This window comes from Pseudomonas mucoides (genome assembly GCF_015461845.1).
Classification (GTDB): domain Bacteria; phylum Pseudomonadota; class Gammaproteobacteria; order Pseudomonadales; family Pseudomonadaceae; genus Aquipseudomonas; species Aquipseudomonas mucoides.
The window spans coordinates 172,141-281,884 of record NZ_JACOPW010000001.1 but is presented as its reverse complement, the minus strand read 5'-3'; the positions used below and the strand labels follow the sequence as shown (position 1 = coordinate 281,884).

At 59.1% G+C, this 109,744-nt stretch carries 112 protein-coding genes and 1 pseudogene (2 of these 113 running past the window's edge); 44 read left to right on the top strand and 69 right to left on the bottom strand.

Going from position 1 to position 109,744, the window contains the following annotated elements:
- The 8 genes from H8F22_RS01335 to H8F22_RS01300 all read right to left on the bottom strand — a co-directional run.
- Positions 1 to 1,231: the 5' portion of a purine-cytosine permease family protein gene (locus H8F22_RS01335; protein WP_194939667.1), read on the bottom strand. The gene continues 185 nt to the left of window position 1, outside the view; only the first 1,231 of its 1,416 coding nucleotides appear in the window; its start codon is at positions 1,229 to 1,231; the stop codon falls past the left edge of the window.
- Positions 1,232 to 1,552: 321 nt separating this feature from the next.
- The gene (gene argE, locus H8F22_RS01330) at positions 1,553 to 2,701 is read right to left on the bottom strand and encodes an acetylornithine deacetylase (RefSeq protein WP_194939666.1); all 1,149 of its coding nucleotides are present in this window, start codon (positions 2,699 to 2,701) and stop codon (positions 1,553 to 1,555) included.
- A complete protein-coding gene (locus H8F22_RS01325) occupies positions 2,698 to 3,375 on the bottom strand; it encodes a DUF1028 domain-containing protein (protein ID WP_027925289.1) in 678 nt (225 codons plus the stop codon). The genes argE and H8F22_RS01325 overlap by 4 nt, the downstream gene beginning before the upstream one ends.
- 162 nt (positions 3,376 to 3,537) lie before the next feature.
- Complete coding sequence (locus H8F22_RS01320; RefSeq protein ID WP_027925290.1) at positions 3,538 to 3,954, bottom strand: RidA family protein; 417 nt, start codon at positions 3,952 to 3,954, stop codon at positions 3,538 to 3,540.
- A gap of 21 nt (positions 3,955 to 3,975) precedes the next feature.
- Positions 3,976 to 5,322 (bottom strand): flavin-containing monooxygenase, encoded by a 1,347-nt coding sequence (locus H8F22_RS01315; protein ID WP_407692646.1) that lies wholly within the window; start codon positions 5,320 to 5,322, stop codon positions 3,976 to 3,978.
- Between the two features lie 143 nt (positions 5,323 to 5,465).
- Positions 5,466 to 5,891 (bottom strand): hypothetical protein, encoded by a 426-nt coding sequence (locus H8F22_RS01310; RefSeq protein WP_027925292.1) that lies wholly within the window; start codon positions 5,889 to 5,891, stop codon positions 5,466 to 5,468.
- 122 nt (positions 5,892 to 6,013) lie between these two features.
- On the bottom strand, positions 6,014 to 6,487 hold the full coding sequence (locus H8F22_RS01305) for a copper chaperone PCu(A)C (RefSeq protein WP_059181057.1): 474 nt from the start codon (positions 6,485 to 6,487) through the stop codon (positions 6,014 to 6,016).
- Positions 6,487 to 7,092 carry an SCO family protein gene (locus H8F22_RS01300; RefSeq protein WP_027925294.1) on the bottom strand — a complete coding sequence of 202 codons (606 nt, stop codon included), beginning with the start codon at positions 7,090 to 7,092 and terminating at the stop codon, positions 6,487 to 6,489. The genes H8F22_RS01305 and H8F22_RS01300 overlap by 1 nt, the downstream gene beginning before the upstream one ends.
- A gap of 390 nt (positions 7,093 to 7,482) precedes the next feature.
- Here H8F22_RS01300 and H8F22_RS01295 point away from each other — a divergent pair, with 390 nt between their 5' ends.
- A complete protein-coding gene (locus tag H8F22_RS01295) occupies positions 7,483 to 8,286 on the top strand; it encodes a membrane protein (RefSeq protein WP_027925295.1) in 804 nt (267 codons plus the stop codon).
- A gap of 39 nt (positions 8,287 to 8,325) precedes the next feature.
- Here H8F22_RS01295 and H8F22_RS01290 read toward each other — a convergent pair whose 3' ends face one another.
- The 3 genes from H8F22_RS01290 to H8F22_RS01280 form a co-directional block, all read right to left on the bottom strand.
- Complete coding sequence (locus H8F22_RS01290) at positions 8,326 to 9,066, bottom strand: hypothetical protein (RefSeq protein ID WP_194939664.1); 741 nt, start codon at positions 9,064 to 9,066, stop codon at positions 8,326 to 8,328.
- Positions 9,067 to 9,287: 221 nt separating this feature from the next.
- Complete coding sequence (locus H8F22_RS01285; protein WP_027925297.1) at positions 9,288 to 9,536, bottom strand: hypothetical protein; 249 nt, start codon at positions 9,534 to 9,536, stop codon at positions 9,288 to 9,290.
- A 170-nt stretch (positions 9,537 to 9,706) separates the two neighbouring features.
- Entirely contained in the window at positions 9,707 to 10,174 is a 468-nt protein-coding gene (locus H8F22_RS01280) for a hypothetical protein (protein WP_155953744.1), read from the bottom strand.
- Positions 10,175 to 10,352: 178 nt separating this feature from the next.
- On the opposite strand from H8F22_RS01280, the gene H8F22_RS01275 reads away from it, so the two are divergent.
- Positions 10,353 to 11,021, top strand: a complete 669-nt coding sequence (locus tag H8F22_RS01275; protein ID WP_194939663.1) for an ATPase — start codon at positions 10,353 to 10,355, stop codon at positions 11,019 to 11,021.
- A 14-nt stretch (positions 11,022 to 11,035) separates the two neighbouring features.
- Here the strand turns inward: H8F22_RS01275 and H8F22_RS01270 are convergent, their stop codons facing one another.
- From H8F22_RS01270 to H8F22_RS01255, 4 genes are all read right to left on the bottom strand, one after another.
- On the bottom strand, positions 11,036 to 11,917 hold the full coding sequence (locus H8F22_RS01270) for a glycoside hydrolase domain-containing protein (RefSeq protein WP_059181055.1): 882 nt from the start codon (positions 11,915 to 11,917) through the stop codon (positions 11,036 to 11,038).
- Positions 11,918 to 12,207: 290 nt separating this feature from the next.
- Entirely contained in the window at positions 12,208 to 12,399 is a 192-nt protein-coding gene (locus H8F22_RS01265; protein ID WP_027925300.1) for a hypothetical protein, read from the bottom strand.
- Entirely contained in the window at positions 12,396 to 13,205 is an 810-nt protein-coding gene (locus tag H8F22_RS01260; RefSeq protein WP_194939662.1) for a DUF2092 domain-containing protein, read from the bottom strand. Before H8F22_RS01260 ends, H8F22_RS01265 begins: the two co-directional genes overlap by 4 nt.
- Positions 13,206 to 13,331: 126 nt before the next feature.
- Entirely contained in the window at positions 13,332 to 14,213 is an 882-nt protein-coding gene (locus tag H8F22_RS01255) for a serine hydrolase domain-containing protein (RefSeq protein WP_194939661.1), read from the bottom strand.
- 136 nt (positions 14,214 to 14,349) lie between these two features.
- On the opposite strand from H8F22_RS01255, the gene H8F22_RS01250 reads away from it, so the two are divergent.
- Positions 14,350 to 15,138 carry a DeoR/GlpR family DNA-binding transcription regulator gene (locus tag H8F22_RS01250; protein ID WP_059181053.1) on the top strand — a complete coding sequence of 263 codons (789 nt, stop codon included), beginning with the start codon at positions 14,350 to 14,352 and terminating at the stop codon, positions 15,136 to 15,138.
- A 171-nt stretch (positions 15,139 to 15,309) separates the two neighbouring features.
- On the opposite strand, the gene yghX is transcribed toward H8F22_RS01250, so the two are convergent.
- Positions 15,310 to 16,197 (bottom strand): YghX family hydrolase, encoded by an 888-nt coding sequence (gene yghX / locus H8F22_RS01245; RefSeq protein WP_194939660.1) that lies wholly within the window; start codon positions 16,195 to 16,197, stop codon positions 15,310 to 15,312.
- A gap of 91 nt (positions 16,198 to 16,288) precedes the next feature.
- Positions 16,289 to 18,052 carry an L-lactate permease gene (locus tag H8F22_RS01240; RefSeq protein WP_027925305.1) on the bottom strand — a complete coding sequence of 588 codons (1,764 nt, stop codon included), beginning with the start codon at positions 18,050 to 18,052 and terminating at the stop codon, positions 16,289 to 16,291.
- A gap of 200 nt (positions 18,053 to 18,252) precedes the next feature.
- Here H8F22_RS01240 and H8F22_RS01235 point away from each other — a divergent pair, with 200 nt between their 5' ends.
- A complete protein-coding gene (locus H8F22_RS01235; protein ID WP_027925306.1) occupies positions 18,253 to 18,489 on the top strand; it encodes a hypothetical protein in 237 nt (78 codons plus the stop codon).
- Positions 18,490 to 18,520: 31 nt separating this feature from the next.
- Here H8F22_RS01235 and H8F22_RS01230 read toward each other — a convergent pair whose 3' ends face one another.
- Entirely contained in the window at positions 18,521 to 19,372 is an 852-nt protein-coding gene (locus H8F22_RS01230) for a CAP domain-containing protein (RefSeq protein ID WP_027925307.1), read from the bottom strand.
- 139 nt (positions 19,373 to 19,511) lie between these two features.
- Here H8F22_RS01230 and H8F22_RS01225 point away from each other — a divergent pair, with 139 nt between their 5' ends.
- Positions 19,512 to 20,132, top strand: a complete 621-nt coding sequence (locus H8F22_RS01225; RefSeq protein ID WP_027925308.1) for a cell wall hydrolase — start codon at positions 19,512 to 19,514, stop codon at positions 20,130 to 20,132.
- A 27-nt stretch (positions 20,133 to 20,159) separates the two neighbouring features.
- Here the strand turns inward: H8F22_RS01225 and H8F22_RS01220 are convergent, their stop codons facing one another.
- Positions 20,160 to 20,654 (bottom strand): PaaI family thioesterase, encoded by a 495-nt coding sequence (locus H8F22_RS01220; protein WP_027925309.1) that lies wholly within the window; start codon positions 20,652 to 20,654, stop codon positions 20,160 to 20,162.
- A gap of 312 nt (positions 20,655 to 20,966) precedes the next feature.
- Here H8F22_RS01220 and H8F22_RS01215 point away from each other — a divergent pair, with 312 nt between their 5' ends.
- From H8F22_RS01215 to H8F22_RS01205, 3 genes are read left to right on the top strand one after another with little or no spacing between them, the layout of a single operon-like run.
- Complete coding sequence (locus H8F22_RS01215; protein ID WP_407692644.1) at positions 20,967 to 22,016, top strand: isopenicillin N synthase family dioxygenase; 1,050 nt, start codon at positions 20,967 to 20,969, stop codon at positions 22,014 to 22,016.
- Position 22,017: 1 nt separating this feature from the next.
- Positions 22,018 to 22,965 (top strand): hypothetical protein, encoded by a 948-nt coding sequence (locus tag H8F22_RS01210; RefSeq protein WP_027925311.1) that lies wholly within the window; start codon positions 22,018 to 22,020, stop codon positions 22,963 to 22,965.
- Between the two features lie 39 nt (positions 22,966 to 23,004).
- Positions 23,005 to 24,084 carry a putative urea ABC transporter substrate-binding protein gene (locus H8F22_RS01205; RefSeq protein WP_194939659.1) on the top strand — a complete coding sequence of 360 codons (1,080 nt, stop codon included), beginning with the start codon at positions 23,005 to 23,007 and terminating at the stop codon, positions 24,082 to 24,084.
- 41 nt (positions 24,085 to 24,125) lie between these two features.
- On the opposite strand, the gene H8F22_RS01200 is transcribed toward H8F22_RS01205, so the two are convergent.
- Positions 24,126 to 27,620: a hypothetical protein gene (locus H8F22_RS01200; RefSeq protein WP_194939658.1), complete on the bottom strand. Its 3,495-nt coding sequence runs from the start codon at positions 27,618 to 27,620 to the stop codon at positions 24,126 to 24,128.
- Between the two features lie 263 nt (positions 27,621 to 27,883).
- Between H8F22_RS01200 and H8F22_RS01195 the strand changes: the two genes are divergently transcribed.
- Both H8F22_RS01195 and H8F22_RS01190 read left to right on the top strand, forming a co-directional pair.
- A complete protein-coding gene (locus H8F22_RS01195) occupies positions 27,884 to 28,822 on the top strand; it encodes a GlxA family transcriptional regulator (RefSeq protein WP_194939657.1) in 939 nt (312 codons plus the stop codon).
- An 87-nt stretch (positions 28,823 to 28,909) separates the two neighbouring features.
- Positions 28,910 to 29,878 carry a nitrilase-related carbon-nitrogen hydrolase gene (locus H8F22_RS01190; protein ID WP_194939656.1) on the top strand — a complete coding sequence of 323 codons (969 nt, stop codon included), beginning with the start codon at positions 28,910 to 28,912 and terminating at the stop codon, positions 29,876 to 29,878.
- Between the two features lie 72 nt (positions 29,879 to 29,950).
- Here H8F22_RS01190 and H8F22_RS01185 read toward each other — a convergent pair whose 3' ends face one another.
- The 3 genes from H8F22_RS01185 to H8F22_RS01175 are packed head-to-tail and all read right to left on the bottom strand — an operon-like array spanning position 29,951 to position 31,481.
- Positions 29,951 to 30,649: a dienelactone hydrolase family protein gene (locus H8F22_RS01185; RefSeq protein WP_027925316.1), complete on the bottom strand. Its 699-nt coding sequence runs from the start codon at positions 30,647 to 30,649 to the stop codon at positions 29,951 to 29,953.
- 55 nt (positions 30,650 to 30,704) lie between these two features.
- Positions 30,705 to 31,220 carry an HvfX family Cu-binding RiPP maturation protein gene (locus tag H8F22_RS01180; RefSeq protein ID WP_027925317.1) on the bottom strand — a complete coding sequence of 172 codons (516 nt, stop codon included), beginning with the start codon at positions 31,218 to 31,220 and terminating at the stop codon, positions 30,705 to 30,707.
- Positions 31,221 to 31,277: 57 nt separating this feature from the next.
- Entirely contained in the window at positions 31,278 to 31,481 is a 204-nt protein-coding gene (locus H8F22_RS01175) for an HvfA family oxazolone/thioamide-modified RiPP metallophore (protein WP_027925318.1), read from the bottom strand.
- Positions 31,482 to 31,765: 284 nt separating this feature from the next.
- Between H8F22_RS01175 and glsB the strand changes: the two genes are divergently transcribed.
- The 3 genes from glsB to H8F22_RS01160 all read left to right on the top strand — a co-directional run bounded on the left by glsB (position 31,766) and on the right by H8F22_RS01160 (position 34,667).
- Positions 31,766 to 32,674 carry a glutaminase B gene (gene glsB, locus H8F22_RS01170; protein ID WP_027925319.1) on the top strand — a complete coding sequence of 303 codons (909 nt, stop codon included), beginning with the start codon at positions 31,766 to 31,768 and terminating at the stop codon, positions 32,672 to 32,674.
- 74 nt (positions 32,675 to 32,748) lie between these two features.
- Positions 32,749 to 34,251, top strand: coding sequence for an aldehyde dehydrogenase family protein (locus H8F22_RS01165; RefSeq protein WP_194939655.1), 1,503 nt, complete (start codon positions 32,749 to 32,751; stop codon positions 34,249 to 34,251).
- Between the two features lie 74 nt (positions 34,252 to 34,325).
- On the top strand, positions 34,326 to 34,667 hold the full coding sequence (locus tag H8F22_RS01160; protein ID WP_027925321.1) for a BON domain-containing protein: 342 nt from the start codon (positions 34,326 to 34,328) through the stop codon (positions 34,665 to 34,667).
- A gap of 50 nt (positions 34,668 to 34,717) precedes the next feature.
- Here H8F22_RS01160 and H8F22_RS01155 read toward each other — a convergent pair whose 3' ends face one another.
- Positions 34,718 to 35,377 carry a carbonic anhydrase gene (locus tag H8F22_RS01155; protein ID WP_194939654.1) on the bottom strand — a complete coding sequence of 220 codons (660 nt, stop codon included), beginning with the start codon at positions 35,375 to 35,377 and terminating at the stop codon, positions 34,718 to 34,720.
- A 144-nt stretch (positions 35,378 to 35,521) separates the two neighbouring features.
- Positions 35,522 to 35,989, bottom strand: a complete 468-nt coding sequence (gene cynS / locus H8F22_RS01150; RefSeq protein WP_027925323.1) for a cyanase — start codon at positions 35,987 to 35,989, stop codon at positions 35,522 to 35,524.
- Positions 35,990 to 36,110: 121 nt separating this feature from the next.
- Between cynS and cynR the strand changes: the two genes are divergently transcribed.
- Positions 36,111 to 36,983, top strand: a complete 873-nt coding sequence (gene cynR / locus H8F22_RS01145) for a transcriptional regulator CynR (RefSeq protein WP_194939653.1) — start codon at positions 36,111 to 36,113, stop codon at positions 36,981 to 36,983.
- Positions 36,984 to 37,053: 70 nt separating this feature from the next.
- Here cynR and H8F22_RS01140 read toward each other — a convergent pair whose 3' ends face one another.
- The 4 genes from H8F22_RS01140 to H8F22_RS01125 all read right to left on the bottom strand — a co-directional run bounded on the left by H8F22_RS01140 (position 37,054) and on the right by H8F22_RS01125 (position 41,149).
- On the bottom strand, positions 37,054 to 37,383 hold the full coding sequence (locus tag H8F22_RS01140) for a hypothetical protein (RefSeq protein ID WP_194939652.1): 330 nt from the start codon (positions 37,381 to 37,383) through the stop codon (positions 37,054 to 37,056).
- Positions 37,384 to 37,907: 524 nt separating this feature from the next.
- Positions 37,908 to 38,405 carry a GNAT family N-acetyltransferase gene (locus tag H8F22_RS01135; RefSeq protein WP_059181043.1) on the bottom strand — a complete coding sequence of 166 codons (498 nt, stop codon included), beginning with the start codon at positions 38,403 to 38,405 and terminating at the stop codon, positions 37,908 to 37,910.
- 51 nt (positions 38,406 to 38,456) lie between these two features.
- Entirely contained in the window at positions 38,457 to 39,086 is a 630-nt protein-coding gene (locus tag H8F22_RS01130; RefSeq protein ID WP_027925327.1) for a glutathione S-transferase family protein, read from the bottom strand.
- A gap of 113 nt (positions 39,087 to 39,199) precedes the next feature.
- The gene (locus H8F22_RS01125; RefSeq protein WP_027925328.1) at positions 39,200 to 41,149 is read right to left on the bottom strand and encodes a DNA topoisomerase III; all 1,950 of its coding nucleotides are present in this window, start codon (positions 41,147 to 41,149) and stop codon (positions 39,200 to 39,202) included.
- Between the two features lie 265 nt (positions 41,150 to 41,414).
- On the opposite strand from H8F22_RS01125, the gene H8F22_RS01120 reads away from it, so the two are divergent.
- Positions 41,415 to 41,783, top strand: coding sequence for a DUF427 domain-containing protein (locus H8F22_RS01120; protein ID WP_059181042.1), 369 nt, complete (start codon positions 41,415 to 41,417; stop codon positions 41,781 to 41,783).
- A gap of 51 nt (positions 41,784 to 41,834) precedes the next feature.
- Here the strand turns inward: H8F22_RS01120 and H8F22_RS01115 are convergent, their stop codons facing one another.
- Positions 41,835 to 43,457 (bottom strand): MFS transporter, encoded by a 1,623-nt coding sequence (locus H8F22_RS01115; protein WP_027925330.1) that lies wholly within the window; start codon positions 43,455 to 43,457, stop codon positions 41,835 to 41,837.
- A gap of 163 nt (positions 43,458 to 43,620) precedes the next feature.
- Positions 43,621 to 45,270 carry a GMC family oxidoreductase gene (locus H8F22_RS01110; protein ID WP_194939651.1) on the bottom strand — a complete coding sequence of 550 codons (1,650 nt, stop codon included), beginning with the start codon at positions 45,268 to 45,270 and terminating at the stop codon, positions 43,621 to 43,623.
- A 121-nt stretch (positions 45,271 to 45,391) separates the two neighbouring features.
- On the opposite strand from H8F22_RS01110, the gene H8F22_RS01105 reads away from it, so the two are divergent.
- From H8F22_RS01105 to H8F22_RS01080, 6 genes and pseudogenes are all read left to right on the top strand, one after another.
- Entirely contained in the window at positions 45,392 to 46,276 is an 885-nt protein-coding gene (locus H8F22_RS01105; RefSeq protein ID WP_027925332.1) for a LysR family transcriptional regulator, read from the top strand.
- Between the two features lie 76 nt (positions 46,277 to 46,352).
- Positions 46,353 to 46,568: a DUF4287 domain-containing protein gene (locus H8F22_RS01100; RefSeq protein ID WP_027925333.1), complete on the top strand. Its 216-nt coding sequence runs from the start codon at positions 46,353 to 46,355 to the stop codon at positions 46,566 to 46,568.
- A 474-nt stretch (positions 46,569 to 47,042) separates the two neighbouring features.
- Positions 47,043 to 47,405, top strand: a complete 363-nt coding sequence (locus H8F22_RS01095; RefSeq protein ID WP_194939650.1) for a DUF6124 family protein — start codon at positions 47,043 to 47,045, stop codon at positions 47,403 to 47,405.
- 98 nt (positions 47,406 to 47,503) lie between these two features.
- Complete coding sequence (locus tag H8F22_RS01090) at positions 47,504 to 47,881, top strand: c-type cytochrome (RefSeq protein WP_081743999.1); 378 nt, start codon at positions 47,504 to 47,506, stop codon at positions 47,879 to 47,881.
- A 256-nt stretch (positions 47,882 to 48,137) separates the two neighbouring features.
- A complete protein-coding gene (gene fos / locus H8F22_RS01085; protein WP_059181040.1) occupies positions 48,138 to 48,548 on the top strand; it encodes a fosfomycin resistance glutathione transferase in 411 nt (136 codons plus the stop codon).
- A gap of 88 nt (positions 48,549 to 48,636) precedes the next feature.
- Positions 48,637 to 50,009, top strand: a pseudogene (locus H8F22_RS01080) (transposase).
- 232 nt (positions 50,010 to 50,241) lie between these two features.
- On the opposite strand, the gene H8F22_RS01075 reads toward H8F22_RS01080, so the two are convergent.
- The 3 genes from H8F22_RS01075 to H8F22_RS01065 all read right to left on the bottom strand — a co-directional run bounded on the left by H8F22_RS01075 (position 50,242) and on the right by H8F22_RS01065 (position 52,363).
- Positions 50,242 to 50,559 carry a DUF7677 family protein gene (locus H8F22_RS01075; RefSeq protein WP_009048737.1) on the bottom strand — a complete coding sequence of 106 codons (318 nt, stop codon included), beginning with the start codon at positions 50,557 to 50,559 and terminating at the stop codon, positions 50,242 to 50,244.
- Between the two features lie 181 nt (positions 50,560 to 50,740).
- Entirely contained in the window at positions 50,741 to 51,163 is a 423-nt protein-coding gene (locus H8F22_RS01070) for a hypothetical protein (RefSeq protein ID WP_059183015.1), read from the bottom strand.
- A 126-nt stretch (positions 51,164 to 51,289) separates the two neighbouring features.
- Positions 51,290 to 52,363 (bottom strand): NAD(P)/FAD-dependent oxidoreductase, encoded by a 1,074-nt coding sequence (locus H8F22_RS01065; RefSeq protein ID WP_027925343.1) that lies wholly within the window; start codon positions 52,361 to 52,363, stop codon positions 51,290 to 51,292.
- 677 nt (positions 52,364 to 53,040) lie between these two features.
- Here H8F22_RS01065 and H8F22_RS01060 point away from each other — a divergent pair.
- Positions 53,041 to 54,480, top strand: a complete 1,440-nt coding sequence (locus H8F22_RS01060; protein ID WP_194939649.1) for an IS1182 family transposase — start codon at positions 53,041 to 53,043, stop codon at positions 54,478 to 54,480.
- A gap of 250 nt (positions 54,481 to 54,730) precedes the next feature.
- On the opposite strand, the gene H8F22_RS01055 is transcribed toward H8F22_RS01060, so the two are convergent.
- The 8 genes from H8F22_RS01055 to punR all read right to left on the bottom strand — a co-directional run bounded on the left by H8F22_RS01055 (position 54,731) and on the right by punR (position 63,675).
- A complete protein-coding gene (locus H8F22_RS01055; protein ID WP_194939648.1) occupies positions 54,731 to 55,690 on the bottom strand; it encodes a LysR family transcriptional regulator in 960 nt (319 codons plus the stop codon).
- A gap of 28 nt (positions 55,691 to 55,718) precedes the next feature.
- On the bottom strand, positions 55,719 to 56,564 hold the full coding sequence (gene fghA / locus H8F22_RS01050; RefSeq protein WP_194939647.1) for an S-formylglutathione hydrolase: 846 nt from the start codon (positions 56,562 to 56,564) through the stop codon (positions 55,719 to 55,721).
- Positions 56,565 to 56,629: 65 nt separating this feature from the next.
- Complete coding sequence (locus H8F22_RS01045) at positions 56,630 to 57,736, bottom strand: S-(hydroxymethyl)glutathione dehydrogenase/class III alcohol dehydrogenase (RefSeq protein WP_194939646.1); 1,107 nt, start codon at positions 57,734 to 57,736, stop codon at positions 56,630 to 56,632.
- Positions 57,737 to 57,779: 43 nt separating this feature from the next.
- Positions 57,780 to 59,153 carry a nucleobase:cation symporter-2 family protein gene (locus tag H8F22_RS01040; protein ID WP_194939645.1) on the bottom strand — a complete coding sequence of 458 codons (1,374 nt, stop codon included), beginning with the start codon at positions 59,151 to 59,153 and terminating at the stop codon, positions 57,780 to 57,782.
- A gap of 41 nt (positions 59,154 to 59,194) precedes the next feature.
- Positions 59,195 to 59,833, bottom strand: coding sequence for a glutathione S-transferase family protein (locus tag H8F22_RS01035; protein ID WP_194939644.1), 639 nt, complete (start codon positions 59,831 to 59,833; stop codon positions 59,195 to 59,197).
- 11 nt (positions 59,834 to 59,844) lie between these two features.
- Positions 59,845 to 61,596, bottom strand: a complete 1,752-nt coding sequence (locus H8F22_RS01030) for a Rieske 2Fe-2S domain-containing protein (RefSeq protein ID WP_194939643.1) — start codon at positions 61,594 to 61,596, stop codon at positions 59,845 to 59,847.
- A gap of 29 nt (positions 61,597 to 61,625) precedes the next feature.
- Complete coding sequence (locus tag H8F22_RS01025) at positions 61,626 to 62,480, bottom strand: aromatic ring-hydroxylating oxygenase subunit alpha (protein WP_194939642.1); 855 nt, start codon at positions 62,478 to 62,480, stop codon at positions 61,626 to 61,628.
- Between the two features lie 277 nt (positions 62,481 to 62,757).
- Entirely contained in the window at positions 62,758 to 63,675 is a 918-nt protein-coding gene (gene punR / locus H8F22_RS01020; protein ID WP_194939641.1) for a DNA-binding transcriptional activator PunR, read from the bottom strand.
- A 122-nt stretch (positions 63,676 to 63,797) separates the two neighbouring features.
- Here punR and punC point away from each other — a divergent pair, with 122 nt between their 5' ends.
- Entirely contained in the window at positions 63,798 to 64,988 is a 1,191-nt protein-coding gene (gene punC, locus H8F22_RS01015; RefSeq protein ID WP_194939640.1) for a purine nucleoside transporter PunC, read from the top strand.
- 577 nt (positions 64,989 to 65,565) lie between these two features.
- Positions 65,566 to 66,537, top strand: coding sequence for a transporter substrate-binding domain-containing protein (locus H8F22_RS01010; protein WP_228758647.1), 972 nt, complete (start codon positions 65,566 to 65,568; stop codon positions 66,535 to 66,537).
- Between the two features lie 205 nt (positions 66,538 to 66,742).
- Here H8F22_RS01010 and H8F22_RS01005 read toward each other — a convergent pair whose 3' ends face one another.
- From H8F22_RS01005 to H8F22_RS00975, 7 genes are read right to left on the bottom strand one after another with little or no spacing between them, the layout of a single operon-like run.
- Positions 66,743 to 68,161: an ATP-binding protein gene (locus tag H8F22_RS01005; protein WP_194939639.1), complete on the bottom strand. Its 1,419-nt coding sequence runs from the start codon at positions 68,159 to 68,161 to the stop codon at positions 66,743 to 66,745.
- On the bottom strand, positions 68,158 to 68,820 hold the full coding sequence (locus H8F22_RS01000; RefSeq protein ID WP_027925348.1) for a response regulator: 663 nt from the start codon (positions 68,818 to 68,820) through the stop codon (positions 68,158 to 68,160). The genes H8F22_RS01005 and H8F22_RS01000 overlap by 4 nt, the downstream gene beginning before the upstream one ends.
- 11 nt (positions 68,821 to 68,831) lie before the next feature.
- Positions 68,832 to 69,476, bottom strand: a complete 645-nt coding sequence (locus H8F22_RS00995; protein ID WP_027925349.1) for a tetratricopeptide repeat protein — start codon at positions 69,474 to 69,476, stop codon at positions 68,832 to 68,834.
- Positions 69,473 to 70,282 carry an SDR family oxidoreductase gene (locus tag H8F22_RS00990; protein WP_194939638.1) on the bottom strand — a complete coding sequence of 270 codons (810 nt, stop codon included), beginning with the start codon at positions 70,280 to 70,282 and terminating at the stop codon, positions 69,473 to 69,475. Before H8F22_RS00990 ends, H8F22_RS00995 begins: the two co-directional genes overlap by 4 nt.
- Positions 70,269 to 70,943, bottom strand: coding sequence for a TenA family transcriptional regulator (locus H8F22_RS00985; RefSeq protein WP_027925351.1), 675 nt, complete (start codon positions 70,941 to 70,943; stop codon positions 70,269 to 70,271). Before H8F22_RS00985 ends, H8F22_RS00990 begins: the two co-directional genes overlap by 14 nt.
- Positions 70,940 to 72,421 carry an AMP-binding protein gene (locus H8F22_RS00980; protein WP_194939637.1) on the bottom strand — a complete coding sequence of 494 codons (1,482 nt, stop codon included), beginning with the start codon at positions 72,419 to 72,421 and terminating at the stop codon, positions 70,940 to 70,942. Before H8F22_RS00980 ends, H8F22_RS00985 begins: the two co-directional genes overlap by 4 nt.
- Complete coding sequence (locus H8F22_RS00975; RefSeq protein ID WP_027925353.1) at positions 72,411 to 73,088, bottom strand: thermostable hemolysin; 678 nt, start codon at positions 73,086 to 73,088, stop codon at positions 72,411 to 72,413. The genes H8F22_RS00980 and H8F22_RS00975 overlap by 11 nt, the downstream gene beginning before the upstream one ends.
- A gap of 205 nt (positions 73,089 to 73,293) precedes the next feature.
- Here H8F22_RS00975 and H8F22_RS00970 point away from each other — a divergent pair, with 205 nt between their 5' ends.
- A complete protein-coding gene (locus H8F22_RS00970; protein WP_027925354.1) occupies positions 73,294 to 73,866 on the top strand; it encodes a cytochrome b in 573 nt (190 codons plus the stop codon).
- Positions 73,867 to 74,168: 302 nt separating this feature from the next.
- Here the strand turns inward: H8F22_RS00970 and H8F22_RS00965 are convergent, their stop codons facing one another.
- Both H8F22_RS00965 and H8F22_RS00960 read right to left on the bottom strand, forming a co-directional pair.
- Positions 74,169 to 74,603, bottom strand: coding sequence for a DUF2721 domain-containing protein (locus tag H8F22_RS00965; protein WP_032833640.1), 435 nt, complete (start codon positions 74,601 to 74,603; stop codon positions 74,169 to 74,171).
- A gap of 243 nt (positions 74,604 to 74,846) precedes the next feature.
- Positions 74,847 to 77,372 carry an arylsulfatase gene (locus H8F22_RS00960; RefSeq protein WP_194939636.1) on the bottom strand — a complete coding sequence of 842 codons (2,526 nt, stop codon included), beginning with the start codon at positions 77,370 to 77,372 and terminating at the stop codon, positions 74,847 to 74,849.
- 191 nt (positions 77,373 to 77,563) lie between these two features.
- On the opposite strand from H8F22_RS00960, the gene H8F22_RS00955 reads away from it, so the two are divergent.
- Positions 77,564 to 78,679, top strand: coding sequence for a formylglycine-generating enzyme family protein (locus tag H8F22_RS00955; protein WP_194939635.1), 1,116 nt, complete (start codon positions 77,564 to 77,566; stop codon positions 78,677 to 78,679).
- A gap of 120 nt (positions 78,680 to 78,799) precedes the next feature.
- Here the strand turns inward: H8F22_RS00955 and H8F22_RS00950 are convergent, their stop codons facing one another.
- On the bottom strand, positions 78,800 to 79,396 hold the full coding sequence (locus H8F22_RS00950) for an eCIS core domain-containing protein (protein ID WP_194939634.1): 597 nt from the start codon (positions 79,394 to 79,396) through the stop codon (positions 78,800 to 78,802).
- Between the two features lie 174 nt (positions 79,397 to 79,570).
- On the opposite strand from H8F22_RS00950, the gene H8F22_RS00945 reads away from it, so the two are divergent.
- Entirely contained in the window at positions 79,571 to 80,047 is a 477-nt protein-coding gene (locus H8F22_RS00945) for a VOC family protein (RefSeq protein ID WP_194939633.1), read from the top strand.
- Positions 80,048 to 80,135: 88 nt separating this feature from the next.
- Here H8F22_RS00945 and H8F22_RS00940 read toward each other — a convergent pair whose 3' ends face one another.
- Positions 80,136 to 81,239 carry a DNA alkylation repair protein gene (locus H8F22_RS00940; RefSeq protein ID WP_027925358.1) on the bottom strand — a complete coding sequence of 368 codons (1,104 nt, stop codon included), beginning with the start codon at positions 81,237 to 81,239 and terminating at the stop codon, positions 80,136 to 80,138.
- 25 nt (positions 81,240 to 81,264) lie between these two features.
- On the bottom strand, positions 81,265 to 81,876 hold the full coding sequence (locus H8F22_RS00935) for a glutathione S-transferase (protein ID WP_194939632.1): 612 nt from the start codon (positions 81,874 to 81,876) through the stop codon (positions 81,265 to 81,267).
- 366 nt (positions 81,877 to 82,242) lie between these two features.
- Between H8F22_RS00935 and H8F22_RS00930 the strand changes: the two genes are divergently transcribed.
- The 3 genes from H8F22_RS00930 (at position 82,243) to H8F22_RS00920 (ending at position 84,775) form a co-directional block, all read left to right on the top strand.
- Positions 82,243 to 82,647 (top strand): TraR/DksA family transcriptional regulator, encoded by a 405-nt coding sequence (locus H8F22_RS00930; protein WP_007907888.1) that lies wholly within the window; start codon positions 82,243 to 82,245, stop codon positions 82,645 to 82,647.
- Positions 82,648 to 82,807: 160 nt separating this feature from the next.
- Positions 82,808 to 84,451: a methyl-accepting chemotaxis protein gene (locus tag H8F22_RS00925; protein WP_407692643.1), complete on the top strand. Its 1,644-nt coding sequence runs from the start codon at positions 82,808 to 82,810 to the stop codon at positions 84,449 to 84,451.
- 120 nt (positions 84,452 to 84,571) lie between these two features.
- The gene (locus tag H8F22_RS00920; RefSeq protein ID WP_059181031.1) at positions 84,572 to 84,775 is read left to right on the top strand and encodes a hypothetical protein; all 204 of its coding nucleotides are present in this window, start codon (positions 84,572 to 84,574) and stop codon (positions 84,773 to 84,775) included.
- Between the two features lie 9 nt (positions 84,776 to 84,784).
- Here the strand turns inward: H8F22_RS00920 and H8F22_RS00915 are convergent, their stop codons facing one another.
- The 3 genes from H8F22_RS00915 to H8F22_RS32500 all read right to left on the bottom strand — a co-directional run bounded on the left by H8F22_RS00915 (position 84,785) and on the right by H8F22_RS32500 (position 85,792).
- Positions 84,785 to 85,024, bottom strand: coding sequence for a DUF2789 domain-containing protein (locus H8F22_RS00915; RefSeq protein WP_027925362.1), 240 nt, complete (start codon positions 85,022 to 85,024; stop codon positions 84,785 to 84,787).
- Between the two features lie 130 nt (positions 85,025 to 85,154).
- Positions 85,155 to 85,385, bottom strand: coding sequence for a hypothetical protein (locus H8F22_RS00910; protein WP_027925363.1), 231 nt, complete (start codon positions 85,383 to 85,385; stop codon positions 85,155 to 85,157).
- Between the two features lie 158 nt (positions 85,386 to 85,543).
- On the bottom strand, positions 85,544 to 85,792 hold the full coding sequence (locus H8F22_RS32500) for a hypothetical protein (RefSeq protein ID WP_081744002.1): 249 nt from the start codon (positions 85,790 to 85,792) through the stop codon (positions 85,544 to 85,546).
- 431 nt (positions 85,793 to 86,223) lie between these two features.
- Between H8F22_RS32500 and H8F22_RS00905 the strand changes: the two genes are divergently transcribed.
- The 4 genes from H8F22_RS00905 to H8F22_RS00890 all read left to right on the top strand — a co-directional run bounded on the left by H8F22_RS00905 (position 86,224) and on the right by H8F22_RS00890 (position 88,522).
- Entirely contained in the window at positions 86,224 to 86,673 is a 450-nt protein-coding gene (locus H8F22_RS00905) for a hypothetical protein (protein WP_172825907.1), read from the top strand.
- Positions 86,673 to 86,876 (top strand): hypothetical protein, encoded by a 204-nt coding sequence (locus H8F22_RS00900; protein WP_194939630.1) that lies wholly within the window; start codon positions 86,673 to 86,675, stop codon positions 86,874 to 86,876. The genes H8F22_RS00905 and H8F22_RS00900 overlap by 1 nt, the downstream gene beginning before the upstream one ends.
- Before the next feature lie 117 nt (positions 86,877 to 86,993).
- Positions 86,994 to 88,010, top strand: coding sequence for an ABC transporter substrate-binding protein (locus H8F22_RS00895; RefSeq protein WP_194939629.1), 1,017 nt, complete (start codon positions 86,994 to 86,996; stop codon positions 88,008 to 88,010).
- Between the two features lie 74 nt (positions 88,011 to 88,084).
- Positions 88,085 to 88,522, top strand: coding sequence for a DUF3995 domain-containing protein (locus H8F22_RS00890; RefSeq protein WP_027925367.1), 438 nt, complete (start codon positions 88,085 to 88,087; stop codon positions 88,520 to 88,522).
- A 60-nt stretch (positions 88,523 to 88,582) separates the two neighbouring features.
- On the opposite strand, the gene H8F22_RS00885 is transcribed toward H8F22_RS00890, so the two are convergent.
- Both H8F22_RS00885 and H8F22_RS00880 read right to left on the bottom strand, forming a co-directional pair.
- Positions 88,583 to 89,242 (bottom strand): methyltransferase family protein, encoded by a 660-nt coding sequence (locus H8F22_RS00885; protein ID WP_194939628.1) that lies wholly within the window; start codon positions 89,240 to 89,242, stop codon positions 88,583 to 88,585.
- A gap of 52 nt (positions 89,243 to 89,294) precedes the next feature.
- Entirely contained in the window at positions 89,295 to 90,242 is a 948-nt protein-coding gene (locus H8F22_RS00880; RefSeq protein ID WP_194939627.1) for a GlxA family transcriptional regulator, read from the bottom strand.
- A 124-nt stretch (positions 90,243 to 90,366) separates the two neighbouring features.
- Between H8F22_RS00880 and H8F22_RS00875 the strand changes: the two genes are divergently transcribed.
- Both H8F22_RS00875 and H8F22_RS00870 read left to right on the top strand, forming a co-directional pair.
- Positions 90,367 to 91,158 (top strand): SDR family NAD(P)-dependent oxidoreductase, encoded by a 792-nt coding sequence (locus tag H8F22_RS00875; RefSeq protein ID WP_027925370.1) that lies wholly within the window; start codon positions 90,367 to 90,369, stop codon positions 91,156 to 91,158.
- Positions 91,159 to 91,223: 65 nt separating this feature from the next.
- Complete coding sequence (locus H8F22_RS00870; protein WP_059181026.1) at positions 91,224 to 92,153, top strand: pyridoxal-phosphate dependent enzyme; 930 nt, start codon at positions 91,224 to 91,226, stop codon at positions 92,151 to 92,153.
- 52 nt (positions 92,154 to 92,205) lie between these two features.
- Here the strand turns inward: H8F22_RS00870 and H8F22_RS00865 are convergent, their stop codons facing one another.
- The 6 genes from H8F22_RS00865 to H8F22_RS00840 form a co-directional block, all read right to left on the bottom strand.
- Positions 92,206 to 92,523 carry a DUF2388 domain-containing protein gene (locus H8F22_RS00865; protein ID WP_027925372.1) on the bottom strand — a complete coding sequence of 106 codons (318 nt, stop codon included), beginning with the start codon at positions 92,521 to 92,523 and terminating at the stop codon, positions 92,206 to 92,208.
- A 95-nt stretch (positions 92,524 to 92,618) separates the two neighbouring features.
- Entirely contained in the window at positions 92,619 to 93,392 is a 774-nt protein-coding gene (locus H8F22_RS00860) for a hypothetical protein (protein WP_027925373.1), read from the bottom strand.
- Positions 93,393 to 93,497: 105 nt separating this feature from the next.
- Positions 93,498 to 93,860 (bottom strand): DUF2493 domain-containing protein, encoded by a 363-nt coding sequence (locus tag H8F22_RS00855; protein ID WP_027925374.1) that lies wholly within the window; start codon positions 93,858 to 93,860, stop codon positions 93,498 to 93,500.
- A complete protein-coding gene (locus H8F22_RS00850) occupies positions 93,848 to 95,503 on the bottom strand; it encodes a Na/Pi cotransporter family protein (RefSeq protein WP_027925375.1) in 1,656 nt (551 codons plus the stop codon). Before H8F22_RS00850 ends, H8F22_RS00855 begins: the two co-directional genes overlap by 13 nt.
- Positions 95,504 to 95,660: 157 nt before the next feature.
- On the bottom strand, positions 95,661 to 98,381 hold the full coding sequence (gene mgtA / locus H8F22_RS00845; RefSeq protein WP_194939626.1) for a magnesium-translocating P-type ATPase: 2,721 nt from the start codon (positions 98,379 to 98,381) through the stop codon (positions 95,661 to 95,663).
- 304 nt (positions 98,382 to 98,685) lie between these two features.
- Positions 98,686 to 98,949 (bottom strand): hypothetical protein, encoded by a 264-nt coding sequence (locus tag H8F22_RS00840; protein ID WP_027925377.1) that lies wholly within the window; start codon positions 98,947 to 98,949, stop codon positions 98,686 to 98,688.
- Between the two features lie 361 nt (positions 98,950 to 99,310).
- Between H8F22_RS00840 and H8F22_RS00835 the strand changes: the two genes are divergently transcribed.
- Together H8F22_RS00835 and H8F22_RS00830 are read left to right on the top strand one after the other, a co-directional pair.
- Positions 99,311 to 100,444, top strand: coding sequence for an NAD(P)/FAD-dependent oxidoreductase (locus H8F22_RS00835; protein WP_194939625.1), 1,134 nt, complete (start codon positions 99,311 to 99,313; stop codon positions 100,442 to 100,444).
- A gap of 139 nt (positions 100,445 to 100,583) precedes the next feature.
- The gene (locus H8F22_RS00830; RefSeq protein ID WP_059181023.1) at positions 100,584 to 101,180 is read left to right on the top strand and encodes a DinB family protein; all 597 of its coding nucleotides are present in this window, start codon (positions 100,584 to 100,586) and stop codon (positions 101,178 to 101,180) included.
- Here H8F22_RS00830 and H8F22_RS00825 read toward each other — a convergent pair.
- Positions 101,092 to 102,021 carry a LysR substrate-binding domain-containing protein gene (locus H8F22_RS00825; protein ID WP_027925380.1) on the bottom strand — a complete coding sequence of 310 codons (930 nt, stop codon included), beginning with the start codon at positions 102,019 to 102,021 and terminating at the stop codon, positions 101,092 to 101,094. The two genes, H8F22_RS00830 and H8F22_RS00825, sit on opposite strands and share 89 nt — an antisense overlap.
- 420 nt (positions 102,022 to 102,441) lie before the next feature.
- On the opposite strand from H8F22_RS00825, the gene H8F22_RS00820 reads away from it, so the two are divergent.
- Positions 102,442 to 102,807: a DUF6124 family protein gene (locus H8F22_RS00820; RefSeq protein WP_194939624.1), complete on the top strand. Its 366-nt coding sequence runs from the start codon at positions 102,442 to 102,444 to the stop codon at positions 102,805 to 102,807.
- A 262-nt stretch (positions 102,808 to 103,069) separates the two neighbouring features.
- Positions 103,070 to 103,333, top strand: a complete 264-nt coding sequence (locus H8F22_RS00815; RefSeq protein WP_194939623.1) for a hypothetical protein — start codon at positions 103,070 to 103,072, stop codon at positions 103,331 to 103,333.
- Positions 103,334 to 104,020: 687 nt separating this feature from the next.
- Here the strand turns inward: H8F22_RS00815 and H8F22_RS00810 are convergent.
- Positions 104,021 to 104,917 (bottom strand): LysR substrate-binding domain-containing protein, encoded by an 897-nt coding sequence (locus H8F22_RS00810; protein WP_194939622.1) that lies wholly within the window; start codon positions 104,915 to 104,917, stop codon positions 104,021 to 104,023.
- 117 nt (positions 104,918 to 105,034) lie between these two features.
- Here H8F22_RS00810 and H8F22_RS00805 point away from each other — a divergent pair, with 117 nt between their 5' ends.
- The 3 genes from H8F22_RS00805 to H8F22_RS00795 are packed head-to-tail and all read left to right on the top strand — an operon-like array spanning position 105,035 to position 107,285.
- Positions 105,035 to 106,057: an aldo/keto reductase gene (locus tag H8F22_RS00805; protein ID WP_194939621.1), complete on the top strand. Its 1,023-nt coding sequence runs from the start codon at positions 105,035 to 105,037 to the stop codon at positions 106,055 to 106,057.
- Positions 106,054 to 106,851: an SDR family NAD(P)-dependent oxidoreductase gene (locus tag H8F22_RS00800; protein WP_027923257.1), complete on the top strand. Its 798-nt coding sequence runs from the start codon at positions 106,054 to 106,056 to the stop codon at positions 106,849 to 106,851. The genes H8F22_RS00805 and H8F22_RS00800 overlap by 4 nt, the downstream gene beginning before the upstream one ends.
- A 23-nt stretch (positions 106,852 to 106,874) precedes the next feature.
- A complete protein-coding gene (locus H8F22_RS00795) occupies positions 106,875 to 107,285 on the top strand; it encodes an SRPBCC family protein (protein ID WP_027923258.1) in 411 nt (136 codons plus the stop codon).
- 58 nt (positions 107,286 to 107,343) lie between these two features.
- Here the strand turns inward: H8F22_RS00795 and H8F22_RS00790 are convergent, their stop codons facing one another.
- Positions 107,344 to 108,741, bottom strand: coding sequence for a sensor histidine kinase (locus tag H8F22_RS00790; protein WP_194939620.1), 1,398 nt, complete (start codon positions 108,739 to 108,741; stop codon positions 107,344 to 107,346).
- Complete coding sequence (locus H8F22_RS00785) at positions 108,719 to 109,402, bottom strand: response regulator transcription factor (protein WP_027923260.1); 684 nt, start codon at positions 109,400 to 109,402, stop codon at positions 108,719 to 108,721. Before H8F22_RS00785 ends, H8F22_RS00790 begins: the two co-directional genes overlap by 23 nt.
- A gap of 278 nt (positions 109,403 to 109,680) precedes the next feature.
- On the opposite strand from H8F22_RS00785, the gene H8F22_RS00780 reads away from it, so the two are divergent.
- Positions 109,681 to 109,744: the 5' portion of a membrane protein gene (locus tag H8F22_RS00780; RefSeq protein WP_027923261.1), read on the top strand. 866 nt of this gene lie beyond the right edge of the window; the window shows 64 of its 930 coding nt (coding positions 1–64); it begins with the start codon at positions 109,681 to 109,683; its stop codon lies off the right edge, out of view.

Here is a 109,744-nt window from a genome sequence, read left to right as displayed (position 1 = left end):
CGATGCCGATCGCATACGCCAACAGCGCCTGCGGGTTGTACCGGCCGTAGATCCCGCCGTCGACTTTGAAGATCGAGTTGATGTCGTACTGACCTTTGTGAATCGCATAGAAGTCGATCAGGTTGATCGCGGTCCACGGCACCAGCACCACGAGCAGCACCAGGACCATGTCGACGAAGTGGCCGATGAAGTTGGCGGAGGCGCCAACGGCGGCGAAGCAGCACGCGGCGAGGACGATGACCGAGAGCACGGCGCGGCTTTTGGCGGTGGGGATCCAGCGGTAGGCGAAGGTTTGCACCAGGGTGATCAGCGACAGCACGGCGCCGTAGAGGTTGAGGGCGTTGTGGCTGATGACGCTGAGCAGGAACAGCACGAGCATCAGCGGGCCGATGGAGCCGGTGGCGAGTTTGACCGCGTCCATGGTGTCCATGCCGACGGGGGTGGCGAGGACGGCGACGGCGCCGAAGATGAACGAGAGGCTGGAGCCGAGGACGGTGCCCAGGTAGGTGGTCCAGAACGTGGCGGCGACCGGTACGTTGGCCGGCAGGTAGCGCGAGTAGTCGGACACGTACGGTGCGAAGGCGATTTGCCAGAGCGCGGCGAGCGAAACGGTGGCGAGCCAGCCGGACAGGTTGAAGCTGCCACGGGTGAGGAAGTCGGCGGTTTGTACGTGGGTGAATATGTAGCCGAAGCCGAGCACGATGCCGGCGCCGAGCACCCAGGTGCCGATGCGGTTGAGCACGTGGATGAAGCGGTAACCGATGATGCCGATGATGCCGGAACCGAGCGCACCGATGACAATGCCGACGGGCACCGGGACGCTGTCGACCACGCCGTGCAGGGATTTTCCGGCGAGGACGATGTTGGAGGCGAAGAAGCCGATGTACATGACGCCGGCGATCAGCACCACCAGCAGCGCACCGAGGGAGCCGAACTGGGCGCGGCTCTGGATCATTTGCGGGATGCCCATCTGCGGGCCTTGCGCCGAGTGCAGCGCCATCAGCACGCCGCCGACCAGGTGACCGACGAGAATGGCGACGATGCCCCACACCAGGTTGAGGTGGAACATTTGCACGCCGAGGGCGCCGGTGACGATCGGCAGCGGCGCGATGTTGCCGCCGAACCAGAGGGTGAACAGGTCGCGGGTTTTGCCGTGACGATCTTCGGGCGGCACGTAGCCGATGGTGTGTTTCTCGATGAGCGGGGCGGAGGTTGTTGCAGCGGTAACCATGACGAACTCCAAGGCAATGTGAGTACGTGGACGTACTTCGGTGAGCGCCGTATGGGGGCGACGCTTTTCTTGTTGGAGTTGATGATGGGCGGTGGGCGGGGAGAGATAAATTAGTAAGATTGTGGGTATAGACGTTAAAAAATGTATGCCGGTTGGTCGCTGGAAATCCTGGGCGAACAGGGGGGGGTATTACGGACGCGATACTGTGGGAGCGGGCTTGCCCGCGATGGCAGTCTGTCAGCCAACTCAATATTGACTGTCAGGCCCTCATCGCGGGCAAGCCCGCTCCCACAGGGATTTCTGGTGTGTTCGGATGCTTTGCTAGCTGATCGATTGCAGCATCCGTTGCAGCATCGCATCGCAGGCGGTGAGTTGTTGGAGGCTGACGAATTCGTCGGGTTTGTGTCCTTGGTCCATGCTGCCGGGGCCGCAGACGACGGTGGGGATGCCTGCTGCGTCGAACAGGCCGCCCTCGGTGCCGAAGGCCACGGTGCCGAATTCTCGGGAGCCGGAGAACGCGGCAATCAACTCAGCCGCTTCACTGTGCGCATCGGTCGCCAGACCGGGGTACGCCGACAACTCGCTGAAGCGGATCTCACTCTGTTCACTTACGGCACGCATGCGCGGCAACACCTGTCGCTCGGCATAGGCCTTCAGTTCCTGCGCCACATCATTGGGATCAAACGAGGGCAGGGCACGGATTTCGAAGTCGAAGCGACAATCGGCGGGGACGATGTTCAACGCTTTACCGCCAGAAATCACGCCGGTTTGCACGGTGCTGAATGGCGGATCGAACCGCGCATCGTGAAGCTCCGGTGCCTTCAGTCGATGACCCATCCGCCCCAGTTCACCCATCAGTTCAGCCGCGTATTCAATCGCGTTGACCCCCAGCGGCGCGTACGCTGAATGGCACGCTTGCCCGTGAACATCACAACGCATCGCCAGTTTGCCTTTATGCCCGAGCACCGGTTTCAGTTCGGTCGGCTCACCAATGATGCAGAGCATCGGTTTGACCGGACGCTGTTGCAGTTCCGCCAGCAGCGATCGCACGCCCAGGCAGCCAACTTCCTCATCATAAGAAAGCGCGATGTGCACCGGCACGCGCAGCGTGGCCTGCACCAGCGACGGCACCAAGGCCAGTACGCAGGCGATGTAGCCTTTCATGTCCGCCGTGCCACGACCGTAGAGTTTGCCGTCGCGTTCGGTGAGTTCGAACGGTGGAACGGTCCACGGCTGGCCGTCGACGGGCACCACGTCGGTGTGCCCCGACAGCACGATGCCCGGCACGCCCGCCGGGCCGAGGGTGGCGAACAGATTGGCCTTGCTGCGTTGCTCGTTGTAGACCAGTTCGCACGGCACGTCGAAACCCGCGAGGTAATCGCGGACGAACTCGATCAGGTGCAGGTTGGACTCGCGGCTGGTGGTGTCGAACGCCACCAGCGTCTGCAACAACTCGCGGCTGTGGCTCATCGGTCGTCTCCGGCGACGCCGTAGCCAGGGGATTTGTCCGGGGCGAGGGCGCGGTCGATGTAGTCCTGAACCTGCGGGCGATAGGCGTCCCACAATTTCTCGAGCTCACCGATAGGGTTTTCGTCGGCCCAGTCGACCCGCAGGTTGATGATCGGCCAGGTCAGTTCACCCACGACGATCATCGCCGCCGAATGCACCGGCCCGGCTTCACCGCCGGCGGCAATCGCGGCTTTCATCGCGGCGAGCAAGCGGTCGGCCAATTGACCTTCGCCATGTTCGAACGCTGCGACCATCGCTTCGATCACCGAGCGGTCCGCGAGCATGTTGCCGGCCGCCACGCAGTGTTCACCGGACACCGCGTTGTGATTGCCCAGGGTTTGCGCGCCGCTGAAATGCGCGGTGCGGCCGAGGTGGTCGATGGCGGTGATTTGCCGATATTGGCTGTAACCGTTGCGGGTCAGGACTTTGTCCAGCGCCTCGGCCGGTGCGAGGCCTTGCTCCATCAGGGCCAGGGTTTCGGGGCCAAGCGAGGGCAGGGTGATGTTTTGCGTCGAGACCGCGCCGACACCCGGCAGCAGCCAGGGGCAACGGGCGCCGACGGCGATGCTGGAGGAACTGATTGCGATGCCGAACTGACCGGTTTCGGGGCAACGTGCGGCGATGGAGAAGGTCATGGTTTTGCTCCTTGGTTAACCCTTGGCTATTGAGGTGTCTGGGGCAAGTCGAATCGTCGCACCGCCGCTCCCACAGGGATCTTCAGTGGCCACAGAATTGTGTGCGACGATAAACCTGTGGGAGCTGGCGTGCCTGCGATGGCCGCGACTCGGTGTACCTGCTTACTCAGGAATCACCGCAATCACATCAATCTCCATCAACCACTGCGGCTGCCCCAGTGCCGACACCACCAACCCGGTCGAAATCGGAAACACGCCCTTCAGCCACTTGCCCACTTCCTGATAAACCGGCTCGCGATACCGCGGATCAATCAGGTAAGTCGTGGTTTTAACGATGTGGCTCAGATCGCTGCCAGCCTCTTCCAGCAACTGCTTGACGTTGCGCATCGCCTGCTCGGCCTGCGCACGCGGGTCACCCAATCCGACCAGTTTGCCTTCGAAATCAGTGCCGACCTGGCCACGAACATAAACGGTATTACCGGCCCGCACGGCTTGGCACAAATCATTGTCCAGGCTCTGGTTCGGGTAGGTTTCCTTGGTGTTGAACATGCGAATACGGGTATGGGTTGGCGTGGCCATGTGAAGCTCCTGAAAAAAGTCTTAAGCGCTGACAGTGGTTTTATGGGCGACCGGCACGGCTTCAGCCTGACGCTGCGCCGCGTCGTGGTAGTCGAGGTACGACCGCTGGATGGCGATGTGATCGGCCACGTATTTCGCGTCGTGCCAAACGCCCCAGATGAACGAAGACCCACGACGCGACTGCCACGGCAGTCCGAGGAAATAAACCCCGGGCTCGCTCGACACACCGCGCTGATGCTGCGGCTTGCCGTTGTCGTCGAAAGCATCCACCTTGAGCCAGCTGTAATCGGTGGCAAAACCGGTGGCCCAGATGATCGAGGTCACGCCGGCCTTGACCAGGTCGAGCTCAAGAATTGGATTCGTCACGCACGCTGGATCAGGGAAGGTCATGCGCGCTTCAGGTTCTTCCGGCAGGTCCAGGCCGTTGCGCTCGATGTAGGCATCGGCAGCGTTGAGCAGCGCCAGATAGTTTTCGTCACCGCGCGCCAGGTTCTCGGCCAGGTTTGGCTGGAACGTCGCCACGCCGCCATTGAACGATTGGGTCAGGCCGACCAGGGTCATGCCGCGATGGGCGAGGCCACGGAAGTCGACAGTTTTGCCGCCATGGGCACCGCTGACCGCGATGGTCACGTGTTCCCGGCCGGGTTTCATCGCCGCCTGATCCCACTCGCCGAGCACGCCCAGCCACCAGCAGAAATCCCGGTTGCGATAAGCGCGAGGCGGGCGGTCGTGTGCACCGACCGAGAGGTAAACCTGCTTGCCCGAACGCTGCAGTTCATCGGCGATCTGCACGCCCGACGAACCGGCACCCACCACCAGCACAGCGCCTTCCGGCAGTTGCTCGGGGTTGCGGTAATCGGCCGAGTGGGTCTGAATGAACGGCTGATCTTTTGGCGCGATGGGCGGAATCACCGGTTTCTGGAACGGCCCGGTGGCCGCCACCACACGGTTGGCTTCAATCACGCCGTCGGAGGTTTCAATGGTGAAGCCTGGGCGGCCGACATTGCGCTTGACGCTCAGCACGTCCACGCCGGTGCGCACCGGGGCGTTGAATTTCTTGGCGTAGGCTTCGAAGTAATCGGCGACACGTTCTTTCGGGGCAAAGCCGTCGGGGCTCAGGTCATCGAATTCCATGCCTGGAAAGCGGTCGTGCCACGCCGGACCGTTGGCCACCAGCGAATCCCAACGCCCGGTGCGCCAGCGCTCGGCAATGCGGTTGCGCTCCAGCACCAGGTGCGGCACGCCGAGTTTGCTCAGGTGTTCACTCATGGCCACGCCAGCCTGACCGGCGCCAACGATCAGCGTGTCTGTTTTTGTTTTTTCTGTGGTCATCTCTTTACCCTTCGAAGTGGGATTCAGGTCGCTAATGGCCTGCCATCTCTTGGGGTCAAGACTAGGGATCACCCTGGTATCGGTAAAATATTATTAAGCTGGCATTTGAGTATAAATAACTGAGGCAGAGCGCCCGAACCCGCCTGGGCAGCGGGTTTGGCGGGAGGTGTGTCGAATGGCTAGTGCGCTTTCCAGTGCCCGCCGCCCGATTCACAGTCAATCTTTGCCTGACTCAGGTGTTCGGCACTGTAGTAGTACGTCGTGACCTGCGCGTTATCGGGGATATTCAGCGAGGTGCTGTTTTTGTCCTTGCTGGTGGAGTGCGGGTTGGCCAACGATTCCTGGGTCAGTGTGGCAATGCAGGTGGCCTGGTAGTGATCGGCGCACTGCTCGACCTTTTTCTTGGTGCTGGTCAGCATGTCCTTGCTTTCGTTGCTGCACGACCAGTCGATGGCGTTGACGGGCATGCCGTCGTACTCATAGCAGCTATGGGATTCAACCACCGGCACGGAAGGGCTTTGGGAGCGGGTCAGGACGTCGCAGCTTTCAGCCATGGCCAGCGTGGGGCTGAGGCAGGCGAGCAGAAGCAGAAGTCGGGTGTTCATCGGGATTTCCTCTCCAATGGCGCCTGACTTCGTCGAAGTTCGGCGCTATAGGGTTTCGAAAACGCGATGGGCCGCAGGGTTCAATTCGATTGTTGATCCGCTGCAGCCATCAGGCCGGGGCCTTAATGCATCTTGCTGTGATCCATCGTGCCGAGTGCCCGCGCTTCGGCTTGCACTTCGATGGTTTCTTGCTCGCCCTTGGCGTTTTTCACGGTCAGGGTCAGCGGGACTTTATCGCCTTCCTTCACCTGGGCGGTCAGGTCAATCAGCATCACGTGGTAGCCGTGGGGATCCAAGGTCACAGGCTTGCCGGCCGGCAGCGCGACGGATTCGACCATGCCCATCTTCATCACATCGTCTTTCATGCTCATTTGGTGAATCTGTACCGTTTTTGCCACCGGGGACTGAACGCTTACCAGGGTGCTGTCGCTGTCAGCTTGCACGGTCATGAAGGCGCCGGTCGACGGTTGGCCGGCAACGGTCGCGCGGACCCAGGCGTCGTGGACTTCGGTTTGCGCCGACGCCTGGAACGCCAGGCCTATCAGCGACAGGCCCAGAGCCAGTTGTTTGATGCGTTTGAAGGATGTGGCAGTCATTAGCAGACCTCCATGACGGTGAGCAGGTCTTCTGCGCACTCTTGGGCGGTAAGGGACGCGGACAGGCCCAGGCGCAAGTTGCCCCGGGAGTCGAAGACGTAACTGGTCGCGGTGTGGGAGAGGGTGTAGCTGTCACCGTTCGGGACTTTTTCAAAGAACACGCCGAATTCCTTGGCTGTGGCGGCGGTTTCTTCCAGCGTGCCGTGCAGCGCCTCGAACGTCGGGTCGAAGGATTTGACGTATTTGTCGAGCATCTGCGGCGTGTCGCGCTCAGGGTCGAGGGTGATGAAGATCACCTGGAGCTTTTCGCCATCGCGGCCCATCAGTTTTTTCGCTTGGGCGGCGCGGGCCAGGGTGGTCGGGCACACGGCCGGGCATTGAGTGAAACCGAAGAAAATCATCGGCATCATCCCGCGATAGCTGGTCAGCATCCGGGTTTCGCCATCGACGTCCTTGAGCTTGAAGGTCCGGCCCATGATCTTGTCGCTGAGGTCCTTGCCGTACTTGAACGACAGTTTGCTGCTGTCATCACAACCGGCCAGCAGGCCGAGGCTCAACAGGCTCATGCCGCGCAGGACAGTGCGACGGGTATACAACGTACTCATGGGGGAAAATCCTGTGTAGCGACGTGAAATCTTGGGCGGCTGATGTATCAGACGAAAAATGCGCGTGGATATTAACAAACTGTAGTGGTCCGCTGGTCATTGTCGGACCGACGCGGGTTGCGGTACAGAGACAGAACCTGCAGAAAACTACGGATCAGATACGATCCCTGTAGCCGCTGCCGAGCCTGCGTTCGGCAGTTGCTACAAGGTCGGCGTTGCAGCAGACACAATCTCCTCGCCGTTGCGTTACGGCTGCTAAGCTTCGACCTTGCAGCGTCCGAGCCTTCCCCGGCGGGAGCATTGCAGAGGTTCAAGGAGTACGACTTCAGTATCCATTCCACCTCAAAAGAGGTGGTGAGTGATTGTCGATAACCTGCACGGAGGCAGGCAATGGTAATCAAGCACGTTGGCCATTCGAGTGCCGAGGGTGTTCCCGAGCCACTTGATCGTGAAGAAATGGAGCGGGTGCTGGCGCAGTTGTTGGCCAGTCCGGTGTTTGCCAAGTCCAGGCGGATGGGCGATCTGCTGCGCTTCCTGGTCGATCATGACCTTCAACATCCGACCATTGCGCTCACTGAGCACGCCATCGGCCTGGCGGTGTTTCGCCGTGATCCGGCGATTTACTGCACCGGCGACGATCCGGTGGTGCGAGTGCAGGTGGGGCGATTGCGCCGCAAACTTGCGGCGCATTACGCCACCAGCGGTCAGCAAGACCCGGTACACCTGAGCCTTCCGGCTGGATGTTATCGCCTCGCCTATCAACGACTTCGGCCCAAGGCGATCGCGGCGCGCCACCCGGTGTTACAGATTCAGCCGTTCACCTGCATCACCCGCGACGGCGACGACTTTGCCCGGGGCTTGTGTGAAGAGCTGAGCTGCAGGCTGTTCGAATCGTTCGAGCAGACACAAAGCCATGGCAATCACGTATTGATGAAGGTGCCACGCAGCAGCGTCAAAGCCTCGGACCTGGTGCGGGCCGGGCGCGGCAATTATTCACTGGAGGGCAGTGTGCGGGTTGAGTCGACCCGGGTTCGGGCTTCGGTGCGCTTGATTGATGTCGCACAGGGGCGGATTCGCTGGTCAGAACAGTTTGATCGTAATCGACCTTACGGCATCGCCACGCAGGAGGATCTGGCGGAGTCGATTTGCCAATCGTTGACGGGGTATTTCGCCCGTGGCGGCAGTGACGCTTGAATAGACGGGGCAACCGCAAGGTTGCCCCGGTTGCAGGGCTTACACGACGGTCCAGCTGCCTCCGGAGTAGAGGCGGGTGGCATTGTTGTCGAACGTCAGGTCGATTTCGACGGATTGTGAGCGCGACGTGCTGAACATGGTGCTGGTCTGCACGTTCTGTTCGAACCACACCAATAGGGTTTCGATCGGGGTCAGCGCCGTAGAGCCGCGGACCACTGGGTTGGAGGCCACGTAGATCGGGGTGCTGACCTGCATGCCATCGATGCCGGTGGACAATTGGCTGACGCCCGGGTGGATGTTGCCGTAATTGTTGATCAGGGTGATCGACGTGTCAGGGCCGCCGCTCGTCGCCGGGCCCATCAACCCCGAATTGTCGAGTATTGACTGTTGACCCAGACCAATCGTGACGATGTTGGTCGAGACTTCCACTTGCACGTTCGCCTGGAACGTATTGGAACCGAACAGCTGATACTGCGGGGTCCAGCTAAAGGTGTTGTTGCTCAGGTATTGGACATAGGACTGCCAGACCACATTGTAGGCTTCGTTACCGACCTTCTTGGCGAAACACAACTTGTAGCCTGATTGTTTCAGCGTGGTCAGGTCGCCGGCGGCGATCTGGATTTTGACCGACTTTTGAGTGGCCGCCAGCGTCGAAGTCAGGACCTTGGCGTAGTCAGTGCTTTTCAAGGCTGTTGGAGCGGCCAGCAGCGATTTGATGGCGGCCTGCACGTTGTCATGAAGTGTTTGTTGATGCTCGCTTACTGCAATGGATTTGCTCATGGTTTCCCTATTCCTTGGTGTGGTGTGTCGGGCAATCAATGGCTCATTGAGCACATCGACGGCTTCACTGTAGGCGGGCGGAGCGGGGCGGCGAAGTGTCTTGGCGTTACAGCCGGAGAGCTCATCAACACGGTTCCAGCCCGGCAGGTAACAGCGCGTGTAACGGCGGAGTATCAAGCGATAAAACAGCGGGGAGGCCTTTCGACCACCCCGCCGTGGCCTCAGTGCGCGGCCGCACTCACCGTTGCGTCAGCAAAGGTGAAGTTCCAGCTGGTGCGTTTGCCTTTGGCGACCTCGATCAGCTTGTTCTCGAACACCGTGTGATTGACCAGGCCGGTGTAGGTCATTTTTCGGCTGGCGTTGTCGCCGGTCACGTCAACCGGCGTGCCGTCGGACTCGAACATGGCCTTTTTCAGATCGGCTTCCGACGGGACGCTGCTCTGGTTTTTTTCAACAATGACGAAACTCATGGTGTCACCTCTTCCGTGATGGGGGGATCGGCGGGCAGCCGGGCCGAACGTCCGTGCCTGCACACCGAAGGCACTACTCTATTGGCCGGCCAGGCCCCGCAGAAGTGACAACACGGTCGCTAAGGTAACAGCGTGGAGATCGTCGGAATCAGCCACGTAACAAGGGCGTATCACGGCACGCGTTTCTCCATGGTCGCCTTCAGCGCTTCCGTCACCAGCGCCGCCACAATCGGCTCTGACGTCGAACGCATCTCTCCACCGACGGTGGCTTGCTGGGCTTTGACCTTTTCCACGTATTGCGATGCGGGTCCATCGGCGACCAGCGATGACAGCTCTTCCTCGGAGAACGACTTCTCATAGGCCCGCGCCAGGTTCTCGTCCCATTCCGGCTGGTACTTGGGTAGTAACGCGGTGATTTCTTCGGAGACGATGCGGTTGGCGTCGTCAGCCCCCAGCTTCTCGGCAATCACCGACCAGGACACCGTTCCCTGCGCCGTCGACAGGGCGATGGCCGGGAGGTTGCTGCCCATGTGCGCTTTGGCGACCAAGGTGCGCGCTTCATTCAGGGCCGGGGTGTCCGCAGCGGCTGGATTTGAAAGTGTGAATAGCAGCGTTAATGCGAGGGCGGTAGTAGACATCCGATGCACGATTGGGCTCCGTGGTTGGTGAAACAGGGACATCAGAGCAGCGTAGACCAGGCCCATCGACCAACCATTGGTTTAATCAATAATCACCATCAAGGAATGCAAGTTCTGTTTTTTCGCCATGGGAGGAGGATAGCCACATACCGAATTCGCCTTTGAAGGAACCTGTGCGATGAGAATGTCTACCTTGCTGGCTTTTGTCGCCGTATTCACCGGCAGCGTCGCCGCCACCGTGCCGGCCTACGCGGCTGAGCCGGCTTGCCATTTCCCCCCTGTAGCCGACAGCACCGCCAGCCTGCAACATGCCCAATCAGTGGGCGTGCTCTACAGCGAAAACACCGTCAACACCCTTCAATACCTCGAGCAATACCATGCGGTGGCGGTGAACGGCGCGAAGAACCCGCAGCTGGATTCGCGCATCAGCCGCGCGTTCGTCAACAGCTCTGATCCGAAACTTGCGATCAACTGGCTCATGGGCTCGCTGCAAAAACAGTTCGGTTCGGTGACGGTCTACGACAACCTCGACGCACTGGTACAAGCCCACCCCGACGTGGTGGTGATGCTGGACACTTACAGCCGCCTGGTGTCCAAGCGCAATAATCAGGTCGAAGCGCGTTTCATGGCCAAGTTCTACGATGCGAACCTGCAGTACATCGGCCAGGCCGAAGGCTCACGCGCCCAACAAATGCCTTCGGTTTGGGTGCACGGCAAAGCGGCGCCGGACATTGCGGCGCAGATCGACCGGCAAACCGAATTGCAGGTAAATGCGCTGAAGCAGTTTGATGCTTCGCTGAAGGCGTTGGTGACCTCCGGCAACGTGGCGCAGGTGGCGAGTAACTAAACCTTGGCAGGTGTTCAGTTCAACTCTTTCAGGAAGGCCGACGCGGCAAACCCATCGATCAGGCCATCACCTTGAAGGTCGATACTGGACCATTCGGTGTTGGCCGGTTTGGCGATTACTTGCTGACCGGGCTTCAAGCTACTCACTACGCTGTACTCGGTTCCTGGGCCACCACGCAGCCTCAGACTGGTGCGCGCTATCACTTCGTGAGTGGCGGCAACTGGAGGTAGCGTATCGGTCGACGATTCGACCGCAAGCACGAACGCCCCGAAGTCGTCGGTGTGTTGGGGATTGATCAGGTTGAAGTCGAGGTCCAGGCCGCCCAGTTTCGCCGCCGGGGCTTTTTGCTGAATGTGATAGGCGCCATTCTTTATCGCCTCCTTCGTTCCACGAAACCCGGAAGACATCGCCAGCCAGATCAGTGAGCACAAGTTGCTTTTGGACAACGCGCTGGCGGTGGCACCCGAGCCATAGACACCGACCCGATAAGCTGGCTGGCCGCCGGAAACCTCGTTGAACGCCCGCTGCACTCCCTGGAAATACGGGACGATGTTGCTGGTGATTTCGTTGGTGCTGGCATCAAAGTCGACGGAAAAATAGATGCCTGACCCGTCAGGTTGGCCTATGTCGTTGTGGGCATAGCGGTAGGCTCTGCGTCCTGCCTCATACCCTTTGATTTCGGAAAAGTCGTCGGCGTTGTTTTGTCGCTGTTGGAACACCACGGCGATGTTCATGCCTTGTGCACAAATTGATTGCGCCTCAATCAGCGTCAAGCACTTGTCAGGGAACGTTCTCGAGTTGCTGAAGTTGTAGTAACGAATAATGGTTCGTACATTTTCTTTCGCCAGGTTGCGCAGTTTTGATGTGGTGTTGTAGGGGGTGTCGATAATGAACATGATAAGTTTCCTTTCGGCGATGGCGCACTTATACCGAGTGCGAGAGTCGATGGTTTTCGCTCAGGCATTAATAAGAGGCGCGTTTAGCGAGGCCGTCAACACACTTAAATATTTATACTTTCAAGGTGTAAGGGAATTGAATCAGCTGTTAAGTTGATGCAACAAGGTTTGATAAGTTTGTGAGAGGATTGAAGGTGTAATATGTTTTGTGCGTGTTGTTGTATTTATGCTTGCCGGGCTTTACAGCCCGGCAATGTGTTTGAAGTTATCGCGATCCGTTATAAACCCGATTAATCGCGCCGCGAACTGCGTCGCGCCACGCCGGCAACGCTGACCGGGGTGAGAGGGCGACCAACGACGGCTTCGGCCGGGGATATGACACTGTGTACGCCGGGGATCGACAGGGTCTCACCGAGTTCTAGCGCGGCGCTCAGCACCAGGCCGCCGAGCAGCAACCCGCCTGTCTTTATCAAAAGGTTCATTTGGCGGGTCCTTTCACAAAGTTCTTCGGCAAATCATCGCCATTAGGAAGGTCCTTCAAGTCGATTTTCTTCGCATTCGTCGAGTTGTTGAAGGTGAAGTCGTCAGCCGCCACTTCATTGCCGGTCTTCCAGTCACTCAATCGAATGCTGAACTGCGGCCCACCCTCCACCCGTTTTGAGGTGATGACATAGCGGCAGGGGTAGGGGCGCTCACCTTGGGCGATCCAGATCTGCCAATCCACTTCCTTGGTTCTGAACGCCAGGTGATCGCACTCGACCCCACTGATGACGCCACTGCCCAGGTCTTTTATGTCGTTCACGCCCGTCATCAAGGACGCTTGAGGGTTGGACACGAACAGATCGGCGCCGGCTAAAGGTCGGTCGTATTTTTTCCTGAGTACATCAATCAAATTATCCAGGGTGCCGGGCACTTCCACTTGCGTATACGCGTTAACGTTTTTGCCAAACAGGGTCAGGGTTTTTCCGTCAAACAGTATTTCCATGTCGACAAATCCGCTGGCGCGAGTATTGCGTATCTTGTCTGGCCGGCTGATGACGGTTGTGCCGGAAGCGGACAGTGCAAGTTTCTGCTTCTCTTTGGTGGTGACTTCGTAGTCGGTGTCGTAATTGAACGATATGTTTTTTTGCGCTGACATATAGTCGGACATGCTCTTAAGCAAGTTTTTAGCGTACGCCTCATCGGCATGGGCCGTGATCGGACTGTTCAATCCGATGATTAATGCCAGACCGGCGCCAGTGATACGCAGTGTCGCGGATTCGATTAACTGTCGGGCGATCTTTTCCATGGAAGTTCACCGCTTGGAATTGCCGGGTTGCCCGGCCTGGACTTATAACGTTAGTCCCATCACCTACGTATTGAACGACCACTCATCCGGGCTGGTGTTTGAGCGATTAGCGCTCGATTATTCGGTCTATTGAATGACGGCGTTCAGCAAGCGACTCACGGCTTCTGCCTCGACCGCTCCTTCGGCGAAACCTTCGGCAAACACCGCGCAACTCGCGGTGTGGTCACCTTCACCGCAGCGATATACCGCGATCACGCTGCCCGGTCCGCCGCCGGTGTGTCCGCTTAATACCCGCCCACCCTCGACCGCACCTTGCATCAGGCCAAGCGCGTAACCCGGCGCAAGCCACGGACGCCCGGCTATCGGCCCGCCAAGCGTGCGAGCCGTCTGCATCTCGCGCAGCAACGCCGGCGGCAGCGTCTGGCCGGCCAGTAGACGATCGAGACAAACAGCGGCTTGATCCAGCGGGCCAACCAACAGCCCGTGATAAACCCAGCCCGGGTCGTACGATGGTGCGGTGCCCATGTTCACGCCCTGCAGATCGGCTGGCGTTTTGGCGAGGCGTACACCTGACAGACCGAGGGGTGAAAAAACCAGTCGGGTCAACGCTTCTTCCAGCGCAAGACCGCTCAGGCGTTCGATGAATTTCGCCACGTACAGGTAGCCAACGTTTGAATAGCGCCAGCCGTCACCGGGCGTGTAGCGCAACCGGGGCGCGTCCAGCCGGCGCAGCATTTCCTCGGCGGGCCACGGTGTTTCGTTGCTTGCGACGGCCGCGTGGTATTCCGCCAACTCTGCGTAATCCGCCAGCCCGGCTTCATGCCGCAACACTTGGCGCAAGGTAAACGGCCCTTCCGGCAGTGTCTCGTCCAGGTCGAACAGGCCATCACGCACCAGCGACAGCGCGGCGGCGCTGAGCACGGTCTTGGTGAAACTCCACCAAGGAACGATCACCTGAGGGTCTGCAGGCATGGGCGTTGAACCGTTTGAGACAAGGGCAAAAAGCATGGGTAATGGCTGCTCTGGACGAAGGCACCGTGGGAGTTTGCCAGATACCTCATCAATCACCGCCTCGATTGTGTTTTTCCGGCGGCTTGGCTAATCTCGCATAAATACGCATAAACACGCAAAAGCAGGCATAAACATGCAAGATCAGCACGCTGCATCCGAGCTCCCTTCCGTACGCCGGCAGAAAATCCTCCTGATCCTTGAACGCGACGGCAAGGTCATGGCTTCGGAGTTGAGCGAGCATTTCGCCGTGTCCGAAGACACCATCCGCCGTGACCTGTCAGAGCTCGCCAGCGCAGGACTGGTGCAACGGGTGCATGGTGGGGCGTTGCCGCGACCGAAAGACACGGGCAAGGATTTCTTCACCCGGGTGGGTGAAACCGATGAGGTGAAAACGCGCCTGGCGCAACTCGCCGCGCGCCGGGTGCAGGATGGCCAGATTGTGCTGTTCGATTCAGGGAGCACCACGCTGCAGATCGCGCGGTCGCTGCCGGCGGACATCGCCATCACGGCGATTACCGCGTCGCCGATGATCGCCATTGCGTTGGCCGACTACAAAGGCATCAAAGTGATCCTGGCCGGCGGGCAACTCAATCCCGCGACGATGTCGGCCAGCGGGCAGGAAACCCTGCGGCTGATCGAGGGGATCAAGGCTGACTTGCTGTTCACCGGGGTCTGCGCGATTCACCCGGACGTCGGCATCAGCTCGCTGCATTTTGATGAGGTGCCGGTGAAACAGGCGATGCTCAATAGCGCGTCGCACGTGGTGGCCGTGACCATGGCGGACAAACTGGGGGCGGTGGAACCGTTCGTGGTTGCACCGTGCAATCGCCTCCACACGCTGATCACTGAGCAACAGGTGGCGTCGGGCAACGTTGAGGATTATCAGCGGTTGGGTATTGAAGTGATTCAGGTCGATGCCTGAGCTCAACCATGACCCAGCGCAATCGCAAACGACACAACGATGAAGCAGGCAAAGGCAAAATTCAGGTTCATGAGGGTGTCGTCCGACTATCCGAGATGGCGACATCTTGAATAAGCCGGGGACAAATAAAAAATTCGTCTTCGTGATGTAAATGATCGAAGGAATTGATACCTAAACCAGGTACTTGTGAAACCACGTCACGGTGCGGTCCCACGCCAGTTTCGCGGCGGCTTCGTCGTATCGCGGCGTCGAGTCGTTATGGAAACCATGGTTGCAGCCCGGATAAATGTAAGCTTCATAGGTTTTGCCGGCGGCTTTCAGCGCCGCTTCATACGCCGGCCAACCGTCATTGACGCCCTTGTCCAGTTCACCGTAATGCAGCAATAGGGGCGCCTTGATCCTGGGCACGTCTTCAGCCTTTGGCTGGCGGCCATAAAAAGGCACGGCTGCCGCCAGTTCCGGATACGCCACGGCCGCTGCGTTGGCGACACCGCCGCCATAGCAGAAGCCGGTGATGCCGACTTTGCCGGTGGTGGTGTCGTTTTTCATCAGCCACTCGATGGCGGCGAAAAAGTCGTTCATGAGTTTTTCGGGATCAACCTTCGCCTGAAGCTCACGACCCTTGTCATCGTTGCCCGGATAGCCGCCCACCGAGCTCAAGCCGTCAGGGGCGAGGGCGATGAACCCGGCCTTGGCGACGCGTCGAGCGACGTCTTCGATGTAGGGATTGAGGCCACGGTTTTCATGCACGACCACCACCGCCGGGACTTTGCCGCTGGCCTTGGCCGGGCGCACCAGGTAGCCGCGCACATTGCCGTGGCCCTTGGGTGAGGGGTAGGTGATGTACTCGGGCAGGATGTCCGGGTCGGTGAATTCCACTTGTTCGGCGAGCGCGTAACGGGGGCTCAGTGAGGCGAGCAGTGCGCTGGCGGTCAAACCGCCCAAAGCGAACAACGCCGCGCGATCGAGAAACTCGCGGCGGTTGATCTTGCCGTGGACGTAGTAGTCATAGAGTTCGAGCAGTTCGGGGGCGAAATCTTTGGCGGTGAGACGTTCCATCGGGGCGCTTCCCGTTTAATCAGAATTTGAATCAGTAAAGCAGTGTTTGGCACACCACCCGGGCAATGCGCCCGGGCATGCACAATGAGGGTTAATGCCCACCCACCACCATATGACTGAACGGTGCCACATACGCCTGCAACGTCACCAGCCCGCCGACCAGAATCGCCAGCACAATCGAGTGGAAGAACACATACCGCAGAATTTCCCCCTCATGCCCGTACCAGCGTGTTGCCGTGGACGCGACCACAATCGACTGCGCGTCGACCATTTTGCCCATGACCCCGCCAGAGCTGTTCGCCGCCGCCATCAGCACCGGGCTGATCCCGAGCTGTTCGGACGTTACCCGTTGCAAGCCGCCGAACAACACGTTGGACGCGGTGTCCGAGCCGGTCAACGCCACGCCGAGCCAGCCGAGGAGGGTGCCGAACATCGGGTAGAAAATGCCGGTCGCGGCGAAGGCCAGGCCCATGGTCGCGTCCAGTCCCGAGTAACGCGTGAGGTAACCCAAGGCCAACATCGCCGCGATGGTGATCAATGAGTAGCGCACCACCCACAGTGTTCGCAGGTATTGGCGAGCCAGTTGCGGGATCGAGTAGCCCATCAGCAGCCCGCCGAGGATGGCGGACAGCAAGATGCCGCTGCCGGTGGCGGTGAACCAGGTGAACTTGTAGATCGCCTCTTCGGTTTTCGGTGCCGGCACCACCGGTGGCACCTTCTCGACTTGCAGGTGCAGGGTGGTGAAGGTCAGGGCCGGCGAGAAGATCGGGTTGGCTTCGCGCATTGGTTTGCCCTGCGGGTCGAGCTTGACCGACTGGGTCTGCGGATCGATCGCCGGGCGGGTATCGAACATGTTTTTGAAACCCTGGGTGCCCCAGGCGAAGACGAAGATCGTGAGGATGATCCACGGCATCCAGGCGCGCATCACCGCCGGTTTTGCATCGCCGGAGAAGGTCCCGCCGACCGCCGGTGGTTGCTCATGTTCGGCATCGATTTTCGAGTTGTCGACACGCCCGGTCAGGGCGGCCGAGGTGTGGACCGTGGCCGGTTTCCAGACCTTGAGGAAACCCGTGAGGCAGGCCATGGAAATCAGCGCGGCGATCACGTCCACGAGCATCGGGCCGTGGTAGTTGGACACAAGGAATTGCGGGACCGCGAAGCTGACGCCGGCCACGAGGATCGCCGGCCAGATCTCCAGCATTTTTCGCCAACCGGCGAACGCCCAGATCAACCAGAACGGTACGAGCACCGAGAAGAACGGCAGCTGCCGACCGACCATCATCGACAGCTCCATTTCATCCAGTCCGGTGACTTTGGCCAGGGTAATGATCGGTGTGCCCAGCGCGCCGAACGCCACTGGTGCGGTATTCGCGATCAAGGCCAGGCCCGAAGCGGCCAAAGGCGAGAAGCCCAAGCCGATCAGAATCGCACCGGTCACCGCCACGGGCGTGCCGAAGCCGGCCGCGCCTTCAAAAAACGCACCGAAGCAGAAGGCGATCAGCAGCAGTTGCAGGCGTCGATCGTCGGTGATGCGCGCCAGGGAATCCTGCAGCACTTTGAACGAGCCGTTCTCGGTGGTCAGTCGGTGCAGGAAGATGATGTTGAGCACGATCCAGCCAATCGGCAGCAAGCCGTTGGCCGCCCCGAACAACGCCGCCGAGCCCGCCATGTTGGCCGGCATGCCGAAGGCAAAGATCGCGATCAGCAGGGCGGAGCCCAGTGCAAGCAGCGCCGCCATGTGCGCCTTGATGTGGAAAAACGCCAGGGAGGTCAGCATCACCACCACCGGCACGGCGGCCATGAGGGTTGAAATGACCGGGTTACCGAAGGGATCGTAGATTTGCTGCCAGACCATGTTCCACCTCTGCTTTTTATTGTGGGTAGCGCAGGCCCCGGGCGGGGTTGGTGAAATGCAGTATAGGTGGCATTACGCCGCTGTCTCGGCAGGTTCGTCGCCATTGAAACGTGCCGTGGCCGGCGATGATTCCGGGCGAACTTCTACTACGCTCAGAGGGATGACTGACCCGATCCACTCACCACGCGGGGGAGACAGCAATGACTGAACGCCACGAGGAACACAAGGAGACGCTTTCCAACGGATGCTCGATCAAAGTCACAGCCGAGATACTGAAAGACGGCTCCCTGAAAATGCTCATCGGGGTGTACCGGCCGGACGGTTCGGTGATCGAAGAAAACCACCATCCGTCCCCGCACCTGCTGGACATGGAGGCGGCGATGGACTGGGCCATCGAGCAAGCCAAGACCGTCGGCAACAGTCAGCAAACGTTGTAAGAGCGGCTCGTCACCGCTCTGTTCATCATCCTTATTGCGTACCGAACATGGCCGTCCAGTAGATGCCTGCATCGCTTTTCGGATCGTTCGCGTAAGCCGCGCCGAGCTCACGGAACTGTGGGTTCATCAGGTTGGCGCAATGACCGGGGCTGGCCAGCCAGCCGTCGACCACTTTACGCACGGTGTCTTGCCCGGCGGCAATGTTCTCGCCGATCTGCTGAAAGTTGTAACCCGCCAGTTCCGCGCGATCCCCTGGCGTGCGGCCGTCGCGGTCCTTGTGATCAAAATAGTTGCCGTTGGCCATGGCCCGCGAGTTGGTTTCGGCGGCGGACGCGAGGGTGGCGTTCCAGGCCAGCGGCGTGGTCGCGGCAAATGACTGGGCGCCGCACTGACGGGGTTTGCTGCGCGCGGCATTGAGCTCGACCAACAGCTTCTGGCCTTCGGCGGCGGCATCACCCAGGCGCGCGGTCAACAGCGGGCGGGCGAGCACGATGCGCCAGTCGTTGCCTTGGCGGCTGACGCCGATGTCGACGAATTTCAGGTTAAGCACCACCTGGCAGAAGCTTTCCTGTATCGCCATCATTGCCGATTGCGCATCACGCGGGCCGGTCAGGGATATCGCCTGCACATGGAGCATCGGGTACGACGCACGCACCATGGCCTGCTGCAAGTCGACCTGCCCGCTGGCCGGCAAAATCAGGCGCGGATCGCTGGTCAATGGTGGCAACTCCGGCGAGACCTGACCGGCGCAACTCTGCGGCAGGCTGCGAAAGGCGTTGATCGAATCGGCCAGTTGCGATTCCTCGGACGCCATGGCCGTTGTGGCAAGCACCAGACCCAACGACAACCCCGACAAGCGCATAGCGGATGAAAAGACGTGCATGGAAACCCCCTTGGACGGACTGCGCCCATGATGCGCGAATTCCCCCCGTACAAGGCAATGGCTTTTTGCAGTTTGTTGCTGAGTAGTTGATATGATTTGGCTACTACCCTAATCCGACACCTTTCAGAGTGTTTGCACCATGCCCGCTAAATGCATCGCCGCGTTTCTCGCTCTGTGTCTACTTACCGGTCAGTCCATGGCGGACGATCAACAACAAAAAAAGGAGGTTGCGCAAGACAAGGCGCAGGTGCTTGAACAGAAGGCCGCCGAGAAGAGCAGTAATGTGCCGGTGCCCAAGTCCGAGGCCATCACCCAGTCCGAAGTCCAGGCCGTCGACCCGGCCGGCACGGCGCCGCTGGACGACGCGATTACCTGCATGGCGCGCTCCATCTACTGGGAGGCCAAAGGCAAGGACACGGCCGATATGGAAGCGGTGGCCAACGTGGTGATGAACCGCCTCGGCCACGAGGGTTTTCCCGATACGGTGTGCGCAGTGGTCAAGCAAGGTTCCGAAACCAAGAGCTGCCAGTTCTCCTGGTGGTGCGACGGGAAATCGGACTCGGTCCAGGAAGAAACGCAATATGCGCTGGCCAAGGAAATCGCGCGCAAGGCGCTGAACAAGCAACTGCCGGATCGCACCGGCGGCGCGATGTATTTTCACGACAAGACGGTGAAACCGGTCTGGGCCAAGGAGTACATCAAAACAGCGAGCATCGGTTTGTTCGTGTTCTACAAGCCCCATGACGGGTCGGCGAAGTAGCTCGGCCGACCCAGAGGCTCACAGCACTTAAGCCTCGCGACCATGCGCTGCGGCGGCCAGTTGCCCGGTATCGACCCGGACAAACACTGAGTCGCCCACCGCCGTGAGCACGCCGTCGGCATAGACCTCGCAGATGACGCGGGTCTTGCGCCCGACCTCGCCCTCAACCCTGGCGCGCAAGGTCAGCGTAACGCCCATCGGCGTCGGCTTGATGAACTTGATGCCCAGGTTGCCAGTCACGCAGTCGATGCGCGGCAGGGAGCCCGGCTCGCGGTTTTCGGCCCGGTAGTGATACGCCATGGCTGTCCAGTTCGAATGGCAATCCACCAACATCGCAATCAAGCCCCCGTACACCAGATCCGGCCAGCCACAGTATTTGGCCTCGGGCAGGTGCTCGGCGACGACGTGGACGCCGTCCTCGTGCCAGTGGCTCTTGACGTGCAATCCGTGAGGGTTGCGGCTGCCGCAGCCGTAGCACACGCCATCCGGTGCGGCGCGGTCCTGCATGGAGATATCGAGCATGGTGATCCCTTGTTGTGCCTTGAAGTCCGTCTGCGATTAAAGCGCTGGAACGAGGGGAAGTCCATTGCGCCATCCTGGTGCTTTTTTAACAGCGCACGCCGAGCGCCATCGGCTTTCCCATACGGGCACCGGTGCTTTCAAATCAATGAGATAGCGCGGTGATGCAAGTCGGGCGCAAACGTGGCATGCACATTGCTCCTGTCACAGCGCACCTTTTTCGGTGCGAATGATCCGGGACGACCCGGAGGCCTCACGGCTGTGCGATATCTGGACGACCAGGTGACATTTTGACTAATCATCAGGAGGTTACTTATGGCGCCCATGCCTCGAATTGCCCCTCATTCAGCCTTTGAAACCTTGCCCCTCGTCGACATCAGCGGGCTGTTTTCGAACCTCGCATCCGAACGCATAAACGCAGCGATTGCCTTGGGCGACGCCGCCTCGCAAGCCGGGTTTCTCTATGTGACCGGGCACGGTATCGACCCGCAGATCATCCATCGGCTCAAGCAACGGGCAGCGGAATATTTCGCCCAGTCGACCGAGCAGAAAATGCAGGACTACATCGGACTGTCGAGCAATCACAGCGGCTATGTGCCCGAAGGTGAGGAGCAATTTGTCGAAGGGGCTATCGACCACAAGGAAGCCTTCGACGTCGGCTTCGATTATGCGTCGCCGCTGGGGCGACGGCCGATGCTTGGGCCGAATCGCTGGCCGGTCTTGCCGGGTTTCAAGGACGACATCAAGGTCTACTACGACGCGGTGTTCAATCTCAGCCTCACCTTGTTTCGCGGCTTCGCACTGGCGCTGGGCCTGCCGGAAAATGCCATCAGCCAGCGGGTGAACAACCCGCCGAGCCAACTGCGCCTGATCCACTATCCCTTTTCGCCGAATGCCCCGGTGGATCGCCCCGGCATCGGCGCGCACACCGATTACGAATGCTTCACCATCCTGCTGCCGACTGCACCGGGCCTTGAAGTGTTGAACGGGGTCGGGCAGTGGATCGACGTGCCGGTGGTGGACGGTGCGTTTGTGATCAACATCGGCGACATGATGGAAGTGCTGAGCAACGGCCGCTACGTCGCCACCGCTCACCGGGTGCGCAAAGTCGCTCAGGAGCGCTACGCCTTCCCGATGTTTTGCGCCTGTGACTACGACACGGTGATCGAGCCCATCGCACAGTTGCTCGACCCGCAAACCCCCAGCCGTTATGGGCCACACGTCTGCGGCGATCACCTCTACGCGCAAACCCTGCAAACCTTCCGCTACCTCAAACAGCGACTGGCCGCCGGCGAGTTGAGCCTGCCCGACGGCGCCAAGGGTTTGTCTTCGTTTGGTCGCGTCGCCATGGCGGGGGAGGCTTGAGATGAATCTGCTGGATCTCGTTACCCAACATCCGCAACCCGCCGCTGATGGCGTACCGGACTGGATGCTCGGCTTCTACAAACGCCGCTCGATCAGTTTCGCTGACGGCCTGACTGACGTGGACACCCACGTCTGCTGGTTTCAAAGCCGCCACTTCACCATCGATCTGCGCCTGCCGCTGGAAGGCCAACAAGTGCCGGCCAAACCGCTGCTGGAATACAGTGCCGAAGAACTGCAGACCCTGGCCAATTACGAAGGCTGGGAAGCGTTGTGTTCATGGGAAGGCGACGTGTTGAATTGGCACACCGACACCTCGTTACAGTTGCATAACCGTTGGCCCGAGCCCGGTGTGCTCAAGCGCATCGGCAACTGCATGATCGAGTTTTCCCCCAGTGGGGCCTATGTCGAGGACTGGCGACTCCAGGTATCAAAGTCGGGTGCGTTGATCGGCTTGCGCTTGATTGAGGAACGAGAGGTGCTGAGCGGTTTTGTGCTGCACCGTGGCGGTGGTTTGATCGTCTGCGGTGAGCATGCGGCGTTGGTGCTCGGGCGGGCTGATCCGCTCGAATCCAGTCCTGAGGGCGAACCGCTGCGGGATCTGATCGCCCGCCACGGTGAAGACCCGCAATGGCTCAAGCGTGCATTCAACTTTGAGACATCGGTGGCCGAAGGTTCTCTCGAAACAGGCTACAAAGTGACGCTTTCCACCTGCGCCGGGCGTGTCGGTCAGCCGCTAATTTCACTGGAGGGTTTCGAGCGGCTGGCCGACGGCAAGCACGTCTCGCAATCAGTCGCCGTCGATGGCGTTGCCCGAGAACGCCTGTTCGTCATCGACACCCTGGAACCCGACGTCAGCTACACACAAACCACCGGATTCACCGCCAGCGCCGCGCAATGGTACGCACGTGAATCCCCGACCTTGAGCCGCTACACCCAGCCGCTCGTTTGACATCAACGCGTCACCCATTTCATAACCCGTGAGGTTTCCATGAAGGCATTCTCGTGCGTGTTTTACCGTTTCGCAGCGGTGTTGCTGGCCGTCTCCTGTCTCGCGTTCGGCGCTTCGGCGGCGGAGAAAAAGCAGGAGTTCAAGGTGGCGTGGTCGATCTATTCCGGCTGGATGCCCTGGGGTTACGCCAGTGAACACGGGATCATCGACAAGTGGGCGAAGAAGTACGGGATCAAGATCGAACTGGTGCAGCTCAACGACTACATTGAGTCGATCAACCAATACGCGGCTGGCGCGTTCGACGCCTGCGGCATGACCAACATGGACGCCCTGACCATTCCGAGTGCCAATGGCGTGGACACCACCGGCCTGATCCTCGGCGACTATTCCAACGGCAACGATGCCATCGTGCTCAAACACGGCAAGACCTTCGCCGACATCAAGGGCCAACAGGTCAACCTGGTGGAGCTGTCGGTCTCCGACTACCTGATGTCCCGGGCCCTGGACATCCATGGCCTGTCGCAGCGGGACATCAAGATCATGAACACCTCGGACGCCGATGCCGTGGCGTCTTTCACCACCCCCGGCGTGACCGCAGCGGCGCTGTGGAACCCGCAACTGAGCATGGTGATGAAACAGTCACCAACGGCGGTGGAAGTGTTCACCTCCAAGGAAATCCCGGGCGAGATCATCGACATGATGGCCGTCAACACCGAGACCCTGAAGGCCAACCCGGAACTGGGCAAGGCACTGGTCGGTGCCTGGTTCGAAACGCTGCAGTTGATGTCTGGCGACAACGGCCAGGCCATCGCCGCACGCTCCTCGATGGCTGAACGTTCGGGCACCGACCTCAAAGGCTACGAAGATCAACTGACGCAAACCATGCTGTTCTATACACCGGCCACGGCGTTCGAATTCGCCAATTCCGACGCGATCCGCCACACGATGGACAAGGTCCGCACCTTCTCCTTTGCCAAGGGCTTGCTGGGTCAGGCGGCGACCAGCGCCGATGCCGTGGGCATGCAATTCGCCGATGGCTCGACGTTGGGTGACAAGAACAATATCAAGCTGCGGTTTGATACGCAGTTTGTGAACATGGCGGTGGCCAATCAGCTGTGACCGTTCGGGGGGCGTTCGAAGGAACGCCCCCTTATTGGCGGTCAGAACTTGGCGTAGTTCAAGGCATCGACAATGGCTGAACCACCGATGCCGGTCAGCGACAGCAACAGCGCACGAATCAGCGGGTCTTCGGAATAGCGGGAGAACGAGCCCGTGTTGAGCGTGGCGATGCGGTCGCGGATCATCTGGAATTTTTCGTAGTAGCCCGGCTTTTTGGGGGTCTCCAGTAGATAGGCATCGATACGCAGCAATGCCAGCGTACGAGCCTTTTCGGCCGCCCGACGCAGCGACAGTGCGGACGCGAGCAGGATCAGCGTGGTCAGCAGGAATGAAATGACCACGCTGGGAGGCGTCGGCCAGTTGTCGAACAGGCTGCTGCGCGACGCCAGCAGAATCAACATGACCACCGTCGGCGCATAGATCAGGCGGCTGACCGCTGATGTGCGCTTGGCGATCAACTGCAAGTCCACCCATTCATCGATGCAGGGATGCCTGAGAACGCCGAAAATCTTCCCGTGTTCCTGCTGCAGCTTTTCGGGCCAGATCGCATGGTGATTGCTCAGATGCCGTATGAACCGGGTCAGTAGCAGATTGGCGTCCACGACCCAGAACACCAGCACCTGGAAAGCCAGGGTCGGGATCAGCCAAACGAACATCCACCAACTCGACTGACCGCGCACCGGAACCTGTTCCATTGGCCAGATCACAAACAAGACGCTGGTGACCACGATGAACACCCAGGTCGCGAGCAAGGCGCGCAAGAGGCGGGCACCGAACGCTCCGCAGATGCAGTGCTCTCCCCAGAAGCGCGCAATGGAAATCATATTTCGTTCGTCGTCGCAGTTGGCCTGGAACGTTGTGCACGTCTTTGACCAGTTGTCATTGGTACTGACCAACGGGAAAAAAATCAGCAACAGGAAATGCCCAAACTCATTGCACCAACGACGAAAGCTCCAGCGCCTGCCTTTGTGAAAAAAGTGCAGTACCTGGCGGCACAAACCCAATCGGTATCTGCGCATGTAGGCGTGCAACTGGTAGGCGCTTTCTATCTCGGCCCTGTTGATGCGCAGGTTACGCCAGCCCCATGCCAGTGCCGAAAGGCAGATCAGCACGGCGGCGACGCGCAGCGCTACCGTCGGCCAGGCACTGATGCCTTCAAACAGGAACATCGGCTCGCCGAGCCCATTGTTCGTCAAGGTGCTGCGCATTTGGTACGCCAGCATCAACGCGAGCACGAACCCCACGAGAGGGACGACGATGTACCACGTTGGCGAATCGTACACGCCGCTGCTGGCGCTGGCCGTTGCGTTATTTTCCAGTGTCTGCTGGTCGAGGTGACGGGTCCAGTTCGAGGTAATGATGCCCAGCAGGATCAGCACGAACGTGAACCAGAGAAACTCGGCATGCCAGAAGCGGGTGGCGATAAATGCGCAGGCTGCCGCGATCATATAAAGCGTCATGGGCACGCCGCGTACCCAGTCAAGCTTCGTCTCGTGGGCCATTTTTGGCCCCGACACCCATCGCCAGGCAATGAACCCGCCAAGTAGCAGAAGGGTAAACGTCAGCGGCCCAGCCCAGAAAAATGCTTGGGTTCTTTTGAATTCTTCGCGCATGGATTGAGAAGCATCAGGGTAGGGCGGTGGCGATGGATCCTGCAGGCAGTTCAAAGACATCAGATCGTGAGGACGTATGTCTTGATCCGAAACGGTCAGCAGGGTCGCTGCCTCGCAACTCGTCGGGCGTTCATGGATTACCGGGCTGGCCAGCGGGATGAAGCCGCTGATACCCACCTCATACATACCGGGCGAGAGCAGGTTCGATTTCGAATAGTGAAATTTCGCAAACTTGGCGTCGAAGGGTTGTGGTGCCAATGCCGCCAGCACGGACACGAAAACCGAACTTTGCAGACTGTCGCGAAACGGCGGCACGTCTTGTTGCAGGGCGCGCGTCAGCGTCAGCCCATAAGGCGCCGCCAGAATCAGGTTGCGGGTGGTTTCGGCCTGACCTCGTTGCAACATGCGCGCGTCGAGGTCGGTGGAAAAATACAGCTTGTATGGCATCCGGCTCTTGAGCGCCTGCAATACCAAGAGTTTGTCGTAGGTATCGACACCTAATATGCCGATGGCGCCGATGCCTGGTTCGCCGTTTTGTCGATAGACCGCGTCCTCGCGCGCGATGTGGTCGGCAAGGCGTCGCAGGTAGTCGAACTGGGAGTTTCCGTCGGCTTTCTCCAGTGGGCTGAGGTCAATTTTGTTGGCGTCCTTGCTGTTTTTGCCGGCATCGCTGCTGGCGGTTTTGTCATTGCTCGCGGCTTCCTCGGGGAGGCGTCCGTCCAGTCCCCGTAGATAGCTGTAACGTAAAACCCACTTGTCGACTGCTGTCTTGTCGTCGCGTTCGTTCAGGTCGGCCTTGTCGACCACCCAGGCCTTGAAACTTTCGATCAGCGCGCGACTGTAAAAGCTGTCCCATTCGGAAATCAGTGCGATTCGGTCTGGCGGCAGCGGCCAACTGTTCTTTACGCAGAGTTGTCCGTTTCGCTGCCGCTTGTCTTTGCTGCAATGCAGGCTGGTGGCCGGATCGACATTGCGCAGTTTCAGTTCCTCCAGTGTCAGTTGCGCCATGGTGCCGTCGTCGCTGACGGTGCGCAGCAACTTCATGGGTTGTTTGTTCTTTATTGGCGGCTCGGGAACATTGAGGTGGTTTTTCAGTGTCAAGTTGTCCGCAGTGGCCAGGGGCGAGTAGATCTCGACATTGGATGTTGCCCGGGCGTTGGCTTCATCCTGATACATGCCACGCAAGATGGTTGAAGTGGCGGGGCCGATGACTTTGAGCACCGTACGATCGTCAGGCACGCCGGTGCAGGCCAATGGGTAACTGTTTTCGACCGTGCTGCACGCCAGGCTTTGACGCAACTTCTCCAGTTGCTCCAATGGCCGTGGACCCAGTGCGTCCTGCTTGAGCCAGAACACGATGGTGTGGTCGGCGGGTTCGGGGGCGCCTTCAAGAGGTTTGGGTGGATCGAATGGATTGGAAACAAATATTTCATACGGCACATCGATGAAGCGTTGGTCCGGCGAAGGATCAACCGAGAGATCGGCGGCCAGTCTCAAACAATGGATGTACTGCTCCTGATCCGGCACCCGGTGGGAGTTTTTGAACCCGGCAAGCAGGGCATAGCGAGTGCGCCGCCGGCGCTCGACCTCGTCGGCGTAAGGGCCGCCTTCCACCAACGACACCATGATGTCGGGCGGGGTGGAAGTTCCGGGCGGCGAGGAAGCCCTGGGCGTGCACAATTGCGCGGCATCCGGACTCTTGATGTCGTCAAGTTTCTTGCGATAGCGCTCCAGTGCATCAAACGGGTCTTGCCATAACCGCGCCTCAATGGGCAGTTGCGCCTGAAACTGCGCACCGATGGGCCGCGGCTCGAGGAACGGTTCGCGAGTCAGTGCAAACGTCGATACGACCAGACTGAGGATGACCGCACTACCCGGTAGCCAAAACGCCAGATTAGTGCCTGAGTCCTTATTAATGTCCATGGCCTTTCCCTCGAATGGCCGACAGCAACACGTTAGTTATAGACCCGATTGGCAAGTTGGATTTTGAACATGAGTTAGTTTCTGTAGTTGAAACTATTGTTGCGACGGAAAGTTGTAACGCGGTTAATACACTAGTGTGAAATAACCAAAGTTGAAGTATTCGATCCGCTGATCGCCGAATTCTTTCCCCCACGCTAACTGGCGTAGAGTGATGGCTTGAAATCATCTATGCCGCTTTTAAGGTCAAAAGGGATCAACCGCCCATGCACCACATCGGACTCATCGTCTACCCAGGCTTCCAGGTCCTCGGCCTCGCCATGTGCGCCACCTTCGAACTGGCCAATAACACCGCCGAAGAGCCGCTGTACAGCCTTTCCCTGCTGTCCGAGCACGGGGGCACGGTGCAGACCTCCGCCGGATTCGGCGTGGAAACCCAGGCATTCGATCAACGCGCGTTCGATACGCTGCTGGTGATGGGCGACAACCTGATCCGGCCCACGTCGCCAGGCATGGTGGCGTTTTTGCGCCGTGCCAGCGAATCCACCCGGCGGCTGGGGTCGATTTGCACCGGTGCGATTGCGCTGGCCGAGGCGGGTTTGCTCGATGGGCGGCGGGCGACCACGCACTGGTGTCATGCACCGGCCTTGCAACGGGCGTTTCCAAAGGTACTGGTCGAAGAGGACCGCATCTTCATCAACGACGGCAACCTCTGGACTGCCGCCGGCATGAGCGCCTGTGTCGACCTGGCGTTGGCGCTGGTGGAAAAAGACCTTGGCGCCCAGGTGGCGCGCACGGTGGCTCGGCAGTTGGTGGTGTATCACCGCCGCGCGGGTGGGCAATCGCAGTTCTCAGTGATGCTGGAATTGGAGCCGAAGACCGATCGCATTCAGGCGGCGTTGACCTACGCCAAACAGCACCTGAAATCCGCGTTGTCGGTGGAAGAGTTGGCGGGCGCTGCGAATTTGAGCCCTCGGCAATTCAGTCGAGTATTCCATGCGGAAACCGGTCAATCGCCCGCCAAAGCCATCGAAAACCTTCGCGTGGAAGCCGCACGGTTGATGATGGAAACCGGTCGGCATGCCATCGATGTGGTCGCCACCGAAACCGGTTTTGGTGACCGGGAGCGTATGCGTCGGGCCTTTATCCGCGCCTTCGGCCAACCACCGCAGGTGATCCAGCGGTCGAATCGGGTGATGTCCTGAAAAGTGGTGTATTCGACATTTAAGACAAAATATGATTGCCGTAATCTGGATCTCGTTGAAGCCCATTCCCTCCGTGAGATCACCGCCATGACCATCGTCAAAGCCGCTGCCGTCCAAATCGCACCTGTGCTCTACAGCCGTGAAGGCACCGTAGAGAAGGTCGTCAACAAAATTCGCGAACTCGGCGAGAAGGGCGTGCAGTTCGCCGTCTTCCCGGAAACCATCGTGCCGTACTACCCATACTTTTCCTTTGTGCAGTCGCCATTCGACATGGGCTCCGAGCACTACAAGTTGCTCGATCAGGCTGTTGTCGTGCCGTCGGCAACCACCGATGCAATCGGCAAAGCGGCCAAAGACGCCAACATGGTCGTGTCCATCGGCGTCAATGAGCGCGATGGCAGCACCCTGTACAACACGCAGTTGCTGTTTGATGCCGACGGCACGCTGATTCAGGCGCGTCGCAAGATTTCGCCGACCTATCACGAACGCATGATCTGGGGCATGGGCGATGGCTCCGGCCTGCGTGCCATCGACAGCGCTGTTGGCCGTATCGGTCAACTGGCCTGCTGGGAACATTACAACCCGCTGGCCCGGTATGCCCTGATCGAAGACGGCGAACAGATCCACGCCTCGATGTACCCCGGCTCGTTCGCCGGTGAGCGGTTCACCCGACAGATGGAAGTCAGCATCCGCATGCATGCCCTGGAATCGGCGTGCTTTGTGGTCAACTCGACGGCGTGGTTATACCCGGAACAGCAAGCACAAATCATGGCCGACACCGGTTGCGAGATCGGCCCGATCTCCGGCGGTTGCTACACCGCGATCATCGACCCACAAGGTGAAGTCATCGGCGCGCTGACTGAAGGCGAAGGCGAGGTCATCGCTGACATCGACCTGTTCCAGATCGAGATTCGTAAACGTCAAATGGATGGCCGCGGTCACTACAGCCGTCCGGAAATCCTCAGCCTGAACATCGACCGCACACCGCACCGCCATGTGCATGAGCGCAATGCCCAGCCGACACGGGCGGTCACCGGTCAACCGGAAGCGGTGTGATCGGGTAAACGCGAAGTACAAAAAAGGCCCCTTCATCAATCGATGAAGGGGCCTTTTCCGTGGAGGGCAGTTTTACAGTTCCTGGGCCAGGAAGATCAGCGTGTTGCCATGCGCCTCAGCCGCTGCGCGCTGGTTGTAGCTGTCGCGGTGCGAGCAGTTGAAGCCGTGTTCGGCTTCCGGGTACACGACAATTTCCACGTTGTCGTTGGTGTCGAAACGTTCGGCGATTTTCTCCACGGCTTCGAGGGAAATGTGGCTGTCCTGTTCACCGAAGTGCATCAGCAAAGGCACTTCAATGTCGTCGGCGCGGTCCAGGTGATTCTGGATGCCGCCGCCGTAATAGGCGATCGCTACATCCACCAAACCATTGGTGGCCGTGAGGTACGACAGCAGGCCGCCAAAGCAGTAACCGATGGAAGCGATGCCGCCATCCAGCCCCGGCTGGGCATCGAGGGTGTCGATGGCCAGTTTGATGTCGGCCTGGGCCTTGGTGATGTCGGTGGCGTTCATCAGCTCGACGGCGCGTTTCCAGCCGGCTTCGTCGTAGGTCAGTTCGATGCGGTGGCCGTTGCGCCAGAACAGGTCCGGCGCGATCACCAGATAACCATCAGCGGCGTATTGCTCGGCGACGGAGCGGATGTGCTCGTTGACGCCGAAGATCTCCTGGATCAAGACGATCCCCGGGCCACGCTGGGTATGCGGAATGGCCAGGTAAGCGCCAAATTTACCGTCGTCGCTGTCGATCTCGATCCATTGGGTGGTCACGCTCATGGTGGCTCCTGTCTACGCAAGTGAGGTGGAAGGTGAAGCGTGTCACGGTAGCATTTCAACGATTGTGACGGCGCCAGAAAAATCGCGCCAGCAGCGTATCGAGGCTCAGCTTGCCGGCGCCCGAGAGCAGCAAGGGCAGGAGGGCGGCGAGGTAGATCACCGGCAGTTTGAAGTTGCCGTGGCCTTTATTGCTGATGGCGTAACCCTGGGCAAGCTCACTTAATGTAGACCAATCGGCCGGCCAGTGAACGGCGGCAGTGGCGACAACGGTGACCACGATCAGGATGATCGCCGAGACCCGGGTGCCCACACCCACCAGTATCGCGAGGGCGCAAATCAGCTCCGCCCACATCGACAGTTCCCAGTTCAACGTGGCAGGCACGTGATCGAACGGAAATGGAAAACGGTCCTGGATGTCGGCAAACCAGTTCTCGCCGTTCCATTTTTCCAGGCCCGACTCAAAGAATTCCCAGGCAATGAACAACCGCAAGGTCAGGGGCGCGAGCCAGCTACCGGCACGGTCGAGGTTCAGGTGCAGGCCTTTGACGGCCGAAGAGATTGAAGTGTTCATGGGCTAGATCTCCGTCAGGTCAGGAATGCGGGGCATCGAGTGCCCCGCGCAAGGGGACTACTCGGCGGCACCGCACTTGCCTTCGCCACATTTGCCTTCGGCGGGTTTTTCCGCGGTGTCGGCCTGGACCTGGCTGTAACCGTGGGCCAGTTGTTTCATGCTGAACGCTTCGGATTCGGAGGCCGAAGCGATGTTCGACAAGGCCAGGCCACCGGCGATGAGCAGGCCGAGGGTCAGGGAAGAAGTGGAAAGCTTGAACATGGTGATACTCCGTACAGTGAGTGAGTTGAGCGCTTTGATCGGCTTGGCCAATCGACCGGTGCAGTTGACCAAGCCGGTGTATCTGCGATGTGTCGTTGGGGCGGGGTTTTATGGACGGGGTGTGTCAGGGGCGGGGCTGTACACACGCTGATACACAGCCACCGCAAATCCCCTGTAGGCGTTGGGTTTTGGATTGGGGTGAGGCCGCTGTGATTCCTGGCCGACGCGCAGCGTCTAGCCTCAGTGTCCCCGCAATCCCATGGGGCGTGACTTTGGAACCTCGCATGCAAGCGCTGTTGAACGAGATCCTCGACGCTGTCCGGCCGCTGATCGGGCAGGGCAAGGTGGCGGACTACATTCCTGCCCTCGGCACCGTGCCGGCCAATCAATTGGGCATTGCCGTGTACAGCAACGACGGTGAGTTGTACTGCGCGGGCGATGCCGAGACGCCGTTCTCGGTGCAGAGTATTTCCAAGGTCTTCAGCCTGGTGCAGGCCATCGAACACTCCGGTGAGGCGATCTGGGAACGTCTGGGCCACGAACCTTCCGGTCAACCCTTCAACTCGCTGGTGCAGCTGGAATTCGAGCGCGGCCGTCCGCGTAATCCCTTCATCAATGCCGGCGCCCTGGTGATCTGCGACATCAACCAGTCGCGCTTTGCCGCCCCGGCGTTGTCGATGCGTGATTTTGTCCGTCGGCTGTCCGGCAATCCGCAGGTCATGGTCGATGGCAAAGTCGCCGAGTCCGAATACCAACACCGTGCGCGCAACGCCGCCATGGCCTACCTGATGCAGTCGTTCGGCAACTTTCACAACGACGTCGAATCCGTGCTGCGCAGCTACTTCAGCCACTGCGCGTTGCGCATGAATTGCATCGACCTGGCCCGGGCGTTCTGCTTTTTGGCCAACGACGGGTTCTGCAAGCACAGCGGCGAACAGATCCTCACTGCGCGCCAGACTCAACAGGTCAACTCGATCATGGCCACCAGCGGGCTGTACGACGAGGCCGGCAACTTTGCCTATCGCGTGGGTTTGCCGGGCAAGAGCGGGGTTGGCGGCGGAATTGTCGCCGTGGTGCCGGGGCAATTCACGGTGTGCGTCTGGTCGCCGGAACTGAACGCCGCCGGCAATTCCCTGGCCGGGATGGCCGCGCTGGAATTGCTGAGCCAGCGGATTGGCTGGTCGGTGTTTTAACGGGCAGGATTAATGACGCTCCGGAAAATTTCCTATACATTTTCCGGCCGCCCCCTGCATGGTGAAACCGCTTCATGTCTCTTGCGCTCGAACGTCTAGTCGCTGGTACGCCGATTCCTTTTGCCGGTAATCGTGTCACGGTCGTCAGCCCCGAACTGGCCGCACGCTTCCAGCCCGGCGACCACCTGCTGGTGGAACAGGTCAGCGGCGAATTGTTGCTGATCCCGGTGGCGGACCAGCAAGCGGCCAGCGTTGCGATAGAGCGCGCAGAAGCAGCCTTCATCGCGATGTCGGCGGTGTCGGATCAAGCGATCAGCCACTTCTTCGACCTGTTTGCCCAGCGTCTGGAAACCCCGCAATGCTGGGACTTGATCGCGGCCGCCAACCTCGCTGACATCGAGCGCGCCAAAGCCCGTGGACGCTCAACCACGCGCTTGCTGGCCGATGAACGCATGCGCCGCGACATGATCGCCGGCCTGCGGGCGTGGCGCGATGCGTCGGCCACGCGCGGCAAAGTGATCAGTTGCGTCGAACATGACGGCTGGAAAGTCGAGCAAGTGGTGTCGCCGCTGGGCATCGTCGCGTTTGTCTTCGAAGGTCGACCGAACGTGTTCGCCGATGCCGCCGGTGTCTTGCGCACCGGTAACACCGCGGTGCTGCGTATCGGCAGCGATGCATTGGGCACCGCCCAGGCCATCGTCACCCATGCGCTGAACCCGGCGCTGAGCGACGCCGGATTGCCGGTCGGCGCGGTGTCGCTGGTCGAAAGCGTCAATCACGCGGCCGGTTGGGCGATGTTCGCCGACCGGCGTCTGTCCCTGGCCGTGGCCCGGGGTTCGGGGCGTGCGGTCAGCCAATTGGGCAGCATCGCCCAACAAGCGGGCACCGCCGTCAGCCTGCACGGCACCGGTGGCGCCTGGCTGATTGCCGACCAACACGCCGACGCGACGCGCTTCGCCGCCGTGGTGCGCAATTCCCTGGACCGCAAGGTCTGCAACACCCTCAACGTCTGCTTGATCCAGCGCGACCGCGCCACCGATCTGGTGCCGCTGTTTCTCGATGCGTTGCAACAGGCCGGCACTGCACGGGGCCAGGGCTGCAAGTTGCACATCGTCGAGGGCAGCGAGGCGTGTTTGCCGACGGAATGGTTGAGCGCGAGCGTCGAGGTGTACCGCGCCGAAGGCTACCGCACCGAAGCCATGGCCGAGCCACTGCCGGAGGAGCAATTGGGCCGCGAGTGGGAATGGGAAGAAACCCCGGAAGTCAGCCTGATGATCGTCGATGACCTGGACCGTGCGATTGCCTTGTTCAATCGCTATAGCCCGCAGTTCACGGTGTCGTTGATCAGTGAGGATGACGCGGCGCATGAGCGCTTCTACAACGCGGTCAACGCGCCATTTGTCGGCAACGGCATCACGCGTTGGGTCGACGGACAGTACGCCTTGAACAAGCCGGAGTTGGGGCTTTCGAATTGGGAGAGTGGTCGACTGTTTGCGCGCAGCGCGATTCTCTCGGGAGACGGTGTATTCACCATTCGCAGCCGCATGACGCAGACCGATCTGTCGGTCAAGCGCTAGGGATTCCGACCGCAGGCGAGGGGGCACACTATAATTAAGGTGTTTGCTCCTTCGTTCTGAAAGAGGGATCCATCATGAAACTCCGTTCCTTCGAGCAATATTCCCATCACCTGGAATCGGTCGCTCACGATACCTGGCTGACGGCCCGGGTGAAGTCGGCCCTGGCCATGGGCGAACCCACCCTCGCCATGCACATTCACGTCAAAACCCATGCGGGCACCGTGGCGTTGAGTGGTCGGGTCAACACCCATCGGCAATGTGAACAGGCTGTGGCACTGGCCCGCTCGGTTCAAGGTGTGGTCGACGTCGATGCCCGGGAATTACTTACACACGTGTTCAAACCAGGCACTTTTCCCGAAGCGCCCAACGCTGAGGAGAGCGCTGAGCAGCGGCCACGTTCGTCAGACGACCAATGACCCTGTCAGCAGCGCTTCCGGGATCGGGAGCGCTGCGCAAGGGCTGATCATCAAGCGGCTTCGACCGCTTTGCCGTACACCGCGCACGTCGTCGGATGTTCCGCCAGCGAGACGAAGGTGCGGGTGCTGGCCTCCAGGGCGTCAATCGAACCGGTTTCGATGTCGTAGACCCAGCCATGCAAATTCAACAGGCCTTTTTCCTGCGCCAGGCGCACGCTCGGGTGTGTCTGGATGTTGGCCAGTTGCGCAATGACGTTTTCCCGGACCATTGAACTGACCTTCGCCGCATCACTGGCGTGAGGGCGGGATTCGTTGATGACTTTCGCCGATTCGGCGTGCTGCAACCAGCCGCTGACTGCCGGCAGGTGATCCATGCATGTGCACTTGGCGATGGCGGTCATGGCGCCGCAATCCGAATGGCCGCAGATCACAATGTCGGTCACACCGAGCACTGCGACCGCGTATTCAACCGTGGCCGACACACCGCCCGGATGAGGGCTGTAGGAGGGCACGATGTTGCCGGCGTTGCGGATGACGAACAATTCACCGGGTTCTTGCTGGGTCAGTAATTCGGGCACTACACGGCTGTCGGAACAGGTGATGAACAATGTGCCGGGATGCTGGGTGGTGGCCAGGTGTTTGAACAGGTCGGTGCGTTGTGGAAAAGCTTCGTTCTGGAACTTCAAAAAACCGTCGATGAGCGCTTTCATGCTGATGTCCTCATTGTGTTTGTAGCCGCTGTCGAGCCCGCGAGGCTGCGTCCGGCTGCGAAGCAGTCGCCTGTATTGGCGAGGACTGCGTCCTCGGACGCAGCCTCGCGGGCTCGGCAGCGGCTACAGGGGGGTTGTGTCGGGTTAGAACGGGCGCAGTGGCAGGAACTTGCCGTCCAGGGTGATCACCGCACGGGAGCCGCCTTCCGGGTCTTCGACTTTTTTCATGTCGAGCTTGAAGTTGATCGCGCTGATGATGCCGTCGCCAAATTGCTCATGAACCAGGGCTTTGAGGGTGGTGCCGTAGATCTGGATCATTTCGTAGAAACGGTAAATGGTCGGGTCGGTCGGGACACCGGAGAGGCTGCCGCGCAGGGGGATGATCTGCAGGCGGGCCACCGCGTCGGCGTCCAGTTCCAGCTTGTCGCCGATCACTTCGGCAGCGGCTTTGGGCAACGGATGCTGACCGAGGAGGGCGGCGGTGACGTAGGCCAGGCCCAGGCCGGTGCCGTCGGTCAGGTCCTGCCAGGACAGATTCTTGCGGGCCTTGGCATCGAGGATCGAGGTGGTCAGGGCCAGGCTTGGGTCGTTGTAGGCGTGGGACTGTTGCATGGTGATTCTCCTGTCGGCGTGGTGTTGCTTGGGTGTGAAGCCATCTTCTGCCGATTGATCCATAGCGTCCAAGATCGATATACAATGCTGTGCATAAGCCCTGCCTATAGATGGAATCACCATGCTGCTACGACATCTGCGCTATTTGCTGGCGGTCGCCGACCACGGCGGCTTCACCCGGGCCGCCGAGGCGTTGCATGTGTCGCAGCCGACCTTGTCCCAGCAAATCCGGCAGCTGGAAGAAACCCTGGGCGTAAGCCTGTTCGACCGCACCTCGCGCACCGTCAAACCGACCGATGCCGGCGCGGCCTACATCGAGTGTGCTCGTCGCGTATTGGTGGAACTGGAAGCTGGAAAACGTGCGCTGCATGACGTGAAGGACTTGTCCCGCGGCACCTTGCGCCTGGCGATGACGCCGACGTTCATGGCGTATCTCGTGGGGCCGCTGGTGCGCGATTACGTGGCGCGGTTTCCGAATATCCATCTGGAGATTTTCGAACTGTCGATGGGTGACATTGAAGCGGGGTTGGCGGATGACTCACTGGACATCGCCATTGCGTTCAATGAAGTCAGAAATGCCGACATTGAATCGATTCCAGCGTTTACCGAGACACTGGGGGTGATGGTGGGGCGCGCTCACCCGTTGTATGACAGTCAGCTCGCATTGCCCGCTGAAGAACTCGCTCAACTGGAGTTCGCGCTGTTGACCCCGGACTTCATCACCCGCACCCGCATCAATGAGTATTTTGCCCAGGAGCAGATCACGCCGAAGGTGGTGATCGAGGTCAATTCTGTGAGCACCTTGCTGGAAGTCATTCGGCACACGGCAATTGCCACCATCCTGCCGGAAGCCATCGCCAGCCAGGAGCGTGCGCTGCGCAAGATTCCATTGGTGGGGGAGGCGCCAACCCGCGGGGCGGCGTTGTTGCGTCGTAAAAACAACTACCACAGCGCGGCGTCGGTGGCGTTTATGAATCTGGTGTTGGGGCTGTAAAACACTCAGGCACAAAAAAGGGCCTGCTCTTTAATGGGAGCAGGCCCTTTTTTATCAGTAAGTCAGTTTGTTAGTAGAACCGATCAATCACCCAAACTTCGTTTTGGTTCTGCAGCGAAGCCCATGCCTGTTTCAGCGTTTGCAGAACATTACCGATGAAGTCCTTGTCGGCCGCGGCTTTCTTGCCGACATAGCCCTGGCCGCGACGGTACATCTTCAGTCGGGCGAGCAGGTTCTGGTTGTTCTGGTCGAACTCCGCTTCATGAGCGTGAGGCGACAGGCAGTCGATATGAACCTGGCCCGATTTGCTGATCCACAGAATGTGGCTGTCGTGGCTGTCTTTTTGCGCCGCGAACAGACGAGCCAGTTCATCGATAGAAGGTTGATTGTTCAGATTCATAATTTGCCCCTTGACCATTTGGTGATCTTTCAAAGTTGGTTCGCTAATACAAGTAGCCCATCGGTTAGTTGATCCCTGGCACCGAAACCAGGACGTCAGCGGTCGGCCGTCAAATTCAACGGGTCTCGCGTCTGTTGCATGTAGTCGTGTTGAATAACTGCTACGCGTTAGCGTCACAACGAAGAGAAGCAGCGAATACCTGGAGGCCACTGCCGACTTTTCAGGGTCGGCCACAAGCTTCATGAGGATTGATCGCTAGCGCTTCTCGTCCTTGTACTGGACGTTCGGGCCAGGTCAGCTTCTTCAATCTGCCTTGTGGGCAGCGTGTATCCGGGAAAAACAGCTCGGCGGTCAGACGAGCTTGCTCAAACATGTTGCTGTACTCCCGATCGGGGAGATGTCTGCATCATGCAAGGGCAAAACGGAAGCGTCAACCGTTATGTAGTGATTTTTTTCAGTCACTACATATTGTCGGACAAAACGGATTGGAATGAAAAAGCGAGGCCGGGACACGCCCCTCAGGCCTACGGCTGCGGGCTCTGAAAGCGGTAGAACGTGCAGGGATAACCGTCTACTGGCTGCTGATGCAGGGTGAATTGATTGCCCGTAAGATCAGGCATCACTTTGGCCCAGAACCGCCGTGCAGGCGGGTTCGCATCGATGTGGAAAATCTGCCATTGACCGGGGAATTGGCTCAAGAGGGTGGAAACGACAAACTTCGCGACACCTTGGCCACGGAAGCGCCGACTGACAAAAAAATAGCCGATGTTGTACTCGGCGCCTTCGAGGTGGGTGTCGTCGTCCACGGTCACGAAACCGGCCAGCTCACCGTCGACCCGGATCAAAAACGCTCGGGTCGCGGGCTTGCGCCAGTAATCGAGTTTGGGCTGGATGTTGAAAAAACCATGCTCACCCAGTTCCAGCGGCAGCCATTCGCTGAAGTCGTAGACGTAGAACTGCATCAGGTTTTCGAGGGTGTCGAAGTCGTCACGCTGGGCGGCGTGCAGTTCTATCGAAGGCATTGCGGGGCGCTCCAGGTTACGCAGGGCCATCCGTGGCCCTGTAAGGATCACTCAGTGTGGCGCGAAGTCGTACTGGCCGCCTTTCTTCAATGCAGCGAGGTAAGCCGGGCGTGCCTGGAAGCGTTGGACCCAGGCCGCCACATGCGGGTAGTTGGCCAGTTTGCCTTGGGCCCGGGCGATCTCGCCGATGAAGCTCATCTGGATATCGGCGGCGCTGAACTCGTCACCGAGCAGGTAATCGGACTGGCTCAGTGCGGTGTCGAGGTAGCCCAGGTAGTTCGCCACTTCCGAGTTGATGCGCGGATGCAGCGGCGCCCCGGCTTCACCGAGGCGTCCGACATACAGGTTCAGCATCAGCGGCAACATCGCAGAGCCTTCGGCGAAGTGCAGCCACTGGACGTATTCGTCGTAGGCAGGGGTGGAAGGATCGGGTTGCAGGCGACCCTGGCCATGACGGCGGATCAGGTAATCAATGATCGCCGCGGACTCGATCAGCTTCTGCTTACCGTCTTCAATGACCGGCGATTTACCCAGCGCATTGATCGCTTTCAGTTCCGGCGGGGCAAGATTGGTTTTCGGATCGCGCTGATACAGTTTCAGCTCGTAAGGAATCGCCAATTCTTCCAGCAGCCAGAGAATGCGCTGGGAACGGGAGTTGTTCAGGTGATGCACGATAATCATAAATATAATTCCTGTAGCCGCTGTCGAGTGAAACGAGGCTGCGATGTCTTTTCAGAACAGGCAGTCGCCGGGCTTGAAGAACACTAGACCATCCCGGTCCGTTCGAAGTGCCATCAAGCCTTGCTTGTCGGTTTCGCGGCGCGTTTGCTGCCCGTCGAGGGTTTGCGTGTCGCCGGTTTGCGTTTTTTCTTCCACGGTGCGGCACCTCGCCCGGCCGGGCTGGCGGGGCCGCTGATGGTCAGGCTCAAACCGGCGCAACGGGCGACTTGTTTGCTCATCCACGCCGCCTGTTTGGTGACGAACTCTTCCAGGCTCATTTCGCCACTCTGCACCATGTCCAGCGCTTGTTCCCAGATCGCGGTGGTGCCGGGGTCGGCAATCGCGCGCGGCACCGCATCGATCAGGCTGAAAGCTGCCGGGGTAGCGGCCAGCGCTTTGCCGTTCTTGATCAGGTAACCACGGTCGAGAAGGCCCTGAATGATCGAGGCGCGTGTCGCCTCGGTGCCGATGCCGGTGGTGTCCTTGAGCTTCTGTTTGAGCAGCGGGTCTTCCACAAGTTTGGCCACGTTTTTCATGGCCTTGATCAGGTCGCCTTCGGTGAACGGTTTGGGCGGCTGTGTCCACAGGTCCTTGAGCTTCACATCGGCCACGGTGCAATCCAGCCCCTCGGCCAGTGCCGGCAAGGTTTGTGGCGCAGGCGCCTCACGGCCCTTGGCGGGGGCGAGGGCTTCCGGCAGGGCACGCTTCCAACCGGGTTCGACGATCTGTTTGCCGACGGCACGCAGGGCTTCGCCGGCGCAGTTGAAGTCGGCCTGGGTGCGGTCGTATTCATGATTGGGCAGGAACTGCGCCAGATAACGCGCACGAATCAGCGTGTAGACCGCCCGCTGTTTGCCCACCAGCCGATCCAGATTCTTTGCCGCCGCGGTGGGGATGATGCCGTGGTGCGCGGTGACCTTGGCATCGTTCCAGGCCCGTGAGCGCCGTTGCGGTTCCAGGTAATCGTTCAATGCGTTCAGGGACGGATCGGCCTGGCGCAGTGCGGCGAGAATGCCGGGGGCTTCGCTGTGCTGACTCAGCGGCAGAAAACCGCAATCACTGCGCGGGTAGGTGATGACTTTGTGGGTTTCGTAGAGCGCCTGGGCGATATCCAGAGTTTCCTGGGCGCCGAGGCCGAGCTTCTTCGAACAGACTTCCTGCAAGGTGCCCAGATCGAAGGGTAGCGGGGCGACTTCACGCATGCGCTCGGTGCGCAGTTTGATCACTCGTGCGCTCGCGGCGTTGCCAAGCGCTTGTGCGGCGGCTTGCGCGAGGGGCTGGTTCAGGCAGCGATCCTGGTCATCACAAGCATCGGACGTTGCACGCCATTGGGCTGTGAACGCCGTACCTTCGTGCAGCAGCTGCACGTCGATGGCCCAGTAAGCCACGGGGACGAAATCGGCAATGCTGCGATCGCGGTCCACCACCAGCCGCAAGGTCGGCGTCTGCACCCGACCTACCGGCAACACGCCCTGATAACCGGACTGACGGCCCAGCAACGTAAACAACCGGCTCATGTTCATCCCGATCAGCCAGTCGGCCCGGGAGCGGCCCAGCGCCGAATGATAAAGGCTGAATGTTTCGGCCCCCGGTTTCAGCGCAGACAGTGCCTTGCGGATCGACGCATCGTCCAGCGCCGACAGCCACAGCCGACGGATCGGCCCGCGATAGCGGCAGTGCTCGACCAGTTCGCGAGCGATCATCTCGCCTTCGCGGTCGGCGTCGGTGGCGATCACCAGCTCATCGGCCTCGCCGAGCAAGCGTTTGACGGCTTTGTACTGGCTGGCCGTGCGCGGCTTGACGGTCATCTTCCATTTCTCGGGAATGATCGGCAGGTCGGCCAGTACCCAGCGTTTGTAGCGCGCGTCGTAGGCGTCCGGCGGTGCCGTTTCCAGCAAATGGCCGATGCACCAGGTCACCGTGACGTCTGTTCCCAGCCAGCAGCCATCGCCCCGACGCTTGGCGCCGAGCACGGCTGCAATGTCTTTGGCCTGGGAAGGTTTTTCACAGAGGTACAGCCGCATAACCACCATCGTTCATCAAGTGTGCAAGAGGCGCACAGAATGGCCGGTGATGAGCGCCGGATCAATCTTTATCTGTATGGATGTACAGCAAAGCTGTTGCGTCGGGTTGCGGCGGTCAAAACGGCCCGTTCGGCTGCGGGGCCGCGGCGATGCCGAATTTTGGGTTATACCTGACAGTTGTGGTCTCAGGTTTCGGGGCAACGGCGCACGCCATCAAGGGCGGGCCACGCTCCCAGGTTCATCACCGTCATGAGGAACGTATTCCATGAAAAGCTCCGGTCCCAGTCCTGTCATCACCATCGCCGAGCAGCCGGGTTGCCTGCTGGTGAAGTTTCATGGCATTCAGGTCGCCGCGTCCGCGCGCGCTCTGGTGCTGTTGGAGGCCAATTACCCGCCGGTGTACTACGTGCCGCGAGAGGACATCGACGAAAAGTATTATGCCCGCACCGACCACACCAGCTATTGCCCCTACAAGGGCGATGCCAGCTATTACAGCTTGCAAGTCCCGGGGCATGAAGGCGCCAATGCGGTCTGGAGTTACGAGAACCCTAAAATATCCGTCGATCAGATTCGTGGATACGTGGCGTTCTACCCGGATCAGGTGAAATTCGAATTGCTCGATGCCGAAGCCTGAGGATCGTTTTCCAAGGTGTGTGGCGAGGGAGGCCCTCGCCACAAAGCCCCGTCAGTTTTTATCGAGATCGACGTTCTTGGTCTCGCGCAAACAGATCATCCCCACCACCAGGCTCACCGCGGTAATCACCACCGGGTACCAGAGCCCGTAGAAGATGTCGCCGGTGTAGACCACCAACGCAAACGACACGGTCGGCAAGAACCCGCCAAACCAGCCGTTGCCGATGTGATAGGGCAGCGACATCGAGGTGTAGCGGATGCGCGTCGGGAACAGTTCGACCATCAACGCCGCCAGCGGGCCATAGCACATGGCGCTGATGATGATCAGCGCGACGATCAACGCAACGATCATCGGCTTGTTGATTTGCTGCATATCAGCCTGTGACGGATAGCCGGCCAGTGTCACCGCGCCACGCAGGGCCGCTTCGTCGTAACCGTCGATTTTCACGTCACCGACACTGACCTGTACGCCACTGCCCGCGGGTGCTTCGGCGCTCGCGTAAGGCAGGCCTTGTTTGACCAGGAAGGTTTTGACCTTGTCGCACGGGCTATCAAATTTCGCCTTGCCCACCGGGTCGAACTGGAACGTGCACGTCGCCGGGTCGGCCAATACGGTAATCGGTGCCTGACGGCTGGCCTGGTCAATGGCCGGGTTGGCGTAATGCGCCAGGGATTTGAAGATCGGGAAATACAGCGCGGTGGCCAGCAGCAGGCCGATCATCAGCACCGGTTTGCGCCCGACCTTGTCCGACAGCCAGCCAAAGAAAATGAAGAAAGGCGCGCCAATGATCACGCTGACAATCAGCAAACCGTTGGCCACCGCCGGGTCCATCTTCAGGAACTGGGTGAGGAAAAACAGCACGTAAAACTGCGCGGCGTAAAAGGTCACCGCTTGCCCGGCGTTGATGCTGAACAGGGCAATCAACACGACCTTGAGGTTTTCCCACTTGCCGAAGGAATCACGCAGCGGCGACTTGCAGAGTTTGCCTTCCTCTTTCATTTTCACGAAGGCCGGCGACTCGTGCAGGCTCAGGCGAATCCAGGTCGAGATGCCCAGCAAAATGATGGAAAACAGAAACGGAATCCGCCAGCCCCAGACTTCAAACTGGTCGCCAGTGAAGTAGCGGCAACCGAGCACCACCAGCAGCGACAGCAATAAACCGAGGGTCGCCGTGGACTGAATCCAGCTGGTGTGGAAACCGCGTTTGCCTATCGGTGCATGCTCAGCGACATAGGTGGCCGCACCGCCATATTCACCGCCCAGGGCCAGCCCCTGAAGCATGCGCAGCACCACGAGGATGATCGGCGCGGCGATGCCGATGCTCGCGTAGGTCGGCAGTAAGCCGACGCAGAACGTCGCCAGGCCCATGAGTACGATGGTTGCGAGGAAGGTGTATTTGCGTCCGATCATGTCCCCCAATCGACCGAACACCAACGCGCCGAAAGGCCGCACGATGAAGCCTGCGGCGAAGGCCATCAGCGCAAAGATGAACGCCGTGGTGTCGTTGACCCCGGCGAAAAATTGTTTGCTGATGACCGCCGCGAGGGCGCCATAGAGGAAAAAGTCGTACCACTCGAACACCGTCCCGAGTGACGAGGCGAAGATGACTTTGCGGGTGTCGTGGGTGATCGCCGCGACGGGCGCGGCTTCCAGGGTCTGAACATGTTCTGACATATCGGTATCCCTCACAGTGATTGTTTTTGTTGTTCCACTGGTGTTGCGTGTTCCATGTAGAGCTCAATGCCCACAAGCCAAGCTCATTACCCTTGTAGGCGTGAGCCGGCTCCGGGCGGCGTTCCGACGATAGCGGTGTAGCAGTCACCATAGATGTTGAATCTCAGTCAGTCATTGCGAGCAGGCTCGCTCCTCCAGGAATGGTGTTGGCTGTTGATTCGAGGATTAGCTGGGCGGCTTTTTCAGCAATCATCAACGTCGGCGAACAGGTATTGCCCGAGGTAATGCGCGGCATGATCGAGGCATCAGCTACACGCAAACCGGGAATGCCACGGACCCGCAACTCGGCATCCACCACCGCTTCCGCGTCATTACCCATCCGGCAAGTACCCACCGGATGGAAAATAGTCGTGCCGATCTGCGCAGCCGCCTCCTGCAATTCCTCTTCAGTCTGCAAACGGTCACCGGGCAAATACTCGACCGGTTTGAACGCATGCAGCGCCGGCGCAGCAACGATGCGCCGGGTCAGGCGAATGGCATCAGCCGCCACGCGCAAATCCTCCGGGTGACTCAAATAGTTGGGGTTAATCACTGGCGCGTCCTGCGGGCTGGCAGAACTGATGTCTACTCGGCCACGGCTCTGCGGCCGTAGATCGCAAACCGAGGCAGTAAAAGCAGGGAAGGGGTGCAACGGCTCGCCGAAGCGCTCCAGCGACAAGGGCTGCACGTGATATTCGAGATTCGCCGAGGTCTGTTCCGGACCCGAACGGGCGAAGGCCCCCAGTTGACTCGGCGCCATGGACAGCGGGCCGCTGCGGTCATACAGATAGCGCAAACCCATGCCCATCTTGCCCCACACGCTGCCGGCGATCTGGTTCAGCGTTCGCGCATTTTCCAGTTTGTAGATCAACCGCAATTGCAGGTGATCCTGCAGATTGCCGCCCACCCCCGGCAGCTCATGGGCGACGCCGATTCCGAGTTTTTGCAGCAGCGGACGCGGACCGATCCCCGAGCGCTGAAGGATACCCGGTGAGCCGACAGAGCCGGCGCACAAGACGATTTCCTTGCGCGCCTTGAAGGTTTTCGCCTGACCTTGCCAGCGCGTTATCAGCGCTGAGGCGCGACCGTTTTCCAGCAACACGCGGTCCACTTCGACGTCGGTCAGCACGGTGAGATTGACGCGATGGCGGACCGGTTTGAGAAAAGCCTTGGCCGCGTTCCAGCGGATCCCGGCCTTCTGGTTGACCTGAAAGTAGCCGCAGCCTTCGTTATCGCCCTGGTTGAAATCATCAATGCTGGCAATGCCGCTTTGCTCGGCAGCGTTGCGGAAGGCGTCCAGAATCGGCCACGACAGCCGCTGCCGCTCGACCCGCCAGTCGCCGCTGGCGCCGTGAAACTCGGAGTCGCCGGCAAAATGGTTTTCGCTCTTTTTGAACAACGGCAACACGTCGTTCCAGCTCCAGCCCGGATTGCCATCGGCAGCCCAGCGGTCGTAGTCGCCGGCCTGGCCACGCATGTAGATCATGCCGTTGATGGAAGAACAGCCGCCGAGCACTTTGCCGCGCGGGTAACTCAGGGTGCGACCTTGCAGGCCGGCTTGTGCCTGAGTCTTGAAACACCAATCGGTGCGCGGGTTGCCGATGCAGAACAGGTAACCCACGGGAATGTGAATCCACGCATAGTTATCGCGGCCACCGGCTTCGAGCAGCAGCACCCGGTGTTGCGGGTTGGCCGACAGTCGATTGGCCAGCAAACAACCCGCCGGCCCGGCGCCGACCACAATGTAGTCGAATTCATCCAGGAGAGTCTTCATCCCTGACCTCGTCTTGTTGTTCTTGTTGTCGGTCATCCTAGTTGTTCGCTTTCGTCAAAAGAATGTTAGTTTTTGCGCAGCCGCTGTGCGTTTTTAAACAGCATTGCCTCAAGGACGGATCATGTTCGACTGGAATGACCTGCGGTTTTTTCTCGAGTTGCAGCGCAGCGGGCGTTTGCTTACCGCTGCCCGCCGTTTGAACACCACCCACGCCACAGTCGCGCGGCACATCGAGGCCATCGAAAAGAGCCTCGGCACGGCGCTGTTCGTCCAGCATGCCCAGGGTTACGAAATGACCCCGGCCGGCGAAGCGCTGCTCAAACACGCCGAAGCCATGGAAAACGTCGCATTGCTGGCCCAGGAAGAAATCACCCAGTCCACCGCGCCACTGGGCAAGATTCGCGTCGGCGTCACGGAAGGGCTGGGCATCATGTTCCTTGCCAGCCGCATGAACGGCTTGTTCGAACGCTATCCGGGACTGGAAGTGGAACTGGTGGCGGTGCCGCGCTTCGTCAGCATCCTCAACCGCGAAGCCGAAATCAGCATCCACCTCGAACGCCCGGCCGCCGACATGCTGGTCACCCGCAAACTCACCGACTATCGATTGGGGCTCTACGCCAGCCAGGCGTATCTCGATCGCTCACCGCCATTGCGCAGCCGCGAAGACCTCGGGCGCCATGCCTGGATCGGCTATGTCGACGACTTGCTGTTCAGCCAGGAATTGATGTTCCTTAATAGCTTCTGCCGCAATCCACGGGTGGTGTTTCACAGCACCAGCGTCATCGCCCAGCAACAGGCTGCGCGCTCCGGGTTGGGGATTGCGGTGTTGCCTTGTTACATGGCAAGTGCAGATGCGGACCTGGTGCCGTTGTTGCCGGACGAGAGTATTGAGCGAAGTTACTGGATCAGTACCCGGCGCGAGTTGCACAAGTCGGTGCGGCTGCGGGTGGTTTGGGACTATGTGGTGGGGTTGTGTGAGGCGGAGCAGGGGTTGTTGCTGGGATAGCCAATCGCGGCCACTCTATGGGCTGACGACAAGGAGCGTTATCCGACACTCCGTCGTGACAAAGGGAGCTTGCAGCATGGCCGAAGACACAAAAGTAAAAGGACCGGCGTCGTACTTCCCGTCCATTGAGAAAAAGTATGGGCAGCCGATTAGCCACTGGCTGGCGTTGCTCGGAACAGTGAGCGACAAGAAGCACATGGAAATCGTGGCGTGGTTGAAAGATGAACACGGCATGGGCCATGGCCATGCCAATGCGTTGGTCGCGCACTATCTGGCCGCCAACAAAAAGTGACCGGGCAGGGGGGCAGGGCATGTTTGTGCCCCCCCGATCCCTCAGACAAAACACAAAACCCTGTGGGGGTGAGCTTGCTCGCGCCCACAGGGATTTCATTTGTCTGGCGCTTAAACAACAAAACCCGCATCTGTTTAAGCGAAGCCTCCTGTTACCAGCCAAAGGCTACAACGCCTTGCGCCATCGCCTACGGGTAAGACAGAATTCGCCGGCTTGTGCGTCTGGGGCGCGGGTTTTATCGTGGCTGGGTCACTGAAAAACAGTGATCGGGTTTGGTAGCCCAGTATGTCCAGGCGTATAGCGCCACCTTTTACAGAGATCGTTTTAATCTCTGTTTTTTATGGTGCCCATGCGCAGGGCTCCCTCGGGAGCGCCGGGTTCCTGGACCGGTCTACCAACCTGTGTATGGTCACCACCATTCGTTTGGTAGCGAAGGGTGATGGCTCCTCAATAGTTCTTCCAGGAGTTTCATCTATGTTCAAACCAACACCCAACCCACCCGACACCGATCCGGCATCGCCCTACGAATCCCTCGATTCGAAAAAACTCCACGAAGCGGCCGAACGCGCCCTCGACCACTATCTCAACCCGGCCGCCCAGATCATGGCCAGCACCCACGAACCCGAACCGATGTTCCTCGCCAACCCCAAGTGCGACTCAGAATCCCTGCTGGTCAACGCCAGCGAATCACTGGGCTCGGCGACCACCATGCTCAGCAATCTCGCGGCGTTGTTGGAGAACTCACACCGCAAGACGCTGCTGGGGATTACGCAGGTGGTCATGCTGGGGGAACTGGCGGTGAATCAGGCGCTGGATAAGGTTGAAGTGAAGGAGTAAGCACGGCCCCTCTGTGGCGGGAAACTGATTGCTCGCCACAGAGCGCAACCACCAATCGCACCCAGTCAACGCTGATTCCATCAAGGAAGATAAAAACCATGAAACTATTATTCATCACTTTTCTAGGGGGGGTGTCGTTAGCTCAAACATCACTATCCTTCGCTGAAAATGTTAATGGAAAAAACCTCTATTTACAGCGATGCGCCATGTGTCACGGAATAGATCTCAAAGCTACAGGGCCATTGGCTAATAAAAGCAATCCTCCTACACCTGATCTAACAACCTCCGCTTTCAAAAAACGATTAAATGATTATCCGGGCGTGATTGTGTCATCGATAATACTTCGTCCCAATGGAGACTTAATTCCAAAAACGTTACGAGAGAACGGTGTAAAGCTATCGCCGTACTCATGGAGCATTAAAGATCTGCGCGATTTGAATCAATACATGGGGGGTGTTATTTCAAAAAAACGGTGATGTTTGAGATGAGAGACAGGCACAGACAGCTAAAAGCCATTTCAGGTTTGAGGACGTGTGGGGCAATGCAAATGAGCCAGCCGACCTCTCGCAGGTAAATCGCTCATGAGCAATCTCGGAATACAACCTCGGGCGGCTCATCGCATCCAGCAGCAGTCGGCTGCGGTTGTGACAGGCAAATAACGGCCGATTGTGTTGAAAAAGTCGATGTTGATATCCTCAACCGTTCTCGTGGACTGATTCTGGATAGATGCTCATGTTGACTGGCTTGAATCATTTTACGTTGGCGGTTGTGAACCTCTCTCGCAGCATTGAGTTTTATGAGGCTCTACCTGGGTTTAGATTGGCTGCCCGCTGGGAGACGGGGGCTTATCTTTCCCTCGGTGATCTCTGGCTTTGTCTGTCTCTCGATGAGAGTCGTGTGGCGGAAAAACAGCCTGATTACACCCACTATGCGTTTTCGGTGGGGCAGGATGATTTTGAAGAAGTCACCGCTTACTTGCGGCTTCGTAACGTTATTGAGTGGAAATCCAATTCGAGCGAAGGTAACTCGTTTTATTTTTCGGATCCCGATGGGCATCGTCTGGAAGTGCATGTAGGCAGCCTCGCTTCAAGGCTTGAGGAATGTCGGCGCCATCCGTATGCAGGTATGGAGTTTTTTGACTGACCGTTTTCGTCTGATTTTATTGAAAAAGTAGCTCTGCTATCTGGCCTCCGGCAAAATCTCTTCATTGGCCGGAGGGGGATCACACAGCATGATGGGACAGTTATCGAGTGGGCAGGAACGACTGTTTTACTCGTTCAACCTTGAAGATCACATTCCCGCCAATCACCTTCTGCGCAGCATTGATCGGTGTCTTGATCTGAACGACCTGCGCCATTACCTCGCCGACTTCTACAGCCCGATTGGGCGTCCCTCGATTGATCCCGAACTGATAATCCGCATGCTGATCGTGGGCTATTGCTACGGCATTCGCTCAGAGCGGCGGTTGTGCGAGGAGGCCCATTTGAACCTGGCTTATCGCTGGTTCTGCCGCTTGAGCCTTGAAGATGAAGTCCCCGATCACTCGACCTTTTCCAAGAATCGACATGGCCGTTTTCGGGACAGTGATCTGTTTCGCTAGTTGTTCAATGAAGTGCTGTGTCGCTGCATGGACGCAGGCCTGGCCAAGGGCGAAGGCTTTGCCGTGGACGCCAGCATCATCAAAGCGGATGCGAGTCGCCAGCGCGGCGTACCGGGTGATGAATCGGTCAACTGGAGCGATCCGTCCCTGAGCTCCCGCGCGGTGCGTGAGTACCTTGAAGCGCTTGATGAGGAGGCCCTGGCCGAAACGCTACCGAAGCGCCTATCGCTGACGGATCCTCAAGCCCGCTGGACCGCTGCACCGGGCGGCCCTGCATCTTCGCCTATTCCACGAACCATCTGATCGATACCGAGCACGGTGTCATCGTGGATGTGGGACCCACACCGGCTCATCGAACCGCTGAAGTCGAGAGCACCAAGACCATGATTGACCGCGTCGAAGAGCAGTTCGACATCAAGCCAGATCGGCTCTTCGGCGACACCGCGTACGGTACCGCGCCGATGCTGGTCTGGATGGTGGAGGAAAAAGACATCGAGCCGCATGTGCTGGTGTGGGGCAAAACCGAGCGCAAGAACGACAGCTTTTCGAGTAACGATTTCCACTGGAATGAAGAGGCCGAGGAATACCGCTGCCCAGCCGGTAACGCATTACGCAGCGAATGGCGAGCCTTCAAGAATGAGCGTTCGCACGTCACCAAAGCCAGCACCATCATCATCCGATCCAGGCAGACCGACTGCGTTGCCTGTCCGATGAAAGCCAAGTGCTGCCCGAACACTGCGCTCCGCAAGATCGCCCGCAGCGTCCATGAAGCCGCGCGCGATGTGGCTCGGCGCATCGCAGCGACACCTGCGTACGTGCGCTCTCGCCACGAACGTAAGAAGGTCGAAATGTTGTTTGCCCACCTCAAGCGCATCCTGAAATTGGAGCGCCTGAGACTACGTGGCATGAGTGGCGCGACGGATGAATTCATGCTGGCCGCTGCGGTACAGAACCTGCGACGGCTGGCTAAATTTACATCTCAAGGGCCTCCTGCCACGGGATAGGTGCGCCTGCACTCAGCAAAGAACCTCAAATTAACCCACTAACTGAGCAGCAAAGGTCAACGAACGGCCGAGAAACCACTCCATGTGGTGAGTCGGTTCTTAGGCGATGGTCGTGCCTGAGTTCAGGCGAGCGGAAAATCCGACTTTTTCAACAGAATCGGCCAAAAGCAGCCATTCGGCTGGATCTTTCGACCCTTTCCGGTCCCCCGTGTCTGCGAGCTAAAGCCATTTCTTAGCGTCCGAGTGAGGGCGGCCCATAGAGCTCGGTTTCCCAGTCTTCAAGAGGCGGCGTTACTTTGAAAGATGGGTCGCAGTATGACCTTAAGTAGTCAGTCGCTCTCCTTTGGGCATAGGTGAAATTGAGCACGTTGCCTTCGCTGTCCATCTCTATTACGTTCGCGAATATCGCGAAGACCATCTCAATTGCACTCGGCTCAGAGCCATAAATGTCGAGGTACTCTACGTTTTCAAGCATGTAGTGGCTTCCACTTGCCATGAAGTACGCAAACGTTCGGAGTGCTCCACTGAAATCATTACTTAGCTTCTTCATGTACATTTTCTTTTAGTAAATATTCTGGATTTAACTGCTTCATAATCAAGCATGTGCTTTTTTGCCGTTTTATTGTGGTCGAGACAGGCCCGAACCGATCCAAAGCGGCCCTTCGCGAAAAGCAGCTAATAGCCATTTCATCGAGATGTGCAGCAAATGCCCAGTAGTAGACAGAGTGCGCTCAGGTGGATTCGTCATTGTTTTTGGAGGTTCTGGCATCAGGACGGTGCAGCCCCGCTGTGTCCCGCCAGTACAATGTTTCTTCGAGCTGGAAGCTTATCAGGAAGAGGGATGAGCACGTCTGAGCGATGGATTGCGCTATTTTGTCCAGATCGTCCATAGCAGACTGCCCCTCCGGCTCGGGGCCTTTGATTCTGATGGTACAACGCATAGCAACACGGAAGTCGATGCCCTTCGTATCCTCGGAGTAAATTGTTGAGTCCGTGATTACGCCATCGGTACTCAACGTTAGTCCCGAGATAAAGGTAGCTTCCAAACTGTCGCCAACTACGTTGATTTCCCAGGCATCAGCATCGTTTAAGGCTTTCCTCAATGTCGGGGCTGTGAGTGCATTATCCGCTTCCAGGTACAGATCAAGACTCATTTGAAACCCTTCTTCCTGCGTGAACATTTGCTCAAAAGTTTTTGAGTACGATTGTCGCGGCAGTGTATTGGTCAGCGGTTCGAATGTCTGCTCCTGGTCGATTTCTGCCTCACAAGAGGATCCCCCCTACGCTTGCAAAAATCGATCGGGCCGGCATGGACAAAGGGCACTGGACGCCTTGTCATCGATGATCTCCTCGCTGGCCAGACGTCCCACTGTCGCAGCCAAAGTAATTCCAGGGTGCATTGCACAAACGTAGACGCCACCCACTTTGGGTAGATAACCGATGATGGGGATGCCATCGGCAGGCATGGGCCTGAGTCCGACACAAGCCCGTTCCGGATCTATGGAAACAACACCATGGAGTTCGTTCTGGATTGTCTTGGCAGTTCGAAGCGCTATCGCAGCCGGCTGATTTTCCATGGCGTCGTCCAGGTAATCTTCTGCCGCCAGCAACGCATCATCCGAACTTTGCCTCACTTCCATTTCAGGGCTGGAGATGAGGGTGTGCACGAGGTTGGGTTGTGACTTGTAACGAATGAAAATGGCAGGCGAGGCCTCTATTGGCAGGGACACTCCAAGCATGTCTGTCAGTTTCGTGATGCCTGTCCCGGCTGCCAGTACGACAATATCGGCATCGAGGATGCCTATTGTTGTTTCGACTCCGGTCACCGTTGCACTCTGGGTTACAAAACCGAGCACTCGCGTCTGAGTGAGAATCTTCGCCCCATACGCCTGGGCACCTGCGATCAACGCATGCGTAGCTGCCACTGCGTCCAGCGCTCCTTCTTCAGCCGCATACAGAGCAGACTGGGGAGGGTTCTTGAGATTTGGTTCCAGGTCGAGAATCTGCGATCGAGACACCAGGTTTGCCGAAGCTTGGTGACCTGAGATCGGCAGCGCTCCAATCGCCATCACGCTGTAAGACAAGGCACCTGTCCATCTTATCTCCAGACCTGGCAGCTGCGTTTCGAGTCGGCGGTACTCCTTGATGGCAGAACCGCGCAGTTGCGCAATTGGGTCAGGTTCGGGGTGTGAGGCATTGAGCCAAGCGAATGAGCTGCCAGTCACTCCCGAAGCTATATCTTCAGCTTCTACCAAAGTGACATTCGCGCCTTTACCTGCCAAGTGATACGCCAATGACGCGCCAACGATGCCTGCACCAATGACAACGACTCGTTTGTCCTGACCATTTCCCATATCAACCTCCGTTCTGTCGATGTGCCGATGGTACGACAGCTGGATGATTTCATGACATGAGAACCTGATCGTTCAGCTTTTTGAGTGTCTGCTTCTGGCCCAGGCTGTGTGAAAACGTCAGCGTCGATAGGGACGGGGCGTCTCTACGTGAAGTCCGTAGATATACGGAATCATCTTCACTGCTCTGGAGGTCAGTTCTTACGACATTGGTTAAAGGATTTCTTGAGTTCATCGGTATCATTACTCTCGCCCCTCTCAAATCAGGTCATGCCATGAACCAAAACCCTATGGAATCCTGCCCCCGCTGTGGATCGGTCCAACACGTCAGACCAAAGGGAATTCTGATAGGAGCAGCAAGCCCAAAAAACGCTTCAATGGGGAAGAAAAAGCAGGCTATCAACGCTTGGATCAGCTAGCAGTTGATGAATGCAAGCCAGCCCTTCTGAAAGCAGCGCCGCTGGAGCAGCTGGTTGATGGGTTTTATTGCGATCATTGCGGGGTGGGTTTTGTAACAAGCGAGATTGTACAAGGTGTCGACCGAACATCGCTCTAGAGACGATGACGGGGGTTGTTTAGATCGAAACGGCTTTTCATGACAGGCAGAAGTCGAGGAGAACGGGTGAAAACGCCAGTGCTTGTCTAATCTTTTGATCGTCTAGATCGCATCGAGGACGATCATGAAGCGATTCATTGAAGGCGAGGCCCGGACGCAAGTGACTCTGCTGCCGGAGTGTCTGGACGATTACGTAACCGAAGAAAATCCAGTGCGAGTGGTCGACGTTTTCGTCGATGAACTCGACCTGGGCGCACTTGGTTTTGAGGGCGTCGATCCTGCTGCAACGGGTCGTCCGGCCTACCATCCAGCGGTCTTGCTGAAGATCTATATCTACGGCTATCTCAATCGGATTCAGTCCAGCCGTCGACTAGAGCGTGAGGCCGAGCGCAACGTCGAGTTGATGTGGCTAACGGGGCGCTTGGCTCCAGATTTCAAGACCATCGCCGACCTTCGCAAAGACAACTGCAAAGCCATTCGTAGCGTCTGCCGCCAGTTCGTAGTTCTTTGTCGCAACCTCAACCTCAACCTCAACCTCAACCTCAACCTCAATCTCTTTTCTCAGTCGATTATCGCCATCGATGGCAGCAAGTTCAAAGCCGTCAACAATCGTGACCGTAACTTCACCCAGGGCAAAGTCAAGGCACGCATGCAGCAGATCGAACAGAGCATTGACCGTTATCTGGCGGCGACGGATTCGGCGGATCGGGCAACGCCCGAAGTGGCCGAGGCCAAAGCAGAGCGGCTTAAAGAAAAAATAGAAACGCTGAAAAAGCTGATGCAGAAACTCAAGGACATCGAGGCGCAGCTCCACGAAAGTCCAGACCAGCAGATCTCCCTCACAGACCCAGATGCACGTTCAATGGCCACGAGCGGCGGAGGCACCGGAACGGTCGGCTATAACGTACAAACAGCTGTCGACGACAAACACCATCTGATCGTTGCCCATGAGGTGACTAACGTTGGTAATGATCGTGGGCAACTGAGCAATATGGCGAACCAGGCGCGTGAAGAAATCGAGGCTGAATCGCTAACGGTGGTGGCCGACCGAGGCTACTACAAGGGCTTGGAAATCCTTGCCTGCGAGCAAGCCGGCATCACTACCTTCGTACCGAAACCCCTGACATCCGGCAGCAAAGCCGAAGGCCGATTCGGCAAGCAGGATTTCATCTACCTTACTGCGTCGGACGAGTATCGATGCCCTGCGGGGCAGTTACTAACCAGGCGGCATTCGTCGATGGAAGACGGCATGTTATTGCATTGTTACTACTACTCGGGCTGCCAGTCCTGCTCAATGCAAAAGCAATGTACGACGGGTAAGGAGCGCCGTGTGAAGCGCTGGGAGCATGAGGCGGTAATCGACGCAATGCAGGCTCGGCTGGAGCACGACCCCGGGAAGATGAAGGTTCGCCGCCAGACTGTTGAGCATCCTTTGGGAATGCTTAAATATTGGATGGGCGCCACCCACTTCCTGACCAAAACACTTCCGAGGGTAAGTACCGAAATGAGCCTTCATGTGCTCGCCTACAACCACAAACGGCATTACGAACGTCTATGTCGCTGACTAAGGTTATTCGCGCTTCCGCCCGCTGATTCCACAGGCAATCCTCGCGACTCTCGGTTTTCGACGTATTTAGCGCGTTTTCACACAGCCTGGACCCATCGCTGACAGTCGACCTGCAACCCTAGGCTGGGTTGAGCGCGGCGAAATCCATCAATCGCACTTACCGCTCATTCGCATAAGTCGAAAATCAAGTTTCCGTACAGGGCACGATGGGCAGTAATTCGCCATGCGACCCAGGGCATAGGCGTTGTCATCGCTCATGCAAGGGGGTGCAATGAAGAGGGGTAGCCCATTGGGCCTGCTCCTCGCGGATGACTTCGGCTGCCGCGGCAATCTCGCCGCGCAGCCAGCGATGCGCCGGGTCGGTGTGGCGGCGCTCGTGCCACACCAGCGATACTGTGAAGCGGGCCTCTTCGACCGGCGGTTCGAGCACCTGCAAGGGTAGCTCTTTGACGATTCGGCGTGCAGTCAGCTCGGCGATGGTGCCGATCAGATTGGATTCGGCGACCAGGCGATAAGCCAGCAAGAAATGCGGCACGGTCACCGAGGTCTTACTTCGCACCCCGTACTTTTCGTAGAGACCGTTAACCGCCTCCTTCACCGCGCCGTGATGGCTACTGATGCGCAGGTGACGACCAGCTTGGAACTGTTCGAGTGACAGGCTGCCGTCGATTTCGGGATGACCAACGCGCACTATGGCCTTCAGCCGGTCCGAGAACAGCTTGCGCACGTAGAAATTGGGCGTCGCGGTCTCTTCATTCCACAGGACCAGGTCGATCTCGTTGTTCTTGAGGGCGAGGAGGTCGTCCTGTGGCTTCAGCGGCTTGATGCTCAACTCGACCCCAGGGGCGACCTCACTCAGCCGCTTCACCAAGATCGGCAGCAGGATGAAGCCGATGTAGTCGGTAGTGGCGATGTGGAACACGCCATCAAAGCTCGCAGGATCGAACGCCTCGACGGGGCGCACCAGCGCTTCGATGGCATCAAGCGCGCGCCTCAAGGGCTCGGCCAACTCGAGCGCGCGCGGCGTCGACACCATGCCGCGTCCAGCCGACACGAATAGCGGATCGCGAAACAGCTCGCGCAGCCGGCCGAGTGTATGGCTGACCGCCGACTGCGTCATGTGCAACTGCTGCGCAGTACGCGTGACGTTGCATTCCTTGAGCAGGGTGGCGAATACCTGCAGCGACTTCAGATCGACGTTGTGCAAAGTTTCTCCCCCGCGCTACCACGCGCCGCTAGCACAGACCGAGCGCGCGCGCGTGATGACGAAAATGGTCTTCAATAAAGGTCGAGATGAAATAGTAGCCGTGATCATAGCCGGCTTGGCGACGCAGTGTCAGCGACTGCCCGGCCTCGTTACAGGCGACTTCAAACAACTCGGGCCTGAGCTGCACCTCGAGGAATTGATCGGCCAGCCCCTGGTCGATCAGGATCTCGCCCGGATAGGGCTCGCCCAGCGTTTTGAGCAATTCGCACGCGTCGTGGCGTTTCCACACTTCACGATCGTCCCCGAGGTAGCAGCCGAACGCCTTCTCGCCCCACGGCACGCGGCTCGGCGCGACGATAGGTGCGAACGCCGACAGCGACTTGAACCTGTCCGGGTACTTGAAGGCCAGCGTCAGCGCGCCGTGGCCGCCCATCGAATGACCAAAGATCCCCATGCGTGTGATATCGACCGGAAAATGTTCGGCCAACATTCTGGGCAACTCGCCCGCGACGTAGCTTTCCATCCGGTAGTGGCGCGACCACGGTTCGCGGGTCGCGTCGATATAGAAGCCGGCGCCGGTGCCGAAGTCCCAATCCACTTCCTCGCCGTCGATGTTCGCACCGCGCGGGCTAGTGTCGGGGGCCACGAGCGCGATGCCAAGTTCTGCCGCCACTCGCTGTGCGCCAGCCTTGATCATGAAGGTCTCTTCGGTGCAGGTCAGGCCGGCAAGGTAGATCAATACCGGCACCTTGCCGTGTTCGGCCTGCGGCGGCAGGTATACCGAAAAGCGCATGCTCAGGCCGATGGCGCGCGAGTCGTGCTGATAAAAGCCCTGGCGGCCGGAAAAGCAGTCGTGCTGGCTTAGGATTTCCATGTGTTCTCCCAAAAGGTGCGGGCGGCGCTGTGGATACCGTCGCCCGCCAAGGGGCAACCCCAAACTTAGTAGACGACTACAGAGCGGATCGACTCGCCGCGCTTCATCAGATCGAAGCCGTCGTTGATCTGATCGAGGGTTAGCCGGTGGGTGATCATGTCGTCGATGCTGATGCGGTTTTCCATGTACCAGTCGACGATCTTCGGCACGTCGGTGCGGCCGCGTGCTCCGCCGAAGGCCGAGCCCTTCCACTCGCGACCGGTGACGAGCTGGAATGGCCTGGTGCTAATCTCCTCGCCAGCGGCGGCGACGCCGATTAGGATCGACTGGCCCCAGCCTTTATGGCAGCACTCAAGCGACTGGCGCATGGTGTTGACGTTACCGATGCACTCAAACGCGTAGTCTGCGCCGCCGTCGGTGAGCTGGATGATTGCGTCGACGACGTTGTCGACCTCCTTCGGATTGATGAAGTGGGTCATTCCGTACTTGCGTGCCATTTTCTCGCGTGCCGGGTTGATATCGACACCGATGATCTTACCGGCGCCAACCAGCTTCGCGCCCTGGATCACGTTGAGGCCTATACCGCCGAGGCCGAAAACAACTACGTTGGCGCCCGCCTCGACTTTGGCGGTGAAGATTACCGCGCCCAAGCCCGTAGTCACGCCGCAGCCGATGTAGCAGACGGTATCGAACGGCGCGTCTTCGCGGATCTGCGCCAGCGCGATCTCCGGCACTACGGTGTAGTTCGAGAAGGTCGACGTGCCCATGTAGTGCAGGATGGGTGTGCCGTCGAGCGAGAAGCGGCTGGTTGCGTCCGGCATCAACCCGCGGCCTTGTGTCGAGCGGATCGCCTGGCACAGATTGGTCTTCTGCGACAGACAGAACTTGCACGTGCGGCATTCAGGCGTGTACAGCGGGATCACGTGGTCGCCCTTTTTTAGCGTCTTCACGCCCGGGCCGACGTCGACCACTACTCCTGCACCCTCGTGACCGAGGATGGCCGGAAATAGACCCTCGGGGTCGGCACCCGACAGCGTGTAGTAGTCGGTGTGGCAGATGCCGGTGGCTTTCAGTTCGACCAGCACCTCGCCCTCTTTCGGGCCTGCTAGATCGACGGTTTCGATGGTCAGCGGGGCCCCGGCTTTCCAGGCGACTGCGGCTTTGGTTTTCATATTTCGCTCCAGGAGGGTCCGAATACAACGGACAAGTAACAAGTCATGCAGTCGCAGTCTTTTCTACTGCCACTGCCTCAGGTTTCTTCTTTTGGTTTTGCTGTACTCCGTTGAACAGCAAATTCAGCAGTACCGCAGAAATAGCTGCCAGTACGATCCCGCTTTGCAGCAGCGGCGCCATTTCCACCGGGAATTTGTCGAAAAAGTGTTTGGCTAAGACCGGGGCCAGGCCGATGCCGACGCTGACGGCCACGGTAAAACCGTTAAGTGGCTGGTTCACGAAGTCGACATGGCTGAGTATCTTTATGCCAGCCATCGCAATCATGCCGAACATGATCATGCCGACCCCACCGAGCACGAAGACCGGCACCGAGGCGACCACGGCGGACAGCTTCGGAATCAGCGCCAGCACGATCAGGAGCACACCGCCCATTGCACAGACCCAGCGACTGCGCACCCCAGTTACTTCCAACAGGCCGACGTTTTCCGAGTAGGAGGTGTACGGGAAGATGTTGAAGATCGAGCCGATCACGGCACCCAGACCATCGGCCCGGAAACCGCGCACCAGATCCGCCTGCGTCATCTGCTTGTCTGTCATCCTGCCGACCGCCATGAACACGCCGGCGGTTTCGATCACGTTGACCAGCATGACGACCGTCATGCTCACGATTGCCCAGAAATCGAACTTGAGTGCGCCGAAATGAAAGGGTGCCACCAGACCGAACCACGGCGCTTCGCTCACTCCGTCGAAGTGGACCTCGCCTAGCAACAGGCAGACCGCCACCCCGAAGCCGGTACCGAGCAGCACCGAAACATTGTTGAGAAAGCCGCGGGCGAACTTGGCCATCAACAGAATGAACATCAGCACCGCGAACGCTACGGCGATATACAGTGGGTTGCCGAAATCGGGGTTACCATATCCACCGCCAGCCCAAGTCACGCTTACTTCCATCAGCGAAACGCCGATGGCCAAGAGGATTGTTCCGACTACCACCTCCGGGAAGAAGCGCAACATCTTCGCGATCAAGGGTGCTATCAAGATGACGATGGCGCCTGCCACCAACATGGCACCGAATACGCCTGGCAAACCCAAGCCGGGCTTGGCGCCGATGGCGATCATCGCGCCAATACCGGTAAACGAGACACCCATCATGATCGGCAGCTTCACGCCGAACCAGCGCACCCCCACCGTCTGCACGATGGTGATGAGGCCGGAAACGAACAGGTCGGCGCTGATCAGGAAGGCAATCTCGCTCTTGGACAAGTTCAGCGCGCCGCCGATGATCAGCGGCACCGCGATTGCGGCGGCGTACATCACCAGCACATGTTGAAAACCGAGTATGGACAGACGTCCCAGCGGTAGCGCTTCATCCGCAGAACAACGAGACGCGGAGGGGTAGTAACGTTTGGTTTTCATCTTGCTGCCTCTCATTTAATTTTTGTATTAGATGGCCCAGCTTAGGATGCTGCTGTTTCGAAAATGCCGGACATCACGATGAATCCCGGCAAACGTTTTACTCTGTCGGTCCAGCGGCGCAGCGCCGGGTAGTCGATGAGAGAGATGCCGCCCTCATCGGACAGCATTACGTAGGGGAAGCAGGCAATGTCGGCGATGGTGGGGTGATCGCCGCGACAGATCCAACCGCCATCCTCCTGCTCGGAGAACCACAGTCGCTCGTCGAGCGCCCTGAACAGCGCATGGGCACCAGCACGTGCCTGGTCGGCGTCGAGCTCATAACGCAACAAATCGTGCAGACGCGCTGCCGACGCGGTGCTGGTGATGCCGTCGGCGAACGCCAGCCACATATTTACCTCGGCCAACGACTGCGGATTGTCGGTCGGATACCAGCGTCCGCTGTCATCGTAACGCGCAGCCAGATAGGTCAGGATCGCCTGCGCGTCGCGCAGCACGAAGCCGTCGTCGTCGAGCACCGGCAGTTGGCCGAGCGGGTTGATCGCGAGAAAGGTGTCGCTCTTGTGTTCCTTGCCCGGGAAGAACTCGACGCCGAGTTTCTGGTAGTCAAGGCCGAGCATGTTCATAAAGAGGCGCAACTTGTAGCAGTTGCCTGACAGTTCGTAGTCGTACAGTGTGATCATTTTCCACTCCCTTACAGGTCGAGAACCAAGAGTTCGGAACGGCTGCGCGATACACATGGCATCAGGCAGCGGTGGCTCTGTTTTTCGTCTTCGTTTAGGTAGACGTCGCGGTGCTCAGGCTCGCCGTCGACCACCCCGGTGCGACAGGTACCGCACACCCCCTGCTCGCACGAGGTATCGAGCACGACGCCGTGAGCCTTCAGCGTGTCGGACAAACTGACGCCGGCCGGCACGACGAATTCGGTGCCGCTTGTTTGCAGCCTCACGCGAAAGGGCTTGTCCGCGTCGTGCGACACCTCGTTAGCAAACAGTTCGAAGTGGACGCGCGCGTCGGCGATGCCGTTGACCGCCGCCCGTTCTCGCACCAAGTCGATCAACGGACGCGGCCCGCATACGTAGACGTGGCGCTCCGAGCCTGCTGCGATAAACGCTGCATCGACTGCGTCGCGCGTGGCATCCACTGTCAGACCCGTGTGTAGCTGCAGGCCGTCCAGCTCGGCGAGGCGATCGTTGAAGGCGACATGCGCTTTGCTGCGCGCAAAATAGTGGAGTGCATAAGGCAACCCTGCATGTTGCAGCGAGGCGCCCATCGCCAGGATCGGGGTGATGCCGATGCCGCCTGCGATCAGCACGCCACCCTCGTCCGGGACGAGAGGGAAGTGGTTTTTCGGTGCCGCCACGGTCAAGCTGTCGCCGACCTGCAGCGACTCGTGCAGCGAACGCGATCCGCCGCGCGACGCCGGTTCGAGCTTCACGCCGATCACCAGGTGGTCGCGCTCGCCCGGCGCATTCACCAGCGAATATTGGCGCACGAGACCGTTCGGCGTATGCACGTCAAGATGCGCGCCTGCGTCGAAGTCGACGCGTTCGCCATCCAACAGCGCCAGCTTGAACGCGACGATGTCCTCGGCGGTATTCCAGCGCGCCGCGACAGTCGTCCGGATCAAGGTTCTGCTGCTGGAAGCGGTGTTTCGGGAAGCGCTTTGGACGATGGGAATCAAGTGCAATTTAGCCACGGCCTCAGCCAGCGGGGGATGACCCGCGGATGATTCACGGTTTTCCACATGGCGACGTAGCGTCGTCAGCAGGCGGTTGTGCCAGCGCAACGTCTCGCGCTCGTCCATGCCGACAAGGTTGGCTGAGCCATGCACGATGGTCTTGGCCTCGTTCGCTGGCTGCAGCCAGAAGCGTACCTCGCGACCGCCTGACTCGGTCTGCCATGCTAGGTCGATCTCGGCGCGGTTTCGCAACAGCGCGCTTGAGCCAGGCACGGCGTCCTCATCGTAGTCGGCGTAGCGAGCCAGTTCAGCGGCGACCACGTCGAGGCCCGCGTTGAAGGTCAGGCTGCGCAATGCGAGCGGCAATGGGGTGAACTCCGGCGAGAACGCTACGGCGCCGGAGTTCGTCCCCTTCGCCACCAGGCTGACCCACACGTAGCCGTTCGCTTCCGTCGCCGCAAACGTCTGCGCGCACAAGCTTGGGGGGGGGGCGGTCTGGCTTGTGGCGGGAATGAAGGTGCAGCGACCGTCGCCGCTCTGGTACTGCCAACCGTGGTACTGGCAGCGCAGCTTCTCGCCGGTGTTCACGCCGAGCGTGAAGCGCACGCTGCGGTGCGGGCAACGGTTTTCCCAGGCGTTCACACGGCCGTCGTCGGCACGCCACAGCGCGAGCTCGACGCCATGCAGTTGACCTTGAAAGACGTGGCGCATGTGCAGGTCGTCAGTGCGTGCCACCGGGTACCAGGTGTTCTCTTGGGTGTTCATGCTGTACTCCTCTTCGATGGTCGGCGTGATCAGGCGGCGCGGTAGGTGCCGTAGACGACACCCTTATCGGACAGCCAGCGGCGGTAGGCGGCCGACATCGCGTCGGCACGCGTCGGCACCTCGAACTTCGGATCAAGAGGCAAGGTTCGCGGCAGGTGGTTGGACAGGATCATCAGATCCTGGCCGACGATGGTCTGCTGGAACAGACGTAGCTCGCTGTCGGTGTGGACGTCGTCGATGCAGGCCAGCAAGAGATGGGCGACACACCAGTCTTCACTCAAGGGCTGGGTAAACAGACAGATGACATCGCGCCGCGTCGAGTCGGACACGCTGGTCTTATAGAGGATGGAAGCCAGGGGGCGAACCACTCGATAAATGTACTGTGCGTCGATACCGCCCGTGGCAGCCGCGCCGGCCATCGGCTGGTAAAAGGAGCAATCATTGGCAAAAATCTCGTCGTTCTCTTTATCGAGAACGACTTGGTACGGCTTGACATCGGTATGCGGCACTTCGCCCAATAGGCCTCCATGGACGTACGGAAAATGCGCCATATCGAGGAAGTTCTCGACCACGCGCAGACCGGAAGCATGGATCTGCATCGAACCCAGGCCAAGCACGCGCCGGTCGGACTCGTTGAACTCGGGTAATGCGAAAAAGCCCTTGTCTGGCTCGCCGAGTGATATCCAGTGGGTGTGGTAGCAGGTCTGCGTGCGGCACGACGTGCCGCTGCCGTCGGCGAGACGCGCGCTGAATACACCATCAGCATCGCGGCCGTATGCAATCTCGCAACCCAGAACGCGGGTGCGGTACTGAGAACCGTTTTTTAGATCCGCCTCCACCGCGACTGGATACCATTCGTTCCAGACTGCTGCCTCGATTTCCATCTTTTCCTCCTCTTATTATTCTGAATACGGCTCTGTCACCGTCCTGTAGGGCAACAATAAGAGGGGGGATTGAGATCTAACTAACGCCTATGGTTCATTCCAGTTATGAAAACTTTTCATATGTCTGCTCGGAAGCCTTGTATGTGAAATATCGACGATTTTTCTCTTTGCTTACTAGAAAGCGCGCCGACCTTACCGGGCTCGAAATGGCACTCCGTCGAATCGTATCAAGCGGGTATGTCACCAACGATGGACGTCTTCTTCAATATCCCTGGTTTTAAATGATGACCTCTCCATTCAACCATTCCTGATTCATCGTCTCGGCATCCCCCAGGTAATCGAGTAACCAGGCCATGGCCGGCGAATGCTTGTTTTGGTTCCAGGCTACGCAGGACGGGCTGGCGGCGAAGGGCCGCTGCAGGTTCAGGGCGACCAGTTCGCCTTGCTCAATGAGCTGCCGCACCAGGTGTGCCGGCGCCATGCCCACGCATAAGCCTTCGCGCAAACAATCCAGGGCCGAGGCCCAGTTAGGCACCACCAGCCGACGCTGATTGTCCACGGACCAGGTGTCGCGTTTGGGCAGGTGGCGTGAAGTGTCGTTCATGCACAGCGCGGGGTAGGGGCGCAATTGATCGTCGTCCAGCGGACCGTTCAATGACGCCAGCTGATGCCGGGTGCTGGCCACGCACAACCAGTTCAACAGGCCCATGTCGCGGAAGCTGTAGTGACTGGCCACCGGCACGGCACTCGTGGCGCCGATCACGATGTCGGTGCGCTCATCGGCGAGGGCGTCCCACACGCCGTTAAACACCTCGTACCCGAGTAGCAACTCCACGTCAGGAAACTGTTTATAAAAGTCCAACACCAATTGCCGGCAGCGTTCTTGTTTGACGATGGCATCGACCGCCACTTTCAACTGCCCGCTCCAGCCGTTGGCCACTTGCTGGCACAGACGGCGGGTATCGAGCATGGTTTTCATCACGCCCCGGGCCTGCTCAATAAATAGCTTGCCGGCCGCTGTCGGCTCGACGTCACGATGGCGCCGCACAAACAGCGGCACTGCGAGCCATTGTTCCAGCTGTCGCACGGAGTAGCTGACCGCCGAAGGCACGCGGTGCAGCTCCTGAGCCGCGGCGCTGAAACTGCCGTGCCGGGCCACGGCATCGACCACATCCAGGGAATATTCAGACCACATTCAGGTGCCTTCAAAAATATTGATAAGAGCGTCCAATTATTATCGCTTCACACGAAAAACTCACCGCCCATAATGGCACGCTGCTAACAAATTATTTGACTGAAGAGTCAGTTAGGGCGTTGATGAAAAACTCTTTTGGTTTCACCTGCTACCTGGTTGGGCTGAGCATGCTTGGCTACTTGGGCATGGATATGTATTTACCGGCGTTTAGCGTCATCGGCGGCGAGCTGCATCTGTCGGCCGGTGCAGTCGGGGCGAGCCTGAGCATCTTCCTAGCTGGTTTTGCCGTTGGACAATTGTTGTGGGGGCCGCTATCGGATCGCATCGGCCGAAAACCCGTGTTGTTGATGGGCTTGAGCTTGTTCGCGCTGGGTTGCCTGGGAATGTTTTGGGTCGAGACCGCCATGCAATTGTGGGGGCTGCGCTTTATCCAGGCCATCGGCGTGTGTTCGGCGGCGGTTAGTTGGCAAGCGCTGGTGATCGACCGTTACCCGGCGCAGCAAGCCAATCGCTTGTTTGCCGGGATCATCCCGCTGATGTCCCTGTCGCCCGCACTCGCGCCACTCCTGGGCGCGCTGCTGTTCAATCACTGGGGGTGGCAGGCGATTTTTGCGGTGTTGTTTGGCGTCAGCGTCGCATTGCTGGTGCCAACGGCGTTGCTCGAAGCCGCGCCGAAACGGCTGATAGCCAATGGCGAACGCCCCCGCATCAGTTTCGGACAACTCCTAAAATCGACGGCGTTCAGCGGCAACGTATTGATCTACGCCGCCTGCTCGGCGAGCTTCTTCGCCTGGCTGACCGCCTCACCCTTCATCCTCGGCGGCATGGGCTACAGCCCCAGCGACATCGGCCTGAGCTACGTTCTGCCAACCCTGGGATTCTTGATCGGCGGCTTCAGTTGCCGCAGCCTGCTGCAACGGATCAGCGGCAACATCATGCTGCCCTGGCTGATCCTCGCCTATTGCGTAAGCATGGTGGCGCTGTACCTGGTGGCGACGCTGACCACGCCGACTCTCACCACACTGCTAATCCCGTTCTGCGTCATGGGGCTGGTCAACGGTGCAAGTTTCCCGATCATCGTGACGAATGCGCTGATGCCATTTGCCGAAAACTCCGGCAAGGCCGCGGCGCTACAAAACACGCTGCAATTGGGTTTGTGCTTTTTCGCCAGTTTGCTGGTGTCGTCGCGGATTGAGCAGCCGTTGCAGATCACCGTGGAGGTAATGTTGGTGACCGCGCCGCTGGTAGTGCTGGGGTATTGGATTCAACGGCGTAAGCGCGACGAAGCAGAGCGGTTTGAAACAGACCGGTAACAGCGATTCGGCATTTCTTACGGGCGTGGCTGACACGCCAACGCGCAAACAAGAAACGGGCGCCTCCACGGCGCCCGTTTTCATTGTGCGCCAGGCATGGCGCGTTGCGCGCAAGGGCAACCAACTTGGCTGTGGTGGCCACGCTGGTGACTTGGAGGTGAAAGTCCTCTAACTGAGGATGACGGCTGACAGGGCAAAGGCAGCGGCGGCGTCTGTGGCGTGGACGAAAGCGTAGCCGGACACGCTGATGGCGCGAGTGCTTGCACCGGCCAACCTCAAGCGGGCGGCGCGCCATATCGATCGATACGTTAAGCCCCAGGCTTCAGATGCGCCTAAGTGTCAGCGAAACATCTTCCCTCGTTTCCAACCCCAATACTCCAATCGGCAGCGTGACGTCTGAAGCTGACGCGCCGGCAATCCGAGCGGTATTAATAAAATAAAAACTACCTGTTCTGCGCCTGAACGTCGCGATGGAGTTCGCGCGACTTCGCACATGACTCGGTTTTCTGATCTGGCTCAACGTATCTACCGTACCTGGGCGTAGTGTTTGCAATAACGTTTCGTAGACACGGCGGAAATGGGTGCTTACGTCCTTTACGGTTTTCAGTGTGTTTTTGAGATGTTTTTGCCTTTTTCATACTTTAAAGGGTGTCCGATGAAAACCTCATATTTCGTAGCAACGACAATCCTCGCCGCAGGCTTGTCTGCCCTTGCATCTCCCGCCAACTCGCAGACACTCGAAAAAATTGCCGACAGTAATAAAATCACCGTGTCTTACCGGGAGGCATCGATACCTTTCAGCTACTTGATCGGTCCTACCGAAGCGGTGGGTTTCTCAGTCGATTTAACGGATGCCATCGTTGATGATGTGCGCAGGCAGCTCAAGAGACCGAACTTGGAAGTGGCTTACATTCCTGTGTCTTCGCAAACCCGCATTCCGTTGCTGGTTAATGGCACATACGATCTGGAGTGCGGATCCACCACCAACAACGCTGCGCGTGGCAAGGACGTGGCTTTTGCAATTAGTCATTTCTACACCGGCACGCGTCTATTGACCAAGAAGACCTCCGGCATAAAGAACTACGCCGATCTCGCAAAGAAGACGGTCGCCAGCACCGTCGGCAGCACGAACGAGAAGGTTCTCCGCCAATACAGTGCCGACAACAATCTAGACATACAGGTCGTCTTGGGCAAAGACTATGACGACTCCTTGGCGCTGGTTGAAAATGATCGTGCCGTGGCGTTTGCCATGGACGATATTCTGCTGTTTGGCCTCATGGCGAACTCCAAAAATCCCGATTCGTACGAAGTCGTGGGTGATGCGCTGCAAGTCGAACCCTACGGCTGCATGCTTCGCAAAGATGATCCTGAATTCAAGCAATTGGTCGATGGCACCATCACCCGCCTCATGGAGTCGGGCGAATTCGCAAGGCTGTACACCAAGTGGTTTCAATCACCGATTCCTCCAAAAGGAATGAATCTGAATATGCCGATGAGCGAACAGCTCAAAGCCAATCTCAAGGCCCGCAGTGACAAACCAGCGCTGTAAAGCTTGACGAGTACCTGAGCAAATGACACAGAAGTCCGACTTGACTCGGTCATTGCGAGCAGCTGCCGGCTCCACATCGCATCGGGTCGGCACTTAGGCTCGTTGAGAGCGGTTCCAGCCGCAAACTCAGATTAGAGTGGGCTCTATTCACCTAATTGAGTACAAAGCCGATCGGTTGCGTAATCTCATACTCGCGGGACTTTACTTAAACGGTGGGAGGCAACTCCCGTGTCATGTGCGGTAAAGACGTGCGTGGCGAGCTATCCGGAATAGCCAGCGTCGCACGTAACCCGCCTTCCGGTCGGTTGACCAGCGTGATGTGTCCGCCCAGCCGGGTCGCGATGGTGTTGACGATGGTCAGCCCCAGTCCCGCGCCCTGGTCATTGCCGCGACTGTAAAACCGTTCGAACAACCGCTCGCGGTCCGCTTCATCAATGCCAGGGCCCTGATCCTCGACACTCAGCAAATAGAAGCCATCGGCCTGACCTAACTGCACGGTGATCACGCCTTTATCAGGGGAAAAATTTACCGCGTTGCTGATCAGGTTGTTCAGTGCGATGTCGATGGCGGCAGCGTCGGCCACCACTTTGAAGGGGCGGTCCTGGACGTCGAAGGCCAGCTCAAGATTTTTACTCAGTATCCAGGGCGTAAGCTGAGCCAGGCTGCCGCGCACAATTTCGGCCAGGTCGATGCCGTGCTGCAGCGGCGCCATGGCTTTGGGTTCCAGGCGAGCCATGGTCAGCAATTGATTGACCAGGCGGCTGGTGCGGTCGACGCCGGCGATCAGAAACTCCAGCGAGTCACGGCGCTCTTCTTCGGTGCCAGCCTCCAGCAGATTTTGCGCATGGACCCGCAGCACCGCCAAAGGCGTGCGCATTTCGTGGGCTGCATCGGCGATGAAGCGGTGTTCGCGGGCCAGCACTTCCTGAATCTGCGCCAGCATGCGATTGAGCGCTGCTTGCATCGGCTCCAGTTCACTGGGCAGCGGGGTCAGTTGCAACGGTTCCAGCGAGCCGCTGTGCCGTGCCCGCAACGTCGCCGCCATGTTTTCCAGCGGCTTGAGGCCCCAGCCGATAGCGATCCAGATCAGCACCGCCAGAATCAAGCTGCCCAGCACATTGGGCCACAAGGTATGGCGCATGATCCGATCCACCAGGTCCGCGCGCACGTCGTCCCGTTCGCCGACCCAGATTTTCAGCTCGTTCTGTTTGTCATCCAGCAGGAACGCGCGCCAATGGCGATTGTTCAGGTCGACCACATCACTGAAACCGGGTGTTGCTGGCGGTGTGCTGAAAGAGGGCGCGCTGGCCGTATGTACCAGCACTTCGCCGTGACGATTCCAGACCTGAAACGCCAGTTTGGTTTCATAAGGATGGCCGTCGACCCTGGGGTCTGCTTCGCCCAAGGCTTTATTGAAGGCCTGATACAGGTCGGCGTGTTCCTTGTTGGCCAAGGGCATGCGCATCACGCCTTGCAGCAGCCGGGCGTTTTGAGCCAGTTGGGCGTCATAGACTTCGGCGATTTCATGATTGCTGTCGTGCAGATTGAACAGGCTGATCACCGCGACGCCGACCAGCATCAGGCCAATGATGAGCGTGAGGCTGCGGCGTCGAATCGACGTCATCGACGCTCCTCCACCAGATAACCGACACCGCGAATGGTGCGGATCAGGTCGGTGGAGAATTTTTTGCGCAAGTGGTGGATATGCACTTCCAGGGTGTTGCTTTCGGCTTCCTCGCTCCAGCCATACAACAACTGCATCAGGTGATCGCGGGTCATGACCCGGCCTGGCGGCGAGAGCAATTCGTGCAGCAGCTGATATTCCTTGGGCGTCAGTGCTACCGGTTCGCCGTGATAACTGACTTGCTGGGTGCCAGGGTTCAGGCTGATGCCGGCGTGCTCGATCAGCATTTGCGCGCGCCCGACACTGCGGCGCAGCAAGGCCCGCAAGCGCGCCTTGAGTTCTGCCAGGTCAAAGGGCTTGATCAGGTAATCGTCGGCCCCGGCATCCAGCCCGGCAATGCGGTCTTCGGTCGCGTCGCGCGCGGTGAGGATCAGCACCGGCAGGTTGGAACCGCTGTCACGCAAGCGCCGTAATACCTCAAGCCCGTCCATGCGCGGCAGACCGAGGTCGAGCACGGCCAGGTCAAACGTTTCGCTCAATAGCGCGTGCAAGGCGCTGGCACCATCCTGTAGCCAATCGACGGTGTAACCCTCGCGGCCCAAGGCCTGATGGATGCCCTCGCCGAGGGCAACGTCGTCCTCGATCAGTAATAAGCGCACACGAACTCCTGTCAGTCGAGTTTCTTGTTCACGTCCACCAGCAACGCTTCAATCTCTTTGCGTCGCCCCGCGTCGGCGGTTTCCCGTCCGGGCCTTGGCGCTGCCTGCAACGCTTTCTGCAGCGCGCTTTTGGCTTCGTTGTAGCGCTTTTGACGGTAGAGGTGATCGCCCCAGAAGTACAGACTATCGATGCCGTCCGGGTTGAGTTGCAAGGCCTGTTTGAGCAACTGTTCGGCCTTGTCCGAATCACCAAAACCGATGGGCCAGCCCGGTACGCGGTCATACAGCGCACCCAGACTTGTATAAGCCGAGCCTTGCAAGGCTTTCGGGTCCAGAGTCAGGGCTTTTTCCAGATCGGCTTTTGCCGCCTTGACCTTGCTCAGCGCGCCGAGGCCGCCCTGGGCACCGGCCCAACTGCTGTTGACGATGCCGGACCAGATCCAGGCTTCTGCCACCGATTGGCGTTGCTGGGTGAACGCCGACGCCTGGGCCGCCAGTTGTTCAAACGCTGCAGTGCGTTGCGCTTCGGGCACTTCGTATTGAATGTGCGCCCAGCTTTGCTGGATGCCCTTGAGGCGTTGCTGGTCGGCGGGGTCGAGGGCCCAGGCACTTTGGCTCAAGGCGCCGAGTATCAGGCAAGCAATGACTTTTTTCATGGTTTCAAGTGCTCGTTGTCAGGTTTTTCGCTCAGACGACGGATCAGCGGCAATTGCTTGCGCAAGCCCTTGTCCACCAGATGGGGCAGCAGACTGTTCAGGCGCACGAAAAAGCGTTCCGGCCAGCCCAGGTACAAATCGCGGTGATCACCGGCGATGGCATGGATCACGGCAGCCGCGACCGTTTGCGGATCATCGACGTTGGCTTTGAGTGCATCATTCAAGGCTTGGGCCGCCGGGCTGTTCATCCGGGTGCGGGTGGCGCGGGGGGCGACATACAACACGTTGACGCGGGTGTCCGCCAGTTCCCGGCGCAAGGCTTCGGAAAACCCGCGCAGGGCAAACTTGGTGGCGCAATAGCTGGCATAGCCGGGGTAGCCGATGGAACCGTAGGTTGAGCCGACGTTCACCACCATCGCGCTTTCGGCTTCCTTGAGCAGCGGCAGCAAGAGTTTGGTCAGGCAGATCGGCGCGCTGATGTTGACCGCCATCATTGCGTGGATTTCGCTGTCCTCGAGTTGTTCGAGCATGGCGAAGTGATTGATTCCGGCGGCGTTGATCAACAGGTTGATCCCGCCAATGGCTTGGGCAGCAGCCAACACCTTGCGCCGATCGGTGAGGACGGTCAGGTCCGCGCCGATCCAGCACAGCTGCTGCGGATAGCGCGCCAGCAACGGCGCCAACGGTGCCTCTTGCCGCGCGACCGCCAGCACTCGGGCACGGCTGGCGCACAGGGCGGTTGCGATCGCCAGGCCGATGCCACCGCTGGCACCGGTGAGTACCACACGAGCTTCAGACAGGCGCATGCAATGTCTCCCCGTCGCGTGGCAAGCCACGGAACATGTCGGTGTACAGCGTGTACACCACTTTGGACGCGTGAATGACCGCAGCCTGGTCGGCCGGATCATCGAGGGTGTTCATCAGGCGGCGATAAGTCTGCATGTGCTCGATGTCCAGGGAGCCATGGGAGCTGAGGTAGCTGAAGGCACTTTCCGGCAAGTCCAGCCGCTCGCGAATACTGCCGGCGGCGTGAGTGGCCAGGGCGATGCTGGTGCCTTCCAGCACGTTGACCATCCCGAACAGGCCGACCGGGTTGTCCCGGGCAATCAAGTCGTAGAGAAAACTGACCATCAACTCGATGGGCAGGCTCGGATGACCGTCGCGCACCGCAACCTTGTCGCCGCCGCAGGCCTCGATGTCATTGAGGATCCATTGTTCGTGGCCGTATTCATCCTCGATGTATTCGCAAACGGCTTTGCGCAGCCATTCCAGACGCAACGGCAGACGCGCGCCGCAGGCCATCATCAAGGGCACGGTGTGGCGTACGTGGTAATAGGCTTGCGCCAGAAACGCGCGGTAACTTTCCAGGCTGACCTTGCCCTCCAGGGCGTCGATAATGATCGGCAGATTGAACAGCGCATGGCGTTCTTGTTGCGTGGCTTCTTGCAGCCTGTCGAAAAAACTCATGATGCGGATTCCTCGGAAAAGACAGATTCAGACAGTTGCGCCCGGTAACGCTCGACGATGGCGTCACGGCGCAGTCGGCCATTGGCGGTAAGCAGGCCATTGGCGGGGGTGAAGGGTTGATCCAGTCGGGTCCAGTGGTGGACCTGGGCGTAATCGGGCAAGGCTTCGTTGGCCTGGGCGACGGTGGCGGCGAGTTCGTCGTCGGTGCATTCAGGACGCGAGGGCCAGAGCAGCGCATGGTTGTAGGGCAGGGCTTCGCCGTAGACGAAGGCCTGGGCGATGTGGCGGCGCTGGGTCAATTCGGACTCGACCCACTCCGGGTTCACGTTGCGCCCGAAACTGGTGACGAATTGATGTTTCTTGCGCCCGTTGAGGTAGAGAAAACCTTCGGGGTCAAATTCGCCGAGATCACCGGTCGGCCACCAATCATCGGTGGGCGGTGCTTCGCCCAGATAGCCCAGCAAGGTCGAACCCTTGACCAGCACTTCGCCGTCCTGAGCCAAGCGAATCTCTACATGGGGCAGGGGCTGGCCCACGCTGCCGGGACGGCGCGCGCCGGGCCGATTAAGGCACACCACCGAGGCGCACTCCGACAGTCCGTAGCCTTCGTAAACCGGCAGGCCGATACGTCGAGCACGGTGCAGCAATTCCTCGGACACCCGTGCGCCACCCACTGCGGCAAAACGCAGCGTGCCGGGGTTGAAGGCTTTCTGCTCGGCGGCACTGACCAACATTAGTAACAGCTGCGGCACCAGGATCAGGCTCTCGGGGGCGCGGGCGGCCAGGCAACCGAGCATCTGTGGCACGTCCACTCCGCTGGCCCCTTGGATGCCGAGGGATTTCTGGCTGGGCACGCTCAAGGTCGCGCCGGCATACAACGCGGCATAACAACCGAGGTTTTCCAGCAGGATCGCCAAGGGCAACAGCGCCAGGTGATGCTGCGGATCGGTGGGTTTGCTGGCCTGATCCAGTTCGCGAGCGACCGTCAAAATACTCTCCGCGCTCAGGCACACGCCTTTGGGCGTACCCGTGGTGCCGGAGGTGAAGGTCAGTTTGGCGGTCCCCTCGGGCAGGCGATTCGCGTCCATGAAGGTCCGGCACCAGAACCCGTCGGCTTTCTCGTAGCCGGCCTCCTGCAGTTCGGCGTCCAGCTGCGGCTCGGCAATCACCCGTTCGGCGTGACTCTGTTCCAGGCAGTGGCGGCGCTGGGCCGGGCTGAAAAACGGTGGCAACGTCAGGCAGGTCAGGCCTTCGAACAACGCGGCCAGGTCCCAGAGCATCGCTTCAACGCCATTGTCCAGGGCCAGCGCAAGCACCCTGACGTGTTCATCGCGCAGACGCTGCTGGCGAGTCAGCACTTCGGCGTACAGCGTGGCGTAGTCCACCTTCACCTGATCGCCCCACAACGCAATCGTGCTGGGTGTGCGTTCGGCATGGTTGCGCAGGGTCTGTTTGAACCGTTCGGTTTCAGGCGACATGGCTGGACTCCTCATTGGACGTTGGCAACCCCAGGCGACTGAACATCCCGCTGTTGTGCAAATGGATGAAGCCGGCGCGAATGTTGCCCACGTGTACCCAGGGCTTGCTTTCGTAATAACTGCCCCAGTGGTGGCGCTCATCACCCAGCCGCTCGGGATCGGCGGCGCACAGCGTCACGGGTTTCAAGCCCAGGCGATGAAAGCTGTTGACCAGGCCGACATTGCCGGTGAACGCCACCCACTCCAGGCCACCCATGGCCAGAAGGTAGGTGATGGCGATGATGCTCATCCGTGCGCTGCCGGTGTCACTGGCGGCCAGGTTGCCGACTTCGACGATGCCGGCACGGTCCACGGGGCGATCGGCGGCCGCGCTGATCAGCGGGTCGATCGATTCGTCCAGATAACGCTCCAGAAACAACTGCCCAAGACTCGCGAGACGAATCCCGGCCACCGCACACAGTTCGCCCGCCGCGTTGCTCATGCCGAACAGTTCGGGCATGAAATGACGGATGTCGGCACCGTGGGCCTTGCGAAAGCGTTGCTGGATAAAGTCTTCAAAGAGGGGGCGCCGGGGCTCGTCCGGCAGCGCTCTGTGCAAACTCATCTGTTCGGTTTCGGATTGGCCGAAACGCAGGGGGAGCGCGATGTTCCACTCAAAATCGGGCATGGGAAGACGCCTCCACGGTTCAATTGAGGAAGAGTATTGAAGGCAATACTTAAGAGAGTCTGAAGGTGGAAAAAAGGAGGAGGGCAGCGGTCTTCAGACTGCCTTAAGACTTGGCGGGCAATGTGCGGCCAGTCAGTTCGGTGACACATCGGACCCAGGTAAGGCGAATGACTCGCCAGCCGGCAACAACTTTACGAGGCCCCTTATGACCCGCGACTCAGCAGCACCTCGCTATGGAAAACTGTCGATGATCATGCACTGGCTGATGCTGGGCTTGTTTGTCGGCGTCTACACCAGTATCGAGCTCAAAGGCATGCTCCCCCGCGGGCATGCGTTGAAGGGCCTGTTTCTGGGGCTTCATGGGCTGTTCGGGTTGAGCATTTTCATATTGGTCTGGGTGAGGCTGCTGGGGCGACTCACGCCTCGTCCGCCCATCACCCCGGCATTGCCCCTGTGGCAGACCGGCATTTCGCACCTGATGCATCTGGCGTTGTACGGATTGATGATCGCCACCCCGCTGCTGGCCTGGCTGATGCTCTCGGCCGGCGGCAAGCCGATGCCCTATTTCGGGTTCTACCTGCCGTCATTGGTGGCGGTTGATCCTGATCTGGCCCGGCAGTTCAAGCATTGGCACGAACTGCTCGGCAGCGCCGGTTACTGGCTGATCGGTTTGCACGCGGCAGCGGGGCTGTTTCATCACTATTGGGTCCGCGACAACACCCTGACCCGCATGCTGCCGGGCCGATCCGGCAATGCGGTCAATCAGCGCCAGCGATGATCTTGAATTTGGTGCGGGCCAGGCAAAAAGACAATACACGGACTATTGAAGTCCCCTGAATACCCCTCAGGCAAAACACAACCCCCTGTAGGCGTGAGCCTGCTCGCGAAGACGGCCGCCCATCCAGCACCGATGCTGAGTGACACATCGCCATCGCGAGCAGGCTCACGCCTACAGGGATTTCGTTCGCCTGAGGCAGTGCGTCATTTGCCTCTGTTCCGCTGACGATGAGCACGGCGATAGCGTTACACCATCGCTCTGTGTCTCGGGACTCCGGACTGGGTATTTGCAATTTGAATCGGTCACAGGTGTTCATCTGCCGAACTAACACTGATTTTAGCTTCCTGGGCGAATCGAAAAAGACCTACACCGAGGAAGTACGTGGCAACGACGAAAAGTAGACCGGCACCATAGGCGTACTTGAAACCGATGAACTCGGTTAAAAAGATAATAGCGAGCAGCAGGGTGGCGCACAGTCCGCCGCGTAAAGAAGACAGGATACCGGCGCTCAATAAGTCAGCCCTCCGCCGCAATCGCTCCAGGTCGACCCTGAGGTGCGCACGGCTCAGGTCGTCTTCGGGGATCGCATTGAGTACCCGTGTACGGTCGATGACAACTGATAACCTCGAAGACATTAACGAAACGAACGCCGCTATTGCACCCAAGAAAAACGTAGGGGCTGTTGCTTGTGAAAAGATGTGGGACAACCGTACAGCGTCAGGAATGAACTCGTTCAATTGAGAGCCCCCCTATAGGCCGAGTATCTGCCATTTTCCAGGCTGGAATAAGGCGCCACTTGGAACTCACTGCCTCCTCCAGATCGCATCGCCGCAACAAACACAGCTTTGGCATCCCGTTTCGCGGAGGTTGGCCGGCGGTTGGATAGCGACGGTTTAGTTGCAACCGTCGCCGGGTCAATTTACTCCTTGGTTCGTCGGCGCGCGTGCAACCTGTATCGCCGCGTATTTTGAATTCATGCGTTACTCTTTGCCGCTTTCGATGGCTTGCTGGGCCTGCTTCAACTTCTCGATATCGGCTTGGGTCAACTCGGGACGGTCAATCTTCAGCGTCAGTTTGTTCAGCTTGCCGGTGAACGTGAACGGCGGCAGATAGTCAGCGTCGTTGACCCCGGTGAGGGTGTCAGATCCGATATCCAGACTTTCATCCCAGGCCAGGGTGAAGGGAAGGCTGTGCTCCATTTTGTGTTGGTCGACGACTTTGCCGTCCACCTTGAGCGTGCCCATTCCGCCGAGACCGACGCCCGAAAAACTGTTGAACGCCAGCGTTGCAGCGCCGAGACCGTCGTACTTGAAGTCGAATTCCAGCACATGTTTGCCCGGTGTGAGCGCGTCGGCACCAGCCCAGCGTACCCGCTCCAGATCGATCAGGTTCCACAGGAACACCGGTTTGCTCTTCAGAAGGTAGAAGCCGTAGCCAGCGAAACGTCCGCCCTGGGTGATCAACATGCCTTCGGCACCGTTATCGCCAACTTCCACCTCGGCTGTGTAGGTGTAGGACGTATTCAGCACGCTCGGCGCATCGCCATTGGGTGTGCCCTTCAGAGGATGTTCCCAGGTGAACACGTTGCGTCCGGCCGTAATGCTCGGCCTTGGGGCTATCATCCGCGGCAGTACTGAAGTGTCGAGCGGCAGTACCTGATACTTGCGCGCTTCATCCATGAACATGGCCTGCAGCTGTTTGAGCTTCTCCGGGTTCTGCAACGCCAGATCGGTGGACTGTGAGTAGTCCTCGTTCAGGTTGTACAACTCCCATTGCATCTGCATGGGGTCGGAGGCTTTGGCGGTCATATTCCAAGGGGCCCGCACCACTTTGGTACTGGCCATCCAGCCGTCGTGGTAGAGCGCGTGGTCGCCGAGCATTTCGAAGTATTGAGTCTTGTGGGCAGAGGGGGCCTGGGCGTTTGTCTTGTCGAAGGTGTAAAGCAGGCTGTTGCCTTCAATGGGCTTCTGGGCAATGCCGTTGACCGTGTTCGGCGCACTGACGCCGGTGGCCTCCAGGATGGTCGGCACAATGTCGATGACGTGGTGGAACTGGGTACGGATGCCGCCCTTGTCGGTGATTCGCGAGGGCCAGGAAATGGCCATGCCCTGACGCACGCCGCCCAGGTGCGATGCGATCTGCTTGACCCATGTAAAGGGCACATCAAAGGCCCAGGCCCAGCCAGCAGCCATGTGGTTGTAGGTCTGGTCGCTGCCCCAGGCGTCGTAGTATTTCTTCAGTTGCAACTCGACCGGTATTTGCACGCCGTTGAACATGGCGACTTCATTAGGTGTTCCGAACATCTGCCCTTCAGCACTGGTGCCGTTGTCGCCGGTGATATAGATGATCAGGGTGTTGTCCAGTTTGCCCATGTCCTCGATGGACTGGATCACGCGGCCGATCTCATGGTCGGTATAGGCCTCGTAAGCGGCGAACACCTCAACCTGGCGGATATACAACTTCTTCTGGTCGGCGCTCAGGCTGTTCCAGTCGGGCAACAGATCGTTGGGCCAAGGGGTCAGTCGGGTGTCCGGCGGAATCACACCGAGCTTTTTCTGGTTGGCAAAGATAGTCTCGCGCAGCTGGTTCCAGCCGCCATCGAAGAGGTGCATGTCGCTGATCTTCTTGATCCACTCCTGCGTAGCGTTATGTGGCGCGTGGGTGCCGCCGGGTGCGTAGTAGACAAAGAATGGACGGTCCGGGGTCAGGGCGTTCATGCGTTGCATGTAGTCGATCGCATCGTCGGCCATTGCCGTGGTCAGGTTCCAGCCAGGCTTGCCCTCGAATGGATAGATTTGTGTGGTGTTGCGGAACAGGTTGGGCTGCCACTGATTGGTGTCGCCACCGATAAAGCCATAGAAGTACTCAAACCCCATACCGGTTGGCCACTGACCGAAGGGCCCGGCCTGGCTGGCCTGGAAGGCTGGGGTGTTGTGATCCTTGCCGAACCAGGAGGTGTGGTAACCGTTATCTTGCAAAATGCGGCCGATCGTCGACGTGTTTTTTTCGATGATGCTGTCATAGCCGGGATAACCGGTGGCCGTTTCGGAAACAGTCCCGAAACCGACCGAGTGGTGGTTACGTCCGGTAATGAGTGCCGCGCGGGTCGGTGAGCACAGCGCGGTGGAGTTGAATTGGGTGTAGCGCAGGCCGTTGGCCGCGATGCGATCCATGGCGGGCGTTGGAATCACCCCGCCAAAGGTGCTGGATACCCCGTAGCCAGCGTCATCGGTGATGATCAGCAGCACATTCGGCGCGCCCTTGGGCGGCACGATGGTCGCCGGCCAGTAGGGTTTGGAGCTTTGCGCAATGTCCGTGATCGTGCCCCCGAACGGTATGTCGGGCGCCGGTAGCTGATCGCCGGAAATGATTCGGGTGGTGCTGGTCGTGCCCGGCGGACCATTGAGTTGATCGGCCTGAGGGTTGTTGGTGTACACGCCGAGGGCAAGGCATAGCAGCAGGGGAGAGACGGTTCGCCGCACCGAGGTTGAACGAGGAGGGATCATCATTGGCTCCTGTTTGGGAACACACCGCTGCAAACGGGTTGCCGCTCGGACAGGGAATGTGCGCGATTAAAAGTGGCCTGTGTTGGTGTTGCCTTTATTGATATTTGTCAATTGAACCAGTCTTTGCAGGTGCGCTCGGTCAGCGATCAACCGCACAATCCTCGCAGCCAGACAAACCCGTGGACGCGCCGATGCAGCTCAAGAACAAACGCTGGAGCAATGCCATTGTTGCAGTCGGACTTCTGACTGTCGGCCTGGCTTTCGCGGTGTATCAGCACCTTCGTGATCCATCGCCCATGACGCTGGGTGATGGAAAAAATGGCCCCCCGGAGATGGTCTGGATTCCTGCCGGCGAGTTCTTGATGGGGAGCGATAACAAGAAGGCGAAGCCCAGTGAGGGGCCGGCTCACAAGGTTCGGCTCGATGGTTTCTGGATTGACCGTCATGATGTCACTAATGCCGATTTCGCCCGCTTCATTGCTGAAACACATTACGTCACTACTGCCGAACGCAAGCCTGAATGGGACGATCTGAAAGTACAGCTACCCGCAGGTACTCCAGAGCCGGACGACAGTGTCATGGTGCCTGGCGCATTGGTTTTCGTGGGCACGGACAGGCCAATCCCCCTGGATGATTTCAGCCAGTGGTGGGCATTTGTTCCCGGGGCCAACTGGCGTCATCCGTCAGGCCCGGGCAGTAGCATCGAGGGCAAGGAAACCCATCCGGTCGTTCAGGTTTCACATGAAGACGCGGAGGCGTACGCGCAGTGGGCACATAAACGTCTGCTGACCGAGGCGGAATGGGAATACGCCGCAAGAGGGGGGCTGAAACAAGCGGACTATGCGTGGGGGAATGATTTCACGCCGGGCGGCCAAAAAATGGCCAACACCTGGGATGAGGTACAACCGTTTCCAGTGACCGGGTCCAGCAATACATTCAAGATTGGCACCCAACCGGTAGGAAGTTACAAACCTAACGCGTATGGGCTGTACGACATGTCCGGGAACGTTTGGCAGTGGGTCGCCGATTGGTATCGTACTGATGCCTTTAACCTTGAACTCAAACGTCAGTCAGCTGGCGGAGTCTCGTCTAACCCGGTGGGGCCGCCGGACAGCTATGACCCAGCACTCGGGGCAACGGCCAACGCGCCTCAGCGTGTGATTCGAGGTGGATCTTTTCTTTGTAGCGACAGCTACTGCACGAGCTTTCGAACCAGTGCCAGGCAGGGGGCGGATCCGATGAATGCCATGTCACATCTCGGATTTCGCTTGGCGATGAGCAATGATCAATGGAAAAAGATCCGCTGAATACAATCCGCACGCTGGTGTCGCGTAGTGCCGTCAAAAATGTTCGGCCAAGGCGCCCAACCCCTTGAGGGTTCTCTGGTATCGACAGCTCCCCTGGACAACAACCAGCTTTGCAACGCTTCAGTCATTGCCTTCCCGCACCCACCGCCTGACTTCACCCTGCACGGCATACGCTGGCGCCTCCACCGCATTGAAATCCTGCGTATACCGCTGGGCAAATCCCTCAACTCCCCATTCCTGAAACTGCTGGACATGCTTCAGCTCATGAGCCCAGAGCGCAATGTTCACTTCTGCCGTTTGAGCATCCCGAAAGAGGATGACGTCGATCAGCGTCACCGCACCGACATCGGGGTTTTGCAGCATGGCCGCGGCGGCGGTGAATTGGCCGTTATCGCTCACTTTATAGCGCGCGGCATCGAGCACGCCGGGGTCATACCAGCGCAACAGTTGCTCGCGAATGTGCGGTGGAATGGGTTGAGTATCGGCAGTGGCTGCTTCAGCCCGGGCTTGAGTCAGCCACATCGCCAAGGCGGGTGCGGCGATCTGGTAGATGCCATCAGGTGGCAGGCCGAGCAGTTGCCCCACGTCTGGCAGGCAAATGCAGCTATCCAGGCACACTTGTTTTTCACCCGCAGGGCAGGGACTGGTCTGGGCGGGCACTTCAAGGGGCAGGCAAAGAAAAAGCAGCGTCATCAGGCGCTTGGTGATGGGCGGCATTGGGCGCTCCAGGGACGGATGCGGCGCGAACAGTGGATCAAAATTGATCGACGACCCGGATCGCTTTAGCCTAGACCCGAATCAACCCCATCAGCATAATTCCAAAAAGGGGGGGACTTGTTTTCCATGTCTCATCCAAGGGTCAACAGGACGCCGGGGCGGCAGGAGCATGCAATGGAACTGAAGTTCAGCCACATCGATGTACTGGTCAATAGTCTCGACGAAGCCTGTGCTTACTACGCGAACATACTGCAAGCCAGGATCTCTAGAACCCTCATTTGGGAACGCGGTGGTCTGCACGTGCACTACGCGATTGCGCTGATCGGTCAAGAGCGCTTCATGTTGGTACAGCCGTTGGCGGGGAACCTGAAGGAACTGTTGGACGCCTCGGGCGAGGGGATGATTTATCGCCATTGCTACTCGACACCGGACATCGAGAAGGCCTTTGACGAATTGATAGCCGCCGGTGTTCAGCCGGAAGATGAAAACGGCAAGCCATTGGCCCGCGCGAACCTGCAATCCCCATCCGGGACACGCATCCTCTGGTTGCCCAAGCGTTTCGGGCACTTCTCTATCGAAATCCTGGAAGAGAAGGCGCTGGAGGCATTTGTTGCGGCGGCGTTCGAGGACGAGGTCCTCCCAGTCCGGTAAGCGCGGTACTCCTGTGGTAATGGGGGGGCTGATTGGCGACTGCATCGCCGCCGAACGCTGCCTTGCGTTGCTCGTCAGCGGCTACAGGTCAGGGGAGGATTTCGAATGCGGTGCTGGCCAGGCGTTCGCCGTTTACGAGGATGTGCACGGCATGCACGCCCATGTAGTGTTTGCGGGTGGTGAGTTCTTTGATCTGCTGGCCACGGCTGACGAGTTCGCTGGCGTTGCCGGGCAGCGTCAAGGTCTTGAGCTTGAACACCTTCGCCGACGTGCTGCCATTGGCTTTGACGTAATCAATCGCATAGTCGATCACCAGTCGTTGGCTGTCGGGTACGGTGGATTTCACACCAAACGACAGGGTGATTTTCTCTCCGAGCCGAATCACCGCCGGCTCGACCGTCACCCCGACAATCTCGACCTCAGCCTTGCCACTGGCGCCAATAATCGCCAGCGCTCGCTGATTGCCCTGTTTGATCAAGCTGCGCAACGCATGCCTGGCAATCCACGCCGTGTGCTTGTTATCCAGCGCCCAACCCTCGATCAGGTCCAGCACCCATTCCGGATGATCCTTGGTGATGTCATTGAGGTGGTTGGCCACGGACTTGCGCACATAAAGGCTTTCATCCGCCTTCAGGTTGTCGAGAATCGGCGCCGCCAGCGTCGGATCTGCCTGGACCTGCTCCAACCGGAACGACCACGGCAAGCGCGGTCGGCTGCCTTCGCTGGCCAGGCGTCGGACATGCTCATTCTGATCCCGCGACCATTCCTGCATCAGCGCCAATGAACGCTGCAAATCACTGCGCAGAAAATACCGAACCGCAAATTCCGCCGAGCCAAACGCGGTGAAATACTTGAGCGCCTCCATCGACTGCTCGAAATCATGTTCGCCATACATCGCCACATAATGCGGCAGCGAAATGCTGACGAAACCACTGTTCAGCCGAGGGGCGAGGGCGCGCAGCACCTCAAGCGACTCGTCATACCCCAGCGGCAGCACCGCATGCAGGCATTCACTGACCCGCGCCATGCGCTGCATGATCGACAGGTCGGCGAGGCCGTCGTTGGCCATCCTCAGGAAGGCCTTGGCCTTGAACCCGGGGTAAACCGCCGTCATTTCGGTTGCGATGTGCTTGAGGCGCTCGGCGTTGAAGATTTCCTTCAGCGCCGGGGCGGGTTGTTCGGCGGCGGTCATGGGTGAGTCCGGTCGGGTGGGCGGCTCAGGTTATCGGGGTATTGATGAACGCCTCAAGCTTTTCTGCCTGCGCGGTGAAGGCGGCAATTCGCGGGAAGCGCTCGGCATCGACCTGATCCGGGATCACCAGATGGGTGAAGCTCCAGGCGACTGCCACTGTAATCCCGTCCTGCGCGATCAAGGCGCCATTCGCTAACGGCTGCTTTTCCAGTTCACGTTCAAGTGATGAATAAGCGGCGGCCAATTGGCCTTCGACGCGTTCGACCCACGGTTGAAACTGGATCTCGGCGGGACGCAGGTTGCGCTCGTAATAAAGTTGCACTGATTTTTCGCACGCCGCCAACGCCAGGCCGATCACCCGCAAGGCGCGCAGCCGCTGCTTGAGGTCGCTGGGCATCAGGCTTTTGCCGGGGCCGGCGAGGGCTTCGAGATAGTCGATGATCAGGGTTGAATCCATCAACACGTCGCCGTCGTCCAGCACGAGCGTCGGCGCCTTGACCACCGGGTTGATCTGTTGAAATTGCTCGAAGTGCCGAAACACTGAGACCGATTGGTGCTCCAGGTTGATGCCCAGGTGTTGGGCAGAAATGGCCACGCGCCTTACGTAGGGTGAATCCAGCATGCCGATCAGCTTCATTAATACACTCCTGCAGAGGACCCATTCGGGACGGTCAACCTTAGCTGAGGATCCGCGCCCTGCAAGCAAAGGGAGGGCTTGTGCGGCCGTTTGTCTTCTATATACAGCCGCTCGATTGAATTTCTTGCTATAAACGCACTCCGATAACCGCCGCAACGGTCGCAGTAGAGCACTTTGCGTACCTTGTCGGACAAATTCGCTGACTTTTCAGTTGCTGGGGCCTCAAGTCGGCCTTAGACTGCCGCCCCTCGTAAATTGAGTGCCGGGTGGCGCTTGGAATAAACGGCGCCTTTCCGATGGCCTTCAACAGGTCCGCCGGAACGCTCCCTAATTCGCCTTAATGCACGTTTTTTTATAGAGATATCAATGACAAAGGACAAGTTGCTGGCCATGCCGGCGGATGACTACATGAATGCTGAGCAACATGCTTTTTTCAGCGAGCTGTTGCAGAACATGAAAGTCGAAACCCATGAGCGCATCGAGCAGAACCGCATCGCCATCGAGAGCCTGGACACCCCGGCCGATCCGGCAGACGCGGCTTCTGTCGAAGAAGAGCGCACCTGGCTGGTCAACGCGATCGATCGCGACCAGCGCATGCTGCCTCAGTTGGAACAGGCTCTGGAACGCATCAAAGAAGACAGCTTCGGCTGGTGCGACGACAGCGGCGAGGCCATTGGCCTGAAACGCCTGCTGATCAGCCCGACCACCAAGTACTGCATCGAAGCGCAAGAGCGTCACGAACAGATCGACAAGCACCAGCGTCAGGCCTGATTTCGTAGCGCCCCGCATCGCGGGCGAGCCTCACTCCCAAAGGAGCAAGGCTGGCCCGCGATGCTTTTTTTCGTCTGTAAAAAAGCTCATGCGCCTCTATTGATCTACTGCACTACCCACGACTAATGGACCATAGATAATGGCCTTGTAGTGGCGTTTAATGCGAAGACAACAATTAGAAGATCGTGGGGTGACGAAGATGACGAGAGACGGATCTCTGGCGACGGCCGCGCCTGCGCCAGTACTTTTGCCGAAAAACCCCTGGCTGACGCCGACCCTGCAAAGCATCGCCCTGATGCTGTTGTTGTGCGGCATGGCGCTGGGTGGATGGCCGCTTTACCTCGGCTTGCCGTTGGCGGTGATGATTATCTGGTTGCCGCGTCTGCGTTCCCGCGCTGCGCCTCAAGACTCGCCGGCGGAAAACGCCAGCGCCATCACCACATTGACCCGCGATCTTTCCTACACCACCAGCCATAACGCACTGTCTGCGGCTGGCGTGGCCTTTTCAGTCAAGCAACTGGCGGACAAGCTGCAATCGCAACTCAGCGCGGCGGCGCAGATTGTCCGCAATGCCGAGGCAATGATCGCGACCGAAGAAGTCACGTCCAAGCTCAGCCGCGAAGCGCTCGGCGCCGCCAGTGAAGCGCATCAGAGCGGTGCCGCCGGGCGTAAGGAGTTGATCGAGTCCATCGCCCGCATGCATCAACTCAGCGAACGCGCCAGCAACAGTCGCGAGCTGATCGAGGCCCTGAGCCTGCGCAGCGACGATATCCAGCGGGTGACGCTTGTGATCCAGTCCATCGCCAGCCAGACCAATCTGCTGGCATTGAACGCCGCGATCGAAGCGGCGCGGGCCGGGGAGCACGGGCGCGGTTTCGCGGTGGTGGCCGATGAAGTACGGGGCTTGGCCGCGCGGACCGCGACGGCGACCGGTGAAGTCGGCGAGATGGTCGCCGATATCCAGCAACGCACCGCCCAGGTCGTCGAGCAGATCCGCCAACTCTCCAGCGACCTCGATACAGGTGTCGAGCAAGTCGAGCATACCGGTCAGCACCTGGAAAACATTGCGCGCCTGGCGGCGGGTGTCGAGCATCAGGTCGGGGAAATCGCCCGTGGCGCCGACACCAATCGCGAACAACTCGACAGCCTGTTTCATGCCATCGAACAGATGCGCAGCGATCTGGCGATCAGCGACCAGCAGACCCAGCGTCTGGCCCAGGCCGCCGTGCAAATGGAAGGGCAGGCCGAATCCATCAGCGAGCGCCTGGCCGAAGTCGGACTGGATGACTATCACCAACGGATTTATGACCTGGCCCGGGAAGGCGCAAGCCAGATTGCCGCGCGTTTCGAAGCGGATATCGACCAGGGACGTGTCAGTCTCGATGACTTGTTTGATCGCAATTATCAGGCGATCCCCAATACCAGCCCGGCCAAGTTCCAGACCCGCTTCGACCGCTACACCGATCAGGTCCTGCCGACGATTCAGGAGCCGTTGTTGCCGCGTCATGAAGGGCTGGTGTTTGCCATCGCCTGCACACAGCAGGGTTATGTGCCGACTCATAACACGGTCTTCAGCCAGCCGCTGACGGGCGATGCGACGGTCGATACTTTGCAAAACCGCACCAAGCGCAAATTCGCTGATCGCACCGGTATCCGCTGCGGCAGCCATCAGCAGCCGGTGTTGTTGCAGACGTATACCCGCGACACCGGCGAACTGATGCACGATCTCTCTGTGCCCATCCTCGTCAAGGGCCGGCATTGGGGCGGTTTGCGCCTGGGTTACAAACCACAAGGGCCACGCTAGCCGCTGGCGATTGTTACGATTCCGGCAACGAAGCTGTGCAGCCTCGTTGCTGTTTCCTCTCGGATGAACTCATTAACATGCCTTCATTGTTAGGTTGCTAATGAAATTCGAGAGGCCAGCATGCAAAGCAAATTGGATATCGCGGTGATGATTGGCAGCGGGGTGCCCGCCTGTTTGCGCGCGATGGGACAGAGCGTTTGTTGGGTGGTACTGCTCAACGGCGAGCGCCGGGGGACGGCGTTTTCCAGTCGCGGTGAGGCAGAGGAGTGCAGGGCTGCCTGGCTGGCGCAATTGAACGTCGAATCAGCGGGCAGCCTGCACTGACTGTGCTGGCTAGTGACGCTGGTGCAGGCGCAGATTCAGGTCGTCGACCACTCGCGCCCAATCGGCGTCTTTACGTATCTGTTCTTTGAGGAAGCCGGCTTGCTGCGGGGTCCAGAACTCGGCGTCGATCATTTTTTTGTCTCCGGCCAACGGTGAATGGCTGGCGATGAAATCGTCGATGCCTTTTTGGCTGGAGTCCAGACCGAGTTGGTCGAACAAACCTTTCAAGTCGTGTGTAGGTGAATCCATGTTCATCTCCTGGTGGGTCGCGTCGAATGCGAGATCTGAAGGGCGGCTTCATTGCATCTGAGGCGGCCGCGCTTCAGGAGTTCGATGGATGTTCAAAAACAGGAGTGAGCATAGACGGCAAATTTGATGATCAGGCTTTCAATGCCCCTGCATCGACGGCAGCCTTCAGTTCAATGGCCGCTTCCTGAGCGGCGATGGCGGCGACATCTGCCGTTTTGAACCAGCGATCTTTCTCGACCTGGTGATACGTCACCGTGGTCAATTTTGGTTTGGCGCGCATGACTATCACTGCCTGGAATTCGCCGTCGATCTCTCTGGCTTCGCCCCGGATAATAAATTCGCCGATATCAAATTCCGTCACGTAGCAGCCTTCCCTTGGAAATGTTTTGTTGTTTTGAGCGCCGTCCGACGTGGGAACGGGTTTCATGGGGCGGGCAGTATGGCAGTAGTTGCCCGCCGACGGCTGAGTTAACTCGACGGTGTGACGAAACGTCTATTGGAATGAACTCAGGCGTGGCTTTATTCGCGTGATTCAAGTGAGCGAGCAAGCGCACAAGCCTGGTTGTGGTCACCGCGGAAACCTCTGACGCGTCCTGTGGAAGTTTCCTTGATATGGAAAAACGCGTTACCGGCTAGGACGACCTGGAACCTGGGTCGGGCAGGGCTTACAGGAGGGAAGGGCGGTTGTTCGTATAACGCCTGCGACAGCGCTAAGGCGTCGTGCGTGTAAGGCGATTGGTCGGTTGCAAAGTGAGTCATTGTGCACATATGAAGTCCTTTTCATTGTTTTGCCGACGTATGTATGCCGTTTTGGCTAGTCTCTGTCAGCATCGCTGCTCTAGAATCGCCATCAAGGGTGGGCGAATGGTGTCCATCTAAAGCAATTTTTTGCGTGCGATATGTCGGAAAAGTGCTTTTCTTGTAGGGTTTTTTCCTTAAAGTTGGTAGTCCTGTTTTCTCTGGCAGCAAGAAGGGCATTTTCCTTCAACATCTGACGACGTTGAGGGAAGACGGCGCGAGTGTTATTCCAGTACGCTCACTGACCTCGCGATGCATAAGCCCTCTGCCCGGATCAGGATTTCAACCCGGTTTATTTGCTAGACCCTCGGCATGGCCGCTTTTTTCTGCTGCGCGTTTGTCCTGCGTGCGGCATCCATTTCAGATGTGGGGATGTTTCCTTGGCAGTAAGTAATCTCGATATGCATGCTTTGTTCGTGCTGGGTGATTTGCGCGCAAAGTTGGTTAAACAGTTTCAATCTCGTTTCGTCTATGTCACCGAACAGAACGCCGAAGGCATTTACATTGCCGAGATCGACACCGAAGAAGCACTGGTGGTGGATGACAAGCCAGGGCTCAAACTCAAGGTTGGCGATCATTTCAGCGCCTCGGTCCTGCCCAGTCGCGAAGGCGGCAAGCTGGACATCAAGTTCCGCGAGATCAAACTCACGGTGTATGGCTTGGGCGATTACGCGTTTGTCACCACCGCCGATGGCCAGGCGATTGTGTTCAAGGAAGGTCATAGCGTGGTGATGGTGTTTGCCGCTCATCAACAGTTGCAGGAAGGCCTGACCAAAACCCTGAAAGCCGTGACCGCCAAAGCCGCCAAGTGGCGCAAGGGCGAGCTGGTGACCTTCAAGGCCAGCGAGTAATGACCCTGACCCGCGCCGACTTCCACGAACAGAACCAGGCCAGTGCCCACACTGAAGCCCTTCGGATGTTCGAGCAGAAGGCTGTTCTGCAGGGAGCCTGGCTGAATTGGGTGGCGTCACAGCTCTATACGCTGCGCCCGGCGGCGTACGCCAGCATGGTCAGAAGAGAGCTATCCCTCTTGCAGGAATCTTCCGAAAATTAAATCCCGTCCCTCGAAATCAGGATCCTCTACTACAGTCAATTGACTGAATATTTTGAGGCTTGCGGTCTTTCATCAGGCCATCCTGCTATTGCTGTGAACAGCACGAGGTGCAAAAGCATGAAAGGATTTCGACGGTTACTGGCTGCGTCCGTGGCCAGTTTCGGGTTGTTGACGTCACCTGTTCCGGTGTTCGCCGCCCAGGCACCGATCCACTTCGCCGACCTGAATTGGGAAAGCGGCAGCCTGATCACCGATATCCTGCGGATCATTGTCGAGAAGGGCTACGGGCTACCGACGGATACCTTGCCGGGCACCACCATTACCCTGGAGACCGCCCTGGCCAATAATGACATTCAGGTCATTGGTGAAGAATGGGCCGGCCGCAGCCCGGTCTGGGTCAAGGCTGAGGCCGAAGGCAAGGTCGCCAGCCTGGGCGATACGGTCAAAGGCGCGACCGAAGGGTGGTGGGTTCCGGAGTACGTGATCAAGGGCGACCCGGCCAAAGGCATCAAGCCACTGGCGCCGGGGCTGCGCAGTGTCAGCGACCTGCCCAAGTACAAAGACGTGTTCAGCGACCCGGAATCCCCTGGCAAGGGCCGCTTCCTCAACAGCCCGATCGGCTGGACCTCGGAAGTGGTGAACAAGCAGAAGCTCACCGCCTATGGCCTGAACGACAGCTATGTGAATTTTCGCAGCGGTTCCGGAGCGGCGCTGGACGCGGAAATCACCTCATCTATCCATCGCGGCAAGCCGGTGCTGTTCTATTACTGGTCACCGACGCCCTTGCTCGGACGCTTCAAGCTGATCCAGCTGGAGGAGCCACCGTTCGACGCCGACGCCTGGAAGACCCTGACCGACGCTGACAATCCAAATCCCAAGCCAACCCGTTCACTGGCCTCGAAGCTGTCCATCGGTGTGTCTACGCCGTTTCAAAAACAGTACCCGCAGATCACCGAGTTCTTCAGCAAGGTCGATTTGCCCATCGATCCCTTGAACAAGGCCCTGGCCGAGATGAGCGAAAAACACACCCCGCCACGCCAGGCTGCGGAAGCATTCATGAAGGCGCACCCGGATGTCTGGAAGGCGTGGTTGCCCAAGGAGGTGGCCGATAAAGTTTCCGCCGAACTGAAGTAAACCGCTGATCCACACAACTTCATTCGCTATCGCCGCCCGGAGCACGTGTGCTCTCACTGGATGGATAACTGAATATGAACCTGTTGGTTGCGCAATGGATGGCTTCAATCTTTTTGATGATCAGCCTGGTCCATGTGTATTGGGCGTCGGGTGGCAAGTTGGGCAGTGAGGCGGCGGTACCGCGATTGCCCGGGGAGGGGGGCGCGCAATCAAGGCCTGCGTTCAAGCCGTCGGGGTTGGTGACGTTGCTGGTGGCGGTGGGATTGCTGCTGATCGCGATGCTGGTGTGCCTGCGGGTCGGGCTGTGCTTGCCGGCGGTGCAGGACGTGTGGCTGCAATGGGTGATCAGTGGCATCGCGATACTGATGTTCGCCCGGGCGATTGGCGATTCGAACCTGGTCGGGTTTTTCAAAGAGGTGAAGGATTCGAAGTTTGCCCGGCTCGATACGTGGGTGTATTCGCCGTTGTGCGTGGCGTTGGGGGCGGGGTTGTTGACGGTGGCCTGGATTTGAGTGGCTACTGATATCGCTATCGCTATCGCGAGCAAGCTCGGCTCCTACATCTATGGGGGGCTAATAGAGTCCAGGTATCAGCCGCCAGGTCGTGGCGCAATACGCCTCATACTCCCCACCAAACTGCGCCCTCAACAACGCCTCTTCCGAGTGAATCCGCGCAATCAGCGGAATCACCGTCAACGCCGCCAGCAACAGCCCGACCCCCGAACGAAAGGCCAGCGCCCAGCCCACGGCAATCACTAGCATCCCCAGGTAACTGGGGTTGCGCAGGCACCGGTAAATTCCGTCGGTGACCAGCGTGTGCCCCGGCTGAATCGCCACCAGGCCGCTGAAGCGCTTGCCCAGTACAAACACCGGCCACAAGCGTAGCGCGCCGCCGAGGCAGAACAACAATGCGCCCATCCAGCGCAGGCCTTCGCCGCCAAAGGTCCAGAAGTCGATCCGGTCGGTGTAGGCTGGCAGGAATCCGCTGAGCAACCCGATCACCCCGAACGCCGGCAGCACCCAGCGATTGGCCCGGTCTTCCCGTTCGCCGGAACTCAGATTGACCTCGGTGAACAGCGACAACACGGTCATGACCACGGTTGCGAGGGCAACCACCACCAACGACCCATGGGCAAAAAACGCCGCAAACCCGCCCATGCCCCACACGGCAAGACCGAGGTAGGCAAGGGTGCCGACGATGGCGAAGAACGCCAGTTTGGCCGAGATTTTCATGGGCGCCTCCTGATGAGCCTTGGCCCGTTTCAGTTTAGATGCCCACGGTTGTTCACGCGTTCAACTCGGCCCTGGCATTGCGCCGGATCACTTGCGGCGGTTGGCCGAATGCCCTTAAAAAGGCTTCGCGCATGCGGCGTCGGTCGGTAAAACCGGCCTCGGTGGCGATCTGGTCGAGGGTCAGGCGCCCGCGTTCGAGCATCTGCCGTGCCGCTTCCAGACGCAGGTTTTCGATGGCCTTGGCTGGCGTCTGTCCGGTCTCGGCGCGAAAACTGCGGCTGAATTGCCGCGGGCTCAGGCGCGCCACGTCGGCCAGTTGCTCCACCGAGAGCGGCGAGGCCAGGTGTTCCTGGGCGTAGCCAAGAACAGTCTGAATGCGGTCAGATTTTGGCGCCAATTCGAGCAATGCCGAATGCTGGGACTGGCCACCCGCACGACGCTGGTACATCACCAGTTTCTGCGCCACGGAACGCGCCAGTTCCGCGCCGTGATCCTTCTCGACCATGGCCAGCGCCAGGTCGATGCCGGCGGTCATGCCGGCCGAGGTCCAGATCGGGCCGTCGACCACGTAGATGCGGTCTTCTTCCACCTTGATCGAGGGAAAACGCGCTTGCAGGTCTCGGGCATACGCCCAGTGAGTGGTGGCCCGCCGTCCGTCGAGCAGACCGGCCTGCGCCAGCACGAACGCCCCGGAACAAATTGACACCATCCGCCGTGCGGTGCTCACGCTGTCGCGCAGGTAGGTCAGCACGCTGTCGGGCGCCTGTTGGACGATGCAATCGCCGCCGACCACGATCACCGTATCAAATACCCGCTCACCGAACGCCAGGGTTCCGACGCTCAATCCCCCGGAGGCGCGCAGGGTGCTGCCATCTTCGGAGACTACGCTGACGTCATACAGCGTCTCACCGGCGCTGAAGTTGGCGTACTCGAACACCGGCATGGCGGCCAGCGCCATGGACTGGAAACCCTCGAACACCACAAATGCCACGCTAGTCATTGCCAGACCCTCAAAAGGACATGTCCTGAAAACGTACTTTAAACGTCATTTGAGACAAGTGTAAGAGCCTCTATAACTGTTCGCACCCGGCGAACTGATCGCCTCACTGTGAAGGAAACTCGACATGGCTCTCTCATCCAAAGGCACCGCATTGATCACTGGCGCATCGTCGGGCATCGGCGCGGTGTATGCCGACCGTCTCGCGCGTCAGGGTTACGACCTGATTCTGGTCGCCCGCAGTCAGACCAAACTGAACGCTCTGGCGAACCACTTGAGCAATGAAACCGGGCGCGCGGTGGAGGTGGTCGCCGCCGATTTGAAAGTCAAAGCCGATGTGCTGCGAGTCGAGGACATCCTGCGTAACGACGCCAGCATCACCTTGTTGGTCAACAACGCCGGCGTCGGCGCTGTCATGCCATTGCTGGGCAGCCCGGTCGATGAGATGGAAGACATGATCACCCTCAACGTTACCGCGCTGATGCGTCTGGCCTACGCCGTGGTGCCAGGCTTCGTCGGCCGTGGCACCGGCACTGTGATCAACATTTCGTCGATCGTTGCCGTCGCGCCAGAAATCCTCAACGGTGTGTACGGCGGAACCAAGGCTTTTGTCTTGGGCTTGAGTCAGTCGATGCACCACGAACTGGCGGACAAAGGCATTCGTGTCCAGGCGGTATTGCCCGGCGCGACCGCAACCGATTTCTGGAACGAAGCCGGCAACCCGGTGGAAAACCTGCCGCAAGAGATCGTGATGTCGGCGCAAGAAATGGTTGATGCCGCGCTGGTAGGTTTGGCAAACGGCGAAGTGGTGACCGTGCCGAGCCTGCACGACGGCGAACAATGGGACCGTTACGAAGCGCAGCGTCAGACTCTGTCGGGGTTGTTCGGCAACTCCAGCGCCGCAGCGCGCTATCGCTAAACCGGGGGCGGCGGGCAGGGTGAACTAAGCTTGGATAAGAATGGTTCACCTTTGGGACACCCGCGATGCTTCACATCAAGACACCGTTGATCCTGCACCTGGGCCTGTCGACACCGACCCGACGAATCTGGTTGAAGATGGAAAACCTGCAACCCAGCGGTTCGTTCAAGCTGCGTGGCATGGGGTTACTGTGCAGTCAGGCCAAGGCGCAGGGAAAAAGCCGAGTGGTGTGTCCTTCGGGGGGCAATGCCGGTTTTGCCACTGCTATTGCTGCCGCCAGCCTCGGGTTGAGCGCCTGCATTGTGGTACCGCACACCACCCCTGAATCAACCCGCGCGAGGATCCGCAAAACCGGTGCCGAAGTGATTGTGCACGGCAAGGTCTGGGACGAGGCCAATCAACGGGCCAAAGAACTTTCACAGGACGCCGACACCGAATACGTACCGGCCTTCGATCACCCCGTATTGTGGGAAGGGCACAGCACGCTGGTCGATGAAGTGCTGGAGGTGTGTCCTCAAGTGGATGTGATGGTGACGTCGGTGGGGGGCGCAGGCTTGCTGGCGGGCATTCTCACAGGGCTGATGCGCCATGGGCGCACGGATTGCCGGATCATCGCTTGCGAAACCGAGGGTGCCGCTTCTTTCGCGGCGGCCATGAAAGCCGGGCATCCGGTCCGGTTGCCGCGCATCGATACCGTGGCGACCTCGCTGGGCGCGGCGAAGGTGGCGGCCTGGCCGGTGCGGCACCTGCGCGATTTCCGTCACCAATGCGTCGTGCTCAGCGATGAGGACGCGATCATGGGGGTCGTCCGTTTTGCCAGCGACCTGCGTCAGCTGGTGGAGCCAGCGTGTGGTGTGTCATTGGCGGTGGCGTACCTCGACCATCCCGCCATAGCCGATGCGCACGACGTGGTGATCGTGGTCTGTGGCGGGGTGAGTGTCAGTGCGCAATTAGTCGCCGGGTGGGCACGTTTGTCCGCAGGGAAAGCGAAGTAGGGCTGTAAACGCACTCCAGGTGTCACAAGCCCCACCGCTGTTTCCACGGACTTTATTGGCCGGCAGCATCGCCTTCCTGGATCAGGATGGCGCGAGCCAGGTCTTCATCGGTGGCGTTGAGTCCGGGATTGTCCTGACGGATTTTTTTCAGCACCGATTCCAGATAAACCCCGCGAATAGCACCACCACTGGCCACGAAGCTGGAAGCGTCATCCCGCGCGGGAATCATGAGTTTATGGTCCTTGAAGGTCGAGTACAGCGAAGCGGAGACCCCGGCCGACGTGGCAACATCGCCCGCATCCACTTTGGCCATAGCCGAGCCGAAGGGTAAACACAGCATCAGGGAAGAGATGATAATCAGACGGCGCATGACGGTGTCCTCTGAAAGCGTGAAGCAAATAGGAAGTACCTCATAGTTTAGGATGCGCGGCGAGCGCCAGGAGTTCCTTGACCGAAAAATTTCGTTCAAAAACGCACTATTGCTCCGGTGGTCAGCCACTGATCACGTTCCCCTGTCAGATTGCGTCCCGCCACCACATCAACGTCGATACGCTCGCCAAGGTGAAACCGTGGACCGGCCTGCCATGCCTGTTCAGCACCTCGTTGGCCATAGCGTTCGGCAATCAGCGTCAGTGACCGGGCCAGGTCGTATTCGACGCCGGTGCCCCAGGTCCAACGATGGTGTTGTGCCCCGTCGTCATAGGCCTGAGCCCATCCCGTGTTGAGGTTCAGGCGCAGTGCTCGAATCGGCTGGTAGGTGAACGGAAGGTTCAATTCGCTGCCATCGAAAACGTGTGCCCGGTTGAAAGCGAAATGCGCCGTGCCTGCCAGCGCCCATTCAAGACCGAGATCTTCTCGCGCAAACAGTGAGGTCTTGAACTGCGGGCTCAGTTGAGTTTCCGAGTCTGCGTCATCGCGACTGTGCGCAATGGCCGCGCCGAGTTGCAGGGTGGGCAGCCCCTTCAACGTGCAGTCCTGGGACAACGATGCGTTGCTCGATGAGTGATTATGGCGACCGCTCTGGTACCAGGTGTCGATGTTGCATTCGCCCGGTGCATTGATCGCGGCATCATCCACCACGTACGCACCGCCGGCCGCTTTGGCTTTGGACATCACTGTCAGGAGTGCGATCAGGCTCAGGGTGATACTGACGAACCACAGATTGCGCCGCACCCTTCGACCTTGCACGGGTGGCAGGTTGCGCACAAAAGACATGAATTCACGAGTCGGTTTCTGCATGAGGTTTACCTCGAAGTTTTCATTTGAAAAGCAGCCCCCTTTTAACCACACCCCCCTGTAGCAGCTGTCGAGACCCGGCGAGGCTGCGTCCGGGCTCGACAGCTGCTACACAGGGCGTGCGGGGGTGGCAAGCGACAGGGTTTGCAAACCGGCCGCCCGGGCTTGGGCGAGCAGCTCTTCGGTGTCTTCGCCGCCGGGCAGGGCGATCACCACGTCCGGTCGGCTGTCGCGCAACATGAAGTGGTTGCGCAAGCGCTCTGCCGATTTGCCGTGGCGCTGCCAGTTAGGCGGGTAACGCACAAGGTCGATGCCTTGTTCTCGCGCCCATTCTTCGATTTCGCCGCCCAGATGCCGGTTACCGCCATGGATCAGCACACGCACCGGGTGCGCGCGTTGGAAGGCGTCGAGCACCCGTCGGCAATGGCCGCTGTCGGCGTAATGGCGTCCCGCACAAATCAGCAGGCGCATGACGGGGTTTCCTTCGCCGGATCGTTGTTCTCGATCACTCGCTCACCGACGCGTTCAAGCAAGGGATAGGCGAGGGCGGCGATGTGGTGGTGCACGCGGCGGTAATCGCGCAGCACGCGTTGGAAGAGGTCTCCGGACTCGGCCCAGGTGTTTTTGTCATCCTGCAGTTTGCGAAAATGCTCACGGCTGGCGTGCGCTTCCAACTGTCTGACGGTTTCCTTGCGACTGATCAATTGATGGGCGATGGCGATGTCTTCGCGCAGGAATACGCTGATCGCCAGGCTCAGGCTTTCCAGCAAGGCGTCGTGCAGCGGGGCGATGTTGCCCAGCTCGAACGCCGAGAACTGTTCGCCACGGCGCACCCTGCGCATCGCCAATTGCGCGAGGCTGCTGGAGAGAATGTCCGCCGCGTGTTCGAGGTTGATCACGAACAGGAGGATTTCCTGGGCGCGATCGGCATCGTCGTCGCTGAGGCCTTCCTTGCCGATGTCGGCCAGATAGGCACGAATCGCTGCGCTGAGCAGGTCCAGGGATTGATCGATGCGTCGTACGTCGTCGACACAGGTCGGCGCCGAGGTGTGGAACAGCTGCAACAGGCGCCCGAGCATCGCCGAGAACATATCGACCATGCGCAGCGCTTCCCGGGCCGCGTTGGACAAACCGATATTGGCCACGTCCAGGCCGGCCTCGTCCAGATAGTGCGGCATGCCGGGATCGACTTCCCGCACCGGATCCGGCAGCAGCCGGGTCAGGGCATTGGCAAGTACGTCGGTCAAACCGATGAACACCAGCGCCAACAACAGATTGAAACCGCTGTGCAGGACCACCACCAGTGTCGTCGGATTCAGGTTCGTCTCGGCCAGCTCCCCGGCAAACGGCAACACCGCCAGCGCACCGACCACCCGCACCAGCAGATTACCCAGCGGCAAACGTCGACCGACGCTCGATCCAGCGTTGATCACTGACGGCAAGGTCCCGCCAATGTTTACACCCAGGACCAACGCCACCAGGGTGGTCGCGGAGAGCATGCCGGTCGCGGCCAGCGAGACGATCAGCAACACCACGGCCACGCTGGAGTGGCAGAGCCAGGTGAGCAGCAGCGCCACCAGCAGGGCAATCAGCAGGTCGCCGTCCAGGCTTTGCATGATCAGTTGAAACACTGGCGTGGTTTCGACGTGCGCCAGGGTTGAACCGAGCATGTGCAGGGCCAGCAGCATCAGCCCCAGGCCGATCAGCGCACAGCCGATACTTTCAAAGCGTGAGTCATCGCGCAGGCGAAAGACGATCAACCCCGTCAGTAGCATCAGTGGCATGAGCATCGACAGGTCGAGGCTGAGCAATTGCACCACCAGGGTCGAACCGAAATTGGCGCCCAGCATCATCGCCAGCGCCGGGGCGAGCGCGAGGGTGCCGGCGGCGGTGAACGAGGTCGCCATCAGGCTGACGGCGGTGCTGCTTTGCAGGAGGCCGGTGATGCCGATCCCCGACAGCAACGCCATCCAGCGGTTGTTCAGGTGGTGGCCGAGCCACTGGCGCAACGGCGAACCAAAGCCGCGCAGCAACGCCGAAGAAATCATGTGAGTGCCCCACAGCAGCAATGCGATGGCACCTGCGAGGTTGACCAGTAGAGTCGTTCCCGACATGAGAACTCTCCTTATTCCGTGTTGCATTGATTGAAAATCCAACCACAAAAACCTGTGGGAGCGAGCTTGCTCGCGATAGCGGTGTGTCAGTCAACACGGATGTTGAATGTGCTGATGCCATCGCGAGCAGGCTCACTCCTACAGGGGGTGGCTCAAATCAGAACCACTGCTCGAAGCGGCGGATGTAGAGGGTTTTCATGACCTGCGCGAAGACGCAGTAGCTGAGCAAGGTGCCGACCAGCCAAGGGAAATACGCCCACGGTAATGGCTGCAAACCGACCAGCGTGCCCAGTGGCGAGAACGGAATGTAGATGCCCAGCACCATCACCAGCCCGGTCATCAGAATCACCGGCAATGCCGCCGTGCTCTGGAAGAACGGGATCTTTTGCGTGCGCAGCATGTGCACCACCAGCGTCTGCGACAGCAGTCCTTCGATGAACCAGCCGGACTGGAACAGGCCCTGCATTTCCACACTATTGGCGGCGAACACGTACCACATCAGCGCAAACGTGGTGATGTCGAACACCGATGACGTCGGCCCGATCCACAGCATGAAACGGCCGATGTTCTTCGCGTCCCACTTGCGCGGTTTGCTGAGGAATTCCTTGTCCATCTTGTCCCACGGCAGCGCCAGCTGAGAGATGTCGTACATGAGGTTTTGCAGCAGCAGGTGAATCGACAGCATCGGCAGAAACGGAATGAACGCACTGGCCACTAGCACCGAGAACACGTTGCCGAAGTTGGAACTGGCAGTCATGTTCAGGTACTTCATGATATTGCCGAAGGTTTCGCGGCCCTTGAGCACGCCTTCTTCGAGCACCATCAGGCTCTTTTCCAACAGGATGATATCGGCCGATTCCTTGGCAATGTCGGTGCCGCTGTCCACCGAAATACCGACGTCGGCATCGCGCAGGGCGGGGGCATCGTTGATACCGTCGCCGAGGAAACCCACGGTATGACCGTTGGCCTGCAACGCCTTCAGCACCCGCGACTTTTGCAGCGGCGTCAGCTTGGCGAACACCGTGCGTTCTTCGACGCGCAGCTTGAGGGTGGTGTCGTCCATGCTTTCGATGTCCTGGCCGAGCAGCGGGGTGCCCGGTTCCAGGCCGACGTCGCGGCAGATCTTGCAAGTGACGACCGCGTTGTCGCCGGTCAGCACCTTGACCGTCACGCCCATGTCCCGTAGCGCCGCAATGGCCGGGCCAGCGGTTTCCTTCGGTGGATCAAGGAAGGTCAGGAAGCCGCGAATCACCAGTTCGCGCTCATCCTCGGTGGTGTACTGGTTTTTGCTCTGTGCTGTCGGGAACTCGCGGGTGGCGACCAGCAGCACGCGGAAGCCGTCTTCGTTGTACTCGTTGGCGAGGGCCAGCAGGTCTTTGCGGCGTTGATCATCGAGGGCGACGATGCTGCCGTTTTCATGGAGGTGACTGGCGATGGACAGCATTTCCTCGACCGCGCCTTTGCACACCATCAAGTGGTCGTCGCGGCTGTCCTTGACGATGATCGACAGGCGCCGGCGGACGAAGTCGAATGGCAATTCATCGACCTTGCTGTAGGCGAATGGCACACGGAACTTCGGGTTGCTGTTGGCAAATTGCACCACCGCCTGATCCATCAGGTTTTTCAAACCACTCTGGTGATGGCTGTTGAGCCACGCCAGTTCGAGGATCACATCGTCGCGCCGGCCATGGCTGTCGACGTGGTGCTCGAGAATGATCTTGTCCTGGGTCAGGGTGCCGGTCTTGTCGGTACACAGCACGTCCATCGAACCGAAGTTCTGGATCGCGTTGAGGCGCTTGACCACCACTTTGCGCTTGGCCATGGCCATCGCGCCTTTAGCGAGGTTGGCGCTGACAATCATCGGCAGCATTTCCGGGGTCAGGCCGACCGCGACCGCCAGCGCAAACAGAAACGCGTCGCTCCAGTCGCCCTTGGAAAAGCCGTTGAGCAGGAACACGATCGGCACCATCACCAGCATGAAACGGATCAACAGCCAGCTGACACTGTTCACCCCACGGTCGAACGCCGTTTGCACCCGCGAGCCGACAATCGCTTTGGCCAGCGAACCGAAGTAAGTGCGCGAGCCAGTCGCGACCACCACGGCTTTGGCGGTGCCGCTGACCACGTTGGTGCCCATGAAGCAGATGTTTGGCAGGTCGAGCAGGTTCGATTGATCGGCGGCGTTGCCGGTAGCGGACTTCTGGGCGACGTTGCCCAAGGTGTCGTATTTCTCCACCGGCAAGGCTTCGCCGGTGAGCACGGCCTGGCTGATGAACAGGTCGCGGGATTCGATCAGGCGGATATCCGCCGGGATCATGTCACCGGCGCTGAGTTGCACGATGTCGCCGGCCACCAGCTCGCGCATCGGTACTTCACGAAGCGTCGCCTCCTGGCCACGTTGCCCGCGCCGCAACACGGTGGCGGTGGTGCGCACCATGGCCTTGAGGGTTTCGGCCGACTTGGCCGAGCGGTATTCCTGCCAGAACCGCAGCAGGCTGCTCAAGGTAACCATGGTCATGATGATAATGACCTTGGTCAGGTCGGCGTCGTCGCTTTCACCCTGGCTGATCGGCAGCCAGTAATCGGTGAAGAAACTGATGCCAGCCAGGGTCAGCAGTACATAGATGAAAGGATTGTTCAGGGCTTTGAGCAGCTGGACGAGGGCGTGAGGCGGCTTGTCGTGGGCGACTTCGTTGTAGCCCCCACGCGCCAGACGGCCCTCGACTTCCAGTTCGGTGAGGCCGTCCGGGGTTGCATTGAGGTTGGCGAGGGTGATGGCGAGGCCGTTCTGGGCTTCTCGTGCGGCGCGCATCGACAGTTTGGCGTTGTCGCTGCTGGCACCTTTGGCGCGGGTATTCGGGGTTTTTACGGTGGTCATCGCGTGTGCTCCTGCCGCTGACTGGCGGCACGACACACAGCCGGCTCACCCAACTACAGGCGAGCGAATGTATGTCGAGCCGCAAACAAGCGATCGATGTCAGAAGTATTGGTTTGTTGTTTTAACGTTCGCTGGCTATCAATAGGGAAGTGATAGGCAGCGAACCGTCTACTGGCTTCGTCCATAACTAACTCCAATTAACGTGTGTTTTAAAAGGCAATAAGAAGTTGTCGGTTTCCCTTGTCAGGAAACCGTTGAAGGAAGGACTTTAAAGTGCCTTCAAATCAACTGAATGTGCGGTTTGTCAGGCTCGGCTTCGCAGCCGGACGCGACGCGCGATGCGTCGACTCGGTGGTTCCTGGCTGTCGTCCAGGTTCCAGCGTTGCTGAAGTCGACCCGTCATCGGGCAGACGCGCCAGTTGGCACGCGGATGTGCCTTGGAAGTGGACGAAGGGCTGGAAAACGGCGCAATGGCGCGCTTCGCGAGCGTAGGCTCACGGCAGGGCTTGACCCGCATGGTCGAAGCAAAGGCGCGTACGCCGGGCATTACGATGGTGTTGAAGTTCATAACATGCCTCTGGACCGGACGGACACCGGTGAGGCAAGTTACGGTGGAGCATCAAGCTCTAGCGCAGCTCACCCGACCGAAAAGTCGAGTCCCGTCATTTTCTGGGTTATGTGCCAGATTCTGCAGTTTCGCAGCAACCCGACAGCGACTAGATACTGTGTCCATTGGATTCCGTAGTGAATTGAAAAAGGGCCTTCGTCGAAGGCCCGGGCAATTTACTCAGCGAGGTGAAGTCCGTCAACCTTAAAGGCCCGATTAATAGTGTATTAAATGGAAAAGTTGCACATTTTATTATTGAGTTCAGCCAAATGACAGTAAGTTGTCATTCATGTGAAGGCGTGCAGCGAGGGCCGGTTTGAAAATGAGCACAGGACAATCGAGCATCGATACCGACTGCGTAGTGGTTGGGGCCGGCGTGGTCGGGCTGGCGGTTGCCAGGGCGCTGGCCGGGACCGGGCGGGAAGTGATCCTGATCGAAGCCGGCGAGGGGATTGGCGTGGGCATCAGCTCGCGCAACTCGGAGGTGATTCACGCCGGTATTTACTACCCGACCGGTAGCCTCAAGGCGCAGTTGTGCGTTGAAGGCAAGCAACGGTTGTATGCCTTCTGCGATGCGCGCGGGGTTGATTATCAGCGCCTGGGCAAGCTGGTCGTGGCCACCGATGACAACCAGTGCGCGGCGTTGCGGGCATTGTTGGAACAAGGGCGACGGAATGGCGTCGATGATTTGCAGTGGCTGGATGCCGCGCAGGCCCGAGCGCTTGAACCGGCACTGTCCTGCGTCGCCGCGCTCTGGTCACCTTCTACGGGAATTGTCGATTCCCATGCGTTGATGCTCGCGCTTCAGGCGGATGGGGAAGCCAGCGGGATGTCGATTGCCTTTCATACACCGCTGGAATCCGCTCGTTGTAAGGCACACGGTTTTGATCTGGTCATCGGCGGTGCGCAACCCATGCCCCTGAGTTGCCGTGAGTTGATCAACTGCGCCGGGCTTTCAGCGCCTGACGTGGCGAGCCGGATCGAAGGGTTGCCCTCGCAGCACGTTCCAGTGGCCCGATTGTGCAAGGGCAGTTATTTCAGTTTCAGCGGCCGCGCGCCGTTCCGGCATCTGGTCTATCCGGCGCCGGAAAGTGCCGGGCTTGGCGTGCACATGACCCTCGACCTCGGCGGCCAGGCACGTTTCGGGCCGGACGTCGAATGGGTCGATCAGGTCGATTACCGCGTGGACTCGCGCCGCGCCGATGGATTTTACGAGGCGATCCGCCGTTACTGGCCCGGTCTTCCCGATAACGGCCTGCAACCGGCCTACAGCGGCATTCGCCCGAAAATCACCGGTCCGAACGAACCTGCAGCGGATTTCATCATCAGCGGTCCGGCCGAACATGGCGTGCCGGGACTGGTGAACCTGTTCGGCATCGAGTCACCGGGCCTGACCAGTTGCCTGGCACTGGCCGAGCGGGTGGTGCAGCGCCTTACGCAAACCCGTAGCAGCTGACGAGCCGAACGCAGCCTCGCGGTGCTCGTCAGCTGCTACAACGGGGCACGAAGCGCAGGTGCCGGTTATCAGTCGTTGCGATGCCCGGAGCCATGAGGGCTATGCTTTGCAGTGCGCCCATCACCATGGGAGACCTCTGATGATCAACGTACGCACTGCCCGCATGCTTGCCGATTACAAAAACTGGGCCGACCAGCGCCTCTTTGACAGCCTGGCCGCATTGCCGGCGGGTGAGGTCAGCAAAGATCGCGTGTCGGTGTTCAAGAACATGATCGGCACCCTGAACCACATCTACGTCGTGGACTGCATCTGGCAGGCCCACCTCGAAGGCCGAGGGCACGGCTTCAAAACCTCACATGATCTGTTGCACGCCGACCTTGCCGAACTGCGCATGGCGCAACGGGAGATTGATCACTGGTATTGCGACTGGAGCGAAAGCCAGACCGAAACGTCACTGGATAAACCCGTTGAATTCACGTTTGTCTCTGGCGAAAGCGGCACCATGAGCGCTGGCGCGATACTGATGCACGTGGTCAACCACGCCAGCTATCACCGTGGCTGGGTGATCCAGATGTACTTCGAAATCCCGGCCATGCCACCGGTCACGGACTTGCCGGTGTACCTGCGCGAAACCCAGCCGACCGCTTTTAAGTCGCCGCATGCCCCGGCAGTGGAGCCGCCATGTACTGTGCAATTTTCGAGCGCAACCAGCGTTCTGCCGGGTCGTTATCGTTGACGCCGTTCCAGACCATGGACAGTTCGGACAGCACGATATCAAACGGCGGGTCGTCGGCCCGCAACTGGCTGCTGCCTTCGATCAGCGCACACGCGGCATAATCCGGCACCGAGGCGAGCAAATCGGTGCCGGCCAGTAATGAGCGCAATCCGGCAAACTGCGGCACCGCCAGCACTACCCGCCGCGAACGACCGATGCGCGCCAAGTCGTTATCGATGGCCCCGGTCAAGTCCCCGGAAAACGACACCAGCGCATGAGGTCTTTCGCAGAATTCATCCAGTGTCAGAACACCGGGGCGGTCGTCGCCGCGCAAGATTTTTACGCTCAAGTCGCGCAATTTCTTGCGCTTGGCGTTGGCTGGCAGTTCCGTGGTGTAACTGATCCCGACAGAAATCTCGCCGCTGGCGAGCATCGACGACATCAGCAGAAAATTCACCCGCCGCACCACTACCACGACGTTCTGCGCTTCTTCGCGAATCTGCTTGAGCAACGGCGGAAACAAGCCGAACTCAGCGTCGTCGGACAGGCCGATGCGAAACACATCACGGCTGGTGGACGGGTCGAAATCCTTGGCCCGGCTGACCGCGCCGGAAATGGTGTCCATTGCCGGTTGCAGTTCCTTGAGGATCGCCAAGGCGCGCAGGGTCGGCTCCAGCGTACGGCCGTTGCGCACCAACAGCGGGTCGTCGAACAAATCGCGCAATTTGGCCAGTGAGGCGCTGACGGCGGGTTGGCCGAGGAACAGCTTCTCCCCGGCGCGGGTGAGGTTTTTCTCGAACATCAGGGTTTCGAAAATCACCAGCAGGTTCATGTCCACACGGCGCAGGTCGTTGCGGTTCATGTTGGAGGCTCGCAGGATTTTGAGGGTCTGTTCAGTAAAGCATCAAACCTGAGAGGGTCATTAAACGGCGATGTTTAACACACATCTCCAGACACTCTGCGAGGCTACACAACCTTGCGCCATTGCCTACGACTGCGCCAGAATCCGCCGGCTTGTGCGCCTTGGGCCGGGACTCTATCGTTTGCGGGTCGCTGACAAATCAGCGATCGGGTTTAGCGACCCGAACCTTTGTAGGCGCAACAGCGCTCCAAACTCTCTTGCAGAATGTTCATCTCTGCGATTGATGTCATGGCGGCTGTGCGCGGGAGACCTTCGGGTCTGCCGGGCGCCTACACCCGGTTCGCTAACCTGTGTACAGCCGCCACCCTTTCTTGTTTAGCGACAGGTTCAGGTGGCTCCATTGATTGTAGGAGTTTCACTATGTTCAAGATCACACCCAACCCGCCAGAAACCGACACCGACGACGTTTCCCCCTACGAATCCGCCGATTCCAAAAAGCTCAACACCGCCGCCGACCGCGCCCTCGACTACTACCTCAAACCGGTCATCCCCAAAGACACCCCGCGTAAACCCAGTACCCTCTACTTTGTAGGGCACGACACCGATCACGAAACCCTGCTGGTCAACGCCTGCGAGACATTGGTGTCAGCGAGTGTGATGTTGAGCGACTTCGCCGGGCAGTTGAACGGCACTCAGCGCCATACCCTGCTGGGCATTCAAAACTCCGTGATGTTGGGCGAACTGGCGGTGAATCGGATGCTGGATAACGTCGACCCGCATGGCTAATGCCACTACTGCACTGATCGTTCCCACGCTCTGCGTGGGAATGCAGCCCGGGACGCTCCGCGTCCTTCTGAAGCTGGAGCGCGGAGCGTCCCTTGAGGCACTCCCACGCAGAAGCGAGCCCCTACAATCCTTTTTTTGAGGCGAAAAGTAATAACGTTAATAGCAAACTGTTCTTAATTACTGTCATTTATCGCAGGTGTTGATATTTTGAGTTTGATTTAACTTTGCATGGCAACTTACTTTAATAATTGTGGAGGTTGTTATGGCGATTGATAGAAAGCTTGACGATATGTTGGCTTGTAGTATTGTTTATGATGAGCGCATAGATGTCTGGGATATGAATGCGGCTATGGCAGTTGTTATAGAACGAAATGTAGACTCCGAACAACGCTATAATGATCTTCTGATAGAAATTCCCAGTGGGAAACGTGCCGTCGAGCCGCCGACTTACACTCCGAAGCCTCCTGGGGATGACACCCCTCAATGGATTTGGGATAACTATAAAAATGGTGGTCGTACGAGCTAGCTAAGTGTAATGGCTTGCGTTTGAAAACACGCTGGCTCGGAGTCCAGTGTGTTATTGAACGACGCCTTTAACTCGCGCGTTTTGGCGCTGAATTGTTCCACCACGTCCTTCATACGTAACCAATGCGTGTCAACGTAGTCTCCAAGTCGTAGACTAAGAAGGTGGTAGATATATCTAGCAAATAGATCTGCCACCTTTTTTGTCGTTTGAAGTTTATTAAGTAAAGCATCAATCCGGGATTAGCCATTAAACAGCGATGTTTCTCTGCGAGGCTACACAATCCCTGCCAGGCATTCCGCATTCCATGATGTCGGGCGAACTGGCGGTGAACCGCATGCTGGATAAAGTCGATCCACAAAGCTAACGCTGATCTACGGCGAGGCGAGGTCCTGTGGCGAGGGAGCTTGCTCCCGGTGGGCAGCGCAGCGGCCCCACTCACTGGTGACGCGTTCTATCAGGCACGCCGCGGCAAAGGTTTTACGACTACTGCGTAGCCGAACGGGAGCAAGCTCCCTCGCCACACTGGTCAAGTTGACCTTGAATTTTGCAGTGTTTGTTCGGGCCTCATCGCGAGCAGGCTCACTCCCACAGGGATTTTTGTGGACTCACTATTTGTGATCAACACAGAACAATTGTAGGAGTGAGCCTGCTCGCGATTACGGTGTGTCAGATACAGATCATGTCGGCTCAGGCGGGCGGCGCCTCAGTCAATACCTTGCGGAACGTCTCCACCAACGGCCGCAAATTGATCCGGTGCCACGCCGCCCACAGGGGGCGGGTGAGGGCAATCCACGGCACTTCCCGCAGCACCACACCCGGCGGTGCATTGCGGCTCAAGCCTTTCTGAATCATCGCAATGCCCAGTCCCGAGGCCACCAGGGCCATGGCAGTGAAGGGGCCGGTGGCTTCCATGCGGATGTCCGGGGTGAAGCCGGCGCGAATGCAGGCGCTGACGAAGTCTTCGCGGTTACTGACATTCTGGTGGTGCTGCACGCCGATCCACTCTTGATCGGCGAGGTCGGCCGGGGTCAATGTCGTCTGGTTGGCCAATGGATGATGCTCAGGCAATGCCAGCAGCATCGGGTCGTCCAGCACTTGTAAGCCCAGCAGATCCGGATCGTTTTTGGCCGGTGGTTCGCTGACCAGTGCGATGTCGAGGCTGCGCTGGCGCAGGCCTTCAAGCTGTTCAGTAGAGCGCAGGTTGTACAGCGCGACATGCACGTTCGGCCGCTCGACCCGCAACACACGCAGGGCATTTGGCAACACGCCGGCGTGCATGGCGTTTTCGATGTAACCGACGCACAAACCGCCTTCTTCACCGCGACCGAGGCGTTTGCCGAGGGATTCCAGGCGACTGGCGTGGGTCAGCAGGGCGCGGGTTTCGGCGAGGAAGGTCTGGCCGTCGCGGGTCAGGCGAATGCGTTGTTGGCTGCGTTCGAACAGGGTCAGCCCCAGGCGTTCTTCGAGTTGGGCGATTTGCCGGCTCAGCGGTGACTGGGAAATGTGCAGGCGTTCGGCGGCGCGACCGACGTGTTCTTCTTCGGCGACGGCGACGAAGTAGCGCAATTGGCGGATGTCGATCATGTCAGACCTCTGGGGACTCAAGTGCTGCACATTATGTCTTGGACGGTCCGATCGTCGCAATCTAGGATCTGCTCAACGGTCAGGCGACTGGCCACTGAAACTGACGAGGATTGAATCATGAGCTTGAAAGACAAACTGCCCGGCGCGCTGGGTTTCGGCACCGCCCCGTTGGGCAACATGTTCCGCGCCATTCCTGAAGATGAGGCGCTCGCTACCGTGCACGCCGCCTGGGATGCCGGCGTGCGTTACTTCGACACCGCGCCGTTCTATGGTTCGGGTCTGTCGGAAATCCGTTTGGGCGCCGCGCTGTCCCGATACAACCGTGACGACTATGTGCTGAGTAGCAAAGTCGGTCGGGTCATTCTGGATGAAGTCGAAGACACGGCGGCCCGTGACCTGGGCGAGAAGAGCGGGGTATTCGAACACGGCCTCCCGAACAAGATCGTCAACGACTACAGCGCCGACGCGACGATGCGCTCCATCGAGGACAGCCTCAACCGTCTGCAAACCGACCGTCTGGACATCGTCTGGGTGCATGACATCGCGCAGGACTTCTACGGCGATCAATGGCTGGAGTACTTCAACCAGGCCCGCACCGGCGCGTTCAAAGTACTGACCCGCTTGCGCGAAGAAGGCGTGATCAAGGGCTGGGGCCTGGGCGTGAACAAGGTCGAGCCGTGCGAACTGACCCTTGATCTGACCGAAGCACAACCGGACGGTTTTCTGCTGGCGGGTCGCTACACTCTTCTCGACCACGACCGCGCGTTGCAACGCCTGATGGACGCAGCCCTGGCGCAGAACGTCGAGATCGTGGTCGGTGGTCCTTACAGCTCGGGCATTCTGGCCGGCGGTACGCACTTCGAATACCAGAAAGCCAACCCGGCGATTATCAACAAAGTCGAGCACATCAAACGCATCGCCGCCGCGCACGGTGTCGACATAAAAGCAGCGGCCTTGCAGTTCTCGTTGGCCAACCCGGCGGTGGCGGCGGTGATTCCAGGTTCCAGCCGTCCGGAGCGTATTGCTGAAGACGTTGCCGCGCTGTCGGCGGTCATTCCCGCCGCGTTCTGGCAGGCGATGCGTGAGGCAAAACTGATCTCCGAGCGCGCGCCATTGCCGATCACAGGAGTTAGAGCATGAAGATTGATCTGAGTGGAAAACTCGCCATTGTCAGCGGCAGCACCGCGGGCATTGGCCTGGGCATCAGCAAGGCGTTGGCCGAGTCCGGCGCCACGGTGGTGGTGATCGGCCGGGAGACGGCCAAGGTCGAACAGGCACTGGCGAGCATTCGTCAGCGCGTGCCGGGCGCGCAGTTGCGTGGCCTGACCGCGGACCTGGGCACTGCCGAAGGCGCCGAGGTGCTGTTCGCCGCCGAACCGCGTGCGGACATTTTGGTGAACAACCTCGGCATCTTTAACGACGTGGATTTTTTCGACACGCCAGACAGCGAGTGGACACGCTTTTATGAGGTCAACGTGATCTCCGGCGTGCGTCTGTCCCGGCATTACGTGCCGGACATGGTCAAGCAGGGTTGGGGCCGGGTGATCTTCGTGTCCTCGGAATCCGGCATCTCGATCCCGGCTGACATGCTCAACTATGGCGTGACCAAAAGCGCCAACCTGGCAGTCTCCCATGGCCTGGCCAAACGGCTGGCGGGCACCGGTGTGACAGTCAATGCGATCCTGCCCGGCCCGACGCTCACCGATGGCCTGGAGCAAATGCTCAAGGACGCCACCGCCGCCTCCGGTCGGGGTATACGCGAAGAAGCCGATGCGTTTGTGCGCAAGGCGCGGCCGACGTCGATCATCCAGCGTGTGGCGGATGTCGAGGAGGTGGCGAACCTGGTGGCCTACATTGCTTCCCCGCTGTCCTCGGCCACCACCGGCGCGGCATTGCGCGTTGATGGCGGTGTTGTCGACAGCATGGCAATCTGATTTTTTTTAACAGAGAGGAATACATGGCAACTGCATCAGCGACTATTGAGATCCCGGCTTCGGCCGACGAAGTGTGGCAATTGATCGGCGACTTCAACTCGCTGCCAGACTGGCTGCCGTTCATTCCGCAAAGCGAACTGAGCGAAGGCGGGCGGGTGCGCAGCCTGAAAACCGCGGATGGCGCGGTGATCGTTGAGCGGCTTGAGGCGTTTGATAACGCCGGCAAGACGTACAGCTATTCGATTGAGCAGGCGCCATTTCCGGCTACTGCGTATCTGGCGACGATCAAGGTTGAAGCGCAGGGGCAGGGGGCTCGGGTGACGTGGTCGGGTCGGTTTACGCCTGTGGGGGTGAGTGAGGAGGAAGTGGTGGCGTTGTTCGACGGGATTTATCAGGGTGGGCTGCAGGCGTTGCGGGCCAACTACCCGGCTTAGTCAGTACGCTTAAACCTTGTAGCAGCTGTCGAGCCTGCGAGGCTGCGTTCGGCAGCTGCTACAGAGGTTGTGTCAGGGCCGGGTTTTTGCAATCCAGCACCAACCGCGCGCCACCGAGTTCGCTGCTACCCACCTCCAGCGCAAACCCATGCAAACCGGCAATCGCCGCCACAATCGACAATCCCAAACCAAACCCGCTTTTCTGATTTCCACCCTCGGCGCGATAGAACCGCTGAAACACTGCTTCGCGCTCGGCCTCCGCAATCCCGGGGCCGGAATCCAGCACTTCGATCCGCGTAAACCCGCCTTCACTCACCCCACGCAAAATCACCTCGCCCCCCGGCGGTGTGAACTTGATCGAGTTGCTCAGCAGATTCGCCACGGCTTCGAACAACAACGCCCGATCCCCATTAAGCGCTGGCAGCGACGCCGGCAATTGCAGCTTGAAAACCAGTTCGCCTTCTTCCGCCAGTGGCAGGTAGAAATCGTGCAGCTCTTGCAGCAAGGGCACCGGGTCCAGTTGCACGAAACCCGAGCGGCGCTGGCGATCTTCCAGTTCGGAAATCCGCAGTAACCCGCGAAAACGTGCCATCAAGGTGTCCGCTTCACCGAGCACTGAATCCAGTTGCACAGCCAGCGTCGAGTCATCTGCGGCCTGCTGCTGAATCCGGTACAGCTGCGCCCGCAGGCGTGTCAGCGGGGTGCGCAGGTCGTGGGCGATGTTGTCGCAGACTCCCTTGACCTCGTGCATCAAGCGCTCGATGCGTTCGAGCATGGCGTTGACGATGGTGGCGAGCATGTCCAGTTCATCGCGTCGATTGGACAAGGGCAGGCGCCGGGTCAAATCCCCGGCGATGATGGCTTCGGCACTGGCCTGGATCGCTCGGATGCGCCGCAGGGGGCGTCGGCGCAACAGGTGCCAACCGGCGATGCCGGGAATGATCGTCAAGGTCACGCCCCAGAACAACGCATGAAGGATGATCCGGGTGACGGCGAACAACGAACCGTTGTCACGCACCAGCACCAGCCAGCGACCGTCGCGGGTCTGGGTCGCTACCGCGTCGCAACTGTCGGCGGGCAGGATCGGGTCGTCGGAGTCGGAACAATCCTTGAGCATGTGAATCTTGCCGTCCAGCGGCAAGTCTTCGGGGATAAAACGCAGGGCGCCGCTGAGGTAGCGATGCTGGTGATCGAACAGGCCGTAGGCGTCGATGCCACGGATGTCGAAGGTCATGCTGACGGCGAGGGCGTCCACCAGTTGCTCGCCCTGGAAGCGCGAAAACAGATGCTGGCGTTGCATCAGCGAGTGCTTGGCCAGGTTGTCGAGGTAAGCGGACACTTCGTAGTACATGACGCCCATCAGGATTGCGCTCCAGATCACGAACAGCGAACTGTAGAGCGCCAGCAAGCGGCTGCTGGAAGAGCGCCAGCCTTTAGACGGGTTCGGCAATGACATAACCCGAGCCTCGCACGGTCCGAATCAGTGGGGCCTGGCCTTGTGGGTCGATTTTCTTGCGCAGACGACCGATGTGCACGTCGATCAGGTTGGTGCCGGGGTCGAAGTGGTAGCCCCAGACTTCTTCGAAAATCATCATGCGCGACAGAATCTGCCCGGTGTTGCGCATCAGGAATTCGAGCAATTTGTATTCGGTCGGCAATAGGGTCAGCAACAGGCCGCCGCGGCTGGCTTCATGGCTGATCAGGTTGAGTTCCAGGTCGGCCACTCGCAACGTCGTGGCCTGGGCGGTCACCGTGTTCTGGCGGCGCAGCAATACTTCAACGCGGGCGGCCATTTCATCGGTGGCGAATGGCTTGGTCAGGTAGTCGTCACCGCCGGCGCGCAACCCCCGCACGCGCTCATCGACGTCGGAGAGGGCGCTGATCATCAGGATCGGCGTGGCCACGCCCATGGTCCGCAGCGTGGTGACAATCGCCAGGCCATCGAGCTCCGGCAGCATGCGGTCGAGGGTGATCAGGTCATAGTCACCACTGACCGCACGCTCGAGGCCTTCGCGGCCATTGTCGACCCAGTCGACATCGAGGCCGTGGCTGCTCAGTTCGGCGACGATTTCCCGGGCGGTCACGGCGTCGTCTTCGATAGTCAAGATGCGGGTCATAGGGCTGGCCTGATTAGCGGTTCTCAATGATGTGCAGCATTTTGCCAAGAAATGATCGGAGTCTTTCTAAATAAAACTTCATGCACTGAATATTTTGATCAATGCAGAAAACCCGCTGGGTTGAGGCATTCCTTGCAAATTGCATGAGAAAAGGAAGTTCAATCTTTATAGGTTATTGAAAACAGAAGAAAAATTTAGAAATCGTGACTGGCACGCTGACTGCAATGGTGCATTTGAAGAGTTGTAACACCATCTTTCCTGCCTGGAGCGATACAACAATGAATAGATCTTCTGATGGTTTCTATCCCGTCGCAGAAGAAACGAGCACGCTCTCGGGTGTGT

What these genes read in the sequence shown, in the direction of transcription:
- H8F22_RS01045 (WP_194939646.1), bottom strand. Translation starts at nt 57,736, where the DNA reads ATGAAAACCAAAGCCGCAGTCGCCTGGAAAGCCGGGGCCCCGCTGACC.
- cynR (WP_194939653.1), top strand. Translation starts at nt 36,111, where the DNA reads ATGCTGCTACGACATCTGCGCTATTTGCTGGCGGTCGCCGACCACGGC.
- H8F22_RS00895 (WP_194939629.1), top strand. Translation starts at nt 86,994, where the DNA reads ATGAAAGGATTTCGACGGTTACTGGCTGCGTCCGTGGCCAGTTTCGGG.
- argE (WP_194939666.1), bottom strand. Translation starts at nt 2,701, where the DNA reads ATGAGCCACAGCCGCGAGTTGTTGCAGACGCTGGTGGCGTTCGACACC.
- H8F22_RS00855 (WP_027925374.1), bottom strand. Translation starts at nt 93,860, where the DNA reads ATGCGCCTGCTGATTTGTGCGGGACGCCATTACGCCGACAGCGGCCAT.
- H8F22_RS01200 (WP_194939658.1), bottom strand. Translation starts at nt 27,620, where the DNA reads ATGGACATTAATAAGGACTCAGGCACTAATCTGGCGTTTTGGCTACCG.
- H8F22_RS01060 (WP_194939649.1), top strand. Translation starts at nt 53,041, where the DNA reads ATGAAGCGATTCATTGAAGGCGAGGCCCGGACGCAAGTGACTCTGCTG.
- H8F22_RS00810 (WP_194939622.1), bottom strand. Translation starts at nt 104,917, where the DNA reads ATGATCGACATCCGCCAATTGCGCTACTTCGTCGCCGTCGCCGAAGAA.
- glsB (WP_027925319.1), top strand. Translation starts at nt 31,766, where the DNA reads ATGCAAGCGCTGTTGAACGAGATCCTCGACGCTGTCCGGCCGCTGATC.
- H8F22_RS01105 (WP_027925332.1), top strand. Translation starts at nt 45,392, where the DNA reads ATGTTCGACTGGAATGACCTGCGGTTTTTTCTCGAGTTGCAGCGCAGC.
- H8F22_RS01110 (WP_194939651.1), bottom strand. Translation starts at nt 45,270, where the DNA reads ATGAAGACTCTCCTGGATGAATTCGACTACATTGTGGTCGGCGCCGGG.
- H8F22_RS01225 (WP_027925308.1), top strand. Translation starts at nt 19,512, where the DNA reads ATGCCCGCTAAATGCATCGCCGCGTTTCTCGCTCTGTGTCTACTTACC.
- H8F22_RS00835 (WP_194939625.1), top strand. Translation starts at nt 99,311, where the DNA reads ATGAGCACAGGACAATCGAGCATCGATACCGACTGCGTAGTGGTTGGG.
- H8F22_RS00950 (WP_194939634.1), bottom strand. Translation starts at nt 79,396, where the DNA reads ATGCCGCCCATCACCAAGCGCCTGATGACGCTGCTTTTTCTTTGCCTG.
- H8F22_RS01290 (WP_194939664.1), bottom strand. Translation starts at nt 9,066, where the DNA reads ATGAGCAAATCCATTGCAGTAAGCGAGCATCAACAAACACTTCATGAC.
- H8F22_RS01175 (WP_027925318.1), bottom strand. Translation starts at nt 31,481, where the DNA reads ATGTTCAAGCTTTCCACTTCTTCCCTGACCCTCGGCCTGCTCATCGCC.
- H8F22_RS01205 (WP_194939659.1), top strand. Translation starts at nt 23,005, where the DNA reads ATGAAGGCATTCTCGTGCGTGTTTTACCGTTTCGCAGCGGTGTTGCTG.
- H8F22_RS00930 (WP_007907888.1), top strand. Translation starts at nt 82,243, where the DNA reads ATGACAAAGGACAAGTTGCTGGCCATGCCGGCGGATGACTACATGAAT.
- H8F22_RS01250 (WP_059181053.1), top strand. Translation starts at nt 14,350, where the DNA reads ATGCAAGATCAGCACGCTGCATCCGAGCTCCCTTCCGTACGCCGGCAG.
- cynS (WP_027925323.1), bottom strand. Translation starts at nt 35,989, where the DNA reads ATGCAACAGTCCCACGCCTACAACGACCCAAGCCTGGCCCTGACCACC.
- H8F22_RS01305 (WP_059181057.1), bottom strand. Translation starts at nt 6,487, where the DNA reads ATGACTGCCACATCCTTCAAACGCATCAAACAACTGGCTCTGGGCCTG.
- H8F22_RS01075 (WP_009048737.1), bottom strand. Translation starts at nt 50,559, where the DNA reads ATGAAGAAGCTAAGTAATGATTTCAGTGGAGCACTCCGAACGTTTGCG.
- H8F22_RS00800 (WP_027923257.1), top strand. Translation starts at nt 106,054, where the DNA reads ATGAAGATTGATCTGAGTGGAAAACTCGCCATTGTCAGCGGCAGCACC.
- H8F22_RS00940 (WP_027925358.1), bottom strand. Translation starts at nt 81,239, where the DNA reads ATGACCGCCGCCGAACAACCCGCCCCGGCGCTGAAGGAAATCTTCAAC.
- H8F22_RS00985 (WP_027925351.1), bottom strand. Translation starts at nt 70,943, where the DNA reads ATGAGTTTTTTCGACAGGCTGCAAGAAGCCACGCAACAAGAACGCCAT.
- punR (WP_194939641.1), bottom strand. Translation starts at nt 63,675, where the DNA reads ATGTGGTCTGAATATTCCCTGGATGTGGTCGATGCCGTGGCCCGGCAC.
- H8F22_RS00850 (WP_027925375.1), bottom strand. Translation starts at nt 95,503, where the DNA reads ATGTCGGGAACGACTCTACTGGTCAACCTCGCAGGTGCCATCGCATTG.
- H8F22_RS01070 (WP_059183015.1), bottom strand. Translation starts at nt 51,163, where the DNA reads ATGAGTCTTGATCTGTACCTGGAAGCGGATAATGCACTCACAGCCCCG.
- H8F22_RS00875 (WP_027925370.1), top strand. Translation starts at nt 90,367, where the DNA reads ATGGCTCTCTCATCCAAAGGCACCGCATTGATCACTGGCGCATCGTCG.
- H8F22_RS00905 (WP_172825907.1), top strand. Translation starts at nt 86,224, where the DNA reads ATGCATGCTTTGTTCGTGCTGGGTGATTTGCGCGCAAAGTTGGTTAAA.
- H8F22_RS01255 (WP_194939661.1), bottom strand. Translation starts at nt 14,213, where the DNA reads ATGCTTTTTGCCCTTGTCTCAAACGGTTCAACGCCCATGCCTGCAGAC.
- H8F22_RS00890 (WP_027925367.1), top strand. Translation starts at nt 88,085, where the DNA reads ATGAACCTGTTGGTTGCGCAATGGATGGCTTCAATCTTTTTGATGATC.
- H8F22_RS00830 (WP_059181023.1), top strand. Translation starts at nt 100,584, where the DNA reads ATGATCAACGTACGCACTGCCCGCATGCTTGCCGATTACAAAAACTGG.
- H8F22_RS01265 (WP_027925300.1), bottom strand. Translation starts at nt 12,399, where the DNA reads ATGAACCTTTTGATAAAGACAGGCGGGTTGCTGCTCGGCGGCCTGGTG.
- H8F22_RS01035 (WP_194939644.1), bottom strand. Translation starts at nt 59,833, where the DNA reads ATGATCACACTGTACGACTACGAACTGTCAGGCAACTGCTACAAGTTG.
- mgtA (WP_194939626.1), bottom strand. Translation starts at nt 98,381, where the DNA reads ATGACCACCGTAAAAACCCCGAATACCCGCGCCAAAGGTGCCAGCAGC.
- H8F22_RS01100 (WP_027925333.1), top strand. Translation starts at nt 46,353, where the DNA reads ATGGCCGAAGACACAAAAGTAAAAGGACCGGCGTCGTACTTCCCGTCC.
- H8F22_RS01130 (WP_027925327.1), bottom strand. Translation starts at nt 39,086, where the DNA reads ATGATTATCGTGCATCACCTGAACAACTCCCGTTCCCAGCGCATTCTC.
- H8F22_RS01010 (WP_228758647.1), top strand. Translation starts at nt 65,566, where the DNA reads ATGGGTGCTTACGTCCTTTACGGTTTTCAGTGTGTTTTTGAGATGTTT.
- H8F22_RS00785 (WP_027923260.1), bottom strand. Translation starts at nt 109,402, where the DNA reads ATGACCCGCATCTTGACTATCGAAGACGACGCCGTGACCGCCCGGGAA.
- H8F22_RS00840 (WP_027925377.1), bottom strand. Translation starts at nt 98,949, where the DNA reads ATGAACTTCAACACCATCGTAATGCCCGGCGTACGCGCCTTTGCTTCG.
- H8F22_RS01280 (WP_155953744.1), bottom strand. Translation starts at nt 10,174, where the DNA reads ATGTCTACTACCGCCCTCGCATTAACGCTGCTATTCACACTTTCAAAT.
- H8F22_RS01065 (WP_027925343.1), bottom strand. Translation starts at nt 52,363, where the DNA reads ATGGGAAATGGTCAGGACAAACGAGTCGTTGTCATTGGTGCAGGCATC.
- H8F22_RS01180 (WP_027925317.1), bottom strand. Translation starts at nt 31,220, where the DNA reads ATGAACACTTCAATCTCTTCGGCCGTCAAAGGCCTGCACCTGAACCTC.
- H8F22_RS01285 (WP_027925297.1), bottom strand. Translation starts at nt 9,536, where the DNA reads ATGAGTTTCGTCATTGTTGAAAAAAACCAGAGCAGCGTCCCGTCGGAA.
- H8F22_RS00960 (WP_194939636.1), bottom strand. Translation starts at nt 77,372, where the DNA reads ATGATCCCTCCTCGTTCAACCTCGGTGCGGCGAACCGTCTCTCCCCTG.
- H8F22_RS00820 (WP_194939624.1), top strand. Translation starts at nt 102,442, where the DNA reads ATGTTCAAGATCACACCCAACCCGCCAGAAACCGACACCGACGACGTT.
- H8F22_RS00935 (WP_194939632.1), bottom strand. Translation starts at nt 81,876, where the DNA reads ATGAAGCTGATCGGCATGCTGGATTCACCCTACGTAAGGCGCGTGGCC.
- H8F22_RS00955 (WP_194939635.1), top strand. Translation starts at nt 77,564, where the DNA reads ATGCAGCTCAAGAACAAACGCTGGAGCAATGCCATTGTTGCAGTCGGA.
- punC (WP_194939640.1), top strand. Translation starts at nt 63,798, where the DNA reads ATGAAAAACTCTTTTGGTTTCACCTGCTACCTGGTTGGGCTGAGCATG.
- H8F22_RS01275 (WP_194939663.1), top strand. Translation starts at nt 10,353, where the DNA reads ATGAGAATGTCTACCTTGCTGGCTTTTGTCGCCGTATTCACCGGCAGC.
- H8F22_RS00870 (WP_059181026.1), top strand. Translation starts at nt 91,224, where the DNA reads ATGCTTCACATCAAGACACCGTTGATCCTGCACCTGGGCCTGTCGACA.
- H8F22_RS00990 (WP_194939638.1), bottom strand. Translation starts at nt 70,282, where the DNA reads ATGCGCCTGTCTGAAGCTCGTGTGGTACTCACCGGTGCCAGCGGTGGC.
- H8F22_RS00900 (WP_194939630.1), top strand. Translation starts at nt 86,673, where the DNA reads ATGACCCTGACCCGCGCCGACTTCCACGAACAGAACCAGGCCAGTGCC.
- H8F22_RS01160 (WP_027925321.1), top strand. Translation starts at nt 34,326, where the DNA reads ATGAAACTCCGTTCCTTCGAGCAATATTCCCATCACCTGGAATCGGTC.
- H8F22_RS00995 (WP_027925349.1), bottom strand. Translation starts at nt 69,476, where the DNA reads ATGAAAAAAGTCATTGCTTGCCTGATACTCGGCGCCTTGAGCCAAAGT.
- H8F22_RS01235 (WP_027925306.1), top strand. Translation starts at nt 18,253, where the DNA reads ATGACTGAACGCCACGAGGAACACAAGGAGACGCTTTCCAACGGATGC.
- H8F22_RS00980 (WP_194939637.1), bottom strand. Translation starts at nt 72,421, where the DNA reads ATGTCGCCTGAAACCGAACGGTTCAAACAGACCCTGCGCAACCATGCC.
- H8F22_RS01295 (WP_027925295.1), top strand. Translation starts at nt 7,483, where the DNA reads ATGGTAATCAAGCACGTTGGCCATTCGAGTGCCGAGGGTGTTCCCGAG.
- H8F22_RS00925 (WP_407692643.1), top strand. Translation starts at nt 82,808, where the DNA reads ATGCGAAGACAACAATTAGAAGATCGTGGGGTGACGAAGATGACGAGA.
- yghX (WP_194939660.1), bottom strand. Translation starts at nt 16,197, where the DNA reads ATGGAACGTCTCACCGCCAAAGATTTCGCCCCCGAACTGCTCGAACTC.
- H8F22_RS01270 (WP_059181055.1), bottom strand. Translation starts at nt 11,917, where the DNA reads ATGTTCATTATCGACACCCCCTACAACACCACATCAAAACTGCGCAAC.
- H8F22_RS01215 (WP_407692644.1), top strand. Translation starts at nt 20,967, where the DNA reads ATGGCGCCCATGCCTCGAATTGCCCCTCATTCAGCCTTTGAAACCTTG.
- H8F22_RS01005 (WP_194939639.1), bottom strand. Translation starts at nt 68,161, where the DNA reads ATGACGTCGATTCGACGCCGCAGCCTCACGCTCATCATTGGCCTGATG.
- H8F22_RS00815 (WP_194939623.1), top strand. Translation starts at nt 103,070, where the DNA reads ATGGCGATTGATAGAAAGCTTGACGATATGTTGGCTTGTAGTATTGTT.
- H8F22_RS01240 (WP_027925305.1), bottom strand. Translation starts at nt 18,052, where the DNA reads ATGGTCTGGCAGCAAATCTACGATCCCTTCGGTAACCCGGTCATTTCA.
- H8F22_RS01155 (WP_194939654.1), bottom strand. Translation starts at nt 35,377, where the DNA reads ATGAAAGCGCTCATCGACGGTTTTTTGAAGTTCCAGAACGAAGCTTTT.
- H8F22_RS01095 (WP_194939650.1), top strand. Translation starts at nt 47,043, where the DNA reads ATGTTCAAACCAACACCCAACCCACCCGACACCGATCCGGCATCGCCC.
- fghA (WP_194939647.1), bottom strand. Translation starts at nt 56,564, where the DNA reads ATGGAAATCCTAAGCCAGCACGACTGCTTTTCCGGCCGCCAGGGCTTT.
- H8F22_RS01230 (WP_027925307.1), bottom strand. Translation starts at nt 19,372, where the DNA reads ATGCACGTCTTTTCATCCGCTATGCGCTTGTCGGGGTTGTCGTTGGGT.
- H8F22_RS00865 (WP_027925372.1), bottom strand. Translation starts at nt 92,523, where the DNA reads ATGCGCCGTCTGATTATCATCTCTTCCCTGATGCTGTGTTTACCCTTC.
- H8F22_RS01185 (WP_027925316.1), bottom strand. Translation starts at nt 30,649, where the DNA reads ATGAGCGTGACCACCCAATGGATCGAGATCGACAGCGACGACGGTAAA.
- fos (WP_059181040.1), top strand. Translation starts at nt 48,138, where the DNA reads ATGTTGACTGGCTTGAATCATTTTACGTTGGCGGTTGTGAACCTCTCT.
- H8F22_RS01300 (WP_027925294.1), bottom strand. Translation starts at nt 7,092, where the DNA reads ATGAGTACGTTGTATACCCGTCGCACTGTCCTGCGCGGCATGAGCCTG.
- H8F22_RS00920 (WP_059181031.1), top strand. Translation starts at nt 84,572, where the DNA reads ATGCAAAGCAAATTGGATATCGCGGTGATGATTGGCAGCGGGGTGCCC.
- H8F22_RS00975 (WP_027925353.1), bottom strand. Translation starts at nt 73,088, where the DNA reads ATGCCCGATTTTGAGTGGAACATCGCGCTCCCCCTGCGTTTCGGCCAA.
- H8F22_RS00795 (WP_027923258.1), top strand. Translation starts at nt 106,875, where the DNA reads ATGGCAACTGCATCAGCGACTATTGAGATCCCGGCTTCGGCCGACGAA.
- H8F22_RS00825 (WP_027925380.1), bottom strand. Translation starts at nt 102,021, where the DNA reads ATGAACCGCAACGACCTGCGCCGTGTGGACATGAACCTGCTGGTGATT.
- H8F22_RS00790 (WP_194939620.1), bottom strand. Translation starts at nt 108,741, where the DNA reads ATGTCATTGCCGAACCCGTCTAAAGGCTGGCGCTCTTCCAGCAGCCGC.
- H8F22_RS01140 (WP_194939652.1), bottom strand. Translation starts at nt 37,383, where the DNA reads ATGAATCTGAACAATCAACCTTCTATCGATGAACTGGCTCGTCTGTTC.
- H8F22_RS00915 (WP_027925362.1), bottom strand. Translation starts at nt 85,024, where the DNA reads ATGGATTCACCTACACACGACTTGAAAGGTTTGTTCGACCAACTCGGT.
- H8F22_RS01220 (WP_027925309.1), bottom strand. Translation starts at nt 20,654, where the DNA reads ATGCTCGATATCTCCATGCAGGACCGCGCCGCACCGGATGGCGTGTGC.
- H8F22_RS01190 (WP_194939656.1), top strand. Translation starts at nt 28,910, where the DNA reads ATGACCATCGTCAAAGCCGCTGCCGTCCAAATCGCACCTGTGCTCTAC.
- H8F22_RS01030 (WP_194939643.1), bottom strand. Translation starts at nt 61,596, where the DNA reads ATGAACACCCAAGAGAACACCTGGTACCCGGTGGCACGCACTGACGAC.
- H8F22_RS01120 (WP_059181042.1), top strand. Translation starts at nt 41,415, where the DNA reads ATGAAAAGCTCCGGTCCCAGTCCTGTCATCACCATCGCCGAGCAGCCG.
- H8F22_RS00860 (WP_027925373.1), bottom strand. Translation starts at nt 93,392, where the DNA reads ATGCAGAAACCGACTCGTGAATTCATGTCTTTTGTGCGCAACCTGCCA.
- H8F22_RS01135 (WP_059181043.1), bottom strand. Translation starts at nt 38,405, where the DNA reads ATGCCTTCGATAGAACTGCACGCCGCCCAGCGTGACGACTTCGACACC.
- H8F22_RS01320 (WP_027925290.1), bottom strand. Translation starts at nt 3,954, where the DNA reads ATGGCCACGCCAACCCATACCCGTATTCGCATGTTCAACACCAAGGAA.
- H8F22_RS01260 (WP_194939662.1), bottom strand. Translation starts at nt 13,205, where the DNA reads ATGGAAAAGATCGCCCGACAGTTAATCGAATCCGCGACACTGCGTATC.
- H8F22_RS01025 (WP_194939642.1), bottom strand. Translation starts at nt 62,480, where the DNA reads ATGGAAATCGAGGCAGCAGTCTGGAACGAATGGTATCCAGTCGCGGTG.
- H8F22_RS00805 (WP_194939621.1), top strand. Translation starts at nt 105,035, where the DNA reads ATGAGCTTGAAAGACAAACTGCCCGGCGCGCTGGGTTTCGGCACCGCC.
- H8F22_RS00970 (WP_027925354.1), top strand. Translation starts at nt 73,294, where the DNA reads ATGACCCGCGACTCAGCAGCACCTCGCTATGGAAAACTGTCGATGATC.
- H8F22_RS01090 (WP_081743999.1), top strand. Translation starts at nt 47,504, where the DNA reads ATGAAACTATTATTCATCACTTTTCTAGGGGGGGTGTCGTTAGCTCAA.
- H8F22_RS32500 (WP_081744002.1), bottom strand. Translation starts at nt 85,792, where the DNA reads ATGTGCACAATGACTCACTTTGCAACCGACCAATCGCCTTACACGCAC.
- H8F22_RS01125 (WP_027925328.1), bottom strand. Translation starts at nt 41,149, where the DNA reads ATGCGGCTGTACCTCTGTGAAAAACCTTCCCAGGCCAAAGACATTGCA.
- H8F22_RS01115 (WP_027925330.1), bottom strand. Translation starts at nt 43,457, where the DNA reads ATGTCAGAACATGTTCAGACCCTGGAAGCCGCGCCCGTCGCGGCGATC.
- H8F22_RS01195 (WP_194939657.1), top strand. Translation starts at nt 27,884, where the DNA reads ATGCACCACATCGGACTCATCGTCTACCCAGGCTTCCAGGTCCTCGGC.
- H8F22_RS00945 (WP_194939633.1), top strand. Translation starts at nt 79,571, where the DNA reads ATGGAACTGAAGTTCAGCCACATCGATGTACTGGTCAATAGTCTCGAC.
- H8F22_RS01310 (WP_027925292.1), bottom strand. Translation starts at nt 5,891, where the DNA reads ATGAACACCCGACTTCTGCTTCTGCTCGCCTGCCTCAGCCCCACGCTG.
- H8F22_RS00880 (WP_194939627.1), bottom strand. Translation starts at nt 90,242, where the DNA reads ATGACTAGCGTGGCATTTGTGGTGTTCGAGGGTTTCCAGTCCATGGCG.
- H8F22_RS01325 (WP_027925289.1), bottom strand. Translation starts at nt 3,375, where the DNA reads ATGACCTTCTCCATCGCCGCACGTTGCCCCGAAACCGGTCAGTTCGGC.
- H8F22_RS01210 (WP_027925311.1), top strand. Translation starts at nt 22,018, where the DNA reads ATGAATCTGCTGGATCTCGTTACCCAACATCCGCAACCCGCCGCTGAT.
- H8F22_RS00885 (WP_194939628.1), bottom strand. Translation starts at nt 89,242, where the DNA reads ATGAAAATCTCGGCCAAACTGGCGTTCTTCGCCATCGTCGGCACCCTT.
- H8F22_RS01040 (WP_194939645.1), bottom strand. Translation starts at nt 59,153, where the DNA reads ATGAAAACCAAACGTTACTACCCCTCCGCGTCTCGTTGTTCTGCGGAT.
- H8F22_RS01165 (WP_194939655.1), top strand. Translation starts at nt 32,749, where the DNA reads ATGTCTCTTGCGCTCGAACGTCTAGTCGCTGGTACGCCGATTCCTTTT.